This window comes from Saccharopolyspora gloriosae (genome assembly GCF_014203325.1).
Taxonomy (GTDB): Bacteria; Actinomycetota; Actinomycetes; order Mycobacteriales; family Pseudonocardiaceae; genus Saccharopolyspora_C; species Saccharopolyspora_C gloriosae.
On record NZ_JACHIV010000001.1, the window covers coordinates 1,838,611 to 1,952,833 of the forward strand.

The 114,223-nt window shown below is 71.2% G+C and carries 102 protein-coding genes (1 of these 102 cut by a window edge); 57 read left to right on the forward strand and 45 right to left on the reverse strand.

Features of this window, described 5'->3' with window-relative positions; all coding sequences use genetic code 11:
- Together BJ969_RS08385 and BJ969_RS08390 are read left to right on the forward strand one after the other, a co-directional pair.
- Positions 1–142, forward strand: the 3' portion of a protein-coding gene (locus tag BJ969_RS08385; RefSeq protein ID WP_009942935.1) for a helix-turn-helix domain-containing protein. It extends 68 nt beyond the left edge of the window; the window shows 142 of its 210 coding nt (coding positions 69–210); its start codon lies off the left edge, out of view; the stop codon is at positions 140–142.
- Between the two features lie 114 nt (positions 143–256).
- Positions 257–1,048, forward strand: a complete 792-nt coding sequence (locus tag BJ969_RS08390; protein WP_246456719.1) for an enoyl-CoA hydratase/isomerase family protein — start codon at positions 257–259, stop codon at positions 1,046–1,048.
- A gap of 68 nt (positions 1,049–1,116) precedes the next feature.
- Here the strand turns inward: BJ969_RS08390 and BJ969_RS08395 are convergent, their stop codons facing one another.
- Positions 1,117–1,920, reverse strand: a complete 804-nt coding sequence (locus tag BJ969_RS08395) for a sugar isomerase domain-containing protein (RefSeq protein WP_184478248.1) — start codon at positions 1,918–1,920, stop codon at positions 1,117–1,119.
- A 222-nt stretch (positions 1,921–2,142) separates the two neighbouring features.
- Here BJ969_RS08395 and BJ969_RS08400 point away from each other — a divergent pair, with 222 nt between their 5' ends.
- The 6 genes from BJ969_RS08400 (at position 2,143) to BJ969_RS08425 (ending at position 9,511) form a co-directional block, all read left to right on the forward strand.
- Positions 2,143–2,766: a TetR/AcrR family transcriptional regulator gene (locus BJ969_RS08400; RefSeq protein ID WP_184478249.1), complete on the forward strand. Its 624-nt coding sequence runs from the start codon at positions 2,143–2,145 to the stop codon at positions 2,764–2,766.
- A 268-nt stretch (positions 2,767–3,034) separates the two neighbouring features.
- Entirely contained in the window at positions 3,035–3,748 is a 714-nt protein-coding gene (locus BJ969_RS08405; protein WP_184478250.1) for an Imm1 family immunity protein, read from the forward strand.
- 425 nt (positions 3,749–4,173) lie between these two features.
- Positions 4,174–5,955, forward strand: a complete 1,782-nt coding sequence (locus BJ969_RS08410; protein ID WP_184478251.1) for an ABC transporter substrate-binding protein — start codon at positions 4,174–4,176, stop codon at positions 5,953–5,955.
- 3 nt (positions 5,956–5,958) lie between these two features.
- A complete protein-coding gene (locus tag BJ969_RS08415) occupies positions 5,959–6,990 on the forward strand; it encodes an ABC transporter permease (RefSeq protein ID WP_184478252.1) in 1,032 nt (343 codons plus the stop codon).
- On the forward strand, positions 6,987–7,919 hold the full coding sequence (locus tag BJ969_RS08420) for an ABC transporter permease (protein ID WP_184478253.1): 933 nt from the start codon (positions 6,987–6,989) through the stop codon (positions 7,917–7,919). Before BJ969_RS08415 ends, BJ969_RS08420 begins: the two co-directional genes overlap by 4 nt.
- The gene (locus BJ969_RS08425; protein WP_184478254.1) at positions 7,916–9,511 is read left to right on the forward strand and encodes a dipeptide ABC transporter ATP-binding protein; all 1,596 of its coding nucleotides are present in this window, start codon (positions 7,916–7,918) and stop codon (positions 9,509–9,511) included. Before BJ969_RS08420 ends, BJ969_RS08425 begins: the two co-directional genes overlap by 4 nt.
- Before the next feature lie 81 nt (positions 9,512–9,592).
- Here BJ969_RS08425 and BJ969_RS08430 read toward each other — a convergent pair whose 3' ends face one another.
- Together BJ969_RS08430 and BJ969_RS08435 are read right to left on the reverse strand one after the other, a co-directional pair.
- Positions 9,593–10,222 (reverse strand): nucleoside/nucleotide kinase family protein, encoded by a 630-nt coding sequence (locus tag BJ969_RS08430; protein WP_184478255.1) that lies wholly within the window; start codon positions 10,220–10,222, stop codon positions 9,593–9,595.
- Positions 10,223–10,679: 457 nt separating this feature from the next.
- On the reverse strand, positions 10,680–11,612 hold the full coding sequence (locus BJ969_RS08435; protein ID WP_184478256.1) for a S66 peptidase family protein: 933 nt from the start codon (positions 11,610–11,612) through the stop codon (positions 10,680–10,682).
- A 264-nt stretch (positions 11,613–11,876) separates the two neighbouring features.
- Between BJ969_RS08435 and BJ969_RS08440 the strand changes: the two genes are divergently transcribed.
- From BJ969_RS08440 to BJ969_RS08450, 3 genes are read left to right on the forward strand one after another with little or no spacing between them, the layout of a single operon-like run.
- Entirely contained in the window at positions 11,877–12,443 is a 567-nt protein-coding gene (locus BJ969_RS08440; protein ID WP_184478257.1) for a DUF3090 domain-containing protein, read from the forward strand.
- Positions 12,444–12,449: 6 nt separating this feature from the next.
- Positions 12,450–13,244, forward strand: coding sequence for an SCO1664 family protein (locus BJ969_RS08445; protein WP_184478258.1), 795 nt, complete (start codon positions 12,450–12,452; stop codon positions 13,242–13,244).
- Between the two features lie 60 nt (positions 13,245–13,304).
- Positions 13,305–14,132 (forward strand): SDR family oxidoreductase, encoded by an 828-nt coding sequence (locus BJ969_RS08450; RefSeq protein ID WP_184478259.1) that lies wholly within the window; start codon positions 13,305–13,307, stop codon positions 14,130–14,132.
- A gap of 160 nt (positions 14,133–14,292) precedes the next feature.
- Here the strand turns inward: BJ969_RS08450 and BJ969_RS08455 are convergent, their stop codons facing one another.
- Complete coding sequence (locus BJ969_RS08455; RefSeq protein ID WP_184478260.1) at positions 14,293–15,336, reverse strand: AraC family transcriptional regulator; 1,044 nt, start codon at positions 15,334–15,336, stop codon at positions 14,293–14,295.
- Between the two features lie 108 nt (positions 15,337–15,444).
- Here BJ969_RS08455 and BJ969_RS08460 point away from each other — a divergent pair, with 108 nt between their 5' ends.
- A complete protein-coding gene (locus tag BJ969_RS08460; RefSeq protein ID WP_184478261.1) occupies positions 15,445–16,455 on the forward strand; it encodes an aldo/keto reductase in 1,011 nt (336 codons plus the stop codon).
- 106 nt (positions 16,456–16,561) lie between these two features.
- On the opposite strand, the gene BJ969_RS08465 is transcribed toward BJ969_RS08460, so the two are convergent.
- A complete protein-coding gene (locus BJ969_RS08465) occupies positions 16,562–17,785 on the reverse strand; it encodes a serine hydrolase (RefSeq protein WP_184478262.1) in 1,224 nt (407 codons plus the stop codon).
- Between the two features lie 280 nt (positions 17,786–18,065).
- On the opposite strand from BJ969_RS08465, the gene BJ969_RS08470 reads away from it, so the two are divergent.
- Complete coding sequence (locus tag BJ969_RS08470) at positions 18,066–19,469, forward strand: ATP-binding protein (RefSeq protein WP_184478263.1); 1,404 nt, start codon at positions 18,066–18,068, stop codon at positions 19,467–19,469.
- A gap of 60 nt (positions 19,470–19,529) precedes the next feature.
- On the forward strand, positions 19,530–21,491 hold the full coding sequence (locus BJ969_RS08475; RefSeq protein ID WP_184478264.1) for a vWA domain-containing protein: 1,962 nt from the start codon (positions 19,530–19,532) through the stop codon (positions 21,489–21,491).
- A 503-nt stretch (positions 21,492–21,994) separates the two neighbouring features.
- Here BJ969_RS08475 and BJ969_RS08480 read toward each other — a convergent pair.
- The 5 genes from BJ969_RS08480 to BJ969_RS08500 form a co-directional block, all read right to left on the reverse strand.
- Entirely contained in the window at positions 21,995–22,666 is a 672-nt protein-coding gene (locus BJ969_RS08480) for an HAD family hydrolase (RefSeq protein ID WP_184478265.1), read from the reverse strand.
- A 431-nt stretch (positions 22,667–23,097) separates the two neighbouring features.
- Complete coding sequence (locus BJ969_RS08485) at positions 23,098–24,690, reverse strand: DUF2637 domain-containing protein (RefSeq protein ID WP_184478266.1); 1,593 nt, start codon at positions 24,688–24,690, stop codon at positions 23,098–23,100.
- 167 nt (positions 24,691–24,857) lie between these two features.
- Positions 24,858–25,748, reverse strand: a complete 891-nt coding sequence (locus BJ969_RS08490) for a glycine betaine ABC transporter substrate-binding protein (protein WP_184478267.1) — start codon at positions 25,746–25,748, stop codon at positions 24,858–24,860.
- A gap of 25 nt (positions 25,749–25,773) precedes the next feature.
- A complete protein-coding gene (locus BJ969_RS08495; RefSeq protein WP_184478268.1) occupies positions 25,774–26,643 on the reverse strand; it encodes an ABC transporter permease in 870 nt (289 codons plus the stop codon).
- The gene (locus BJ969_RS08500; RefSeq protein WP_221315749.1) at positions 26,636–27,670 is read right to left on the reverse strand and encodes a quaternary amine ABC transporter ATP-binding protein; all 1,035 of its coding nucleotides are present in this window, start codon (positions 27,668–27,670) and stop codon (positions 26,636–26,638) included. Before BJ969_RS08500 ends, BJ969_RS08495 begins: the two co-directional genes overlap by 8 nt.
- Before the next feature lie 388 nt (positions 27,671–28,058).
- Between BJ969_RS08500 and mshC the strand changes: the two genes are divergently transcribed.
- Positions 28,059–29,294, forward strand: a complete 1,236-nt coding sequence (mshC, locus tag BJ969_RS08505; protein WP_184478269.1) for a cysteine--1-D-myo-inosityl 2-amino-2-deoxy-alpha-D-glucopyranoside ligase — start codon at positions 28,059–28,061, stop codon at positions 29,292–29,294.
- A 74-nt stretch (positions 29,295–29,368) separates the two neighbouring features.
- Here mshC and BJ969_RS08510 read toward each other — a convergent pair whose 3' ends face one another.
- Positions 29,369–30,208 carry a PAC2 family protein gene (locus tag BJ969_RS08510; RefSeq protein WP_343071700.1) on the reverse strand — a complete coding sequence of 280 codons (840 nt, stop codon included), beginning with the start codon at positions 30,206–30,208 and terminating at the stop codon, positions 29,369–29,371.
- 264 nt (positions 30,209–30,472) lie between these two features.
- Between BJ969_RS08510 and BJ969_RS08515 the strand changes: the two genes are divergently transcribed.
- The 3 genes from BJ969_RS08515 (at position 30,473) to BJ969_RS08525 (ending at position 32,564) form a co-directional block, all read left to right on the forward strand.
- Positions 30,473–31,153 (forward strand): HAD family hydrolase, encoded by a 681-nt coding sequence (locus BJ969_RS08515; RefSeq protein WP_184478270.1) that lies wholly within the window; start codon positions 30,473–30,475, stop codon positions 31,151–31,153.
- A 55-nt stretch (positions 31,154–31,208) separates the two neighbouring features.
- A complete protein-coding gene (locus BJ969_RS08520) occupies positions 31,209–31,472 on the forward strand; it encodes a phosphoribosyl-ATP diphosphatase (RefSeq protein WP_266093183.1) in 264 nt (87 codons plus the stop codon).
- Between the two features lie 243 nt (positions 31,473–31,715).
- On the forward strand, positions 31,716–32,564 hold the full coding sequence (locus tag BJ969_RS08525) for a VOC family protein (protein WP_184478272.1): 849 nt from the start codon (positions 31,716–31,718) through the stop codon (positions 32,562–32,564).
- 384 nt (positions 32,565–32,948) lie between these two features.
- On the opposite strand, the gene BJ969_RS08530 is transcribed toward BJ969_RS08525, so the two are convergent.
- Together BJ969_RS08530 and BJ969_RS08535 are read right to left on the reverse strand one after the other, a co-directional pair.
- Positions 32,949–33,722 (reverse strand): acyl-CoA thioesterase domain-containing protein, encoded by a 774-nt coding sequence (locus tag BJ969_RS08530; protein WP_184478273.1) that lies wholly within the window; start codon positions 33,720–33,722, stop codon positions 32,949–32,951.
- Between the two features lie 87 nt (positions 33,723–33,809).
- A complete protein-coding gene (locus tag BJ969_RS08535; protein ID WP_184478274.1) occupies positions 33,810–34,748 on the reverse strand; it encodes a RecB family exonuclease in 939 nt (312 codons plus the stop codon).
- An 88-nt stretch (positions 34,749–34,836) separates the two neighbouring features.
- Between BJ969_RS08535 and BJ969_RS08540 the strand changes: the two genes are divergently transcribed.
- Entirely contained in the window at positions 34,837–35,979 is a 1,143-nt protein-coding gene (locus BJ969_RS08540) for a site-2 protease family protein (RefSeq protein ID WP_184478275.1), read from the forward strand.
- 144 nt (positions 35,980–36,123) lie between these two features.
- Positions 36,124–36,954 (forward strand): tRNA (adenine-N1)-methyltransferase, encoded by an 831-nt coding sequence (locus tag BJ969_RS08545; protein WP_184478276.1) that lies wholly within the window; start codon positions 36,124–36,126, stop codon positions 36,952–36,954.
- A gap of 54 nt (positions 36,955–37,008) precedes the next feature.
- Here the strand turns inward: BJ969_RS08545 and BJ969_RS08550 are convergent, their stop codons facing one another.
- Positions 37,009–37,722 carry an Rv0361 family membrane protein gene (locus tag BJ969_RS08550; RefSeq protein ID WP_184478277.1) on the reverse strand — a complete coding sequence of 238 codons (714 nt, stop codon included), beginning with the start codon at positions 37,720–37,722 and terminating at the stop codon, positions 37,009–37,011.
- Positions 37,723–38,299: 577 nt separating this feature from the next.
- Here BJ969_RS08550 and arc point away from each other — a divergent pair.
- Complete coding sequence (gene arc / locus BJ969_RS08555; protein ID WP_184478278.1) at positions 38,300–40,099, forward strand: proteasome ATPase; 1,800 nt, start codon at positions 38,300–38,302, stop codon at positions 40,097–40,099.
- Positions 40,100–40,212: 113 nt separating this feature from the next.
- Positions 40,213–41,160, forward strand: a complete 948-nt coding sequence (locus BJ969_RS08560) for an aldo/keto reductase (RefSeq protein ID WP_184478279.1) — start codon at positions 40,213–40,215, stop codon at positions 41,158–41,160.
- Positions 41,161–41,164: 4 nt separating this feature from the next.
- Here the strand turns inward: BJ969_RS08560 and BJ969_RS08565 are convergent, their stop codons facing one another.
- Positions 41,165–41,692, reverse strand: coding sequence for an NUDIX hydrolase (locus BJ969_RS08565; RefSeq protein WP_343071305.1), 528 nt, complete (start codon positions 41,690–41,692; stop codon positions 41,165–41,167).
- Between the two features lie 144 nt (positions 41,693–41,836).
- On the opposite strand from BJ969_RS08565, the gene dop reads away from it, so the two are divergent.
- The 5 genes from dop (at position 41,837) to BJ969_RS08590 (ending at position 46,112) form a co-directional block, all read left to right on the forward strand.
- Positions 41,837–43,336: a depupylase/deamidase Dop gene (gene dop / locus BJ969_RS08570; RefSeq protein ID WP_184478280.1), complete on the forward strand. Its 1,500-nt coding sequence runs from the start codon at positions 41,837–41,839 to the stop codon at positions 43,334–43,336.
- A gap of 192 nt (positions 43,337–43,528) precedes the next feature.
- Entirely contained in the window at positions 43,529–43,720 is a 192-nt protein-coding gene (locus BJ969_RS08575) for a ubiquitin-like protein Pup (protein WP_184478281.1), read from the forward strand.
- A 194-nt stretch (positions 43,721–43,914) separates the two neighbouring features.
- Positions 43,915–44,763: a proteasome subunit beta gene (gene prcB, locus BJ969_RS08580; RefSeq protein WP_184478282.1), complete on the forward strand. Its 849-nt coding sequence runs from the start codon at positions 43,915–43,917 to the stop codon at positions 44,761–44,763.
- Positions 44,764–44,856: 93 nt separating this feature from the next.
- Positions 44,857–45,651 (forward strand): proteasome subunit alpha, encoded by a 795-nt coding sequence (gene prcA, locus BJ969_RS08585; RefSeq protein ID WP_184478283.1) that lies wholly within the window; start codon positions 44,857–44,859, stop codon positions 45,649–45,651.
- 68 nt (positions 45,652–45,719) lie between these two features.
- Entirely contained in the window at positions 45,720–46,112 is a 393-nt protein-coding gene (locus BJ969_RS08590) for a VOC family protein (protein ID WP_184478284.1), read from the forward strand.
- A gap of 40 nt (positions 46,113–46,152) precedes the next feature.
- On the opposite strand, the gene BJ969_RS08595 is transcribed toward BJ969_RS08590, so the two are convergent.
- Entirely contained in the window at positions 46,153–47,637 is a 1,485-nt protein-coding gene (locus tag BJ969_RS08595) for a phosphatase PAP2 family protein (RefSeq protein ID WP_184478285.1), read from the reverse strand.
- A 68-nt stretch (positions 47,638–47,705) separates the two neighbouring features.
- Here BJ969_RS08595 and pafA point away from each other — a divergent pair, with 68 nt between their 5' ends.
- Together pafA and BJ969_RS08605 are read left to right on the forward strand one after the other, a co-directional pair.
- Positions 47,706–49,064, forward strand: a complete 1,359-nt coding sequence (pafA, locus tag BJ969_RS08600) for a Pup--protein ligase (RefSeq protein ID WP_184478286.1) — start codon at positions 47,706–47,708, stop codon at positions 49,062–49,064.
- A gap of 111 nt (positions 49,065–49,175) precedes the next feature.
- Positions 49,176–49,577, forward strand: a complete 402-nt coding sequence (locus BJ969_RS08605) for a VOC family protein (RefSeq protein ID WP_184478287.1) — start codon at positions 49,176–49,178, stop codon at positions 49,575–49,577.
- Positions 49,578–49,604: 27 nt separating this feature from the next.
- Here the strand turns inward: BJ969_RS08605 and BJ969_RS08610 are convergent, their stop codons facing one another.
- Positions 49,605–50,309 (reverse strand): SDR family oxidoreductase, encoded by a 705-nt coding sequence (locus tag BJ969_RS08610; RefSeq protein ID WP_184478288.1) that lies wholly within the window; start codon positions 50,307–50,309, stop codon positions 49,605–49,607.
- A 208-nt stretch (positions 50,310–50,517) separates the two neighbouring features.
- On the opposite strand from BJ969_RS08610, the gene BJ969_RS08615 reads away from it, so the two are divergent.
- The 5 genes from BJ969_RS08615 to tatC all read left to right on the forward strand — a co-directional run bounded on the left by BJ969_RS08615 (position 50,518) and on the right by tatC (position 54,051).
- Complete coding sequence (locus BJ969_RS08615; protein ID WP_184478289.1) at positions 50,518–51,528, forward strand: WYL domain-containing protein; 1,011 nt, start codon at positions 50,518–50,520, stop codon at positions 51,526–51,528.
- Positions 51,525–52,499, forward strand: coding sequence for a helix-turn-helix transcriptional regulator (locus tag BJ969_RS08620; RefSeq protein ID WP_184478290.1), 975 nt, complete (start codon positions 51,525–51,527; stop codon positions 52,497–52,499). Before BJ969_RS08615 ends, BJ969_RS08620 begins: the two co-directional genes overlap by 4 nt.
- Positions 52,500–52,517: 18 nt before the next feature.
- Positions 52,518–52,724, forward strand: coding sequence for a bacteriophage holin (locus BJ969_RS08625; protein WP_184478291.1), 207 nt, complete (start codon positions 52,518–52,520; stop codon positions 52,722–52,724).
- A gap of 70 nt (positions 52,725–52,794) precedes the next feature.
- On the forward strand, positions 52,795–53,067 hold the full coding sequence (gene tatA, locus BJ969_RS08630; protein ID WP_184478292.1) for a Sec-independent protein translocase subunit TatA: 273 nt from the start codon (positions 52,795–52,797) through the stop codon (positions 53,065–53,067).
- Positions 53,068–53,169: 102 nt separating this feature from the next.
- Positions 53,170–54,051 (forward strand): twin-arginine translocase subunit TatC, encoded by an 882-nt coding sequence (tatC, locus tag BJ969_RS08635; RefSeq protein ID WP_184478293.1) that lies wholly within the window; start codon positions 53,170–53,172, stop codon positions 54,049–54,051.
- 90 nt (positions 54,052–54,141) lie between these two features.
- Here tatC and BJ969_RS08640 read toward each other — a convergent pair whose 3' ends face one another.
- The 9 genes from BJ969_RS08640 to BJ969_RS08680 form a co-directional block, all read right to left on the reverse strand.
- The gene (locus BJ969_RS08640) at positions 54,142–54,840 is read right to left on the reverse strand and encodes a zinc ribbon domain-containing protein (protein ID WP_184478294.1); all 699 of its coding nucleotides are present in this window, start codon (positions 54,838–54,840) and stop codon (positions 54,142–54,144) included.
- A gap of 359 nt (positions 54,841–55,199) precedes the next feature.
- Positions 55,200–55,766, reverse strand: coding sequence for a phage tail protein (locus tag BJ969_RS08645; protein ID WP_184478295.1), 567 nt, complete (start codon positions 55,764–55,766; stop codon positions 55,200–55,202).
- The gene (locus BJ969_RS08650) at positions 55,763–57,727 is read right to left on the reverse strand and encodes a putative baseplate assembly protein (RefSeq protein ID WP_184478296.1); all 1,965 of its coding nucleotides are present in this window, start codon (positions 57,725–57,727) and stop codon (positions 55,763–55,765) included. The genes BJ969_RS08645 and BJ969_RS08650 overlap by 4 nt, the downstream gene beginning before the upstream one ends.
- On the reverse strand, positions 57,727–58,149 hold the full coding sequence (locus BJ969_RS08655; RefSeq protein ID WP_184478297.1) for a GPW/gp25 family protein: 423 nt from the start codon (positions 58,147–58,149) through the stop codon (positions 57,727–57,729). Before BJ969_RS08655 ends, BJ969_RS08650 begins: the two co-directional genes overlap by 1 nt.
- Positions 58,146–58,460 (reverse strand): PAAR domain-containing protein, encoded by a 315-nt coding sequence (locus tag BJ969_RS08660; RefSeq protein ID WP_184478298.1) that lies wholly within the window; start codon positions 58,458–58,460, stop codon positions 58,146–58,148. The genes BJ969_RS08655 and BJ969_RS08660 overlap by 4 nt, the downstream gene beginning before the upstream one ends.
- A gap of 53 nt (positions 58,461–58,513) precedes the next feature.
- Positions 58,514–60,340, reverse strand: coding sequence for a VgrG-related protein (locus BJ969_RS08665; protein ID WP_184478299.1), 1,827 nt, complete (start codon positions 60,338–60,340; stop codon positions 58,514–58,516).
- Complete coding sequence (locus BJ969_RS08670; protein ID WP_184478300.1) at positions 60,340–61,059, reverse strand: CIS tube protein; 720 nt, start codon at positions 61,057–61,059, stop codon at positions 60,340–60,342. Before BJ969_RS08670 ends, BJ969_RS08665 begins: the two co-directional genes overlap by 1 nt.
- Before the next feature lie 13 nt (positions 61,060–61,072).
- Positions 61,073–61,498 carry a phage tail protein gene (locus BJ969_RS08675; RefSeq protein ID WP_184478301.1) on the reverse strand — a complete coding sequence of 142 codons (426 nt, stop codon included), beginning with the start codon at positions 61,496–61,498 and terminating at the stop codon, positions 61,073–61,075.
- A gap of 14 nt (positions 61,499–61,512) precedes the next feature.
- Entirely contained in the window at positions 61,513–61,689 is a 177-nt protein-coding gene (locus tag BJ969_RS08680) for a hypothetical protein (protein WP_184478302.1), read from the reverse strand.
- Between the two features lie 1,246 nt (positions 61,690–62,935).
- Between BJ969_RS08680 and BJ969_RS08685 the strand changes: the two genes are divergently transcribed.
- Positions 62,936–64,015, forward strand: a complete 1,080-nt coding sequence (locus BJ969_RS08685; protein ID WP_184478303.1) for a hypothetical protein — start codon at positions 62,936–62,938, stop codon at positions 64,013–64,015.
- A 213-nt stretch (positions 64,016–64,228) separates the two neighbouring features.
- On the opposite strand, the gene BJ969_RS08690 is transcribed toward BJ969_RS08685, so the two are convergent.
- The 4 genes from BJ969_RS08690 to BJ969_RS08705 form a co-directional block, all read right to left on the reverse strand.
- Positions 64,229–64,387, reverse strand: coding sequence for a DUF6760 family protein (locus BJ969_RS08690; RefSeq protein ID WP_323055165.1), 159 nt, complete (start codon positions 64,385–64,387; stop codon positions 64,229–64,231).
- On the reverse strand, positions 64,384–64,851 hold the full coding sequence (locus tag BJ969_RS08695) for a hypothetical protein (RefSeq protein WP_184478304.1): 468 nt from the start codon (positions 64,849–64,851) through the stop codon (positions 64,384–64,386). Before BJ969_RS08695 ends, BJ969_RS08690 begins: the two co-directional genes overlap by 4 nt.
- Positions 64,848–65,288: a phage tail protein gene (locus tag BJ969_RS08700; RefSeq protein WP_184478305.1), complete on the reverse strand. Its 441-nt coding sequence runs from the start codon at positions 65,286–65,288 to the stop codon at positions 64,848–64,850. Before BJ969_RS08700 ends, BJ969_RS08695 begins: the two co-directional genes overlap by 4 nt.
- A 238-nt stretch (positions 65,289–65,526) precedes the next feature.
- On the reverse strand, positions 65,527–67,047 hold the full coding sequence (locus tag BJ969_RS08705; protein WP_184478306.1) for a phage tail sheath family protein: 1,521 nt from the start codon (positions 67,045–67,047) through the stop codon (positions 65,527–65,529).
- A 233-nt stretch (positions 67,048–67,280) separates the two neighbouring features.
- On the opposite strand from BJ969_RS08705, the gene BJ969_RS08710 reads away from it, so the two are divergent.
- Entirely contained in the window at positions 67,281–67,844 is a 564-nt protein-coding gene (locus tag BJ969_RS08710) for an eCIS core domain-containing protein (RefSeq protein WP_184478307.1), read from the forward strand.
- On the opposite strand, the gene BJ969_RS08715 is transcribed toward BJ969_RS08710, so the two are convergent.
- On the reverse strand, positions 67,845–68,279 hold the full coding sequence (locus BJ969_RS08715) for a VOC family protein (protein ID WP_221315750.1): 435 nt from the start codon (positions 68,277–68,279) through the stop codon (positions 67,845–67,847). It abuts the gene before it with no gap.
- A 757-nt stretch (positions 68,280–69,036) separates the two neighbouring features.
- Between BJ969_RS08715 and BJ969_RS08720 the strand changes: the two genes are divergently transcribed.
- Genes BJ969_RS08720 through BJ969_RS08730 form a run of 3 tightly spaced genes read left to right on the forward strand, consistent with a single transcriptional unit; the run spans position 69,037 to position 70,369 of the window.
- A complete protein-coding gene (locus BJ969_RS08720; RefSeq protein ID WP_184478308.1) occupies positions 69,037–69,894 on the forward strand; it encodes a helix-turn-helix domain-containing protein in 858 nt (285 codons plus the stop codon).
- A 44-nt stretch (positions 69,895–69,938) separates the two neighbouring features.
- On the forward strand, positions 69,939–70,133 hold the full coding sequence (locus BJ969_RS08725) for a DUF397 domain-containing protein (protein WP_184485026.1): 195 nt from the start codon (positions 69,939–69,941) through the stop codon (positions 70,131–70,133).
- Between the two features lie 32 nt (positions 70,134–70,165).
- The gene (locus BJ969_RS08730; protein ID WP_184478309.1) at positions 70,166–70,369 is read left to right on the forward strand and encodes a DUF397 domain-containing protein; all 204 of its coding nucleotides are present in this window, start codon (positions 70,166–70,168) and stop codon (positions 70,367–70,369) included.
- A 71-nt stretch (positions 70,370–70,440) separates the two neighbouring features.
- On the opposite strand, the gene BJ969_RS08735 is transcribed toward BJ969_RS08730, so the two are convergent.
- Entirely contained in the window at positions 70,441–71,502 is a 1,062-nt protein-coding gene (locus tag BJ969_RS08735) for an aldo/keto reductase (RefSeq protein WP_184478310.1), read from the reverse strand.
- 114 nt (positions 71,503–71,616) lie between these two features.
- On the opposite strand from BJ969_RS08735, the gene BJ969_RS08740 reads away from it, so the two are divergent.
- A complete protein-coding gene (locus tag BJ969_RS08740) occupies positions 71,617–72,447 on the forward strand; it encodes a helix-turn-helix transcriptional regulator (RefSeq protein ID WP_184478311.1) in 831 nt (276 codons plus the stop codon).
- A gap of 183 nt (positions 72,448–72,630) precedes the next feature.
- Here the strand turns inward: BJ969_RS08740 and BJ969_RS08745 are convergent, their stop codons facing one another.
- Positions 72,631–73,575: an alpha/beta fold hydrolase gene (locus BJ969_RS08745; RefSeq protein ID WP_184478312.1), complete on the reverse strand. Its 945-nt coding sequence runs from the start codon at positions 73,573–73,575 to the stop codon at positions 72,631–72,633.
- A gap of 89 nt (positions 73,576–73,664) precedes the next feature.
- Here BJ969_RS08745 and BJ969_RS08750 point away from each other — a divergent pair, with 89 nt between their 5' ends.
- Positions 73,665–74,249 carry a TetR/AcrR family transcriptional regulator gene (locus tag BJ969_RS08750; protein ID WP_184478313.1) on the forward strand — a complete coding sequence of 195 codons (585 nt, stop codon included), beginning with the start codon at positions 73,665–73,667 and terminating at the stop codon, positions 74,247–74,249.
- Positions 74,250–74,433: 184 nt separating this feature from the next.
- On the opposite strand, the gene BJ969_RS08755 is transcribed toward BJ969_RS08750, so the two are convergent.
- The 5 genes from BJ969_RS08755 to BJ969_RS08775 all read right to left on the reverse strand — a co-directional run bounded on the left by BJ969_RS08755 (position 74,434) and on the right by BJ969_RS08775 (position 82,757).
- Positions 74,434–74,829, reverse strand: coding sequence for a hypothetical protein (locus BJ969_RS08755; RefSeq protein ID WP_184478314.1), 396 nt, complete (start codon positions 74,827–74,829; stop codon positions 74,434–74,436).
- A gap of 1,151 nt (positions 74,830–75,980) precedes the next feature.
- Positions 75,981–77,954, reverse strand: coding sequence for an AAA family ATPase (locus tag BJ969_RS08760; protein ID WP_184478315.1), 1,974 nt, complete (start codon positions 77,952–77,954; stop codon positions 75,981–75,983).
- Complete coding sequence (locus BJ969_RS08765; protein ID WP_184478316.1) at positions 77,951–78,643, reverse strand: Pvc16 family protein; 693 nt, start codon at positions 78,641–78,643, stop codon at positions 77,951–77,953. Before BJ969_RS08765 ends, BJ969_RS08760 begins: the two co-directional genes overlap by 4 nt.
- Positions 78,644–78,659: 16 nt before the next feature.
- Positions 78,660–81,725, reverse strand: coding sequence for a DUF11 domain-containing protein (locus BJ969_RS08770; RefSeq protein ID WP_184478317.1), 3,066 nt, complete (start codon positions 81,723–81,725; stop codon positions 78,660–78,662).
- Between the two features lie 405 nt (positions 81,726–82,130).
- Positions 82,131–82,757: a helix-turn-helix transcriptional regulator gene (locus tag BJ969_RS08775; protein WP_184478318.1), complete on the reverse strand. Its 627-nt coding sequence runs from the start codon at positions 82,755–82,757 to the stop codon at positions 82,131–82,133.
- A gap of 223 nt (positions 82,758–82,980) precedes the next feature.
- Between BJ969_RS08775 and BJ969_RS08780 the strand changes: the two genes are divergently transcribed.
- A complete protein-coding gene (locus BJ969_RS08780; RefSeq protein ID WP_184478319.1) occupies positions 82,981–84,300 on the forward strand; it encodes a hydrolytic protein in 1,320 nt (439 codons plus the stop codon).
- A gap of 140 nt (positions 84,301–84,440) precedes the next feature.
- On the opposite strand, the gene BJ969_RS08785 is transcribed toward BJ969_RS08780, so the two are convergent.
- Positions 84,441–84,788, reverse strand: a complete 348-nt coding sequence (locus tag BJ969_RS08785; RefSeq protein WP_221315751.1) for a hypothetical protein — start codon at positions 84,786–84,788, stop codon at positions 84,441–84,443.
- Here BJ969_RS08785 and BJ969_RS08790 point away from each other — a divergent pair, their 5' ends adjacent.
- The 5 genes from BJ969_RS08790 to BJ969_RS08810 all read left to right on the forward strand — a co-directional run bounded on the left by BJ969_RS08790 (position 84,789) and on the right by BJ969_RS08810 (position 92,896).
- Positions 84,789–86,207, forward strand: a complete 1,419-nt coding sequence (locus BJ969_RS08790) for a helix-turn-helix domain-containing protein (RefSeq protein ID WP_184478321.1) — start codon at positions 84,789–84,791, stop codon at positions 86,205–86,207.
- A 406-nt stretch (positions 86,208–86,613) separates the two neighbouring features.
- Positions 86,614–87,525 carry a diacylglycerol/lipid kinase family protein gene (locus BJ969_RS08795; protein WP_184478322.1) on the forward strand — a complete coding sequence of 304 codons (912 nt, stop codon included), beginning with the start codon at positions 86,614–86,616 and terminating at the stop codon, positions 87,523–87,525.
- Positions 87,526–87,877: 352 nt separating this feature from the next.
- A complete protein-coding gene (locus BJ969_RS08800; RefSeq protein WP_184485028.1) occupies positions 87,878–90,643 on the forward strand; it encodes a DEAD/DEAH box helicase in 2,766 nt (921 codons plus the stop codon).
- Between the two features lie 518 nt (positions 90,644–91,161).
- Positions 91,162–91,626, forward strand: a complete 465-nt coding sequence (locus BJ969_RS08805; RefSeq protein ID WP_246456720.1) for a DUF4333 domain-containing protein — start codon at positions 91,162–91,164, stop codon at positions 91,624–91,626.
- A 40-nt stretch (positions 91,627–91,666) separates the two neighbouring features.
- The gene (locus BJ969_RS08810; protein WP_221315753.1) at positions 91,667–92,896 is read left to right on the forward strand and encodes a GNAT family N-acetyltransferase; all 1,230 of its coding nucleotides are present in this window, start codon (positions 91,667–91,669) and stop codon (positions 92,894–92,896) included.
- 331 nt (positions 92,897–93,227) lie between these two features.
- Here the strand turns inward: BJ969_RS08810 and BJ969_RS08815 are convergent, their stop codons facing one another.
- On the reverse strand, positions 93,228–94,139 hold the full coding sequence (locus BJ969_RS08815) for a 5'-3' exonuclease (protein ID WP_184485030.1): 912 nt from the start codon (positions 94,137–94,139) through the stop codon (positions 93,228–93,230).
- 405 nt (positions 94,140–94,544) lie between these two features.
- Between BJ969_RS08815 and BJ969_RS08820 the strand changes: the two genes are divergently transcribed.
- From BJ969_RS08820 to BJ969_RS08840, 5 genes are all read left to right on the forward strand, one after another.
- Positions 94,545–95,693 (forward strand): M24 family metallopeptidase, encoded by a 1,149-nt coding sequence (locus BJ969_RS08820; RefSeq protein ID WP_184478325.1) that lies wholly within the window; start codon positions 94,545–94,547, stop codon positions 95,691–95,693.
- Positions 95,690–96,154 (forward strand): Lrp/AsnC family transcriptional regulator, encoded by a 465-nt coding sequence (locus BJ969_RS08825; protein WP_425503539.1) that lies wholly within the window; start codon positions 95,690–95,692, stop codon positions 96,152–96,154. Before BJ969_RS08820 ends, BJ969_RS08825 begins: the two co-directional genes overlap by 4 nt.
- Before the next feature lie 558 nt (positions 96,155–96,712).
- A complete protein-coding gene (locus BJ969_RS08830) occupies positions 96,713–98,266 on the forward strand; it encodes a condensation domain-containing protein (protein WP_184478326.1) in 1,554 nt (517 codons plus the stop codon).
- Entirely contained in the window at positions 98,263–99,699 is a 1,437-nt protein-coding gene (locus BJ969_RS08835) for a condensation domain-containing protein (RefSeq protein WP_184478327.1), read from the forward strand. The genes BJ969_RS08830 and BJ969_RS08835 overlap by 4 nt, the downstream gene beginning before the upstream one ends.
- Before the next feature lie 6 nt (positions 99,700–99,705).
- Entirely contained in the window at positions 99,706–101,169 is a 1,464-nt protein-coding gene (locus tag BJ969_RS08840; protein WP_184478328.1) for a condensation domain-containing protein, read from the forward strand.
- Between the two features lie 3 nt (positions 101,170–101,172).
- Here the strand turns inward: BJ969_RS08840 and BJ969_RS08845 are convergent, their stop codons facing one another.
- Positions 101,173–102,024, reverse strand: coding sequence for an EamA family transporter (locus BJ969_RS08845; RefSeq protein WP_184478329.1), 852 nt, complete (start codon positions 102,022–102,024; stop codon positions 101,173–101,175).
- Between the two features lie 246 nt (positions 102,025–102,270).
- On the opposite strand from BJ969_RS08845, the gene BJ969_RS08850 reads away from it, so the two are divergent.
- Positions 102,271–103,758, forward strand: coding sequence for an amidase (locus BJ969_RS08850; protein ID WP_184478330.1), 1,488 nt, complete (start codon positions 102,271–102,273; stop codon positions 103,756–103,758).
- A 63-nt stretch (positions 103,759–103,821) separates the two neighbouring features.
- Here BJ969_RS08850 and BJ969_RS08855 read toward each other — a convergent pair whose 3' ends face one another.
- Both BJ969_RS08855 and BJ969_RS08860 read right to left on the reverse strand, forming a co-directional pair.
- A complete protein-coding gene (locus tag BJ969_RS08855) occupies positions 103,822–104,253 on the reverse strand; it encodes an OsmC family protein (RefSeq protein WP_184478331.1) in 432 nt (143 codons plus the stop codon).
- Positions 104,254–104,594: 341 nt separating this feature from the next.
- On the reverse strand, positions 104,595–105,290 hold the full coding sequence (locus BJ969_RS08860; RefSeq protein ID WP_343071306.1) for a TetR/AcrR family transcriptional regulator: 696 nt from the start codon (positions 105,288–105,290) through the stop codon (positions 104,595–104,597).
- A gap of 173 nt (positions 105,291–105,463) precedes the next feature.
- Here BJ969_RS08860 and BJ969_RS08865 point away from each other — a divergent pair, with 173 nt between their 5' ends.
- The 4 genes from BJ969_RS08865 to BJ969_RS08880 all read left to right on the forward strand — a co-directional run bounded on the left by BJ969_RS08865 (position 105,464) and on the right by BJ969_RS08880 (position 111,733).
- On the forward strand, positions 105,464–108,193 hold the full coding sequence (locus BJ969_RS08865) for an MMPL family transporter (protein WP_184478332.1): 2,730 nt from the start codon (positions 105,464–105,466) through the stop codon (positions 108,191–108,193).
- A gap of 20 nt (positions 108,194–108,213) precedes the next feature.
- Entirely contained in the window at positions 108,214–110,154 is a 1,941-nt protein-coding gene (locus BJ969_RS08870) for a YhgE/Pip family protein (protein WP_184478333.1), read from the forward strand.
- Between the two features lie 146 nt (positions 110,155–110,300).
- A complete protein-coding gene (locus tag BJ969_RS08875) occupies positions 110,301–111,029 on the forward strand; it encodes a dienelactone hydrolase family protein (protein WP_184478334.1) in 729 nt (242 codons plus the stop codon).
- Between the two features lie 224 nt (positions 111,030–111,253).
- Positions 111,254–111,733, forward strand: a complete 480-nt coding sequence (locus tag BJ969_RS08880) for a pyridoxamine 5'-phosphate oxidase family protein (RefSeq protein WP_184478335.1) — start codon at positions 111,254–111,256, stop codon at positions 111,731–111,733.
- Between the two features lie 90 nt (positions 111,734–111,823).
- Here the strand turns inward: BJ969_RS08880 and BJ969_RS08885 are convergent, their stop codons facing one another.
- Both BJ969_RS08885 and BJ969_RS08890 read right to left on the reverse strand, forming a co-directional pair.
- Positions 111,824–112,147, reverse strand: a complete 324-nt coding sequence (locus BJ969_RS08885) for a hypothetical protein (RefSeq protein WP_184478336.1) — start codon at positions 112,145–112,147, stop codon at positions 111,824–111,826.
- Positions 112,148–112,261: 114 nt separating this feature from the next.
- Positions 112,262–114,103 (reverse strand): sigma-54-dependent Fis family transcriptional regulator, encoded by a 1,842-nt coding sequence (locus BJ969_RS08890; protein WP_184478337.1) that lies wholly within the window; start codon positions 114,101–114,103, stop codon positions 112,262–112,264.
- Between the last annotated feature and the right edge of the window lie 120 nt (positions 114,104–114,223).

The following is a 114,223-nucleotide window of genomic DNA, read 5'->3' on the forward strand; positions in this document are numbered from 1 at the left end:
GAAGAAATACGAGAAGGGAGCGAGCATTCGCGCCCTTGCCGAGGCGACCGGGCGTTCCTACGGGTTCGTGCACCGGGTGCTGAGCGAGTCGGGCGTGCAGCTGCGCGGCCGTGGGGGTGCGACGCGTACCAAGAAGAAGTGACTCGGCGGGCATGATCGGTTCGATGCGGTCCGTTTTCGACCGGCGGGTAACGTCTTGCGCGATTCCCGTCCGGTCAACGCAGAACTGATGGAGGCCCGCTTGGAGCAGTCGAGGATGGACGCCGACCTTCTGGACCGTGGCGGTGTGGGGCTCACGGTCCAGGGTCGGCGCGCCACCATCACACTCGATCGCCCGGACAAGCTCAACGCGCAGACGCCGGTGACGTGGGCGGCGCTGCGCGAGATCGGCCAGTCCCTGGACCCGGAAGTGCGGGTCGTGGTGGTGCGCGGGCGGGGGCGCGCGTTCTCCGCCGGACTGGACAAGAGGTTGTTCGGGGTCGATGACGTCGACGGTGCGCCCGGCCTGATGTCGCTGGTGCAGCGTCCCACCGAAGAGGCCGACGCCGACATCGCCACCTTCCAGCAGGGGTTCAGCTGGTTGCGCGAGCCGGATCGGGTCACCATCGCGGCCGTGCAGGGACATGCCATCGGCGCGGGGTTCCAGCTCGCACTGGCCTGCGACCTGCGCGTGCTCACCGAGGACGCGAAGCTGCGGATGGCCGAGACCGGGCTGGGCCTGGTCCCGGACCTCGGCGGCACGCTGCCGCTGGTGCGCGCCGTCGGCTACTCGCGCGCGGTGGAGATCTGCGTGACCGGCAGGGACGTGACGGCCGAGGAGGCGCAGCGCATCGGCCTGGCGAACTCGGTGGTCGCCGCCGACGAACTGGACTCCGCGGTGGACCGCTTCGTGGAAGCGGTGAGCGCGCCGCCGGAGGGCGCGGTGCGGGAAACGCTGGCGCTGCTGGCCCAGGCCGACGAGGTCGTGGATCCGGAGCAGCAGCTCGCCGCGGAACGCGCCGCGCAGATCCGCCGGATCGCGGAGCTCGCAGGACTTCTCGGCGGCTGAGCCGCCGCGCTCGATCTTCAACTCGAAGCCGGTCCCGCTGGTCGCGGGACCGGCTTCGCTGTGTCGGATCAGGTCAGGCCCGGAACGCGGGCTCCGTAGTGCGCGAGGTTGGCCTTGTTCGCCTCGTCGCCGCCGATGGTGTTGGCGCTGCGCCACACCGGGAGCTCCACGCCCTCCCGCTTCGCCGCGTCGTGCAGCTCCACCAGCAGCATGTTCCACAGGTAGGCGTTGGCCAGCGAGGACAGCGGCGCGGTGACGGGCGCGGCGGGCGGATAGCTGGCGTCGCCGCCGGGGACCAGCGTGTCCAGCACGATCCCGGCCTGCGCCGCGAGCGTGGTGCCCGCCCGCAGCGGGGCGTCCGCGCTGGCCAGCGGGGAGGTGATCGCGATGACCGCGGAGCCCGTGGCCGAGGCGGTGGCGGCGAGCTCGACGGGGTACGGGTTCACCCCGGAGTTGGAGAACACGACCAGCGCGTCCCGGCCGCCGCGGAACGCGGCCTCGTCGAGCACTCGTGCGGCCAGTCCGCTGGTGCGTTCGGTGGCGGTCGAGGCCACCGCTCCGTGCAGCGGCAGCAGGTCCGGGTGGTAGAGCGGGCGCACCGCGGCGAGGCCGCCGGCCCGGTAGAAGGACTCCATGACCCCGGCGAGCGAGTGCCCGGCACCGGCGGTGAACACCAGGCCGTCCTCGCGCACGCAGCCGAGCAGCGCTCGCGCGGCGTCGCGCAGCGCGGCCGCGTTGTGCTCGCCGATCTTGCGCAGGTGGGCGAGGGTCGGTTCGGCGTGGTGCGGTCCGGTCACGGCCGGTGTCGGCGCCGCGGCCGGTGCAGCGGGCGCCGCGGTGTCGGTTCGGCCGGTGTCGGGATTGTCGGGCATGCGTGGACTCCTGGGTGCGAACTGCGGAACTCTGCAGGTCTATACCAGTTGCGGGTGCGGCGGCAACCGACGATTTCCGCGCGGCTCGTCGTCGTGTTGATCGCGAGGCGGTGATCACTCTCGCGCTACAATGATTACTCTGTGGTGTCAGTCTGGAGGGCGGCTGCCGCTCGGGACCGGCACCAGGGGAGAGACGTGTCGACGCAGGATCACAGGGGTTGCATGCCGCAGCGTAGGAATCGTCGGGTCCAGCTCGCCGACGCCGCGATCGAGGTGCTGGCGCGGGAAGGGGGTCGTGGCCTCACCCATCGGGCGGTGGACCGCGAAGCCGGTTTCCCCGAGGGGACCACCAAGAACTACCACGCCAGCCGCGACTCCCTGTACGTCGCGGTCGCACGGCGGATGGCCGATCAGCACACCGCGGCGATGCGCCGGTTGCGCGAGGGGATGCCGGACGGGGTGTCCGCCGCGGACGTGCGCACGCTGTACGTGGCGATGCTGCACCGGATGTCGACCTCGGCCCGCTCGCAGTTCCTGGCGCTGTTCGAGCTGCAGCTGGAAGGGGTGCGCAACCCGCAGGTCCGCGCCGCACTCGGCGAGATGACCTTGGCCGGGGTGGACTCGGCGGTGACCTTGCACGCCGCGGTGGGCGAGCCGATCTCGGCTCGCGGCGGCGGGCTGCTGGAGGCGGGGATGATGGGCGTCGCGATGTCGATGCTGAGCCTGCCCGACGACGTGGTGGGCCGGATCGGTTTCGGCGACCCGGAGTCGCTGGGCCGGTCGTTGCTGGGCATGGCCGCCGAAGCGGAACCCGCGGACGGGTTGTTGCGCGGACAGGCCAGCTGACCTTCCGCCGAGCAGGTGAACGGACCGCTCGTCCCACTGGGACGGCCGGTCCGTTCGTGCTCGCGCCGCTGTTCGCGGGAGTGCGCTGAGCTGCGGTTTCGCGGTCGGCGGCGGGGAAGTGGCCGCGCTGTGAGATCACAAGATCACGACAGGTAGTCTTCGTTCTCCCGGTACCGCTGTCCGCGCGCGCCGAGCGGGTTGGCATCATGACCGGCGGCGTGTCCATGCGAGAACAGCAGAATCGACTCCCGTGGGGTGCAACGAAGGCATGTCGAATCCGCCTCTGCAAGACGGCCCGGTCGAACCTCTGGCGGTCGTGTTCGCCCGCCTCACCGACGTTCCGCTGGACCAGGTGGACAAGCTGATCGAGTCCACCAACGCCGTCTACGGCGAGCTCAACAAGATCCACGGCCATCCGTACTGGGGTGAGCTGGTGCTGCACCAGGGCGCCGCGATCAAGGCCTTGCGCGAAGCGCGGGAATGCCTGGACGCGCTGCGTTCGGAGGCCGTGGGGGCGCGCAACACCGAGCTCGGCGTCACCGTCGCCACCGCCGTCGTCGACGGTGAACGCCATTACGCGACGACCTCCGACGACAAGGCCGCCCTGGTGGAGAAGGTGCTGCGGCCGCCGACAGCGGGCGCGGCCGCGCACCTCTACGTGTGGGACCGGCCGTACGAGAGCGACGAGATCGCCGGGCCGTACCAGCAGCTGCGGGTCGTGACCGATCCGGAGGCCGAGGCCGGGGTGCTCAACTACACCGAGGAGTCCGAGGAGGGCGACCTCACCTCCTGGCACACCCGCAACGCCGAGCCGCTGCCGGACGCGCCGAAGCTGCGCTTCGACACGGGCAGCGCGCTGCTGTTCCCGAAGGACTCCGTGCTGCCGTTCCGCGCCTTGCGCGCCGGGCTGATGGAGTACGTCGTCGACGGTGCCCGCCCGGAGGCGCTGCAGTGGCAGCAGGCCCGCTGGGGCGAGCACTGACGTTTTTCGTCGTTGGGCTCTTTTTGCTTTGGTGGTCGGGTGGCGGAACCTCAGCTGTCTTCTCGCTGCGGGATCTTTCTCCCGAGTGGCCCCGCCACGAGGGAAAAAGCTGTCCTCGCGAGAAGACACCTGAGAACCCGCCGGTGGTCGTTTTTTCGACGTGGGCTATGTGCTTCGCACATACAGGCACGGCCTTCGGCCGCGAGGCTGGCTTTGCTTCGCTTGCCCTTCGTGGGTTTCGGTACCGGGGTCGGGCAAGATCAAGGACTGCGTTGATCGTGCAGGTGGGCGCCGTTGGGGGCGGTGTTGCGTAACGGTTGGGTACACACTCCGTGAGCGGTCCTGCGGCGCGGCCGGTGGAGCATTGACGAAACGCACCCGGGGATGGTTCTTTCTCCTCACTTCTGGAGAAGGGTGGGTGCTTCGTGGGACGGAGAATCCTCGTTGCGCTGGTCGTCGTGGCCGGGTTGCTCGTGCCGAACGCCGCCGTCGCGCAGCCCGCGACGGGTGGTGCGGCGAAGCTGCGCGTCGCGGTGCCGCAGCAGATCGACTCGCTCAACCCGTTCCTCGGTTACTCGCTGGCGTCCACCGACCTGTTCCGGCTGATCTACCCGACGCTGACGACCTACAGCCCGCAGGACTTCTCGGTCACCCCGGAGCTGGCCGAGAGCTGGGAGACCTCGCCGGACAAGCTGACCTGGACCTTCCACATCCGTCCCGGCGTGCAGTGGACCGACGGCCGGCCGGTGACGGCGCGGGACGCGGCCTACACCTACGACCGGATGATGCACGACCCCGCCGCGGCCACCGCGAACGGCAACTTCGTGGAGAACTTCGAGTCGGTCGCCGCGCCCGACGAGAGCACCTTGGTGATCCGCACCAAGACGCCGCAGGCGACGATGCTGGCGATCGACGCGCCGATCGTGCCCGAGCACGTGTGGTCGCAGGTCGAGGACGTGGCCGGATTCGCCAACGACCGGATGCCGGTGGTGGGCTCCGGGCCGTTCGAGCTCACCGAGTACGAACCGGAGCAGTACGCCACGCTGCGCGCGAACCCGCGGTTCTGGCGGGGACCGGCGAAGATCTCCGAGCTGCAGTTCGTGCAGTTCAAGAACACCGACGCCTCGGTGCAAGCGCTGCGCAAGGGCGAGGTGGACGTCGCGCAGAAGCTCACCCCCGCGCAGTTCGACGCGCTGGCCGGCGAGCCCGACGTCGCGCAGGTCCAGGGCCAGGGGCGCCGGTTCTTCGAGATGCTGATCAACCCGGGCGCGGCCAACAGCGCGGGCGCCCCCATCGGCACCGGTCACCCGGCGCTGCGGGACGTGCGGGTGCGCCGCGCGATCGACCAGGCCATCGACAAGCAGGCCCTGGTGGACCGGGTGCTCACCGGCTACGGGCAGGTCGGCGGCGGCTACCTGCCGCCGATCTTCGACGACTACCACTGGGCGCCGCAGCAACCGCGCCGGTTCGACCCGGCCGCGGCCAACGCGCAGCTCGACGAGGCCGGATATCGCCGCGGACCCGACGGGATCCGCCGCACACCGCAGGGCGAACCGCTGAACCTCGGGTTCATGCTGCACGCGAGCACCTCCGCCGACGCGCAGGTCGGCGAGTTCGTGAAGCGCTGGCTCGCCGACGTCGGCATCGCCGTGGAGCTCGAACCGGTTTCCGACAACCAGGTCAACGACCGCACCACCGCGGGGGACTTCGACCTGGCGATCTCCGGCTGGTCGGCGAACCCGGATCCGGACTACGTGCTGCGGCTGCAGACCTGCGGCTCCCGGCCCAGCCCGGAAGGCGGCGGCACGCCCGACTCGTTCCTGTGCGACCAGGTCTACGACGACCTCTACGCGCGCCAGCTCGGCGAGTTCGACCCCGCGAAGCGGATCGACCTGGTCAAGCGGGCGCAGCAGCGGTTCTACGACCAGGCGACCGCATCGGTGCTGTACTACCAGAACTCGCTGGAGGCCCACCGCAGCGATCGCTACAGCGGGTTCACCACCCAACCCGCGGCCGAAGGGGTCATCACCGGGCAGCAGGGCTACTGGGGCTACTACGGCGCGCAACCCACCCCGGCCGCGATGAACTCGCAGGACACCGACTACGGAACGGCCGCGCTGGTGCTGGTCGGGGTGGTCGTGGTCGCCGGTGCGGTGATCGTGCTGGTGGTGCGGCGCAGGCGAGCCACCGTCGACGAACGGGAGTGACGCATGGCCGACGTGACGGTCGAGGAACGCGCGGAGCACGTCCGCTCCGGCGGCGGCTGGCCCGGCTACCTGGCGCGCAAGCTCGGTGGCGGGCTGGTGAGCGTGTTCCTCGTGGCGGTGCTCGGGTTCTTCCTGTTCCGGGTGCTGCCCGGAGACCCGGTGCGCACCATGACGCGCGGCGCCCCGGTCTCGGCGGAGCAGCTCGAGCAGCTGCGGCAGCGGTTCGGGCTGGACCAGCCGCTGTGGAAGCAGTTCGTGGACTTCCTCGGCGCGCTGCTGCGCGGTGATCTCGGCACCTCCTACACCTACAGCCGGCCGGTGGCGGAGCTGATCGCCGAGCGGTTCTGGCCGACGGTGCTGCTGGTGGGCACGGCGACGGTGCTGGCGGTCGTGCTCGGGTTGTGGATCGGCACGCGCGCGGCGTGGCGGCACGGCAGCGGATTCGACAAGGCCTCGACGTCGATCGCGCTCACCCTGTGGTCGGTGCCGACGTTCTGGCTCGGGCTGATCGTGCTCATGGTGTTCGGCGTCGGGGTCGGCCCGATCCCCGGCCTGTTCCCGGTCGGCGGCATGTCCTCGCCGGACACCCCGGCGGAGCTGATCCCGCAGGTGCTGGACGTGGCGCGGCACCTGGTGCTGCCGTCGCTGACGATGGTCGCGGTGATCTACGCGCAGTACCTGATGGTGATGCGCTCCTCGCTGCTGGAGGAGATGGGCGCCGACTACCTCACCACGGCCCGCGCGAAGGGCCTGCGGGAGGACCTGGTGCGGCGCAGGCACGCGGTGCCGAACGCGCTGCTGCCGACCGTGACGCTGATCTTCCTGCACCTGGGGCTGGTGGTCGGCGGCGCGATCACGGTGGAGACGGTGTACTCGTGGCCCGGTCTGGGGCTGCTGACCTTCGAGGCGTTGCGCGTGCCGGACCTGCCGCTGCTGCAGGGCACGTTCATCGTGCTGGCGGGGAGTGTGATCGTGATGAACGTGGTGGCGGACCTGCTCTACCGGGTCCTGGACCCCAGGGTGCGTGCGGCATGACGGCCACCGAGCCCGTGACCCCGGAGGAATCGCCCGCGCCGACGGCGGCGCAGCTCGTGCGGGCCCGGCGCCGGGCCGCCGCGGCCGAGTCGTGGCGGGTGTTCCGCGCCGACCGCGGCGGCGCGATCGGCCTGGTGCTGCTGGTGCTGATCGCCGCGCTGGCGCTGCTGGCGCCGCTGCTGACCGACCAGACGGGGCTGGACGTCACGAAGGTGACCGGCGAGGGGCTGCAGCCGCCGAGCGCGGCGAACTGGCTGGGCACCGACGAGTCGGGACGTTCCGTGCTGCTGCTGACCTGGTGGGGCGCGCGGGTGTCGCTGCTGGTCGGGCTGGCCGCGGCGGTGCTGTCGGTGGTGATCGGCACCGTCGTGGGCGTGCTCGCCGCGCACTTCGGCGGCTGGACCTCGACGGTGCTGATGCGGTTCACGGACTTCTTCCTGGTGCTGCCCGCGCTGGTGCTGGCGATCGCGCTGTCCACGGTGCTCGCGCGCGGGCTGCCGACGATCGTGCTCGCGATCGGCGTGACCTCGTGGCCGACGACGGCCCGGCTGGTGCGGGCGCAGACGTTGACGGTGGAGGCGCGGCCCTACATCGAGCGGGCGAAGGTGCTCGGCGGCGGGCATCGCCACGTCATCGGCAGGCACGTGCTGCCCGCGGTGCTGCCGCTGGTGTTCGCGAACACCACGTTGTCGGTGGCCAGCGCGATCATCATGGAGTCCACGCTGTCGTTCCTCGGCCTCGGCGATCCGAGCCGGGTGTCGTGGGGCTCGATGCTGAAGTCGGCCATGGACACGGGCGCGGTCACCGGCGGCGCCTGGTGGTACCTGCTGCCGCCGGGCATCGGGATCGTGCTGGTGGTGCTGAGCTTCACGCTGTGCGGAAGGGCGATGGAAGCGGTGTTCAACCCGAGGCTGCGGGAGAAGCGATGAGCCCGATCCTGACCTTGCGGGAGACGTCGATCTCCTACCGCGGCGCCGACGGGCTGGTGCCCGCGGTGCGCGACGTGGACCTGGAGCTGGAGGCGGGGGACACCCTCGGCCTCGCCGGGGAGTCCGGTTGCGGCAAGACGACGCTGGCGATGTCGGTGCTGCGCCTGCTGCCGCGTTCGGCGGTGCTCGGCGGTGACGTGCTGCTCGACGGGAAGGACGTGCGGAGCCTGTCGTTCGGGCAGCTGCGCGCGGCCCGGTGGGCGACGGCGTCGGTGGTGTTCCAGGGCGCGATGCACGCGCTGAACCCGGTGCGCACGGTCGGCGCCCAGATCGCGGAGCCGATGCGGCTGCACGGCACGGCTTCCGGTGACCTGACCGGCCGGGTCGCGGAGTTGCTGGAATCGGTGGAGCTGCCCGCGAGCCGCGCCGACGCGTACCCGCACGAGCTCTCCGGCGGTCAGAAGCAGCGCGTGATGATCGCGATGGCGCTGGCCTGCGAACCGCGGTTGATCATCGCCGACGAGCCGACTACCGCGCTGGACGTGGTCGTGCAGGCCCAGGTGCTGGCGCTGCTGGGCAGGCTGGTCGCGGAGCGGGGCATCGCGCTGCTGATGATCAGCCACGACCTGTCGGTGCTGGCGGCGAGCTGCTCCCGCATCGCGGTGATGCAGGACGGCCGCATCGTCGAGCAGGGGCCGTCGCGGCAGGTCATGGGCTCGCCGGAGCACGAGCACAGCCGCGCGCTGGCGGACGCGTTCCCCACCGTCGGCGATCCGAAGTTCCGCCTGGTCGATCCGTCGCAGCGCGCCGGGGAGGCGTTGCTGGCGGCGCAGGACGTGTCGGTGAGCTTCCCGGCCCGCTCCGGACCGCCGGTGCGGGCGGTGCGCGGCGTGGACCTGGAGGTCGGTGCGGACGAGATCGTCGCCCTCGTCGGTCAGTCCGGCTCGGGCAAGACGACGCTGGCGCGCACGCTGCTCGGCCTGCAGCAGCCCACGTCGGGTTCGGTCCGCTTCGACGGGAAGGTGCTGCCCGCCACCAGCGCGGGCCTGCGCGAGTACCGGCGGCAGGTGCAGCTGGTGCTGCAGGACCCGACCGGCGCGCTCAACCCGCGCAACACCGTCTACGAGGCGGTGGCGGAGGGGCTGCGCATCCACGGCGACGTCGCCGACGAGGCCGCGAAGGTGACCGAGGCGCTGGAGGCCGCCGAGCTGCGGCCCGCGTCGAAGTTCCTGTCGCGGTTCCCGCACGAGCTCTCCGGTGGTCAGCGGCAGCGCGTGGTGATCGCCGGGGCGCTGGTGCTGGCGCCGCAGGTCCTCGTCGCGGACGAGCCGGTGGCGTCGCTGGACGCGACGGTGCGCGGCGAGATCTTGGCGCTGCTGCTGCGGTTGCGCGTCGAACGCGGACTGTCCACTTTGGTCATCACGCACGATCTGGGGCTGGCGTGGAACATCGCCGACCGGGTGGCGGTGATGTACCAGGGCGAGATCGTGGAGCTCGGCACGGTGGAGCAGGTCCTGCTCGATCCCCAGCACGAGTACACGAAGACGCTGCTCGCCGCCGTGCCGTCCTTGGACCGGCGACCGGCTGGCTGAGAGGCCGGAGCGTCCGCCTGAGAAGTCGATCCCGCGGCGGGGAGGCGCCACCTGCCCGGCGAGCGCACCGAGTTCAGGCGCTCAGTCCAGCTCGTCCACGACGGCCGGGTGGCCGGGGCGGTCGACGCGGATGACGTGGTCGGCGAGGCGTTCCGGGGCGACTTCGGAGCTGTAGCGGTCGAAGGCGGGCAGCGTCCACCGGTCGGCCTCGGCCGTGTGCCGCGCGAGCGAACCCCCTGGCAGCCAGAGGTGCACCGCGCGGTCGAACGGCAGGCCCGCGCCGAGCAGCAGCGGGCCGTCCACCAGCACCACGCCGCGCTCCGGCAGCCGCACCCGGTCGAGCCTGGGGGAGCGGTCGGTCACCGCGTCCCACAGCGCGGGCAGCACTTCGCCGGTACCGCCGTCGGCGAGCGGATCGAGCACCTCGCGGCGCAGTCCGGCGAGGTCGAACCAGCTCTCGTAGAACGAATCCGGATCGTCGCGGCCGTGCTCGAACCGCAGCGAAGCCGGGCGCACGTAGCCGTCCATGCCGACGCGCACCACTTCCCGGCCGCGCACCCGCAGCGGCTGCACCAGCTCGTCGGCGAAGGCGGCCGTGCCCGCCGCGGGCGCCCCGTCGATCGCGACCCGGACCCACCGCCGCCGCTCCCCGTCGATGACGTCGGCGAGCTCGCCCGTCAACTTCTCCGGAGTGATCGCCCGAACCCGCATCCCGCCGTTCTACCGGACGGCGTCGGCGCTCCGCGCCACCGGCTTCGCGAGATCACTCCGGCATGCCCATGAACCGTTCGATGGCCCGCATCTCGGCTCGGTCGTCGGAATCCGCCTCAAGGCGTGCGGCGTCGGCCGCAGCCTGATCGAGCAGGGCTTCTCTGTGCGCGCGGACCGCGTCCGAACGGCTCCGGTGGCCGGGCAAGGCTTCCCCTACGGCGTGCACTGTGCGTGGCTACATGGAACCGAGAGTAGTGGTCCATGTCGCACCTGGTCGGTCGCCGGGTCGATCTTGCCGTCGTAAGCCGTGCTTCTCGAGCGCGAAGCGGTTCAACCCACGTCGCCAGGTTGACCACCTCTCGCGAGGTACGCGGCGAAGCGACTTCGGAAATCGGTTCTGCGGCGAGCGGGCCACCGAGCTGCCCAGCCTTCGTTCCGATGCGCGGAGCTGAGCGGTTCAGCGCAGGGCCGGCTGGAGGATGCTCAGGCGCTGGGCCGCGGTGTCGAGTTCGGCGGCCACGCCGAGCGGCACGGTGCGCTGGGCGGCGCAGTGGCCGAAGCCGAGCTCCCACAGCACCGGGATGCCGAGGTCGCCGAGCAGGTTGCGCAGCACGGCCCGCACCTCCTCCAGCGGCCCGCATTCGCTCCACGAGCCGAGCGCGATGCCGCTGGCCCGGTCGAACCACCCGGCGCGCAGCAGCTGGGTCAGCGCCCGGTCCAGGCGGTACGGGTCCTCGCCGACGTCTTCCAGCAGCGCGATGCCCCGGGCGGGCGGAGCCGCCGCGTCGGGCGCGCCGAGGGAGGCGGCGAGCAGGCTCAGGTTGCCGCCGTAGGTGACGCCGGTCGCGCGCCCCGGAACCAGCGCTTCCGCTCCGCGCCTGGTCAGGATCGTCACCGATTCCGGGGCGAACAGGGTGCGGCGCAGGTGCTCGCGGGCGGGCGCGTCCTCGGAGAAGGCGCCGGTGGCGATCATCGGGCCGAACACGGTGGCCACGCCGAGCCGGGAGCCGAAGGCGTCGTGCAGGGCCGTGACGTCGCTGGATCCCGCGAACACCTTGCTCTCGGCGGCTCCCATCGCCGCCCAGTCGAGGTGGTCGAGCACCCGCATGCTGCCGTAGCCGCCGCGGGCGCACAGGACGCCGTCGACCTCCGGGTCGCACCAGGCCTGCTGCAGGTCGGCGGCGCGCTCGGCGTCGCCGCCCGCGAGGTAGCGCAGCCTCGGGTGGCGTTCGCGCACGTGCTTGCCGGGCACGACCCGCAGGTCCCAGTCGCGCAGCAGGTCCAAGCCGGCGTCGAGCTGGTCGGCGGGAACGGGACCGGCGGGGGCGACCACGGCGACCGTGTCGCCGGCCCGCAGCCGTCGCGGCCGACGTCGTTCACGGGTGCTCATGGAGGGCTCCGTCCGGAGGTCCGGATCGTGGGGTGCCGCGAAGCGGCAGGAGCCGAGCGTAGCGGTCCGCCGGTGATCGGGACCGCAGCCCGCGCCGCGGCGTGTTCGCGTTCGGCGAACAGGCCCCACGAACGGATCAACGCTCGATTCGACCGCTTTCCGCGCACCTGTTCGGTGCCGATGGTGCTGCTGAGAGGGTGTGCCGGGCGGAACGGGGGACGGCTGCGCGGGCCGCGGCCCGAGTGGCTTACTGTCGAAGGTGCCATGGCTCGTGTCATCCACGTCTTCCGCCAGCCCGACCGGTTCGTAGCAGGGACCGTCGGGGAACCCGGTGAGCGCACGTTCTACCTGCAGGCCTCCGAGGATGTCCGCACGGTCAGCGTGCAGCTGGAGAAACAGCAGGTCTCGGTCCTCGCCGAACGGATCGGTGCCCTCCTGGAGGAGGTGCAGCGGCGCTTCGACGCGGAACTGCCCACGGCCCCGCCGGAGGATCTCGTCGACGCCGACCCGCTCGCGGTGCCGGTGGAGGAGGAGTTCCGCGTCGGCACGATGGGGCTCGGCTGGGACGCCGAGACCGAGGCCGTCGTCGTCGAGCTGCTCGCGGTCACCGAGGAGGAGATCGACGAGTCGGTGGTGCTCGACGACACCGAGGAAGGCCCGGACGCGGTCCGCGTCTTCCTCAGCCCGGCCGACGCCCGCGCCTTCGCGGAGCGCGCCGAGCGGGTCCTCAACGCCGGTCGCAAGCCCTGCCCGCTGTGCGGGGAACCGCTGGACCCGGAGGGGCACATCTGCCCCCGGCAGAACGGTTACCGCCGCTCAGAGGAGGACTAGCCGCCCGTGCACCCCGATGATCCGGCCGTTCGCGAGGTCCTGGCACACGGCCGCATCGAGGTCGAGGGACGGCTCGTGGAAGCCTCGAACGCCACGTTGTTCTGCTCCGTCGAGCACAACGGCGCCGCCGCCGAGTGCGTGTACAAGCCGGTGCGCGGGGAGCGGCCGCTGTGGGACTTCCCGGACGGCACGCTCGCCGGGCGCGAGGTCGGCTCGTTCCTGATCACCGAGGCGCTGGGCTGGGACCTGATTCCGCCGACGCTGCTGCGCGACGGACCGTTCGGGCCGGGCATGGTGCAGCTGTGGGTGGACACCGAGGAAGACTCGGAGCTGGTCGACCTGGCCGCGCCGTCGGAGGTTCCGGACGGCTGGCGCGCGGTGCTGCGCGCGCACGACCACCACGGCGAGCCGGTGGTGCTGGCGCACTCCGACCACGAGGCGCTGCGGCGGCTCGCGGTGCTCGACATCGTGATCAACAACGCGGACCGCAAGGGCGGCCACGTGCTGCACTCGCCGCGCGGCGAGGTGTTCGGCGTGGACCACGGGGTGAGCCTGAACGCGGAGAACAAGCTGCGCACGGTCCTGTGGGGCTGGATCGGGGAGCGGCTGCCCGAGGACGCGGTCGACGCGCTGAGCCGGTTCCGCGCACTGCTGGAGGGCGATCTCGCGGCTCGGCTGGCCGAGCACGTCACGCCGAAGGAAGTGCAGGCCGTCGCCGAACGGGTCGACGCGCTGCTGGCCGCGGCGGAGTTCCCGGCCCCGTCGGGCGAGTGGCCCGCGATCCCCTGGCCCGCGTTCTGACCGTTCCCAGCGGCCGGAAAATCGGATGCACCGGGCACGTCGCTGCGCGATCATCCGGGCATGACCGCAGCCGGTGAGCAGTCCCTGGCCCGCGAGCCGTACCCGCTGCGCGGCCGGACCGCGCTGGTGACGGGCGTGAGCCGCAGGCAGGGCATCGGGTTCGCCATCGCGTCCCGGATGGCGGCCTGGGGCGCGAGCGTGTTCCTGCACCACCACCGGCCGCACGACGCCGAGCAGCCGTGGGGTGCCGATGACCTCGACGAGGTCCGCGCGGGCGTGGCCGGGCACCTGTCCGGCTCGGCGCGGATCGCCGACGCCGCCGGGGACTTGGCGGACCCGGACGAACCGGCTCGGCTGGTGCGCAGGGCGGTGGCCGAGTTCGGACGGCTCGACGTGCTGGTCTGCAACCACGCCCGCAGCGGATCCGATGGTGCGCTGGGCGAACTGGACGCGGCGATGCTGGACGGGCACTGGGCGGTCAACACCCGCTCGTCGTTGTTGCTGGCGCAGGAGTTCGCCGCTCGTCACAGCGGATCCCCCAGTGGGCGGGTGGTGTTCCTGACCTCGGGGCAGCGCGCCGGTCCGATGCCCGGCGAGATCGCCTACGCGGCGGCGAAGGGCGCGCTCGCCGAGATCACCGCGACCATCGCCGAACAGCTCGCCGACGCGGGCATCACGGTGAACACGGTGAACCCGGGACCGGTGCAGACCGGGTACCTCACCGAGGCCGACTGGGCGGCGATCGGCCACATGTTCCCGTTCGGCCGCTGGGGCGAGCCGGACGACCCGGCCCGGCTGATCACCTGGCTGTGCACCGACGAGGCGCGCTGGATCACCGGCCAGGTGATCGAATCCGAGGGCGGCTTCGCCCGCTACCGCCAGCGGTGAGGGCCGCCGCAGCGGAGCGCGGAACATTGTGGTCCCGTCAATGGCGCGCCCGCGAGCGGCAGGCGAAGCGGTGAATCCGAGCCTGCCTTGCGGCGAAGCCTTGCTCGCAAGCCCGGCAGCGCTTGGCAGAGCGTCCCACCACGACCAGAGATGATCCGGCTCAGTCGTCGTTTCCGGACTCCGGGTCGTGAAACTCGGGCGATCCCGCCGGCGCAGGACCACCGGGCCCGCGGTCCCTCGGCTGCGCGTGCGGCGAGGCGCGGAACTCTCGTGGTGACATCCCGACGACGCGCCGAAAAGCGGTGCTGAAAGCGCTTTCTGACTGGTATCCGATGGTTCCCGCTATGGCGGTGAGGGAGTCCTCCGTGCGCAGTGCGGCACGCGCTAGCTGCATTCGCCATTCGATGAGGTAATCCAAAGGCGGTCTCCCCGCTCTGCTCTTGAAGTTCGCGGCGAAAGCGGACCGCGACATCATCGCGATTCCGGCGAGCTCTTCGAGCGTCCAGCGATGGCCCGGTTCAGCATGCATGGCTCGTAGCGCTGCCCCGATCCCGTCGTCGGAGACCGACGCGAGCCATCCCAGCGGCTCGTGGGACGAACCGGCGTGCGACCTCAGCATGTGCACCAGAAGGATCTGGGCCAGATGCTCGAGGACGAGGGATCGGCCCGCCTCGTGCGACTCGATCTCGTGGACGAGCAGGGTGGCGATGTTCCAGAGCAACCTCCCGCCGACATCGGCTGCTTTGACGAGCACGGCCGGGGGCAGCGATGAGAACAAGGTCGACGCGTCGGAATCCTGAAACTCGAAGTCGACGCTGCACGTGTACGTGACGGATCCGCGGGGAATCTCGGCTCTGCTCCCGGAAATCTCCTGGCGGAGCGGTCCGTTCGAGTCGCGAGCGCGGGCTGCTCCGATCGAGCTCCCGAGTCCGTACGGGGGCGGATTTCCGAGCAGGTAGAAATCGCCCGTGCTCAGGAAGAGGGGGTCCGAACCGTCGACGCACAGCCAGCACTGGCCTTCCACCACCACGCCGAGCTTGATGTGCGGAAACGGGGAGAACTGGGCTCCCCACGGGGCCGTCGCGCGCAGCGGTACGGGGGCGACGGTCCGGGGGCGTGCCAGCGCCAGAGCCTCCCGAACGGGGTCGTGCGCGTCGAGGGCGACCTCAGTTCTGGACGATCGATAAACATCGCTGGAATGCATGTTATGGACCATACGCCCGGAGGTGGGAATGATGGGTTTCCGGCGGTAAGAGCCGTCAGGCGTGAGGAGCCTGCTCATGCCGGATCGACGCGAGGAGCAAGAGGACGTATGCGATACCGATTTCTCGGAAGATCGGGTCTGCGGGTTTCGGAACTGTCGCTGGGGACGGGCAATTTCGGGATGGGCTGGGGGCACGGGGCGAGTGCGACCGAGGCTCGGGCGATGTACGACATCTATCGGGAAGCGGGAGGGAACTTCATCGACACGGCTTCCAACTACCAGTCGGGGGAGGCCGAGGAGCACCTCTCGGACATCATCTCCTCGGACCGCGAGGACGTGGTTCTGGCGACGAAGTACACCATGGGGACGTCGGCGACCAGCGGCCTCCAAATGACCGGGAACAGCCGGAAAGCGATGGTCCAGTCGCTGGAGCAGAGCCTGCGTCGACTGGGCACCGACCGGGTGGACGTGCTCTGGGCGCATGTGGCCGACACGTCCACGCCCATCGAAGAAATCGTGCGAGCCTTCGACGATCTGACGCGCGCCGGAAAGATTCTGTACGCCGGTCTTTCCAATTTCCCCGCATGGCGCGTGGCCACGGGAGTCACCCTGGCGCAGCAGCGGGACTGGGCCCCTCTCGTGGCGATCCAGGTCGAGTACAGCCTCGTCGAGCGCAGCGCTGATCGGGAGTTGATGCCGATGGCAGAGGCCTTCGGCTTGGGCGTCCTCGGGTTCTCGCCGCTCGGCGGTGGTCTTCTCACCGGAAAGTACCGGCGGGACGGGACAGGTCGCGCGCAGAGCTCGATCAGCCGATTCCTCCACAAGGAGGACGACCCCGCCAAGGCGCGCGTTCTGGATGCCGTCGAAAGCGTTTCCCGGGACCTCGGCACGACTCCGGAGCGGGTGGCGATCAAATGGGCGATGTCCAAGGGGGTGATACCCGTCCTCGGGCCGAGGAGCGCAGATCAGCTCACGTCGAACCTCGCGGCCGGTGATCTGGAGCTCGCGACGCCCCGGCTCGAATGGCTTGATGAGGTGAGCGCGCTGCAGCTGGGATACCCACACGAATTGTGGCCGGAGAACGAACGGGTGGAGAAGAACCGATTCGCCCAGCCGTAAGGATCAGCCGGAACAGTGACCGCTGAGGCTGCGCTTCCCGCCCCCCGCGCGGGGCGAGGACGAAGACAGCGCTGGGACTCGGCCCGCTGCGCGGAGCGAGCAGCCCTCAGTCCACCAGCGCCTGGTAGACGAGCTGGTGGAGCTGGGAGCGGATCGGGTGGGTCCCGGACGGGATGAGCTGGGTGAAGAACTGCACGGACAGGTCCTCGGCCGGGTCCACCCAGAACGTGGTGCTGGCCATGCCGCCCCAGGACAGCTCGCCGGGGGTGGACACGACGTGCGAGGCGACCGGGTCCTCGACGACGGCGAAGCCGAGCCCGAAGCCCTTGCCGGCGTTGGCGACCTCGGAGAACGAGCCGTTTGCGATCTCGTCGAGGTGCGCGCCGCCGGGCAGGTGGTTGCGGCTCATGTAGCGCAGCGTGCGGTCGCTGAGCAGCCGCACCCCGTCGAGCGCTCCGCCGCCGAGCAGCATGCCGGTGAAGCGGTGGTAGTCGTAGGCGGTGGACACGAGCCCGCCGCCGCCGGACAGCGCCCGCGGCGCGGCGTCCGGCGGGGAGTTGCGCGGCACGGTGGCCTTGCCCGCGGCGTCCGCCAGGTACAGCGAGGCCAGCCGGTCTTTGTCCTGCGGCGCCACGGCGAAGGCGGTGTCGGTCATGCCGAGCGGTTCGAAGATGCGCGTGCGGAAGAACTCGTCGAGGCCCATGCCGGAGGCGACCTCGATGACGCGTCCGAGCACGTCGGTGGACACCCCGTAGTTCCACGAGCTGCCCGGCTCGAACAGCAGCGGCATCGCCGCGTAGTCGTCGCAGACCGCGGCGAGGTCCTGGTCCGGGGTGCCGTAGTCGTAGCCGGTGCGCCGGTACAGCTCGTCGACGGGGTGGAGCCGGTTGAAGCCGTAGGTGAGCCCGGCGGTGTGGGTCAGCAGGTGCCAGATCCGCACCGGCTCGGTCGCGGGCCGGGTCTGCGCGGCGCGGGCCGGGCCACCGGTGTAGACGCGCTGGTCGGCGAAGGACGGGATGAGCGTGCTGACCGGGTCGGTGAGCTCGAACGCGCCTTCCTCGTAGAGCATCATCGCCGCGACCGAGGTGATCGGCTTCGTCATCGAGTAGATGCGGAAGATCGTGTCGTCCTCGATGGGCGCGGCGGTGGCCACGTCGCGGTGGCCGTGGCCGCTGAGGTGCGCGATGTGGCCGCGGCGGGCGATGAGCACCTGCCAGCCGGGGAGCTTGCCGTCGGCGACGTAGGTGGCGAAGTGGCGGTCGAGGCGCTTGAGGCGTTCCGGGTCGAAGCCCGCTCGGACGGGGTCGGTCTCGATCTGCGACGCGCTCACTGACTCTCTCCTCTGCCGGGGCCGTTCACCTTTCTACTCGTCGGTACCGGCGGTGTGCCAGTGTCGGCCGACACGTTCGGTGAACGCCGTTCCGCGCGGCGCGGACCGGCCCGGAGCTCGCCACGCGCGGGGTGGACCGGGATCTTCGGCGGATTCGGCGCGGGCGGCGAGCCGCTGATCACCGGGATTCGGTGCCGCCGGGAGAAACCCGTTGGCACGGCGGCGTTTCCGTTCCGTGACGTGTTCGCGACGGTCGTGGGGAGCGAGTAGCGTCGAACGGGTGACGAACTCTCGGACCCCACCTCCCGGATTGCCCAGCACGGCGGGCGAGCTGCGCGTCAGCGGATACCTGCCGTACGGCGTGAAGGTCGAGGTGCGCCGCAACCTGCTGACCGCGCTGCGCTCCGGGAATCCCTTGTGGTCGGGCATCGTCGGCTTCGAGCGCACCGTGCTGCCGCAGCTGGAGCGCGCTTTGATCGCCGGCCACGACGTGGTGCTGCTCGGCGAGCGCGGGCAGGGCAAGACCCGCCTGCTGCGCGGGTTGACCGCGCTGCTCGACGAGTGGACGCCGGTGATCCCCGGCTCCGAACTGGACGAACACCCGCTGGAACCGATCACGCCGAGCTCGCTGCGCCGCGCGGCCGAGGAGGGCGACGCGCTGCCCGTCGCGTGGCGGCACCGCAACGACCGCTACGTGGAGAAGCTGGCGACGCCGGACACCGCGGTCGGCGACCTCATCGGCGACGTCGACCCGGTGAAGGTGGCCGAGGGCCGGTCGCTCGGCGACCCGGAGACCATCCACTTCGGACTGGTGCCGCGGGCGCACCGCGGCATCGTGACCATCAACGAGCTGCCCGACCTGGCCGAGCGGATCCAGGTGGCGCTGCTGAACGTGATGGAGGAGCGCGACGTCCAGGTCCGCGGCTACAGCCTGCGGCTGCCGCTGGACGTGCTGCTGGTCGCCACCGCCAACCCGGAGGACTACACCAACCGCGGGCGGATCATCACGCCGCTCAAGGACCGGTTCGGCGCGGAGATCCGCACGCACTACCCGTTCGACCTCGACGACGAGATCTCGTTGATCCGGCAGGAGGCCCTGCTGGAGGCCGAGGTGGGCGATCACCTGCTGGAGGTGCTGGCGAGGTTCGTGGGGCACCTGCGGGAGTCCTCGGCGGTGGACCAGCGCTCCGGGGTCTCGGCGCGGTTCGCCATCGCCGCGGCGGAGACCGTGTCGGCGGCGGCCGTGCACCGCGCGGCGCTTACCGGCGAGGACCCGGCGGTGGCGCGACCGGTGGACCTGGACGCGGTGCCCGCGGTGCTGCGCGGCAAGCTGGAGTTCGAGGCGGGCGAGGAGGGCAGGGAGGACGAGGTCCTCGGCTACCTGCTGCGCCGCTCGGTCGCCGACACGGCGCGCGGCCTGTTCGCCGGGCTGGACCTGCATTCGCTCGTCGACGCCGTCACCGGCGGTCACCAGGTCGCGACGGGCGAGCGCATCGCGGGTTCCGACGTGCTCACCGCGCTGCCGGAACTGCCGGTGCTGCACCAGGTCGCCGAGCGGCTCGACGTGCGCGCCGGTGACCCGCCGGGCCGCATCGCGAGCGCCGTGGAGCTGGCGCTGGAATCCCTGTACCTGGCGAAGAAGCTCGCCAAGGACACCGACGAACAGCGATCGGTGTACGGCTGATGACCGCTTGCGGACTCGATCCCGCCACTCCGTCGCGCAGATGATCCCGGAAGGACGCTGATGACCGGCCGCGCTCGCCGCTACCAGTACGGTGCCTGGCACGGCGGCTCCGATCCGCTGGAGCCGCCGGTGGACCTGCGTTCCGCGCTGGACCAGATCGGCCGGGACGTGATGGAGGGCGCCTCGCCGCGCTCGGCCTTGGAGGAGCTGCTGCGCACCGGCACGCGCGGCACCAGCGGTCTCGACGAGCTCACCCGCCGCTTGTGGCAGCGCCGCAGCGAGCTGCAGCGCAGGCACAACCTGGACGGCACGGTGCAGGAGGTGCGCAGGCTGCTGGACCGCGCCCTCGACCAGGAGCGGCAGGCGCTGGCGGCGGAGGACGGCGAGGACGCCCGGTTCCGCGAGCTGCAGCTGAGCGCGCTGCCCCCGGACGCGGGCGGTTCGGTGCGCGAGCTCGCCGAGTACGACTGGCGGTCGGGCGAGGCACGGGAGACGTTCGACGAGATCCAGCGGATGCTGGGCGGCGAACTCCTGGAGCAGCGCTTCGCGGGCATGAAGGACGCGTTGCGCGAGACCACTCCGGAGGACGTCGAGCGGGTGCGCGCGATGCTCGCCGACCTCTCCGAGCTGCTGGCCGCGCACGCCCGCGGCGACGCGGACGTGCCGCGCCGGTTCGACGAGTTCATGGCCGAGCACGGCGAGTTCTTCCCGGAGAACCCGCGCGACGTCGACGAGTTGATCGACGCGCTGGCGGCCCGGTCGGCCGCCGCGCAGCGGATGCTGAACTCGATGAGCGAGCAGCAGCGCGCCGAACTGGCGGAGCTCTCGCAACAGGCGTTCGGCGACCCCCGCATCGGCGAGGCGCTCAGCCGGATGGACCAGCAGCTGCGGTCGCTGCGGCCCGGCGAGGACTGGTCGGGCCGCGGCCGGTTCCGCGGTGATCAGCCGATGGGCCTGGCGGAGGCGACGGAGGCGATGGCCGAGCTCGGTGAGCTGGAGCAGCTCGCCGAGCAGCTGGGCCAGTCATATCCGGGTGCGAGCCTGCAAGACATCGACCTGGAGGCGTTGGAGCGGCAGCTCGGCGAGCGGGCCGTGGTGGACGCGCAGCGGCTCGCCGACATCGAGAAACAACTGCGGCAGCAGGGCCTGCTGCAACGCGGTGCCGACGGGAACCTCCAGCTGAGCCCGCGGGCGATGCGCAGGCTGGGGGAGACCGCGCTGCAGTCCGTGATCTCCCAGCTGCGTTCTCGCAAAGGCGAACGCGACACCGACCGGGCGGGCGCCGCAGGGGAGCTGACCGGCACGACCCGGCCCTGGGCGTACGGCGACACCGAACCGTGGGACGCGGGCCGCACGGTGCGCAACGCGGTGCTGCGGCGAGCGGCGGGCGGCCCGTCGGCGCCCCGGCTGGACATCGAGGACCTGGAGGTCGCTGAGACCGAGCAGCGCTCCCGCGCGGCCGTGGCGCTGTGCGTGGACACCTCCTGGTCGATGGTGCAGGACGGCCGCTGGGTACCGATGAAGCGCACCGCGCTGGCGCTGCACCACCTGGTGGCCACCCGCTACCGCTCGGACGCGTTGCAGCTGGTCACCTTCGGGCGCCACGCGTCCACCGTGGACGTCGGCGAGCTGGCGGCGCTGGAGGGAACCTGGGAGCAGGGCACCAATCTGCACCACGCGCTGCTGCTGGCGGGGCGCCACGTGCGGCGGCACCCGGATGCACAGCCGGTGGTGCTCGTCGTCACCGACGGCGAACCGACGGCGCACCTGGAAACCGACGGCGAAGCGGTGTTCCAGTACCCGCCGACCCCGCGCACCCTCGGCGTCACGCTGTCCGAAGTGGACTCGCTGCACCGGCTGGGCGCCACCCTGAGCGTGTTCATGCTCGGCGACGATCCGCGCCTGGAGGCGTTCGTCGACATCGTCGCCCGCCGCGGCGGCGGCCGAGTCGTCGCCCCCAGCGCCGACGGCCTCGGCGCCGCAGTCGTCGGCGACTACCTCCGCACCAAACGCCGCCGGTGACGTCCGGGCGAGAGCCCAGGTCTTCGACGGATCGAGGCGGGCGCGGAATCCGGTCCGCGTTGCCGGGGGCCATGTCGATCCGGCTGAACCAGCCGGCGTTCGCGCGGGCGTGTGACCACCGTTTCTGGGCCGTGGCTTCGGGCGGTTCCGGCCCCGGCGAATTCGAGCTGTCGAAGCCGGTCGAGAAGTAGAGATCGTGGATGAATCCCGGTGCGCCTTCGAACTGAAAGAAGATGCCGGAGCCGTCGCGAACCGATGCCGGGGCGACGTTGTCGAAGAAGCAGGAATTCCCCGCAGCGGGCACCGGCGACTTCGCGTCCCGGTGACCAGCAACCGGCCACCACCGGTGGAGGCATTCGGTCGAATCAGGGTCGTATCGGTAGCGTCGCGTCGTTTCTTGTGCGGGTGTTGCGGCGGTCCGCCCTCCGAGCGATTTCCTCAGCGGTCCGCGATGAGGTTTTCCTGCGTTGGGCCACCGAGTCGCTCGTATTCCGAACGACGGTTCATCCGGACAGCAGTGCGTTCGCGCGTTCCACGGCGGCGGACAGGGTGGTGGTGATGGGGACGTCCCGGCCGGTGAAGTGGTCCAGGGCGTGCAGGGCCGTCGGGCCGGAGTGGTAGATGACGCAGTGGGCGCCGACGGCCGCGGCGGTCTCGGTGTCGTCGACGGTGTCGCCGATGAGCACGACCTCGCGGGGATCGGGGGAGCCCAGTGCCGCCAAGTGGCGTTCGATGTGCGCGGCCTTGGTGTCGGGGGCGGCTCCGGTTCGTCCCTGGACGTGGCGGAAGGAGCTCTCGATCCCGGCTCTCCGCACCGCGGGCAGCAGCACGTCGTGCGGGCACATCGACAGCAGCGACTGCGTGCCGCCCGCGCCCGTCCACGCGGCGAGGGTGAAGCGGGCGTCCTCGGCGAGCGGCACGTGCGGTAGCGCGAGGTCGTAGCACTCGTCGAACTTCCGCAGCACCGCCGCCAGTTCGTCGGGGGAGAGGGCGCGGCCCGCGAGCCGGTCGCAGAACGCCGAGATGGGCCGGGTGAAGTGCCGCTGGTGGTCCTCGCGGGTCACCCGGTGCCCGGCGTCGGCGAAGGCCGCCGCGACGGAATCGATCACGACCTGTCCGTCGTCGAGCAGCGTGCCGTTCCAGTCCCACACGATGTGCCCGCTGAACTCCGCCATCGGCGCTCCCCTCGAACCGTCGTACCGGTTCCGAGCCGCCGCGCGGGGAGCGACCATCCGCCTTGCCGCGGAACGGTTCGGATCCAGCACCGACCCTGCCCGTCGAGAGCTCGTCATGATCTCGGACCGAGGCGTGTCATCCGGCTGCGATCCGAAGATCACCCGAGCAGAGCACCGACGGCCACAGCGAGTGCGCAGCACGCCGGCGAGCGGCAGGAATCCGGTCGCGCGAACGGGAATCAGGCAGTGCTCGACGACCCGGCACCGTCCTGCCCGCGGTGAAATCGCTGCGCGGCGAACCCCTCAGCGTGGCGGCCGTCGGCGAGTTCTCAGCGGTTCCCCGCAAGGATGGCGATGCCCGGCGGCGGAGCCACCCGGAGATCGGTCTCGTGGCGAGAGGTTCCGCTACCGGGCCACCTCGCGGAAACGGGTCAGCTCTTCGCTGCACCGACCAGGTCGGCCGGGTCCTGGGCCTGTTCCTGGGCCATGGACTTGCGGACCGCGTTGATCTGGCGGCGGCCCCAGCTCTCGGACAGGCCGTAGCGCCTGCCGAGCTCGGCGGGTTTGACCGGCTGGTCGGCTTCGACGGACTTGCGGTAGTCGGCGCGGGCCGCGGAGCGCTTTTCCCGGTCGCTCATCGGGCCGTCGGGAACCGGTGCCAGGGTCAGCGTCTGCTCGGAGTCGCTGACGGCGTCCTTGGCGGCGCGCTTGTCCGCCTCGCCGCCGGTCCGGGAGTTCGCGGCCTTCGCCGCGGTCTCGTCCTTCGCGGGAGCCTCCGGCTCGGACGAGGTGTTCGCCTTCGCGGCGGTCCCGTCCTCGGACGGAGCGGACTTCGCGTCGGCAGCGAACTTGGGCAGCTCGAGCGTCACGGTCGCCTCGTCCGCACCGTGCGCGGTGGTCCGGGCGTTCTTGCCGCCCTTGGCGGCTTTCGCCCCCGAACTCTTCGCGGTGCTCTTCGCGGCGACCGGTGCGGTGGCCGGTTCGTCCGGCTCGGACGCCGTCGCGGCGGACTCGGTCTCGGTCCGCGCGGTCTCGTCGCGGTCCGCGTCAGCGGTGTCCTCAGTGGACGCACCGGTTCGGGCGGACACGGTACTGGTCGCGGTGGCGGCGGCGCTGGCTCCGACCTTCTCGCGCACGGGACGCGGGACGGACTCGGTCTTCGGTTCCTCGGCGGGAGCCGCGGCGGTGGCGGCGGAAGCGGTCACCTCAGGGCCATCGGCGGGCCGGGACACGGCCGCCGTCGGCGCCGCGTCCTCGGCGCGGGGGCCGTTCGCGGCGGCGGTGCCCTCCGGTGCCTCCGGCCGAGCCGGGGCGGGGATGACGAGGTCCGCGTTGGCGCGCTCGTTGGCGTGCTGCTCCTCCTCGGCGCGGGCAGCGGCCTTGAGCGCGGCGGCGCGGCGGGTGCCGGGCGGGGCGAGCGTGCCGAGGCCGGCGATCTCCTCGACGGGGATGTCGATGACCTGCTTGCGGAACGCCTCGCTCGTGCTGCGGCGGTCCACCATCCAGCGCAGCACCAGCAGGCCCGGCCGCAGCCGGAAGCCGCGCATGCCGTGCTTGGCCTCGTAGTCCGCGCGCAGCTCCAGCAGCACCACGTCGAACACCGCGACGGCCGCGATGGGCAGCCCGGCCGCGACGATCTGCGCCTCGTGGCTCGGCTGGTGGATCCAGTTGATCCAGGAGCTGACGCCGGTGAACGCCCACATCAGGATCCGGCCGCGCACCGCGGAGCGGCCGTTGATCGACGAGCGGTAGGTCATCAGCGTGCACGCGAACGCGGCGCCGTCGAAGGTGGCGGGCACCAGCCACGCCGACCAGTAGGTGAACCCGGCCATCGATTGCATGCCGTACTCGTGCAGGCCGACGAAGCTCGCGCCCCAGCCCATCACGGCGGCCATCGCGACGAAGATCAGTGCGGCGATGGACAGCGAACGGCTGCCCCGATCGCTCGATGCGCCGGGATACCCGTCCGCGCTCATTTCCGGGCTGCTGATCGGGCGCTCGCTGCTCTTGGCGGCGTCATGCACGGGGGTTCCTCCAGGTTCGCGTGACAGCACGCTCGGCAGTGCCGGATAGTAACTTGACCATCACCTGGACGAATGACCGGCCGGTGTTTCTGTGCTAGGAACCGGCCCGGTATGGATGCATTGTGCAATTTCGACCATCCAATTGCGACGGTCCGTGCACGATGTGATCACCTTCCGGGAGCGAAACTCGCGATCACCTCCGGATGGGCATCGGCCCACCTGGCGGCCGCGGCCTCCTCCTGGCCCTTGGGTGCGCTGTTGATGTCGTTCTCCAACGACGCCAACTGCCGATCGTCGAGCCGGAACTCGTGCACCATTCCGGTCACATCGGGGAAGTCCGCGCTGAATCCTTTCCGCCCGACCGCGTGGATCTGTTCGGCCTGCCCCATCGCGCCCCGCGGATCCTGCAAATCCTTGATCGGATACTTCGCGTAGGCCCAATGCGGATGCCACAGCGTCACCACGATCGGCGAGCGCGCGTTGATCGACCGCTCCAGCGAGGCGAGCATCGCCGTGGTCGAGGACGTCTGCAACGCGTACTGACCGGTCAAGCCGTACTGCGGGATCATCTGATCGCGCGTCACCCGGCTGAGGCCCGCTCCCGGATCGATGCCGGTGATGGTGCCGTTGAACTCGGCCGCCCGCCCGCGCAGGTCCTCGATCGAGTTCACGTCGGTCAAGTAGGTCGGCACCGCGATGTTCAACGTGGCCTGGTCGTACCAGACGCCCAGGTCCTCCAGGCGATCGTGGTACTGCGCCCAGTAATCGGCGTGGGTCTGCGGCAGCCACGCGTCCATGAACAGGTCGATGTTGCCCTGCGCCAGCCCGGCGTAGGTCGGTCCGGCCTCCAGCTCCGTGAGCTGGACCTGGTAGCCCTGGCGTTGCAGCAGCACCTTGTAGAGGTTGCTGACCGCGATCGCCTCGTCCCACGCGATGTAGCCGATGGTGATCTTCTTGGTCTGCTGCCCGGTCTCCGGTTGCCTGCCGCCGCACCCGGCGGCGAGCAGCACCAGCGCCGCCAGCAGCGCGACGCAGGCGACCCACCGCGATCTCCGCATGGCACTTCCCCTTCCTGCGTGGACCTCACCCGGCGGGCGCGGTCGTGCGCGCCGCGCGGGACACGGGTGAGCGGTCGGCCAGCACGGCCGTGCTGCGATCCAGGTAGACGGCGAGGATCACCACGGCCACCCCGGCTTCGAAGCCCGCGCCCAGCTGCACGCGGGTGACGGCGGTGTAGACCTCGGTGCCCAGCCCTTCGGCGCCGACCATGCCCGCGATGACCACCATGGACAGCGACAGCATGATCACCTGGTTGATCCCGGCCATGATCGACGGCAGGGCCAGCGGCAGCTGGATGCCGGTGAGGATGCGCCGCGGCGGCGCCCCGAACGCGGCACCGGCCTCCACCACCTCGCCGTCGACCTGGCGGATGCCGAGCTCGGTGAGCCGCACCCCCGGCGGCAGCGCGAAGATCACCGTGGCGATCACGCCCGGCACCGCGCCGATGTTGAAGAAGAAGATGACCGGGATCAGGTACACGAACGCGGGCATCGTCTGCATCAGGTCCAGCACCGGGCGCACCACCCTGCTCACCGTGCGGTTCCGGGCGGCCAGGATTCCCAGCGGGACCGCCGCCGCGATCGCGATGACGCTGGCCACCAGCACCAGCGACAAGGTCTGCATCGCGGGCGGGAACTCCCGCATGCTCACCACCAGGCCGAACCCGATGATCGTGAACAGCGCGAAGCGCCATCCCCGCAGCCACCAGGCGAACGCGGTCAGCACCAGCACCAGCGCCCACGACGGCGGCCACAGCAGCACCGCCGTCAGCCCGTCCACCGCCGAGCGCACCACCAGGTCCACGAAGTCGAAGAACGGGCCGATGGTGTCGTTGAGCCAGTTCACCAGCGCCTGGAACCAGTCGCCGAGCGGGATGCGCGGGAACTCAGCCATCACCGGCCTCCGTCCGTCCGCCGTCGCCCAGCGCGCGCAGCACCGCCGACGGCCCCACCGTCCCGATCACCCGTCCCTCCGCGTCGACCACCGGCAGTCCGGCGGTCTCGGCGACGCGGCCGAACAACTCGTGCAGCGGGGTCTGCGCGGGAACGGCGTCGGCGGCCTGCCGGTCCGGATCCGCTGAGCGCTCGGCGATGGCTCCCGCCGTCAGCACCCGGCCGCGGTCCACGTCGCGCACGAACCGCGCCACGTAGGAGTCGGCGGGGCGGCGCAAGATCTCCGATGCGGTGCCGAGCTGCACGATGCGGCCCGCGCGCATCACCGCGATCCGGTCGCCCAGCCGCATCGCCTCGTTGAGGTCGTGGGTGATGAACACGATCGTCTTGCCCAGCTCGGCCTGCAGCTGCACCAGCTGGTCCTGCATGTCCCGCTTGATCAGCGGGTCCAGCGCGCTGAACGCCTCGTCCATCAGCAGCACGTCGGTGCCCGCCGCGAGCGCCCTGGCCAGGCCCACCCGCTGGCGCATGCCGCCGGAGAGCTGCTGCGGGAACCGCTGCTCCCACCCGGTCAGGCCCACCATCCGCAACGCCTCGTCGGCTCGCTCCCGGGCTCGTGCCGGTGCGGCGCCCTGGATGCGGGGGCCGTACTCGACGTTGTCCCGCACGGTGCGGTGCGGCAGCAGCGCGAAGTGCTGGAACACCATGCTCATCGTGCGCTGCCGCAGCTCGCGCAGCGCCCTGCCGGTGAGCGCGGTGACGTCCTCCTCGTCGACGTACACCCGGCCCTCGGTGGGGGCGAGCAGGCCGTTGAGCATCCGGATCAGCGTCGACTTGCCGGAACCGGACAGGCCCATCACCACGAAGATCTCACCGGGCTCGACGGTGAACGAGGCGTCCAGCACGGCGACCGTGGCTCCCTCGGCGCGCAGCCGGTCCCCTTCGACGCCCGCCCGCGACCGGCGCAGCGCGTCCGCCGGGTGCGCTCCGAAGACCTTGCAGAGCCCGTCCACTCGTACCGATGTCAACGCCTCGCCCCCCGTGCGCAGGCCCGGCGCGTCCGGATGGGTCGGTGGAAAGCCGCGCGGCCCTCGGGCGTACGCCGAGGCGGAATGTTCCCGTGCGCCCGAGCATACGTCCGGCGCGGACCGTTCTCGCCATTGTCAAAGTTCCTGGTCGGACGATCCGGACGGTCTGTGACGTGCGATGACGATTCGATCGGAAAAGCCGGTGCGCGATGCGGCGAAAGCCGGAAGGAATGCGCGAGAACCCACCGCTGATCGCCGGAATCAGAATTCCCGCCGTCCGCGTCGCGGCCGTGCGGTTCTCGGTGTCCCCGGCAGCCCGGTCCGCGCCGCTTCTCACGATGTGTAACAGGGCGGCATCGTGTCGGACGGGACGTTTAAGGTCGAGTGCATGCAAACCTGGTCGTCGGTCCCCGTGCCCCAGGTGCCGGGCACACCCCGTCCCCTCCGGCTCTTCGACACCGCCACCGGTGAGGTTCGGCCCACCGCTCCCGGTCCGGTGGCGCGGATGTACGTCTGCGGCATCACCCCGTACGACGCGACGCACCTCGGTCACGCCGCCACCTACCTGGCGTTCGACCTGGTGCACCGCCTGTGGCTCGACAACGGGCACGAAGTGCACTACGTGCAGAACGTCACCGACATCGACGACCCGCTGCTCGAACGCGCCGACCGGGACAACGAGGACTGGATGGTCCTGGGCATGCGCGAGACCGCGCTGTTCCGCGAGGACATGACCGCGCTGCGCGTGCTGCCGCCGCAGGACTTCATCGGCGCCGTCGAAGCGATGCCGGAGATCGTCGAGGCAGTCGGCAAGCTGCTCGCCTCCGGCGCGGCCTACCGGGTCGACGACGAGTACCCCGACATCTACTACCGGCACGGCACCACCGGCCGGTTCGGCTACGAGTCGAACTACGGCGCCGAGGACATGCTGCACTTCTTCGCCGAACGCGGCGGTGACCCCGACCGCGCGGGCAAGGAGCACCCGCTGGACGCGCTGCTGTGGCGAGTGGCCCGGCCCGGCGAACCGTCCTGGGAGTCCGAGCTCGGGCCCGGCAGGCCCGGCTGGCACCTCGAATGTTCGGTGATCGCGCTCAACCGGCTGCGGATGACCTTCGACGTGCAGGGCGGCGGCTCCGACCTGGCCTTCCCGCACCACGAGTACAGCGCCGCGCACGCCGAGGCGCTGACCGGCGAGACCCCCTTCGCGCGGCACTACTGCCACGCGGGCATGGTCGGCCTCGACGGCGAGAAGATGTCCAAGTCCAAGGGAAACCTGGTGTTCGTGTCGCGGCTGCGCGGCGACCGGGTGGACTCGATGGCGGTGCGGCTCGCGCTGCTCGACGCGCACTACCGCACCGACCGCTCCTGGACGGCGGAGGCGCTCACCGCCGGAACGGCCCGGCTGGCGCGCTGGCGCGAAGCCGCCGCCCTCACCTCGGGCCCCGCGGCGGCGACGGCGATCGCCGGGCTCCGCGACCGGCTCGCCGACGACCTCGACAGCCAGGGAGCCCTGCGCGCCGTGGACGCCTGGGCGGATGAGGCCCTCGGCCAGGGCGGCACCGACGAATCGGCTCCCGGCGAGATCCGGGCCGCCGTCGACGCGCTGCTGGGCGTGCAGCTGTGACCGGCTGAGGCCGAACGTGGAAACGCCCTCCGAGCGCTCGGCTCGGAGGGCGTTCTCGCGTCAGGGAGGACTCTTCAGCCCGGCCCCGGGCCCAGCGGGCCCTTGCCGCCCGGACCGCGGCGGCGCAGGTAGCGCTCGAACTCCGCGGCGATCGCGTCACCGCTGGTCTCGGTGAGCGTCACCTCGGCGTCGCCGCGTTCCTCCAGCGCACGCACGTAGTTGCGGACGTCCTCGTCCTCCTCGGCCATCTCGCTGACCGTGGTCTCCCACTCCTCGGCCTGGTCCGGCAGGTTGCCCAGCGGCACCTCCAGGTCCAGCGCGTCCTCCACCCGGTGCAGCAGCGCCAGCGTGGCCTTCGGCGACGGGGGCTGCGACACGTAGTGCGGTACGGCGGCCCAGAACGAGATCGCCGGGATGCCCGAGCGCACGCACGAGTCCTGGAAGATGCCCACGATGCCCGTCGGTCCCTCGTAGGTGGACCGCTCCAGCCCGTAGCGGGTCGCGGAGTCCTCGTCGTAGGCCGTTCCGGTCACCGGGACCGGGCGGGTGTGCGGCGAGTCCGCCAGCAGCGCGCCCAGCGACACCACGGTGCGCACCCCGGCCTGGTTCAGGTGTTCGAGCAGTTCCGCGCAGAACGCGTTCCACCGCATGTTCGGCTCTATTCCGTGCACCAGCACCACGTCGTGCTCGGCACCCGGCGGGCGGCACACCGACAGGCGCGTCGTCGGCCAGCTCACCTTGCGGGTCACGCCGTCCACCAGCTTCACGGTCGGACGCGAGACCTGGAAGTCGTAGTACGGATCCGGGTCGATCTCAGCCAGCGGAGAGGCGTCCCAGGTGAGTTCGAGGTGCTCGATCGCGGAGCTTGCGGCGTCACCCGCATCGTTCCAACCTTCGAAACCGATCACGGCGATCGGAGCGGTCGGCCCGGCGGGTTTCCCTTCGGTCGATGTCCGTTCGGTCGGATTCCCCTCGGTCCGGTCCACCTGGTCTGCGGAGCGTGGTTCGCGATCGTTCACCGCGTCAGCCTACGACCTATGGGCGACGTGAGCGCCCGACATCCCGGAAGGGATCCGAACCCGCAGGGGAGGGATCGGCCACGTTCGCTGTGACCGGCCCGTGCCCCTTTGCTGTACTGGGAGGCGTGGGACAGAGGAACATGCCGAGACCGGGGCGCGATGACTGACGCCCGCCCTGCCGCCGTCCTGTTCGACATGGACGGCACGCTGGTCGATTCCGAAAAGCTGTGGACGATCTCGCTGAGCGACTACGCGACGCACCGCGGCGGTGAGCTCAGCATCGCCACCCGCGAAGCCATGGTCGGCTCCAACATGAGCACCAGCATGCGGATGCTGCTGGCCGACCTGGACCTCGTCGCGGACGCGGGGGCCGTCGCCGAAGCCGCCGACTGGGTGGAGGCGCGCAGCACCGAACTGTTCCGGCAGGGCCTGCCCTGGCGGCCCGGCGCCCGCGAGGCGCTGGCCGGCGTGCGTTCGCTGGGCATCCCGGCGGCCCTGGTCACCTCGACGATCCGGTCGCTGGCCGAGATCGCGCTCGACACCCTCGGCCGGGATTCCTTCGACGTCACCGTCTGCGGCGACGAGGTGGACGGCCGCAACAAGCCCGACCCCGAGCCGTACCTGCGGGCGGCCCGGCTGCTCGACGTCGACCCGCGGCGGTGCGTCGCCGTGGAGGACTCGCCGACCGGGGTGGCCGCCGCCGTCGCCGCGGGCTGCACCGTGGTCGCGGTCCCCTGCGAAGTCCCGCTCGAACCGGGGGAGCGGCGCGTGCTGCTGGAGAGCCTCGACGAGCTCGACGTGCGCTCGCTCGGCTCGTTGCTGCCCGGAGCGCTCGCGTGAACCGCGCCGGGACCCCCGTCGGGTCCCGGTCCGCCGGATGCAAGGATCGAACCCCGTGAAGACCTTCGACGAGCTGTTCAGCGAGCTCCAGGAACGCGCCCGAACCCGGCCCGAAGGGTCCGCGACCGTGGCCGCGCTCGACGCCGGCGTGCACGCCCAGGGCAAGAAGGTCATCGAAGAGGCCGGCGAGGTGTGGCTGGCCGCCGAGCACGAGTCGGACGAGGCGCTGGCCGAGGAGATCTCCCAGCTGCTGTACCGGCTCCAGGTGATCATGCTCGCCCGCGGCCTGAACCCCGAGGACGTGTACCGCTACCTCTGAGCCCGTGGGGCGTCCTGAGGATCGCGCTCGTCCGCTTCGGTTCCCGTGCGGCGCGACATCGCCGCCGTTGCCCGGTATCGCCACAACGCTTCCGCTGATTGCGCACGCGCCGTCCATTGTGGGTGATTTGCCCGTTTTTTCGACGTGGTCCGACGGGTGAATCCGCGTTCGGAGGGATTGGGTCCGGCGATCACTCGGTCATAATGGGAGTGATCTTGAAGCGATGAGGTGGGGGTGAAGGACATGGCCGTCGTGCAGCCGGGAGAGGCCGCTCCTCGGTGGGAACTGCTGGCCGGCATGCCGTGCTGGATCGAGCTGGCGACCACCGACGTGGAACAAGCCTGCGGGTTCTACGCCGAACTGTTCGGGTGGGAATACCAGACGCACCAGGACGACGAAGCCGGCGAGCACATCGTCGCCTCGCGGGACGGATTCCCCGTCGCCAGCATCCGCCGCGCCGCCGGAGACCACTCCTCGTGGCGGCTGTTCCTCGCCACCCAGGACGTCGACTCCGCCAGCGCCCAAGCCGTCGAAGACGGCGCCCAGATCACCGTGCCGCCCGCCGACGTGCCCGGACTCGGTCGCAAAACCGTGCTCGTAGGCCCCTCCGACGCCGAATTCGGGCTGCTCTCGCCCGCCGAATCCTGGCAGTTCGACGTGGGGCTGCCCGGCACCCTCATGTGGGCCGAACTGGTCACCATCAAAGCGCAGACCGCCGACAACTTCTTCCAAGGCATCTTCGGCTACACCGCTGAACAGTTCGGCGCGGAGAACCGCTCCAACTACGCCGTCTGGTACCTCGCGGGCGAATCAGTGCTCGCCAGGGTCAGCATGATCCGCGACTACATCACCCCCGACACCCGGCCGCACTGGCTGCTCTACCTCGGCGCCGACGCCGACGAAGGCATCGACGGACTCGTCCACCGGGCCATCGGGCTCGGCGCCCGCGTCCGCGTCGACCCATACGGCTCCAGCATCGGACGAGTCGCCGTGCTGCGAGACCCCACGGGGGCTCGGTTCGCCGTCGTCGACGACACCCAAGCCACAGACTGGTTCGACAGCGCAGCGAACTTCGATCCTTACGATGATTGATGGGCTCGTTTTGCTTGGGTGGTCGGGTGGCGGAACCTCAGTGAGCCTCTCGCTGCGGGATCTTTTTCCCGAGTGGCTCCGCCACGAGGGAAAAAGCTGTCCTCGCGAGAGACTCACTGAGAACCCGCGGGTGAGGGCCTTTGGACGTGGGCTATGTGCTTCGCACATACAGGCACGGCTTCGCCGCTAGGCAGGCTTGCTTCGCAGCCCAAGGCACGGCCTTCGGCCGCAAGGCAGGCGTGCTTCGCCGCCCCCTGCGCGGCTTCGCCGCAACGGCGCGGCCTTTGGCCGTAAGGCAGCCGTGGGGCCGTAAGGCAGGTTTGCTTCGCTGCCCGGAGGACGGCTTTGCCGTCTGTGGCAGGCCTTTGGTGGGTGTTGCTCTGGTTAGAGCGGGGTGACTAGGAGGGCTTGGGCTGAGCGGGCCGTTGAGCCCTGTTCGTCGTAGACGGTGCTCGCTGCTGTGCCTGCGCCGTCGGGGCCGAGGGTCGTCTCGGCGTCTACGCCGATCCATTCGCCGGTCGGTTCGCGGTGCAGGTGGACCGTGAGGTCCGTGTTCGCGAACGACCACTCCGACATGCTCGCCCGGCGGGACAGGCCGCTGGAGGAGTCGACGACCGCGAACAGCCGTTGCAGCGGGCTCGGCCGCTCCGACGCCAGCAGCGGGATCCGCTGCCGCGCCCACATCTGGGCGTGACCGGTCGTGCTCGGGCCCGCGCGCCACTCCATGGCCGCGGAATAGCCGCGGTCCCAGTCCTCGATGCCGGGCACCGCCGGCCACGACTCCGGATCGCCCAACGGCTCCCGCTGCCCACCCGCGACCGGGGAGCTGTCCCCGCGGACCATGCGCCACGCGCGAGCCGTGGCGCACACCCGCCCACCCGCCGCGAGCTCCGCCGAGATCAGCTGCACCGAGCGGCCCGGCCGCAGCACCTCGGCGCGCACGGTGAGCTCGTCCACCGGGACCGGGCCCAGCACGTCGACGCTCACCCGCCGGATCGCGGTGCCCTCGACGGGTTCGCAAAGCTCCAGTTCGCGCACCAGCAGCGCGGAGGCCGGACCGAGGTGCTGAGCCTTCTCCGACCACGGGCCCGCGGTGTGCGCGGTGGCGCGGAACCGGCCGTCGCCCAAGTCCTCGTAGAACGCGGCCTGCTCGTCCACGGTCTCCTCCTCTGCTCGGTGCCGAGGCACCGTCGAAACGTGCGCACCGCCGACCGCGTTCACCACGAGCGAACGCGGCGGGACGGCTCAGTCCGTGCGGTCCAGCACCGACTCCGGCCCGGGATCGGGTTCCGGCCAGCCGGGATACGGCGGAGGAGTGCCGCCGAACTCCGGGCAGTGCGCCTTGTGATCGCAGTAGTCGCACAACTTGCTCGGGTTCGGGCGGAAATCACCGGTCTTCCCGGCGCGCAGGATCGCCTGCCAGATCGCCTCCAGCGTCCGCTCGAAGCGCAGCAGCTCCGCCTCGTCCGGTGCGTACGCCAACGACTGCTTGTCCGACAAGTACATCAGCAGCAGCTGGCGGGGGATCTCGCCGCGGGTGCGCCACAGCACCAGGGCGTAGAACTTCATCTGGAACAGCGCCTTGGCCTCGCCGATCGCCCGCGGCGCCGCGCCCGTCTTGTAGTCGACCAACCGGATCTCACCGGTCGGCGCCACGTCCACCCGGTCGATGAAGCCGCGCAGCAGCAGCCCCGACTCCAGCTCGGTCTCCACCCGCAGCTCGCACGCCTCCGGCTCCAAGCGGCGCGGGTCCTCCAGCTCGAAGTACGAATCCAGCAACCGCCGCGCCGACTTCAGCCAGGTGCCCAGCTCCGGGTCCTCCGGCCCGTCGAACAACGCGCTCAGCTCGGGCTGCTCGGCCAGCAACTCCTGCCACGCCGGTTCCAACAGGTCGCGGGCGTGCTCGGCGTCGCGCTCCGCCGTCGGCAGCGCGAACATCCGCTCCAGAACCGAATGCACCACGGTCCCGCGCACCTGCGCGCGCGTCGGCGTCTCCGGGAGCCGGTCCACAGCGCGGAAGCGGTACAGCAGCGGGCACTGCTTGAAATCACCCGCGCGCGACGGTGACAACGCCGGTCGGCGCCTGCCCCCGGCGGGCAGGCTCGCTCCGTCCGAGCCGCTCGCGCCGTCGGCCACGGCGAGCTCGGAACTCGATCTGTCGCTGGTCCGGGCCGGTTCCACCATGCCCCGCACCCTAGAACAGGCCGCCGACAAGATCCGCACGCGTGGCGTATCACCGGTGGTTCACGCGGCCCGCTCTACCCTGTGGGCCATGCCCGCCAACACAGCTCGCGGCCGACCTGCTCCACCGGACAACGGCCTGCTGCTGTGCCGGGTGGCCGGCGTGCCCGTGCTGCTGTCCCCGTCGTGGTGGGTCGGGGCCGCGTTCATCGTGCTGCTCTACACCCCGTTGGTCACCCGTATCCTGCCCGACGTCAGCATCTGGACCGGCGCGTTCATCGCCGCGCTGTGCACGGTGCTGCTGGCCGCCTCGGTGCTGCTGCACGAGCTCGGGCACTGCGTCGTGGCGCTGCGGCTGGGGCTGCCGGTGCGCCGGGTGCGGTTGTTCCTGCTGGGCGGCATCTCCGAGATCAGCCGCACGCCCGCGACTCCCGCGCACGAAGGGATGATCGCCGCCGCCGGGCCCGCGGTCTCGGTGCTGCTGGCCGCGGTCACCGGGGCCGGCTGGTTCGCGCTCGAACCGGGCGGCGCGCTCTGGCTGCTCATCGCGCAGACCTGCGTGGCGAACCTCGCGGTGGCCGCGTTCAACCTGCTGCCGGGGCTGCCGCTGGACGGGGGCCGGATGCTGCGGTCGCTGCTGTGGGCCGCCACCGGGCGCAGGCACGCGGGCACCACCGCCGGCGTCGTCGGAGCGGGCCTCGTCGCCGCCGGGCTGCTCGTGTGGGCGCTGCTCGGGCTGCTGCACGACGTCGACGACCAGTGGCTGCGGCTGCTGGCCTGCGTGTTCATGGTGTGGTTCGTCATCGCGGGCGCCAGCGCCGAGCACACCGCCGAGCAGCGCCGGAGCCGTCCCGTGCGGGTCTCGCTCGCCGAGATCATGCGCCCCGTGCTGCAACTGCCCGCCGAGAGCCCCGTCGGGGACGCCCTGGTCGCCGCCGCGGGGAGGGGAGTGGTGCTGGTCCGCGCCGACGGCATCGCCGTGGGCCTGCTCGACCAGTCAGCCGCCGAACGCCTCGCCACCAGCTCGCCCCAGGACCCCGCCGAACACGCGGCCGAACCGGTCGGTCCGGACACCATCCTGCTCGAGGGCGAGCCGGGCGAGGCCGTGCTGGAACGGGTGCGTACCGTACTGGCCTGGCAGTTCCTCGTCATCGACACCGACGGCAGGCCCTGCGGGGTGCTGCGCCGGGAGGACCTGCGCAGCGCGCTCAGATCCCGCGACCGCGAACGGTGAGCACGGGCGAGGGGCCGCCGGGCCTTCTGCGACGATGGTCCGCCGTACCCGCCGAGCCGCGGTCCTGCCACGCACTCCTGTGACGTTCGGCGTGGGCGCGTCGGCGGTCCCCCTTCCGAACGCGCACATGGAGGCCTGAAGCACGTGAGCACCGTCAGCGGTGAGTTCCAGCCCGGCGACCGGGTTCAGCTGACCGATCCGAAGGGGCGGCACTACACGGTCGTCCTGGAGACCGGCGGCGAGTACCACACCCACCGGGGCGCGCTGGCGCACGACGAGCTCATCGGCCGTCCCGAGGGTTCGGTGGTGACCTCGGCGGGCGGCACCTCGTTCCTGGCGGTGCGACCGCTGCTGTCGGACTACGTGCTGTCCATGCCGCGCGGCGCGCAGGTGATCTATCCGAAGGACGCCGCGCAGATCCTCATGTGGGGCGACATCCGCCCCGGCGCGCGGGTGCTGGAGGCCGGCGCTGGCTCCGGTGCGCTGACCTGCTCGCTGCTGCGCGCGGTGGGCGACCAGGGCAGCGTCGTGTCCTACGAGGTCCGCGCCGACCACGCCGAGCACGCCGAGCGCAACGTGCGCAAGTTCTTCGGCGAGGTCCCGGAGAACTGGACGCTGCGGGTCAACGACCTCGCGGACTACGACGAGGGCCAGGTCGACCGCGTCGTGCTGGACATGCTCTCGCCGTGGGACGTGCTCGACACCGTGTTCGCGAACCTGATCCCCGGTGGCGTCCTGGTCGTCTACGTGGCGACCACGACCCAGCTCTCCAAGGTCACCGAGGCGCTGCGGGAGCAGCAGTGCTGGACCGAACCGCAGGCGTGGGAGACGTTGATCCGCCCGTGGCACGTGGTGGGCCTGGCGGTCCGCCCGGAGCACCGGATGGTCGCGCACACGGCGTTCCTGCTGGTCACCCGGCGGCTCGCCGATGGCGTGACGCCGCCGCGCCCGCAGCGCAGGCCGAGCAAGGGCTGATCGGCGCGGTGGCACCGCGATCCCCGCGGTGCCACCGGCCTCAGCGCGGCTCGCTCACTGGTCGAGCTTGCAGATCTTCCACTCGTCGTCCTCGACGGTGAGCAGGATGGTCTGGTCGACGGGCATGGTGGCGCCGCCGAGGGTGTAGGTGCCGTCGAGCTTCGCGCGGGCCTGCTCGCCCTGGGCGGTGACCTGCCCGAGCCGCACCTGGAACTCGCCGCTGGCCAGCTGCTGGAACTGCGAGTCGAGTTCACCGCGGTTGGCCGCGCACAGCTGCGGGCCGAGCGAGCCGAAGTCCCCGACGTTGACCTTGTCGACGAGGTCCTGGGCGACCGGCCGGGGTTCGCCCGGGTCGCCGCCGCCGAACAGGAAGAGACCGCCGACCACGGCTCCGGCCAGGACCAGCACGCCGACCCCGCTGAGGATCCAGACCAGCGGAGACCGTCCCCGCGGCTCGTCCTCGAACTCGTCGGGTTCCTGGATCCACGATCCGGCGCCGAAGTCGCCGCCCCAGTTCGGCGCCGGCGGGACCTGCTGCCCGAACTGGCCGAACGGTGCCTGGCCCGGTGCGGTGGAGAAGGGCTGCTGGCCGGGCTGAGCCGGGACTCCGGTGATGGGGCCTTGCGGCCATCCCGCGTGCTGGTTGCCGTAGAACGCCGGTTGCTGCTGCGGCGGTTGGTCGCCGGGGTTCGGAGCGCCGTCCGCCGGGTTCCCGGCGGGCTGCCGGTCCCACCCGCCCGGTCCGGGCTGCTGCGGCGGATAGGTCATGGGATGTTCCTCCCCCAAGTTCTGTGCTCTGGCCGCACGAGGTGCGGTCGCCATGGTGCGGCGGCGTAAGTACACCAGAGCGTTATCTGGCGCATGTCAGGAGTAGACCTTTCCGGTCGCCCTGTGCCGACCTGCTCCGCTCGGGTGAGATGTCCGACATGAGGATCTCGTCGACGCGGGTTTCGACCGCGGAGAACCCTCGTTGTTCCAAATGATGGGAGAAGTCGGACACGCCCAGGGGTGCGGCACCGCAATGACACCCGGTTGTCAGCTCACCGACACCCGGATGCCGACATCCGGTACCGAACGCGGTGGCGCTCCGGGAAACGCGTGGTCGTACCGCCGGGTTCGGCGACGACCGCGACGGGCGGGGAACACCGAATGGACCATGATCGTGAACACACCGTGTTCACCGTCCACTCCCACCACGCCCGGGGCGGGCCATCGAGGACGTTCGAATCATGGGTATTCGCCGAATTTTGTGGCACGCTAGCGGATCCGGTGCGCAATCACGACGCCGCCATCGTCGGTGATCGCCGGTACCGTGGTGGTACGAGCACGGGAGGAGGGTGCCGATATGCAGCACGACCGTCCCGGCAGCCGGCCTGAGGAGGGCGGCGAGCAGCAGCCCGGCGGGCAAGCCGAGCTCAACGGCCAGATTCGTCTGCTCCAAGACGAAGTGGCGTTGCTGCGCCGAAAGCTCAACGAGTCCCCCCAACAGGCCCGGTTGCTGGAAAAGCGGCTGGCCGAGGCATCCGAGCGCGTGAGCCAGCTCACCGAACGGAACGCCAAACTCACCGAGACCCTGAAGGAAGCGCGCGGCCAGCTGACGGCCCTGCGCGAGGAGGTCGACCGCCTCGCCCAACCCCCGAGCGGATATGGAACCTTCCTGTGCCGCTACGAGGACGGCACGGTCGACGTGTTCACCTCCGGCCGCAAGATGCGGGTCGCCGTATCGCCCAACGTCGAGATCGAAGAGCTCAAGCTGGGCCAGTCCGTCCGGCTCAACGAGGCGCTGACCGTCGTGGAAGCGGGCGCCTTCGAGCAGATCGGCGAGGTGTGCACCTTCCGGGAGATCCTGCCCCCGAGCCTCACCGACGGCGCGGGCGCCAACCGCGCCCTGGTGCTCGGCCACACCGATGAGGAACGCGTCGTGTGGCTGACCGATCCGCTGGTGGAAGCCGGGCTGAAGTCCGGTGACTCCGTGCTGGTCGACAGCAAGGCGGGCTACGCCTACGACACGGTGCCCAAGGCCGAGGTCGAGGACCTCGTGCTCGAAGAGGTTCCGGACGTCGGGTACCTCGACATCGGTGGCCTCAGCGGGCAGATCGAGCAGATCCGCGACGCCGTGGAACTCCCGTTCCTGCACTCGGACCTCTACGTGCAGTACCAGCTGCAACCGCCGAAGGGCGTGCTGCTCTACGGGCCGCCCGGCTGCGGCAAGACGCTCATCGCGAAGGCGGTGGCGAACTCGCTGGCCAAGAAGGTCGCCGCGGCGCGCGGTGACGACGACGGGCAGGCGAAGTCCTACTTCCTCAACATCAAGGGCCCCGAGCTGCTGAACAAGTTCGTGGGCGAGACCGAGCGGCACATCCGGCTCATCTTCCAGCGCGCCAGGGAGAAGGCCTCCGAAGGCACCCCGGTGATCGTGTTCTTCGACGAGATGGACTCGATCTTCCGGACCCGCGGCAGCGGCGTGTCCTCGGACGTGGAGACCACGATCGTGCCGCAGCTGCTCTCGGAGATCGACGGTGTCGAGGGCCTGGAGAACGTCATCGTCATCGGTGCCTCCAACCGCGAGGACATGATCGACCCGGCGATCCTGCGACCAGGCAGGCTCGACGTGAAGATCAAGATCGAGCGGCCGGACGCCGAGTCGGCCAAGGACATCTTCTCCAAGTACCTCACCGACCAGCTGCCCATCCACGAGGAGGACCTCCTCGAGTTCGGCGGCGACCAGGCGGCCTGCATCGACGCGATGATCCAGACCACCGTGGAGCGGATGTACGCCGAGACCGACGAGAACCGGTTCCTGGAGGTCACCTACGCCAACGGGGACAAGGAAGTCCTGTACTTCAAGGACTTCAACTCCGGCGCGATGATCCAGAACATCGTGGACCGCTCGAAGAAGGCGGCGATCAAGTCGGTGCTCGACACCGGCCAGCCGGGCCTGCGGGTGCAGCACCTGCAGGACGCCATCATCGACGAGTTCGCCGAGAACGAAGACCTGCCCAACACGACCAACCCCGACGACTGGGCGCGGATCTCGGGCAAGAAGGGCGAACGGATCGTCTACATCCGGACCCTGGTCAGCGGCAAGAACCAGGAATCCGGCCGGGCGATCGACACGGCCACCAACACCGGCCAGTACTTGTAACGACGTGCGCGATCCGTGGCGGGTGCCGGGCTCCGGTGCCCGCCACGAATCGTGTCCGGGGTGCCCGCGAGGTCGAGTGTCGGACGTCGCGGGCAGCGATTAGGTTTTCAGGCATGATCTCCACGTCTCGTCCGGACCGGTTCGGGCTCGGGTTGGCCGCGCTCGGCCGCCCCGCCTACATCAACGTCGGCCGCACCGACGCGTTGCCCGCGCACCGCACGGCCGAGGCGATGCGCGAGCACACCGGTCGCGTCCTCGACGCCGCCTACGAGCGCGGGATCCGCTGGGTCGACGCCGCCCGCTCCTACGGCAGCGCCGAGGAATTCCTCGCCGGTTGGCTCGGCGAACGCGGCCACCAGGGCATCACCGTGTCCAGCAAGTGGGGCTACGCCTACGTCGCCGAGTGGCGCATCGAGACCGAAGTGCACGAGGTCAAGGAGCACTCGGTGGAACGCCTGCGGGAGCAGTGGAAGCAGAGCCGCGACCTGCTCGGCGACCGGGTCGACCTGTACCAGGTGCACTCGTTGACGCCGGAGAGCCCGCTGTTCGACGACCTGGCGCTGCAGCACGAACTGGCGCGGCTGCGGGACTCCGGGGTCCGGCTCGGGTTCTCCACCAGCGGGGCGGCGCAGGCCCAGGCGATCGAGCAGGCCTGGGAGCTGGAAATCGGCGGCAAGCAGCTGTTCAGCGCGGTGCAGTCGACCTGGAACTCGCTGGAGCCCTCAGCGGGCAGGGCGCTCACCGAGGTGCACCACGGCGGTTGGCAGGTGCTGGTGAAGGAATCCCTCGCCAACGGCAGGCTCGCGGTGAACCCGCCGGAACTGCTCGCCCGCGTGGCCGCGCGCCACGGCGCCACGCCCGACGCGGTGGCACTGGCGCACGTGCTCGCCCAACCGTGGGCGGACGTGGTGCTGGTGGGGCCCGCGGACGTGGCGCAGCTGGACTCGAACCTCGCCGCGGCCTCGGTCGGCCTCGACGCTACGGACCTCGGTGAACTGGCCGCCCTGACCCGCGATCCGGCCACCTACTGGGGTGAGCGCTCCGCGCTGCCCTGGCACTGAGCCGTCAGGAGCTCGCCGCGGCGTCCTGGCGGGCGAACCACTCGCGGATGAACTGCCTGCTGTCCGCGGCGAACGGCCAGTCGAGGTCCGCCACCCGCTCGCGGAGCTCCGCCGACGGCATCCACCAGCCGTCGGCGACCTCTTCCGGCTGGTGCACGACCGGGCCGTCCCAGCGCACCTCGTAGACGAACCCGTGGTGGCGGACCGAGCCCTCCTCGAACACCGAGCGGAACAGGAAGTCCAGCGGCACGCCCCGGATGCCGAGCTCCTCCGCCAGTTCCCGCTCCGCGCCGACGTCGGGGGTCTCGCCCGCGGCCACGACGCCACCCGCGAAGCAGTCGTGCGCCCCCGGGTTGACGTCCTTGTGGTCGGTGCGCCGGTGCACGTAGATCGACCGGCCGTCGCCGGAGCGGACCAGGATCGACGTCGCCGCGTGCCACAGGCCGTCCCGCCGCATCCGCCAGCGCGGCGCGGACCCCGCCACGTCGCCCGCCGCGTCGTACACCGCCACCAGTTCGTCCTGAGCGCCCACGGCGGCATCCTCGCAGAACACCCCGACGGGCCCCGCCGGAGACCCGGTTCCCGCGTCGGGCGGGGCCGGTATCCGCCGCCCGGGGGCGGAACGCACCCCGCTGGAAACTCTGCTTAACGCTCCGGAACCCGTAGGCTTCCAGGTATGCGGCGGATCATGGGAACCGAAGTGGAGTACGGCATCGTCGTGCCCGGAGATTCGACGGCCAACCCGGTGCTGACCTCCACTCATATCGTGCTCGCCTACGCGGCCGCGGCGGACATCCCGCGCGCTCGCCGTGCCCGGTGGGACTACGAAGTGGAGTCGCCGTTGCGCGACGCCCGCGGCTTCGACCTGGGCGCGTCGACGCCGCAGAGCAACGGCTCCGACAGCGACGACCTCGGCGCCGCCAACGTCATCCTCACCAACGGCGCGCGGCTCTACGTCGACCACGCGCACCCCGAGTACTCCGCCCCCGAGGTCACCAACCCGCGTGACGCCGTGGTGTGGGACAAGGCGGGCGAGCGGGTCATGGAGGAGGCCGCGATCAAGGCGGCCAGCGTGCCCGGCACCCCGCAGATGCAGCTGTACAAGAACAACGTCGACGGCAAGGGCGCCAGCTACGGCACCCACGAGAACTACCTGATGGCTCGGGACACCCCGTTCACCGCGGTCATCTCCGGGCTCACCCCGTTCTTCGCGTCCCGTCAGGTGATGTGCGGCTCCGGGCGGGTCGGGCTCGGGCAGGCGGGGGAGAAGCCGGGGTTCCAGCTCTCGCAGCGCTCCGACTACATCGAGGTCGAGGTCGGGCTGGAGACCACGCTCAAGCGCGGCATCATCAACACCCGCGACGAGCCGCACGCCGACGCCGACAAGTACCGCAGGCTGCACGTCATCATCGGCGACGCGAATCTGGCCGAGACCTCCACGTACCTGAAGGTCGGCACCTCCGCGCTGGTGCTGGACATGATCGAGGCCGGGGAGCGCTTCGACGACCTCAAGCTGGCCGACTCGGTGCAGGCGGTGCACCTGATCAGCCACGACCCGACGTTGCGCCAGACCGTGGAGCTCGCCGACGGCCGCAAGTTCACCGGCCTCGACCTGCAGCGGGAGTACCACGAGCGGGCCGCGCGGCACGTGGCCGCCCACGGCGGCGACCAGGCGGCCAAGGAGGTGCTGGCGACCTGGGGCGAGGTGCTCGACCTGCTCGGCGGCGACCCGATGGACTGCGCCGACCGGTTGGACTGGCCCGCGAAGCTGCGGCTGCTGGAGAACTACCGCACCCGCGGCAACCTCGGCTGGGCGTCGCCGAAGCTCCACATGATCGACCTGCAGTACTCCGACGTGCGGCTGGACAAGGGCCTCTACAACCGGCTCGTCGCGCGCGGCTCGATGCGCAGGCTCGTCACCGAGGACGAGGTCCGCGCGGCCGTGACCACCCCACCGGAGGACACCAGGGCCTACTTCCGGGGCCGCTGCCTGGAGCGCTACCCGGCGGCGGTCGCCGCGGCCTCCTGGGACTCGGTCATCTTCGACCTGGGCAGGGAGTCGCTGGTGCGCATCCCGACCTTGGAGCCGCTGCGGGGCACCCGCGCCCACGTGGGCGACCTGCTCGACGCCGCGGCCAGCGCCGAGGAACTGGTGGACTCGCTGACCCGGGGCTGACCGAGCGGCCTCGCTGACCAGCGGTTCAGCCGGCGCAGGCGGGACTTCGCCGATCGTGAAAGATCGCAACAATGCCCGCTTGGATGTGGGCGAACAGGGGTTCAGCTAGGTACTGTTCACCTCAGGATGCCCCGTGTTCGGCGACCGTTCGACATCCCCGGCATCCGAACGGACAACCACCGGGAGGGCGAGATGTCCCAGGAAAAGGTCCAGCGGCCCGATGGCGGCGACGGAGACGAGGAGTCGGGTCCCGAAGCAGCCGGTCAGGAACGTCGCGAGAAGCTCGGCGAAGACGTCGACGCCATCCTGGACGAGATCGACGACGTCCTGGAAGAGAACGCCGAGGACTTCGTCCGCGCCTACGTGCAGAAGGGCGGGCAGTAGGCACCGACACCGCGCGGCCGCCGGGGCGGGCTCCGGCCCGGCGGCCCCCGCCACGCGGGGCGGTGCTGACCGTCGCTCCCGCGGGCGATCTTGATTAGAGTTGCGGTACGGCCCCGATCTTGGGGCCTGCCCCGATCCCGGCCCCGCCGTCGCGGCGGTGGGGCAGTCCTTCGAAGCAGGAGACGATGTCGCCGATGGAATCCAGCGCGGCTCGGAACTTTCCGGGTCAGGCCCTGCCCGCTGCCTACCTCACCTCCGGATCCTCATCGTTCACCGACTTCCTCCAGGCCACGGCCCCGGAACTGCTGCCGGCCAACCGGGACGTCCCGGACGGCATCGTCGAGGCCCCGCACGGCACCACGATCGTCGCGCTGACCTTCCGCGGTGGTGTCCTGCTGGCCGGTGACCGCCGCGCGACCATGGGCAACCTCATCGCCCAGCGGGACATGGACAAGCTCTACGTCACCGACGCCTACTCCGCCGTCGGCGTCGCGGGCACCGCGGGCATCGCGCTGGAAATGGTGCGGTTGTACGCCATCGAGCTGGAGCACTACGAGAAGCTCGAAGGCGTCCCGCTCTCGTTGGACGGCAAGGCGAACAAGCTCGCCACGATGCTGCGCGGCAACCTGCAGGGCGCGATGGCCGGATTGGCCGTGGTGCCGCTGTTCGTCGGTTTCGACACCGCCGCCGACGACCCCGAACGGGCCGGGCGGATCATCTCCTACGACATCACCGGCGGGCGCTACGGCGAATCCGGCGGTTTCCACGCGGTGGGTTCCGGCTCGCCGTTCGCGAAGGCGGCGCTGAAGAAGCGCCACGACCCGGACGCCGACGTGGACTCCGCGGTGCGCAACGCGATCGAAGCCCTCTACGACGCGGCCGACGACGACACCGCCACCGGTGGCCCCGACGTGTCCCGGCGGATCTACCCGACCGTCGTGACGATCACGGGTGCGGAAGGCGCGGTCCGGCTCTCCGAGCAGCAGGCCGCCGAGATCGCCGAGCAGGTCGTGCAGGGACGGTCCGAGAACCCGGGCGGCTGACGCCGCGTTCCCCGCCGCCGTTCCCCCGCCTGAGCACGGTCGCCCCGCCTCCGGGCGGGGGCGCCGAACGATTCGATCCAGGAGTGCACAGCCGTGACGATGCCGTTCTACACCTCGCCCGAACAGCTGATGCGGGAGCGTTCCGAGCTGGCCCGCAAGGGCATCGCCCGCGGGCGCAGCGTGGTGGTGCTCAAGTACGCGGGGGGTGTGCTGTTCGTGGCGGAGAACCCGTCCACCACGCTGCACAAGGTCTCCGAGATCTACGACCGGCTCGGGTTCGCGGCCGTCGGCCGCTACAGCGAATTCGAGAGCCTGCGGGTGGCGGGCGTGCGCATCGCCGACTTCCGCGGCTATTCCTACGACCGGCGCGACGTGACCGGGCGGTCGCTGGCCAACACCTACGCCCAGCACCTGGGCGCGATCTTCACCGAGCAGATCAAGCCGTTCGAGGTGGAGATCTGCGTGGCGGAGGTCGGTGCGAGCGCGGAGACCGACCAGCTCTACCGCCTCACCTACGACGGGTCGATCGTGGACGAGCCGCAGTACGTGGTGATGGGCGGCCAGGCCGACGCGATCAACACGACGTTGAAGGACTCGTTCGCCGACGGGATGGAACTCGGCCCTGCCGTGGAGCTGTCGGTGAAGGCGCTGGCCTCCAGCGGGGAGAGCTCCCGCGAGCTGGGCAACAAGCAGCTCGAGGTCGCCGTCCTGGACCGGGCGCGCCCGCACCGGACGTTCCGCCGGATCGCAGGCGCGGCGCTGGAGGCGTTGCTGCCGAAGCCGGAGCCCGCCTCCGACGGGGCGGCCGACGAGTCCGCGACCGACGAGGGGTCCGAGGGCGACGGGAAGAGCACGGGCAACGGGAAGAGCTCCGGCAACGGGAAGTAGCGGTCCGGGCTTGACCTCCAGCGCGGTCGAACTCCCATCGTGGAGTCGTCCGACTGAAGGGAAAGCCCATGATCCAGCTCAACCACACCATCGTGATGGCGCACGACCAGGACCGGACCGCCCGCTTCTTCACCGAGGTCCTCGGCCTTCCCGAAGCGGGGCGGTTCGGGCCGTTCCGCACCGTTCGCCCCGACAACGACGTCACCTTGGACGTGCTCGAATCCGGCGGTGACATCGCCCCGCAGCACTACGCGTTCCTCGTCGGCGAGCAGGAGTTCGACGCGATCTTCGACCGGATCGTCGAGCGGGACATCGCCTACTGGGCGGATCCGCACCACGGCGAGCCGGGCGTGGTGAACACCAGGGACGGCGGTCGGGGCATCTACTTCGACGACCCGAACGGGCACAACCTCGAAATCCTCACCCGCGAGTACGGCAGCGGCCCGGACCGGCGCGGGTGAGTCCCGCGCTGCTCGGCGGAATGCGCGGTCGGCGGAGGGTCTACGCCCGTTCGGGGCGGTAGACGCTGAGCATGTCGGCGTGCGCGGTGAACGCGAAGCGGTTGCCGCGCGGCCCCACCTCGCCGTCGGTGGCCACCGCGACGGCGGGACCGTGCACGACGACGTCGAGGAACCGGTGGTCGCGCTCGACGTAGGTGTGGCTGCGGTGCAGCGCGCCGGTCATCGCCGCGACCACGAACCGCATCCGGGACCAGCGCGTATCGGCGCGCACGTAGCGGACGTCGAGCAGGCCGTTGTCCAGCCGCGGCCGCCACGACGGGGCGAACCCGCGCGGCGCGTAGGAACCGTTGCCCACGAACAGGATCCACACCCGTCGCCGGACGCCGTTGAGGTCCACGTCCAGCGGGCTCGACTCGTAGAGCACCCGCGCCAGCGCCGCCGCCCCCGCGGGCCACTTGCCCCAGTGCCCGGTCCACTTCTCCCGGAACCGGACCATGTCGGGGTAGCCGCCGAGGCTCGCGGTGTTGAGGAACCAGCGCGTCGGCCGGTCGTCGACGGCCACGCCGCCGAGGTCGACGCGCACCGCGCTGCCCTGGTCGACGGCCTCGGCGACCGAATCGGAGTCGTCCACGCCCGCGTCGCGCGCGAAGTGGTTGAGCGTGCCCGCGGAGAGCACCGCTAGCGGGATCTTCCGGCGGGTGGCCAGCGCCGCCACGGTGGCCACGGTGCCGTCGCCGCCTGCGACGCCCAGCGCGCGCACCGAGTCGCCCTCCCGGTCGAGCGTCGCTTCGAGCTCGGTCAGCACGTCGGCGTCCGGGTCGGTGTAGACGACCTTCGCGGCGGGCCAGCGGGTGTGCACCCAGTGCTCCGGGTCGAAGGTGCCGTCGCCGGACCCCGGGTTGATCAGCACCAGGACGCCTTCGCCGTCGTGCAGCGCTGGGACCTCCGCGGGGTGGCGGACCGCGGCGGGCGCATCCGGCCGCAGCGGCCACCAGCGGCGCGTCGCCCACGCCAGACCGGCGCCGATGGCGGTACCGCACAGCACGTCGGTGGGCCAGTGGACGCCGGTGTGCACCCGGGAGTAGCCGACGGCGGCGGCCACCGGGGCGACTGCCAGGCCCAGCGCGGGCGACTCCATCGCGACCGCGGTGGCGAACGCGGCGGCGGAGGCGGCGTGCCCGGACGGGAACGACGAGGACCGCGGCGGGTCGCTGAGCCGGCGGTGCCGGGGGACCAGGTGCGCGGCCGGTCGTCGTCGCGGGAACAACGGCTTGCCCAGCAGGTTCGTCGTCGCGCTCGCCGCGGCGATGGCCGCGAGTCCACGCAGCGCGGCCCGGCGCGGCGCACCCTTCCGGGTGCTCAATCCGCCCGCGACCGACAGCCACAACAAGCTGTGGTTCGCGGCCGTGCTCAGGGCTTTCAGCCCCGGATCGGCGACCGTCGCGGGCAGCGCCGCGCTGCGCCGCGCGAGCTCGCGGTCCGCCCCGTCGACCTTGCCGGTGATCTTCCGTAGCCACTGCTGCACATCTCGAACGCTACCGATGCCCGAACGGCGGACCGCCGATGGTCGCCGATGCGCCTACTGTGGAGGGCATGCAGCGGCGGATCTTCGGCATCGAAACCGAGTTCGGGGTCACCTGCACCTTCCACGGGCAGCGTCGGCTCTCCCCGGACGAGGTGGCCAGGTACCTGTTCCGGCGGGTCGTGTCGTGGGGACGTTCCTCGAACGTGTTCCTGCGCAACGGCGCCCGCCTCTACCTCGACGTCGGCTCGCACCCGGAGTACGCCACGGCGGAGTGCGACGACCTGACACAGCTGGTCACCCACGACAAGGCGGGGGAGCGGATCCTGGAGGACCTGCTCGTCGACGCCGAGCGCCGTTTGGCCGATGAGGGCATCGGCGGCGACATCTTCCTGTTCAAGAACAACACCGACTCGGCGGGCAACTCCTACGGCTGCCACGAGAACTACCTGGTCGGGCGGTCCGGCGAGTTCTCCCGCATCGCGGACGTGCTGCTGCCGTTCCTGGTCACCCGGCAGCTGATCTGCGGCGCCGGCAAGGTGCTGCAGACCCCGCGCGGCGCCGTGTACTGCCTGTCCCAGCGCGCCGAGCACATCTGGGAGGGCGTCTCCAGCGCCACCACCCGCTCCCGGCCGATCATCAACACCAGGGACGAGCCGCACGCGGACGCGGAGCGCTACCGCAGGCTGCACGTGATCGTGGGCGACTCGAACATGTCCGAGGTGACGACGCTGCTCAAGGTGGGCACCGCGCACCTGGTGCTGGAGATGATCGAGAGCGGCGTGCAGTTCCGCGACTTCAGCCTGGACAACCCGATCCGGGCGATCCGCGAGATCAGCCACGACCTCACCGGCAGGCGGACGGTCCGGTTGGCCGGTGGCCGGGAGGCCTCGGCGCTGGACATCCAGCGGGAGTACCACACCCGGGCGGTGGACCACGTCGCTCGCCGCGGGTCGGACCCGATGTCGGAGCGGATCCTGGACCTGTGGGGCCGGGCGTTGGACGCCGTGGAGACGCAGAACTACTCGCTGATCGACCGCGAGGTGGACTGGGCGATCAAGCTGCGGCTGCTGGAGCGCTACCGCACCAAGCACGGCCTGGAGCTGTCCAGCCCGCGGATCGCGCAGCTCGACCTCGCCTACCACGACATCCGGCGCGGCCGGGGCCTGTTCGACATGTTGCAGCGCAAGGATCTGGTCGATCGGGCCACCGAGGACGGGGAGATCGAAGCGGCCAAGGACACGCCGCCGCAGAGCACCAGGGCGAAGCTGCGCGGGGACTTCATCGCCGCCGCGCAGGCCGCCGGGCGCGACTTCACCGTGGACTGGGTGCACCTGAAGCTGAACGACCAGGCGCAGCGCACGGTGTTGTGCAAGGACCCGTTCCGCGCGGTGGACGAACGGGTGGAGCGGCTCATCGGGTCGTTGTAGCGGGCGCCGGCGCGGGCCCACTCGATGCGGTGAAGCACGACCCGAGATCCCCTTATCGAACGCAAGTTCGGATAGGGTTGGCGTCAACGCGCCGACGAAGGGATCTCCGCCATGATCACTCAGCCCAAGTTCGCCGTGCTCCACGTCGCCGACCAGGCTCGGGCTCTGGAGTTCTTCTCCGGGACGCTCGGGTTCGAAGTGTTGACCGACGCCCCGTACGGGGAGGGCGCCAGATGGATCGAGGTGCGTCCACCGGGTGCGCGAACGTACCTGGTGCTCGCGGCTCAGGACCCCGAGCTCACCGAGCAGATCCGGCTCCGCCGCGGGCCGATGAGCACGGTGTGGTTCGACTCCGACGACCTCGACGCGACCTTCGCCGAGCTCAGTGCCAAGGGCGTGTCGTTTCCGGTCGAGCCGCAGGCGGCGCCGTGGGACCCCGGTGGGTCGACGAGATGGGCGCAGTTCGCGGACCCGGAGGGCAACCTCTACGGGATCAGCGCCCAGGGCGGCTGAACCGCTCGGTCGCCGAGGGCGCGGGGTTCAGCGCAGCGGGTGCTGGCCGGTGGGGCGGATGAGCAGTTCGTTGACGTCGACGGTGTCGGGCTGGGCGAGGGCGTAGAGCACGGCACGTGCGATGTCCTCCCCGTGCAGCTTGGGGCGGTCGGCCTGCTCCGGGGTGTTCATCTCGGTCTCCACCAGGCCCGGTTGCAGCAGCGTGACCCGGACGCCGGTGCCGACGCATTCGGCTCGGATGTTCTGCGCCATGCCGGTCACGGCCCATTTGGTGGCGGAGTAGAGGTTCCCGGGGCGGATGCCGCGACCCGCCGCCGAACCCGTCAGCAGCAGGTGACCGCGGCTGCGGGCGAGCGCGGGCAGCGCCGCGCGTGCGGTGAGCGCCGTGCCGTGCACGTTGGTCAGCACCATCTCGCGCCACTGGTCCGGATCGGCGCCGCCGGTGCCCAGGAACGAGGTGGACACGCTGTGCCCGGCGTTGGCGAACACGGCGTCGAGCCTGCCGAAGTGCTCTTCGGCTCGTTCCACGGCGGAGCTGATCTCGGCCCATTCGGTGATGTCGCACGGCAGGGCCAAGGCGGTCTCGTGGCCTAGCTCTCGGGTCAGCGGATCCAGTGCTTCGGGGGTTCTGGAGACGAGGGCGAGGCGGTAGCCGGCGTCGGCTGCGGCTCGGGCGGTCGCCGCGCCGATCCCGCGGGACGCGCCGGTGATGAGCAGGACCGGGGCTGACATGTCCGCAGTCTACGAGCGGCGGGCACGCCCATGAACAACTTTGTGATTGCGAGGTTTTCAGTGTCGAATGAAAATGATCCGAGGTGCCGACGCAACGCGACCGCACCGAGGGGTCGGCGGCATCGTCAAGACGGGCCGGGGCGGGGACCGCCGGGCTCGGGACGTGCCCGAAAGACCTGATCAACTGTGATGGAGCTAGAGTTCAAAAGTGGCCACTGCGCGTGCTGAACGCTTGGTGAACCTGGTGCTGTGCCTGCTCTCGACGCGCCAGTACCTGACGGCGGAGCGAATCAGGGGAATTGTTCCGGGTTACACCGATGCGCCCAATGACGAGGCGTTCTTCCGGACCTTCGAGCGCGACAAGTCCGAACTGCGGGACTTGGGCGTGCCGTTGGAGACCGGCCGGAACTCGGCGTTCGACGCCGCCGACGGCTACCGGATAGCCAGGCGGGACTACGAACTCGGCGACATCGGGCTGGAGCCGGACGAGGCGGCGGCCGTGGCGCTGGCACTGCGGCTGTGGGACTCCCCGGAGCTCACCGGCGCGGCTCGTGGCGCGCTGCTGAAGCTCCGGGCGGCCGGGGTCGACGTCGATGATCGGGCGGCCGGCACGATCGAACCGAAGGTGCGCACCAGCGAACCCGCCTTCCCAGCGTTGCTGGCGGCGGTGCAGGCGGGACGGGTCGTGGCCTTCGACTACCGGCGGCCGAACGAGGCGCAGGCGCAGCCGCGCACCGTGGAGCCGTGGGGCGTGGTGGCGTGGCGGGGCCGCTGGTACCTGGTCGGGCACGACCGGGATCGGCGGGCGTCGCGTTGCTTCCGGCTGTCCCGCGTCGTCGGGGAGCCGCGGGCGCAGGGACGGCCCGGCGCGGTGAGCAGGCCGCCGGACGTGGACCTGCTGACGCTCGTGGCCGGTGAGCAGCGGGGTGCGCCGCCGCGCACGCCGGCGCGGGTCTGGGTCGCGCAGGGGCGCGCGCAGGGCCTGCGGCGTCGGGCGACGGTCGTGGAGCCGATGCGGCTCGGGGGCGTCGACGGCGAAGTGCTCGAGCTCGACCTGTTCTACCCGGATTCGGCGGCCTCGTGGATCGCGGGCTACGGCCCGGACGTGGCGGTGCTCGAACCGGACGTGCTGCGCAAATCGGTGCACGAAGCGCACCTGGGGGCGGCCGCGGCCGTCGGTGCGTTCGACGTGGCGGAACCGGGGGAGGTGATCGGATGACGACGGGGGCGACGGAGCGGCTGCCGCGGCTGCTGGCGCTGGTGCCGTACCTGCTCAGCAGGCCGGGGATTCCGGTGGCCGATGCGGCGGAGGACTTCGGTGTCACCGAGCAGCAGCTGCGGCGGGACCTGGAGCTGCTGTGGATGTGCGGCCTGCCCGGTTACGGGCCGGGTGACCTGATCGACCTGTCCTTCGAGGGCGAGACGATCACCGTCACCTACGACGCGGGGATGCGCCGTCCGCTGCGGATGACCGCGTCGGAGGCGACGTCGCTGCTGGTGGCGCTGCGGGCGTTGGCCGATACGCCGGGCATAGCCGACACCGAGGCGGTGCAGCGGGCGCTGTCGAAGGTCGAGGAGGCCGTCGGGCAGGCCGAGCCGACCGGGGTCGTGGTGGGCCTGGCCGGCCGGGAAGGCCCGATGGTGCCGGGTGTGCAGGAGGCGGTGCAGCGGGCCGTGACCGAGCACCGGGCGCTGGCCATGCGGTACTACACGGCCTCGCGGGACGAGATCAGCGAACGCACCGTGGATCCGATGCGGCTGGTGATCGTCGACGGGCGCAGCTACCTGGAGGCGTGGTGCCGCTCGGCGACGGCGGTCCGCCGCTTCCGGCTGGACCGCATCGACGCGGCCGAGGTGCTCGACGAGGCGGCGCAGCCACCGCGGGAGGCGGAACCGACGGACTTCTCGGCGGGCTTGTTCCGGCCGATGCCCGATCAGCCGAGCGCGGTGCTGGAGCTCGATCCGGATGCCAGGTGGGTCAGCGAGTACTACCCGGTGGACGAGCTCGCGGAGCTGGAACACGGGCGGATCCGGGTGCGGATGCGGTATTCGGATCGCTCGTGGATGGTGCGCCTGGTGCTCGGGCTGGGCGGGCAGGGGCGCGTCGTGGAACCTCGCGACCTCGCCGATGACGTGCGACGACGCGCCGAGGAGGCGCTGGCGCGGGCGCATCACGTTCCGTCCTCGTGAGCGCGCTACGGTGATCCGGTGCCCTACGTGTGGAGTCTTGTGCTGCTCGTGGCGGGAGTGCTGCTCCTGCTCGTCCTCCTGATCCGGTTCTTCACCTTGCTGCGCAGGGTGAAGGCGGTGCAACGCGAGGTCACCAACGACGTTTCGAACCGGTCCGGTCTGCTGAAAGCACGAATCGCGGGACTCCAGGTGGCGCTGGCCGAGCGTCGTAATGGAGCCGCGTGACGGCCTATCAGACCGACACCTGCCCGCGTACCATTGCGCTCGCAGGAAGCCCCAAGAAAGGTGTGCACTGATGGGTTTGCCAGGTGGGTGGGAGCTCGTACTCATCGTGGGTGTGCTGGTGTTGCTGTTCGGTGCCACCAAGCTGCCGCAGATGGCGCGTTCGCTCGGCCAGTCCGCACGGGTGTTCAAGGCTGAGGCTCGCGGGATGAAGGAAGACGAGGCCGCCGCGAAGCGCGACAAGGATTCGGCGTCCGAGCCGCAGCAGCTCACCACCGGTGAGGCCAGTGCGCCGGTGACCGCGTCCAACGCGGAAGAAGCGCAGCGCAAAGAAACCAAGAACTGATCGGGGACGGAACGCACGGTGAGTTCAAACCCGTTCCGCCGTTTGAACCCGTGGCGCGGTGACCGTCGCCGTTGGGGTCGTCGGCACAATCCCGACGGCACCATGACCTTGGTCGATCACCTCTACGAGTTGAGGTATCGGCTGGGTTGGGCGGCGTTCGGCATTCTGGTCGGCGCGATCTTCGGTTTCATCTGGTTCTCGAACCACGTGTTCGGGCTGCCGACGCTCAGCGACATCCTGATCCGGCCGTACTGCCAGTTGCCGCCGCAGGTGCGGTTCAGCCCCAACGGCGAATGCCAGCTGTTGCAGACGAAGGCCTTCGAGGTCTTCATGCTGCAGTTGAAGGTCGGCATCGCCGTCGGTGCGCTGCTGTTCAGCCCGCTGTGGCTGTACCAGCTGTGGGCGTTCATCACGCCGGGACTGCACGCGAACGAGCGCAAGTTCGCCCGTACCTTCGTGACGATCGCGAGCCTGCTGTTCGTGTTCGGCGCGGTGCTGGCGTACTTCGTCGTTCCCGAGGGCCTGGGCTTCATGACCAGCTTCGGTGGCGGCGCGTTCTTCACCGCGCTGACCGGTGGCGAGTACATCAACTTCGTGCTCCTGATGCTGCTCATGTTCGGCATCAGCTTCGAAATGCCGCTGGTGCTGGTGATGCTGAACCGGGCCGGTGTGGTCAGCTACGTGAAGCTGAAGAGCTGGTGGCGAGGCATCGTGTTCGGCCTGTTCGTGCTGGCGGCCGTCGCCACGCCGGGGCAGGACCCGTTCTCGATGTTGGCGCTGGCCGGGTGCCTGGTGATCCTGTTCTTGATCGCCATGGTCATCTGCCGGGCGCACGATCGCTCCAAGGCGAAGAAGCTCGCCGCGCAGGGCATGAACATGGACGATGTGGACCTCGACGAAGCGTCGAAGGTCGACTACCGGCCATCGTCGCTGGACACCTCCGCTTCGGAGTCACGGGTCGGCAGCGCTGACGACGCGACCTGATCCCGTTCAAGCCCCCGATGAGTTCGTCGCTCGTCCCCCGTCGCCGCGGTGACGGGGGACGAGTGCGTGAGCGGCCCGTGCCCCGTGTCGTCAGCTTCCTCGTTTCTGGAACTCGACCTCGCCCAGTTCGATGTGCTTGCCGCTGGTGACTTCGGTCGTCTCCTGGATCACGAGCCGGATCCGGCGCACATCGCTGACGCGGATCTCGAACGGTTTCGCTTCGTGGGCTTTGCCGAGTTGCAGCGGATAGGTGTGGGGGACTCCGCTCGTGTCGGTGACGATGGCCTCCATCCGGAGGGGGCGTGCCTGCGCCTCGAACGCCTTGCCCGGCGGGCCGGTGGTGACGAGCACGTGCAGCAGCCGGAACGGCGGATCGAATTCGAACTCGATCCACTCGCCGACGTCGTTGGTCCCCCACCCCTGATTGGTGTACTCGTCGACCGCGGCAACAGCGGGATGTCCGGAGATCTCGCTGTTCGCCGTGATCTTCGTGGGGCGGATGTTCGAGGATTCCATGGTCTTGTCCAGGACGTCCTGCAGCAGCCACTGGCCGAACGGGAACAGCAGGATGGAGCCGATCACGAGCGCGAGGACCAGGCTGAGGATCGTCAGCCGCCGCCACAGCCAGCCGAGTCCGTTGCCGTTGGACCGCTTCTTGCGCAGCCAGCGGGTCGGTTCGGGCTCCGGTTCGACCAGCTGCGTCGCGCAGCGCACGCAGAAGCGCCGGTCCGGCGGATTGGGCGTGCCGCAGGAGCGGCACGGCGGCCCGTCCTGAGGCGTGGTGGGCACGACGGTGTGCGACTCGGGGCGGGGCGCGACGGGTTTCGCGGGCTGGACGGCGACCGGTTCGTCGGCTTCCGCGGCGGGGCCGGCATCGGGCCGAGCGTGGCGCCCTGGTGCCGCTCCGGAAGGGCGGGGCGGTCCCGGAGCCGCGGGCGGACCGGGTGGTGGTCCTGTAGCGGGGCCCGGACCGGGAGGTGGTGGCGGCGCGGGGGCCTGACCCGGCGGTCGCTGCGCGGCGGTGGGGCGGGACGGCGGTGGCGGCACCGGTTTCTTCACGGTGGCATCCCAGCCGAGGTAGGAACCGCAGTTGCCGCAGAAGTCGTCGGTTTCAGCTGTTTGCGCGCCGCAGACCGGGCAGGGTCGCATCATGATCGCCTCCGTTCTTGCTGAGGTGGCCCGGACATGACCTCGACGGTGCAGGTCAGGTGCACGGGGCAGGCCGAGTTGACCAGCGCGACGACCTGGTCGCGGTTCACCGCCGAGCGACCGGCCCACACCTGCACGCGTGCTTCGGTGGTGGGGGCACCGGGGAGCGGGGTCGCGGGCCGGGTGGACCAGGCCGCGCCGGGGCCGTCGAGCACGCGGGCGTGCACTCCGAGGCAGAGCCAGAGCCGGTCGACGAGGCCGCGCGCGGTGCCGCGCCAGCGGTGCAGTTCGACGGCGCGGATCACGACGGCGCGCCGCAGTTCCGGGGGCCAGCCCGGATCCAGTTCCATCGCCACCCAGCCCGCGATCCAGGCGACGAAGTCCTCCGGCGCCACCCGCGGGTCGAAGTAGTACGCCAGGTTGTCCAATGTGGACAAGATGGGTGCGAGCACGGTGTCCAGCCCAGCGGTGAACCGCTGGGCGAAGTCGTCGCCCGCGTACAGCCCGGGCAACTGCTCCCCGAGCGGGTAGCGGCTGGGCAGACCGGGCACTGCCTGTCGGGTCATCTCGGCTCCGCACCATCCGGCGGGTTGACCACGACCTGGTGCTGGTGCGAGAAGACCAGCGCGTGCCGCGCGAGGTCGATGCGGTCGGCGGGGCTCCCGCGCCTGCCGGTGATCGGGTCGGCCGGGAACAGCCGCACCTCCTCGACCAGGCCGACGCCCGCGACGCGCTGGAGCACGGCGAAGATCTCCCCGGTCTGCACGGGATGCCCGAACGGCCAGCCGGTTCCGTCGACGCCACCGCGCAGCGGGTTGATGTAGCGGTAGAGCGCGTCGAGCGCGTCGCCGTTGATCCGGTTCACGTCGTCGCCGGTGGCGCTCATCCGGGCCACGACGGTGATCCCTTGGTAGAACGGCGGTTCCACGATGAGCCGGGCGCCGAGCAGCCGTCGTTCGTTGAGCCGGGCGGCGACGGTGGACAGCAGCTGTTCGGAGGGGATGAGCTGCTCGAAGCGGATGCGATCGCCGGTGTCGGCGACGGCGTCGGGTACGACGAGCACCCGGGCGGCACCGGGTTCGTGGTCGGCGCCCGCGGGCAGGCACCGGATGCGGGCCGCCGCGGGGGCCGCTTGGCGGGCGATCTGCTCGTGGTCGGCGGCGGTCACGGCGCGTTCCTGGAGCTGGAGTTGTTGCGGCGCGCGCACTTTCGCCTCGGACACCGTTTCGCCGTCGATGCCGCCGATGGCGGCTTCGCGGTTCTCCACGTCGGAGATGTAGGGCACGGAGCTGCGCAGCACGGAGATCGTGCCGCGCGCCACGTTGCCGGCGCGTCCGCCGCCGGTGCGGTAGCGCGCGACGCGGATCTGCGCGCCCTTGGCGGGCACCGCGCCCCAGTTGCGCAGCCTGCCGTCGGGCACCCGCACGGCGGGCGGGAAGCTGAACTGGCCGGTCGTCGCGTCGAGCGTGACGTGCCGGTCGGTGTGACCGGAGCGGCCGAAGTGGTCCACGACGGTCCAGTCCTCCCAGCCTTCACCGTCGGACACCTGCACCACGACGGGTTCGCCGTCGGTGAGCACCGGGGCCTCTTCGAGGGTGAACCGCTGTCCCGGCACGCCTGCCGATTCGCCGAGCAGCACCTCGGTGTGGGTTTCGGCGTGTTCGACGGTGGTGGTGCCGCCGACGGTGGAGACCTCGGCGACGCGGACGGTGGGGGATTCGGAGTAGAACGGCTGGCCGGCTTCGGGTTCGACGACGCGGCAGCGCAGCCAGCCGGCGCGCACTCCGGCGACGGCGGAGGGCGCGTGGCCGGGGCCGATCTGCAGGACGACTTCGCCGGGCCGGTTGAGCCCGCCGGTCGTGTCGTCGAACGCCTCGCACTCGGCCCAGCCGGTGCCGTCCCAGGCTTCCCAGACCAGCGGCGGCTGGCGCGGATCGACGCCGATGCCTTCGACCCGGCTGTCGAGTTCCACGGAGATCACGCAGCGCGGCACGGCGTTGCTGAGCCCGAACAGCATGGCGTCGCCGGGGGTGGGTTCGGCTTGGAAGCAGGGCACGTCCCGTTCGGCGCCGAGGTCGGCGGTGCGGTCCTCGATGGTGCCCGCCGCGGAGATCGTCACGAGGGTCCGCAGTTCGCACGGCACGATCGGGAGGTCGTCGACGGTGGCGAACACGACGTCCTGCTCGAGTTCGGAGTGCGCGGTGGCGACTTCGGTTCCGCGGTCGAGCAGCACGGTTTCCTGCTGCGCGGCGGAAAGCCAGAACGTGACGTCGCCGCGCGCGGCGGCCGGTGGGAACAGTCGCACGCCCATCAGGTCGAGGAACGCGAGGTAGTTCTTCTCCGGGACGCGGTTGAGCCGGTAGATCAGCTGGTCCACCATGTGCGCGAAGGTCTCGATGAGCGTGACGCCGGGGTCGGAGACGTTGTGGTCGGTCCATTCCGGGGCGCGTTGCTGCACGTAGCGCTTGGCTTCGTCGACGAGTTCCTGGAACCGGCGGTCGTCGAGGTTGGGGGAGGGGATCGCCATCAGGCCGCGCCTCCCGTCCCTGGTTCACCGGCGTCGGGGATGGTGTAGAAGGGGAACACGAGGTTGCGGCGGTCGTTGGTGGAGCGCAGCGTGTAGTGCACGTCGATGTAGAGCACGCCTTCCTCGTCGTCGTCGGCGGCGATCACCACGTCGGTGACTTCGATCCGCGGTTCCCAGCGGTGCAGCGCGCTGCGCACCTCGTAGGCGATGCGCCCGGCGGTGGCGCCGTCGGCGGGGGCGAACACGTAGTCGTGCACGCCGCAGCCGAATTCGGGGCGCATGGGGCGTTCGCCGGGGGCGGTGCCGAGCACGAGCCGGATGGCCTCTTCGATCTCCTGCTCCCGCTCGACGAGTCCGATGCCGCCGGTGGCGCTGACGCGCAGCGGGAATCCCCAGCCGCGGCCGATGAACCGTTCGCTCACATCGGGCCTCCGATCAGCACGTTCATGGCACCGACGATGACTTGGGCCCCGCAGCTGCTCTTGTCCATCATCTTGGCCGCGGGCAGGTTGCCGATGAGCACGACGCCGCCGCGCGGCGGGCTGGGGGTCAGCACGTTGGCCGGTCCCAGCAGGGCGTGCGGCGGGATTCCGCAGACGACCGTGCTGCCGGTGACGGCGGCGGGTTTGCCGCCGATGAGCACGGTCGCGACGCGGACCGCGACGGGCGGCGGCGGTGGGCCGACGGTGCCCCCGTGACTGATGGGGTCGCCGAGCCGGGCGGCTGGAGGCATCGCGGAACTCCTTGTGCTGCGTGAAGAACGGGTCGTGCTGCGGGAAGAACGGGTCAGTTGATCCGGACGATCGGGGCGCGGAGGGCGGCGGTGGCGCCGCCGTCGACGTTGGCGGCGACCTTGCCGGACAGCGAGGCGTCGGCGTTGGCGTTGATCTTGGCGTTGAGAGTGGCGTCCACCGAGATGTTCTTGCCCTTGAGCGTGATGTCGCCGGTGGTGGCGTCGAGGGTGATGCCGCGCGAGTCCAGCGTCATCGAGCTGAGCGCGCGGCGGCCGCCGGGGGCTTTGACGGCGACCTCGATGGAGTTCTTCTGCTGGTCCAGCCGGATTTCGAGCCGTTCGTTGCCGCTGGCGATGGACACGCCGGGCGGTCCCGTCTTGGCGTCGAGCAGTTCGAGCCGATGTCCCGTGCGGGAGACCAGCGAGCGCCGGCCGACCTTCTTGCCGTCGAGCAGTTTCGTCTTGTGCTCGGAGGGTTTGTCCTTGCCGTTGTAGAGCCCGCCGAGCACGTACGGCCGGTCCAGCAGGCCTTGTTCGAAACCGACGAGCACTTCGTCGCCGACGTCGGGGCTGATCACCCCGCCGCCGCCCTTCCCGCCGAGTTGCACGGTCCGCGCCCAATCGGAGACGTATTTGGCGTCGAGCCAGGGGAACGTGAGTTTCACCCAGCCCCGCTGGCCGTTGGCGGGTTCCTTGATGTCGGTGACGATCGCGTTGGCCACGCCGGGGATGCGCGGTCCGCGGCTCGGGGCGTTGGCGCCGGTGGCAAGTCCGGCCAGCGAGCGGTCCGGGGTGGTGCTCACCAGCACGGTGGTGCGGTAGCCCTGGCCCGGTTCGATCACGTGGTGCACGGCGGTGGCGGTGTACTTCCCGGTGAACTTGCTGCCCGCGTTGCCCAGGGCCACCGGCGTGCCGGCGCGCAGCTTGGGATCGCCTTCGGCGACGGCTTCGACTTCGCCGAGTCCGGCGCTCAGCGACGTCGCCAGCGAATCCGCGACCGCGTTCGCTTCGGCCTGCGTGCCGTAGGGCGTGTCGGTGACGACCATGCTGGTCTTCTTCCCGAACTTGGCGGTCGCCTGCGCGGGGGTGAGGCCGGGAACGATCGTCTTGCTGGTGGTGACGGGTTTGGTGGCGACCACGGGTTTCTTGGTCTTCACGTCCCAGCCGCGCACTTCGACGTTGCTGACCTGGTCGGTGGAGGTGAGCACCGCGCGCAGCGCCATCAGGTTGCGGCCGTACTCCAGCACGAACGGGCTCTTCGCCGCCGACGTCGTCGGGGCGGGTGCGGAGGCGGCGGGCGCGAGCGGGGCGAAGTCGAGCGTGCCGAGCTCGTCGACCCGCACGGTGACGCCGTGCTCCTCGGCCAGGATTTGCAGGAATTCCCAGTCGGAGACGTTGGGCTGGGCCAGCTGCGTGTAGGTGATCTTCTTGGCTTCGATCTTGCCGGCTTTGAGCCCCGCGTCCTTGATGACCTTGCGCACGATGGTGTCGGCGCTCATGTTCTTGTACGCCACCACTTTCCGGCCGCGCAGCAACCGGTGCGCCTTGTTCGTGGCGCGCACCACGGTGAACGAGCCGGTTCCGTCGGAGTCCAGTTCCAGCGCCGTGACCTCACCGGCGAACAGCTTCTCCGGGACTTTGCCGCCGCCCGCGGTCGCGATCGACACCGTCAGCGGCGCGCCGATGCTGATGCCGGTGGCGGTGAGCAGTTCGTGGTTCGGGTCGCGGAAGGTCACCGTCGCCGTGTCGGGCAGCCCGACGTTCTCGTCGACGACGCAGGAGGTGAGCTGTTCCTGCCAGGCGGGCGGCAGCGGCCCGGGGATCTTGACGATCGGGTCGGCGGCGAACGACCTGCCGTCCTGTTCTGCACCGGAGCCCATCACGCACCGTCCTGTTCGAACTCGTCGAGTGCCGGTACGAGGAGTTCGCTGCCGGGCACCAGGATCATCGGATCGTCGATCTCGTTGGCGGCGGCCACGATCCGCCACGCGGTGGCGTCGCCGTATTCCTGCCAGGCGAGCTGCGGCAGGCTGTCGCCCGCGACGACCCGGTGGGTGCGGCGCGAGTTCTCCGCACCGGAGGTGGGGTTCTGGCCGGGCGTGTCGACGCTGGCTTCCTCGATGCCCAGCGAGCAGGTGGCGCGCAGCGGTTTGCCGTCCACGTCGAACAGCGAGTAGTCCACGGAGAAGCTGTTGAGCACCCCGTCGAACGAAGTGGTGCGGGCGGTGCCCCATTCGAACCGGACCCACGGGCTGGCGGGTGTTTTGGAGCTGAGGCTTCTCGGCGTCGGCACGCAGGCGGTCATCAGTTCTTCGATCTTCTGCTCCACCGAGTTGTCGTGCTTGGCGGTGGCGTCCAGGAACACTTCCAGTTGCAGCGAGCGCGGTCCGCTGCCGACGAACTCGGGCAGCGCCGATTCGCTGGCCATCCGGGCGGGTTTGCGCCGCCACTCGGTGCTCTTGGTCAGCGCGAGCTTGTTCGGGTTGAACTGGAACTGGACGCGTTTGAGCGTCGCGCCGGGTTTCGCTCCGACCTTGGCGGGCGGTTCCATGATCAGGAGTTCGGCGCGGGCGAGGTTCTTGCTCGTTGTGGCGGCCATCCGGCCCCTCCTCTCAGGATGGTTGCAGGCCTTCGTGGGCGATTTCGAGGGTTTCCACTCCGGGCTGGGAGGTGGACGGGTCGAACGACGGGCCTTGCCAGCTGACGGGCACGATGCCGATCACCTGCCAGCGCGCGATGGGTGTCAGGTTCGGCTTCAGCGCGACGATTTCGCCGTTCTTGCGCTCGGCGCGGCGCATCGTGTCCGAGAGCCATTTGGAGATCTTCGTGGTGTCCTTGGTGACCGGGCGGGTCAGCGTGATGTTGGTCCAGGTGATGCGGGTGGGCAGTTGCCAGGAGAAGGAGTTGTTGCCGCCTTCGGCGTACTGCTCCACTTCGACCTGCGCGCCGAGCCCGGAGCAGGTGTGGAAGCGGCCGAGGTCGTTGCCGCCGATGGCCAGCCGGAAGAACACGCTGCTGGCGAAGATCTCTTGGGACATCGCTGGGTCTCCTGTCAGCGCCTGCGGTCGTAGGTGCGGCCGAACCGCTCGCGGCCGTGGCGGAGTTCGGTGCGCAGCAGCCTGCCGACCGGTTCGATCAGGCGGCGGGCCAGTTCGTCGATGTCCTGGCCTCCGGCGCTGTCGGGTTCGGCCGGGTCGTCGTCGGTGGCCGGTTCGTGCTCCTTCGGCACGACGGTGACCGGGACACCGGACGGGACCCCGGGGATCGGCGGCTTCGCTTCGGCGGGGTCGGTGGACGGTGCCGGGTCGGGTGGGGTTTCCCGCGGTTGCGCGGGAGGCGGTGAACTGCGCTGCACGGCGAGCGGTGGGGAAGTCGCGGGAGCCGCAGGTGTGTCTACTGTGGAGTGAAGCGGCGATGCGGCGAGCCTCGGTGCGACGGGTGCGTTCGGGGGACGTTCACCGATCGGCGCTGCTGGAGCACGTTGCACCGGCGGAGGATTCGCGATCCTGGGCGGAGCGGAAGGCGACGGTGCTCGATCGTCCGGTCGGGCCCACCGCAACGGCGCCACCGCCGGTGCGGCCTCCGGTCGGTGCGACGGGGTGCGCGCCCCGGTCTGCGCGTGGCGCGTGCGCACGGGTAGCGGGCGGGTGGCGATCAGGGGCAGCACGCGCTGGACGGGTCGCCAGGATCGGGGGCGCGGAGACGCGGGTTCCGAGGTTCCGGGCAGGGGAAGCTCGCGCTGGGTTCCCGGTACCACCGGAGATCCAGCGCTCGGGGCCTGGTCCGCGGACGCAGGAACCGGTCGTGGGACGACGAGATCGTTCGGCGGTACGGCGCCCGGCGGAGCGACCGAGCGTTGGACGGGGGCCTGCTCGGCAGGACGGGCCGGCGATGGCTCCGGTGGCCCGTCGCTCGCTCGCTCCGGGTCGTGCTGGGTTCGAGAGACCGGGAGGGGAGCCGGTTCTGCCGCCGAACTCGTCGCCGGTGGAGTCGGCGCGGACGAGGCGAGGCGCTGCACGGGAGGGGAGTCGCCCACGAGCGGTGCGGTCGGCCCAGGTCGGTCGGGAACGGTTGAGCCGGAGCGGGCGTCGCCGGGATGCTGCGGAGCGCGTGGCGCGTCTCCGCTGGTGGTGGAGTGCGCGGGAGCGTTCGGTGCGGCCCGTCCCGGCGAAGGCTCGGTACGCCGCTGCACCGCCGCCGTGCCGGTGTCCGGCTCGGTCGGGGCCGGTGGATCGAGCGGCTGCGCGGGACCCGTCCGCACGAGGTGAGCGGCGGGGTCGGAACTCCGCTGCACGACGGGGGAATCGGGCGTCGTCGCCTCGGCGGGACCGGCGGTCGCACCCGCATCACCCGCGGTCGTCGGCTCCGGGCGTGCGGAATCCTCGGACGCGCGCGAGTTCCGCCGGATCCGCTGCACGGGTGGGGGCGTTCCGGGAGCCGACACCTCCGGGGCCCCGGTGCCGGGTGGGACGACGGTGGGCGGCTCCTGCTCGGAGCGTCGCGCGGCGCCACCCGTCGACGCGGTGGTCTCCCGCAGCAGGCGCTGCACCTGGGGCGTCGCGCCGAGCAGCGGCGCGGAACCCGGAGTGGAGACCGGCGCCGGGTTCACCGGGACCACGGGCGGAGTATCGCCGTCGTGCGCCGGTGGCTCATCGGGTCTCGCGGGAGCGGCGCCCGCGGGCGCGCCCGCGCGCGGGTTGTTCGGCGCGTGGGTGCCGAGCGGCGTCGCCGACTTCGGGAGTTCCGTCAGCGGTGCCCCGATGCCCTGGGCGTTCCCCGAGGCCGGCGTGGTCCGCTGGACGTTCGCGGTGGTCCGCTGCACGGGCGCCGCCGCCGGGCGCCGCCGCGACGCGGGCCGGTGCGGGCCGGTGCTCGCCGTCGAGTCGGAAGACGTGGCCTGCGGCGTCGGATCCGGTGCGGTGACCTGCGGCATCGGTTCCGGCGCGTCGGCCGGGGAGCTCGGGTCCGTCGCGGTTTCGCCGGACGCGGAGTCCCGGTGCAAGGGGACGGCGCCGGAGGGCAGGCGTTGGATCGGATCACCCAGCGCGGGCCGGTTCTCGGGCCCGCTCGGCGTCGGCCGGGGCTCGCTGCTCGGCGAGCTCGGTCGCCGGACCGCGAGGTCGTCGAGGTCCGCGTCCGGTGCGGTCGGCACCGCGGTGGCGCGAGGAGGCGCGGTGGCGCTCGGAGCCCGCTGGACGAGCGGAGGCGCCGCGTCGCCGGAAGGCTCGGCGGCGGGCACTCGGCGAGGGGGAAGACCGGTGACCGGCCGGGCCCGGGTCAGCGGTGGCGCGAGCCGCCGGGGCCGCACCGCGGAACGCTGCACCGGTGCCACGCCGAGTTCACCGGAACCCGAGGAGTCCGCGGCCGGATCGGGCGCGGCGAACGGCAAGTCCGCGGCGGCGCTCGGGCTCGGCGCGGACGGAGCCACCACGGCACGGTCCGCAACGACCGCGCGCTGCACCGGAGCCGTGGGCGCGCGCACCAGCCCGTGCATGGTTCCGGCCGGTGCGTCGGCGGCGAGCCGATGCCCGAGACCACCGTCGAGCACCCCGTGATCCCGGAACGACGCCACCGACGAGCGGAACCGCGCCGGCTGGATCACGCCGAGCCCACCGCGGCCCAGCACGCCGTCCTGGGCGGCGCTGCGCCGCCACCCGCCGTCCCACGGCGGCACGGCCGGCGCGGTGGCCGCCCGATCCTCCGGTGCGTCGTGCCGCCGCTCGCCACGTCGGCTGAAGCGGCGGAACGGGTTCCAGCGGCTCACCTGCTCACCTGCTCTCGTTCACCCGCGTGTTGATGTGGGCGATCTCCCGCACCCAGCGCCTGCGCTCCAGGTGGTCGAGATCGAGGATCTCCTCGCGCGCCCAGTGGAAGTGGTAAGCGATGTACGCGACCTCTTCGTGCAGCCTGTCGGCCGCGTACGTCACCATTCCCCCAGGCCGTCACCCGCCAAATCGATCTCGAACGCCGTCTGGCAGGACGGGCAGGTGACCCCGGCGCGGGTGTGGCCCTCGCTGTTGATGCGGCGGTAGAAGTCCTGCAGGAAAGCGATGTCGGTGGCGTACATGTTCTCCACCAGGCCCGAGTGCACGTCGGTGATGTCGCCGAGCCGGGTGATGACCTGGCTCAGCAGCACCACGCTCAGGTACGCCGGGTTCTCCTTGACGCGCAGGTCGATCTGCGGGCGCAGCTCGTCGCGCGCCGTCGCCAGCCGCATCCGCCCGTGCCGGTGCAACGTGCCGTCGGTGTGCAGGTAGCCGCGCGGCAGCTCGAACTCGAACTCGTCGTGCGGTGCCTGCGGCGCCGGTCGCTCCGCGGTGTCCGTCGACGCGCCCGCCTTCTTGCTCCCGAGCTGGTCGAGGTCGCCGAGCGAATTGATGCGCCGCCTCATTCGACCTCGATCCGCTCGAAGGTGACGGTGGCCTTCTCGGTGGCGGCGTTGGACTCACCCGCGTTGAGGTCCGGGCCCTCCCACTTGCTGATCCACGCGTCGTAGAGCTGGATGCGGCGCACCGTGGACCCGTTGGGCTCCATCACCTCGATGGTCAGGTTCTCCCGCGCGTCCTCGACCTCGCCGTCGTTGATCGTCTTCTTGATCCACTCGGTGAACTCGGAGCTCTTGTCCATGCCCCGGGTGATCGTCACCTCGCCGCCCTTGTGCCCGCCGGGCTGCTTCTTGTTCATCATCTTGCCGGTGTCGGTGACCTGCTGGGTCTCGACCACGTCCTGCTCGACGACGAGCCCGCTGATCTCCTTGATGGACTCGACCGTCACCCCGCCCAGCTGCACACCGAACCGATGAACGGAAAGACTGTCGCCTTCTGCCATGACGTCCTCTCAGAGTGGTCTGCGTGTGTGTCCGGGTGGCGGAACCTCAGCGGTTTCCTCGCTGCGGGATCTTTTTCCCAAGTGGCTCCGCCACGAGGGAAAAAGCCGTCCTCGCGAGGAAACCGCTGAGAACCCGCCGGTGGTCGGCTTGCTCTGGTGGTCACTGCTCAGCGGCTCCGCCGCTGACAGGACAGAGATCAGAATTCTTGCTGTGGAAGGCTCTTTCGGCGTGCGCCGGTCATTCGCTCAGCAGGCTGGAGCTGTCGGAGTACTGGGAGAGGCGGAAGATGACGAACTCCGCGGGTTTCACCGGTGCCACGCCGATTTCGCAGACGACCTGGCCGAGGTCGATGGATTCCTGCGGGTTGTTGTCCCGGTCGCACTTCACGTAGAAGGCCTCGGCGGGGGTGCGGCCGAACAAGGCGCCGTCGCGCCAGGTCTGGGTGAGGAACGCGCCGATGTTGCGGCGGATGCTGGACCACAGCCGGTCGTCGTTCGGCTCGAACACGACCCACTGGGTGCCGAGCAGGATCGACTCCTCCAGGTAGTTGAACAGCCGCCGCACGTTCAGGTAGCGCCACGCCGGGTCGGAGGACAGGGTGCGCGCACCCCAGATCCGGATGCCGCGCCCCGCGAAGGCCCGCACGCAGTTCACGCCGATCGGGTTGAGCAGGTCCTGCTCGCCCTTGCTCAGCGACGTCTCCAGGTCCACCGCGCCCCGGATCACCTCGTTCGCCGGCGCCTTGTGCACGCCGCGTTCGGTGTCGCTGCGCGCCCACACCCCGGCGACGTGCCCGCTCGGCGGGACCAGCTTGTTGCGCCCCGAAGCGGGGTCGAACACCTTGATCCACGGGTAGTAGAGCGTCGCGTAGTTCGAGTCGTAGCCCGCCTCGTCCATCCGCCAGGTCCGCACCTGCTGCGCGTTGAGCCCAGGAGGCGCGTCCAGCAGCGCGACCCGGTCGCCGAGCTGCTCGCAGTGCGAGATCGCCGCCAGCTGCACCGTTTTCACGCCCTCGGCGTCGATGAGGCCGCGCTGGTGGGCGCTCATCAGGTCCGGGACGGCGACGATGGTGATCTCGTCGATGGTCTCCAGCCCGCCGAAACCGGTGCGGGCGGCCAGATCGCCCACGTACTCCTGGGCGTTGACCTTCGCCGGGGTCGTCGCGCTCGGCGGAGTCGCGGGCACGGTGACGGTCTGGTTGTCCGGGCGGGCGAGGGTGCCGCCGGACTGCTCGGTGACCTCGATCAGCTTCGAGCGGTCCCGCACCTGCGTCACCACGTAGGTCTTGACGTTCTTGCGGGTGGAGACGTCGAAGGTCTCGGCGACCTTGCCGCCCTGGTGCACCAGCAGCTTGAACCGGTCCTCCGGCGGGTTCTCCCCGTCGGCGTCGGCGACCTCCACGGTCACGTCGGCGGTCCCGGCACCCAGTGCGGAGATCCGCAGCCCGCCCAGCTCGACCGGTGTCGCGGCGGGCCGCGCGGGCGCGGCGGCCTCGGACGGACCGCCGATGCGCACCACGTAGGCGGACCCGCCGCCGTTGGCGAAGTACCCGTACACGGCGTGCGCGAGGTAGCCGTCGTCGAACCCGCCGAAGTGCTGCACGTACTGGTTCCAGTTCGTCACCAGCGTCGGCTCGTGGAACGGGCCCTGCGGCGCGAAGCCGACGAAGGCGGCCACCGCGGTCCCGACCCCTTCGATCGGCCTGGCCCCGCTCTGGACTTCCTCCACGTACACGCCAGGGGACAGGTACGACGGCATGTTCGCTCCTTCGTCTGCGGCGTTCGTGCCCCCAGAGCTTTCGCGATCGCGGGCCCGCACGACCATGTCCGCCCGGCCTGCGCCGAGGGCAGCACGAGTGCCTTCCCGGGCAACCCCGCGTTGCCTCGGCAGGCAGGCGGTGGAGGTTGCCCCGCCCTCTGCCCTTCCGGACATTCCCGGTGCGCGGCCGGGGCCGGTAGGAGTGGTGCCGTTGCCGGGTCAGGAGGAGGGCCATGCGGGAGCACGAACAGCACGAGGCGGCGAAGTCCGCGGCGAAACCCGAGCGCACCACCCGAGCACCCGAGCACTCCGGCACCGCCGAGGAGCTGCTGCACCTGCAGCGCACCCTCGGCAACGCGGCCGTGACCCGGCTGATCCAGCGGCGGATGGCGCCCCCGGAGCCCGCTCCGGAACCCGCCTGGTCCGGCGAGGACGTGCTGAAGTCGTCCGGGAAACCGATGGACGCGCCGATGCGCCAGGAGATGGAGTCCCGCCTGGGGGCGAACTTCTCCGACGTGCGGCTGCACACCGGAGCCACCGCGCAGCGGTCCGCCTCCGAGATCGGGGCGCGCGCCTACACCTCCGGCAACAACGTGGTGCTCGGTTCCGGCGCCTCCGACAAGCACACCCTCGCCCACGAGCTCACCCACGTCGTGCAGCAGCGCTCCGGCCCCGTCGCGGGCACCGACAACGGCAACGGACTCAAGATCTCCGACCCCTCGGACCACTTCGAACGGGCGGCCGAGGCCAACGCGCACCGCGTGATGCGCGGGCCGGTGGAGGAGCCGGAGGACTGATCAGCCGAGCGGTTCGGCCAGCGCCACGATCACCCCTCCTGGGCCGCGCACGTAGCAGAGCCGGTAGGCGTCCTCGTACTGCGCGATCTCGCCGAGGAGTTCACCGCCGTGCCCGCGCAGCCGCGCGACGGTGTCGTCCACGTCGTCCACCGCGAACATGACGCTGCGCAAACCCAGTGCGTTCGGCGGTTCCGAGGTCCCGCCGATCGCCGCCGGGCTGCGGAAGTGCGTCAGCTCCAGCTGCCCGTGCCCGTCCGGGGTCCGCATCATCACGATGTCGACCCGGACGTCGTCGATCCCGTTGACCCGGTCCACCCACGGGCCTTCGACGGGAGTGCGGCCCGCCTCCTCCATCCCGAGCTCGGTGAAGAACGCGACGGCACCGTCGAGATCCTCGACGTTCACCCCGACGTGGTCCATTCGCAGAATCGCCATGAGCCGACGGTAGAGCCGACCACCGTCACCCGGCGCCGAACACGGCCGTCACCAGCCGATCGAAGGCCTCGGCGTAGATCAGTTGGGCCGCTCGCGCAGGCTGCGCGCACTGACCGGTAAACGCTTAGATCAAGAAGTATCAGCCGCGTGCACATGGGAATGGCCCCCTGGCTCGGTGAAACTGGATTTTCGTAAAATCAGCCCCCGCATACGGGGGACCTCGTGTGATTCGCCCGCGCGTCCTCGTCGTCCGCGCCGTTCTCGTCGAGCCGGATGCTCGCGTCGTCTTCGGGACCGGTTTCGGTGGCGGTGGATCCGGTTCGGCTGCCCGCTTCGTCGTCGGCTCGGTCAGAGCCTTTTGAGGCCACTCAGTACGCGTTCGTAGAGCGTGATGGTGCGATCCGGGGTGGTGTCGGCCTGAATGCGGCCGGTCAGGTGGAGGACGTATCCGGTCGGACCAGCCTGTGATACGTGATCCCGTTGGGAGGAAAAGACTTTCGCAGCAGGCGGAGCGGTGCGGAGCCAGGGTTCATGTCGTCTCCTTCGTTTCGCCGAGTGCGTTGCGAGGCGGGGTCAGGTCGCCGGAAACGACTCGTCGTGTCGACGTCTAGTGCGGGTAACCTGGTTCGCAACCTTAAAAGTGACTAAGTCGTTTTGGCTAGATCCACGAACGGGTCAACCTGGAGTTGGCCCCGCGAAGTCGCCGGAGGCGAGTCGGGCAGACTGAGTCGGATTGGCGCCGGAGGAGGGGTTGCGGATGACGAGCGGCACCGGATCGATGGTGAGCCGTCGTCGGCTCGGGATCGAGCTGCGTCTGCTGCGCGAGCAAGCGGGCATGAGCGCGACGGACGCGGCCGAACGTCTCGACGACTTGTCGCAGACGAAGATTTCCCGCCTGGAGCGAGGAAAAGTCCAGCGTCCTCGCATCGGTGACATCCGCGCGCTCTTGGAGCTGTACGGCGTCAGCGGGAATGACGCAGAGGGGCTGCTCGACCTGACTCGTGGCTCACGCGGGCGCGGCTGGTGGAACTCCTACTCCGACTTGCTGCCGACCTGGTTCCACGGCTACGTCGGTCTCGAAGCCGAGGCGGCCGACGTCATCAACTTCGAGCCGCAGCTGATCCCCGGCCTCTTGCAGACGGAGGCGTACGTTCGAGCTCTTGCCCGGACAGTGCCGGGGATCAGTTCGGAACGTGTGGAGCGGCAGGTCAAGGTTCGGATGCTGCGTCAGCAAGTTCTGCAACGGGAAGATCCGCTCAAGCTGTGGGCGATCTTGGACGAGGCCGTGCTCCGACGACCGTTCGGCGGGCCGGAGGTCATGCGGGAGCAGCTCGATCACCTCGTAGAAGTATCGACGTGGGCGAACATCGTTCTGCAGGTTCTGCCCTTCAGCGCAGGAAGTCATCCGGCCATCTCGGGTGGGTTCGCGGTTCTGGGATTTCCGGACACAGGTGACACCGATGTTGCTTATCTCGATGCCCACGGAGGCTTGTACCTGGACGGTGCAGCCGACGTAGTCTGGTATCGAGAACTGTTCGACCACCTGCGCGCACGAGCGGCTGATCCCGACCGAACGGGCGAGCTGGTCAAGAAGATTTCCAAGGAGTCGACGTGACTCGACCCAGCGGGTCTGCCTCGAACCATGTCGGTCTAGCAAACATGTCTTGGCGCAAGAGTTCGCGCAGCACTCCGAACGGTCAGTGCGTCGAGGTCGCGGCAATTCCAGGTGTGACAGCCGTTCGGGACAGCAAGCTCGGTCAGATGAGCCCCGTGCTGCCCTTCGCGCCCGCGAGTTGGTCGACCTTCCTGGCAGAGCTCAAGAACGGCACCTTCGACGTAGGGCGGCCCGGCTGACTGTTAATGCGGTGAGGAGCGGAGGCGACGGTATGACGGTGCGGCAGGAGATTCCCGGTGGCTGGCGGAAGTCGAGCCGGAGCACTCAGACCGACAGCTGTGTCGAAGTCGGTCGGGTGACCGGTGGTGCTGCGGTCCGGGACACCAAGGATCGGGCTTCGGGCCACTTCACGGCGACCAGCGCGCAGTGGTCGGCGTTCGTGGGTGCGATCAGGCACGGTCGCTTCGACGCGTGAGTCGCGAAGACGAGCCCAGGCAGGAATCCTCCTGGGCTCGTCCTCGGCCGTACCGCGCCACTCGGCGTTCGTCAGCGTGGTTCGAGTTTCAGGTCTCCCGCGGTGGCCTGGCGGATGTGGTCGCCGGCGAGCATGTCGTGCGGTAGGCCGAGTTCGATCGCGCTGGCCGCGTCGAGGCGGGACAGCGGGGGTTCGGTGAGGTCGACGTCCAGGGCGCCGAGGTTGTCCTCCAGCTGCGCGGGCGTGCGGGCGCCGATGACCGGTGCCGTCACGGCCGGGTTGTGCAGGGTCCAGGCCAGCGCGACCTGAGCGGGGGTGCGGCCGAGTTCGGCGGCGACCTCCCGCACGGTCTCGGCGACGGCGAGGTTGCGTTCGGTGACGGTGCCGAGGGCGTGGTTGAAGCTCTTGCGGTTGCTGTCCGCGGAGGCGGTGCCGTCCCCGGTGAGGTCCGCGCGGGTGTACTTGCCGGTGAGGACACCGCCCGCCAGCGGCGAGTACGGGACCACGCCCAGCCCCATCTCGCGCGCCATCGGGATCAGGTCACGCTCGCCGCCGCGCTGGGCCAGGTTGTACTCGATCTCCAGCGCGACCAGCGGGGACCAGCCGCGCAGGTCGGCGATGGCCTGCATCCGGGACACCTGCCAGGCCGGGGCGTTGGAGATGGCCACGTACAGCACCTTGCCGCCGCGCACCAGGTCGTCGAGCCCGCGCAGGATCTCCTCGACGGGTGTCGTGAAGTCCCACACGTGCAGGTAGAGCAGGTCGATGTAGTCGGTGTTCAGCTGCCGCAGGCTGGATTCCACGGACCCGAACAGGCTCTTGCGGTTCGCGCCGCCGGAGTTCGGGTCGCCGGGTCGGCGCAGCGTCGTGTACTTCGTCGCGAGCACCAGGCTTTCCCGGTCGCTGCGGGTGAAGTCGCCGAGCAGTCGTTCGGAGCTGCCGTCGGTGTAGGTGCTGGCGGTGTCGATGAAGTTGCCGCCGCGCTCGACGTAGGTGTCGAACAACTTGCGGGCCTCGTCCTGCTCGGCGCCCCAGCCCCACTCGGTGCCGAAGGTCGCCGCGCCCAGCGCCAGCGGCGAGACCCGCAGCCCGGAACGGCCCAGCAGGCGGTAGGTGTCCAGGGTGAGTTGCACTGCGTCCTCCTGAGTTCGTCCTCGTTCGCCGCCGAGCCTGCGCCGATCGCGGAGGGCGGGTAAGGGAAGGAACTTCCTGGGAACACCGGTCCTACCCCGGCTGTTGAACCACGCATGACGATCGGTGTGGTGGATCCGACGCAGGAGCTCGCCGCGTTCCTGCGGACCAGGCGCGAACGCCTGGACCCGGACGACTTCGACCTGCCGCGCCGGCGGTCCCGGCGCACGCCGGGGTTGCGCCGCGAGGAGGTCGCCGAGCTGGCCGGGATCAGCATCGACTACGTCGTGCGGCTGGAACAGGCGCGCGGGCTGCGGCCGTCGGCGGACGTGGTGGAGGCGCTGGCGGCGGCGTTGCGACTGGGCGCCGACGAACGCACCTACCTCTTCGACCTCACCGGGCAGCGCCCCCGCGACCCCGACGGGCCCACCACCGTCGCGGCGCCGCCGCTGGCCCGGCTGGTGGCCGACCTGGCGCCGCTGCCCGCGATGGTGATGAACCACCGCTTCGACGTGCTCGCCTGGAACGAGGAGATGGCGGGGCTGCTGGTGGGCTTCGACGCGCTCCCGCCGTCGCGGCGCAACGCGATGTGGCTGTGCCTGCTGCACCCGGAGATCAGCGAGTTCTACGTCGACCGCGACCGCGTCCGGCGCGAGGGCGTCGCCCACCTGCGCACCGCGTGGGCCGCCCACCCGCAGGACCCGGCGCTGACCGGCCTCATCACCGAAGCCATCGCGCACGACGCGGAATTCGCGCGGCTGTGGGAGGAACGGGACGTCAAGCTCAACGGCCGCGGCAGCAAGGCGATGCGCCACCCCGAGATCGGCGCGGTCGACGTGCACTTCGAAGTCCTCGTGCCGCTGCAGGACTCCGACCAGCGCCTGATGATCTGCCGTGGCGCCGACGAACCCAGCCGGACGGCCCTGGAACGCCTGCGCACGCGGTGACGCGGGACGCGGCGAGTGCGCACCGGGCCGGTCGTCGTGCTGGTCGTCGATCGTGATCGGTTCGCGTCAACCGGAACGTCCGGCCACCGCCTGGACGTGCAGGTCGAGAACCACCGGTGCGGTACACGCGGGAAAACGCCTTCGCGCCGCTCGCAGCGGAGCACGTGGCGCGGTGCTGAGGACCTACCCCGCGCGTTCGTGATCGATGAACGCGATCAACGCGTCCACGACCGCGTCGGGCTGCTCGTCGGGGATGAAGTGTCCGGCCTGCGGGATGACGACGCCTGTCACGTTGTCCGCCCAAGGGCTGATGGAAGCGGCCATGTCGGGGATCGAGCCGTGGGAGCTGGAGATTCCCAAGAGCGGGACGGTCAAGTGCCCTCGGCCCAGGGCGTCGTGATTCTTGCGCGCCGATTCCGCGGCATCGCGGTAGTAGGCGAGGGACGCTCGCAGACCACCCTCGGCCGCGATGGAGGCCGCGTAGTGGTCGATATCGGCACCGTCGAACGTGTCCGGGGACAGTGCTTTGACCTTCAAGAACCAGCCGACGTAGTCGCGCTCATGACCGGTGAGCAGCGTCTCGGGAAGTTCGGGCACCAGGTGGAACGCGAAGTGCCAGGTCTTCCATGCCTGCTCGGGATTCGTGGGGACCGCGTCCGGGAGGGTGATCCCGGGGATTCCGGCGTCGAGCAGAGCGACACCGCGCAGGCGCTCTTCGTGCATCAGGGCCAGCGAGAAGGCGACCCAGGCCCCGATGTCGTGGGCGACGAGCCAGTACTTCGACACGCCGAGTGCGGTGACAGCGGCCTGGACGCGCGAAGCAACGGTGTGCGTGTCGTAGCTGTCGTGAGGGCGGTCGGAATGGCCTTGTCCCGGCAGGTCGATGGCGATCACGCGGAATCGCTCGGCGAGGCGCGGCATCGCTTTGCGCCAAGCCCACCAGGTCTGCGGGAACCCGGCGAGCAGGACGACGGCAGGACCGGTCGGCGGACCGCCGTCCACGGCATGGAGCCGGATGCCGTCCGCGTCGACCCAGCGGTGGGTGAATCCCGCGAGGTCGTGCAGCGGCAACCCGGAGATCGAGTTCTGGCCGCGTGAGCGGTTCGCGGCGGTTTCAGCGTCAGTCATGTCTCAAGGCTAATGCATCTTGAACTGGCTGGTTCAAGATACGATGGCAGCGGCACGGCGGCCGGGTTCGAGAACGAGGTGCATGCGTGATGGCCGGGAAGAAGCAGTTCGACGTGGACCTCGTGCTCGACGCGGCGATGGTCCAGTTCTGGCGAGCCGGGTACGCCGCGACCTCCCTCGACGACCTCTCCAGGGCGACCGGGTTGAACCGCAGTTCCATCTACTCCTCGCTCGGCGACAAGGACTCGCTCTACCTGCGCTGCCTGGACCGCTACGCCACGCGCTACGGGGACAGGTACGACCAGGCCCTGTCGAGCGCGCCCGACGAGCCGCTGCGGGCGATCCGGGATTTCTTCGGAGTGACGCTGGAGCGCATCGCCGACCCCGACCTGCCGGACGGATGCCTGGTCGCCCAGACCGCGATGGCGATACCCGTGCTGAGCCCCGACATCGCCGCGCGCGCGATCGAAGCCCTGAGCTTCCAGCGTGCGCGGCTGCGGGCCGCCTTGGCCGCCGCGAAGTTGGCCGACGCCGACGACTTCGCCGTGCACATCGCGGCGGTCAACCAGTCGGTGGCCGTGATGAGCAGGGCCGGGACGAGCCCGGAGCAGCTCCGCGCGGTGATCGAAATCAGCATGAGCGCGCTCTCGCAGGCGTTGCGCGCCCGGAGCTAGGTCCTGAGTTCGTCGGCGGTCCGGCGGGTGCGGATGTCGCCCCTTCTGCCGACCGGCGAACGCGGTCGCGTCGTCTTGCGACCGCGCGCACCGGCGCTGCGGTCGCGGATCGCATCGGCCTGCGCGGAGAACGCTGCCGATGGGCAAGGCGCAAGGAACGCCCTGCAGGTCGTGCGCGCCGCGCTTATCGCTCGGCGGGGGCCTGGATGATCCAGGGCATGTTGTCCGGTTCCCGGCGGCCGGGGAGGTGGGCGTTGAGCAGCGGGGGGAGCCAGGTCGTGGCCGGGACGCCGAGCTCGTAGGACAGCAGGTCCAGCAGCATGGCCTGGTCCTCGTCGGGGCGGATGCGGACCTGCACCGGGCCGGAGCCCAGGTAGTGCACCTCGTCCCGGGCGTGCGGCGACTGGAGCCGCGCCCGCGCGTCGCGCACCACGTCCGGCAACCGGTCGCGCAGCGCCTCGATCGCCTCGAACACGACCGCGGTGGGTGTGCCGTCGTCGCCGCAGTAGGTGTCCAGGCGCGCCTGCAACGAGTCCGATACGAACACCGTCCAGGCCGAGTCCTCTTCGCGCGCTGCCATACCTGATGTCTACCAAATCGCCGTGACGCCCTGGGCCTGGCCTGCGGATACGGGTCAGCCGGCAGGCGTTACCACCGTCCCGGCACCGGGGTCGGCGTTCAGCTGGGAAGTGGCTCTTGGTCCGCGGCGCCCCGATCATGGCCGGCGTCGCAGGTGAAAGGCCGGGAAGTCGTCCTGGCGAGATGCGAGAAGCCCCGGCGTGGTTCCGGGGTCCGCAGGCGTGGCGAAAGTCGGTGGACGTCCTCGTAGCGCGCGATCTCGCATTCCCCGTTCGGTCTGCGCAGCAGGTTCCGCGCGGTCGACGCAGTGCGAGAACGTCGTCGATTCCAGGCTTGAAATCGGTTTTGCCGGACCATTTCGAATACTTTATGGACTGCCGGGCACGTGATGATCCGGCCGCCGTGATCAGGCTGCGGGAATCGCCCGGTTTCGCGGCGCGCGAACTATGAGGGAAACCCCTCCGGCCGTTCGCATCATCGCCCTTTGATGGGGCGTTCCCGCCTAATCTTGTTCGTGTAAGGGCGTTGGTCGCCTTCCTGATTCACAAAGGTGGTTCGAATGTTGATTCGTAAGACTATGGCCGCGCTCGCGCTGTGCGCCGCAGGGGTCGCGACGGCCGGTGTGGGTGCCGCTTCGGCTGAGGCTCCCAGCTCGGCGGACGTCCAGCCGGCGGAGGTCGTCGGTTCGTACCCGACGAAGAAGGAGTGCAACAAGGTCGGTCAAAGCTACGTGGACTCCGGAAAAGCGAGCGGGTGGAGCTGCACTTCGTGGAACGGCGGACGGTACGAACTGCGGATTTTCTGATACATCGGTCGCCGGCGTGACCGGTGGGTGACCCGCGAGCCCGAACGGGTCGCGGCATGGGGAGTGCTTTGCCTGTCGTCATCGTGATCGTGACGCAGGTGCCCGAGGACGGATCGACCTCATTCCGAAAAGAGCGCTCGATCCGTTCTGCTGATCGAACTCCGGTGGCCGTCGGTGAACGGGTGAGATGTGTTTCTTGCTCGAATTCGTCGACGGTCACCGGGGTGCATGCAAGGAAATCGATCGGCCGTGCGGCGACGGTAATGATTTGACGTTGGGTCTCGAACATTCCCTCTTCTGATCTGCACCTGTATTTGCCTGAAAAGTCGCGGGCATTTCCAATTTTACTAGCCGAATTCCGCGTCCAAAGCGAGGCGCCCCAGCTTGGCGTATTCCTGGCGGATGGCGTTGAGGAGGTGGTTCATGGTGACCTCGCCGCCGGCTTCGGCGGCGAGGTAGGCGGCGGTGACGGCGCAGGATCGGATGGAGCCGCCCGCGAGTTCGAAGCGCTCGGCGCAGCGGTCCAGGTCGAGGTCGTCGGCTCGGGGGACGGCGTCGCCGAGGGTGCGGTCCCACAGGGCTCGGCGTTGGTCCGGTTCGGGCATGGGGAAGTCGGCGATGACGTCGAGGCGGCGGGTGAAGGCCTCGTCGAGGTTCGCGCGGAGGTTCGTGGTGAGCACCGCGATGCCGTCGAAGGACTCCATGCGCTGCAGCAGGTAGGCCGATTCGACGTTGGCGTAGCGGTCGTGGGCGTCTTTGACCTGGGAGCGCTTGCCGAAGATCGCGTCGGCCTCGTCGAACAGCAGCACGCCGTTCACGCCGGCGGCTTCGGTGAAGATGCGCTCCAGGTTCTTCTCCGTCTCGCCCACGTACTTGTCGACCACGGTGGACAGGTCGACCACGTAGAGCTCCATGCCCAGGTCGGCGGCGACGACCTCCGCGGACATGGTCTTGCCGGTGCCGGACTCCCCGGCGAACAGGGCCACCACACCGCGACCGCGACCGCCGCCGGGGCGCATCCGCCAGTCGCCGAGCACCCGATCGCGGTGGCGGGCGCGCACCGACAGCTCCGCCAGCGCACGCCGCGTCTGCTCGGGCAGCACCAGGTCGTCCCAGTTCACGCCGGGGGTGATGCGGCGGGCGAGGCGGGCCAGGCCGGCGCCGTTCTGCGCTCGCACGCCGGAGCGGAGGTGTTCGGGGGTGAGCGGGTGGCCTTCCAAGCGGGCGAGCCTCGTCGCCACCGAGGCGGCCCGGCGCACCTGGTCCGCGTCGAGGCGGTACGCGCTCAACGCCTCCGCGTCGACCTCGTCGGACGCGCCCGCCTCCGCGAGCGCCCGGTGCCACTGCGCGGCGCGCGCGGTGCGGTCCGGTTCCGGCAGCGCGATCGTGAGCGGAGCCTGCCGCGCCCACGCCGGGTCCCAGCCGCCGGAACCGTGCAGCAGCAGCGGAATCCGCTCCGCCGCGTCGAGCAGCCGCCGCAGGGTGCGCGTCGATTCGGGGCCCGCCAAGGCTTCCACCGGCCCGAGCACCAGGCCGGACCTGCTCAGCCGCGCCTCCCGCACCAGTTCCGCCACCGGTGGTTCCGCTTCGGCGGCCAGCGCCGCCGCGTCCACGACGAGCGCGGCGCGACCGCTCACCGCGAGCGCGTCCACCGCGTGCTGCTCGGCGCCCGACGAGCCGCGCAGGTGCACCGGGCCGATGCCCGCGTCGAGGCCGGTGGCCAGGCGTTTCACCAGCTCCGCCGGTTCGGTGACCGGCTCGTCGACCGCCCGCGCCAGCCCGCGCACCGCCGGATCCAGCGCGTCGCCGCCGATCAGGTGCGCGACCACCCGGTCCGGCACCCGCACCGTTCGGGTCAGCAGCGGCCGGTCGGGTTCCTGCACCTCCAGCAGCCCGCCCGCGATCAGCGGCCCGCCGGGGGCGAAGCGGAACCGGTCCGCGCCCGCCGTGGGCATCCCGCACAGCTCCAGCACCATGCCCGCCGTCGCGCGCCGCCGCGTCACGTCGTCGTTGAGGTAGCCGTAGAGCCGCTCGAACCGGGCGTCGAGCTCGGGGGCGAGCGCGATCAGCAGGAACTCCACTTCCCAGGCGTCCAAGCCGAAATCCGCCGCGAGCCGCGCCAGCCGGGACTCCGGCTCCGCGACCTCGACGGGCTCGGCCGACCACGCCGCCGACGGGGTCTCCAGGGCCTGCCGCACCAGTTCCTCGGTCAGGTACAGGCCGCGGTACGGATCGTCGCGGCCCGGATCGTCGCGGGCGTCCAGCGCCACCCGGACCCGCTGCTCCACGGCCCGCAACCGGTCCCACAGCTCGCCGCTCACAACGGCCCCCGCATGCGCCGCCTGCCGCCCGGCCGGGGCCGGTGCGAGGAGAAGTCGTCGCCTTCGGCGCCGGTGTCCTCGTAGCGCAGGTGGCGCCGCTCGTCGACTTCGCCCTCCGACACCGCGGCGCGCGTGCCGAGGGAGACGCCTTCGGTCACCGGCGGGCCCACGAGCCGCAGGTCCCCGGCCAGCGGTGCGGTCACCCGCAGCGTGATCGAGGGCTTGAGCTCCCCGCCCAGGGCCGACCACACGTCGGTGGGCGAACGGCCTTCGGCGAGCTCCCCGCCGGTCTCCAACGACACCGACAATCCCAGCTCCGCGAGCGTTCCGGTACGCCACTGCGGATCCAGCGCCTCATGCCGGGCCAGGCCGCGCAAGACCTGCGCGAGCAGCCGGTGCTCGTCCTGCGGGCGGTTCGTCCACGCCGTGACCAGGTAGGCCAGCTGGAACCAGCGCGGCGGGTCGAACCGGCCGATGACGGTGCCCGCCTCGTCGAGCTTCTCGATCGAACCGCGCTGGCGTTGCGCCGAGTACTCCCGGATGTCGTAGAGGAACACGTTCACCGTCGGCGCGTTGCGCTTCGCCGCCCAGTCCGTGGTGGGCGGGTCGAAGGCGAGCTCCACGCCGGAACCGGGCACGCCCTCCTCGGCCAGCAGCAGCCGCAGGCCCTCGTCCACTTCGTGGATCATCGCGGGCACCTCCGGATCATCGGCGCCCCATCAGCGGCGGCGGGACGGTCGGGGCCACGACCAGGAACGGCCTGGGCGCGTCCACCGGGCTGAAACCCGGCCCCTCGGCGGTGATGGTGCGCGGGCCGAGCAGGTCCTTCGGCAGGACCAGCAGCTGCGCGGCGAACCGGCCGTCGGCGCCGGGGAACGTGGGCGCGGCGGCCGCCGTGATGCCCGGCGTCCAGCGCAGCCGCACCGGCGCGCCCGGTGGGAAGTCGAAGCCGCGCACCGACGTCACGAAGCCCGGCTCACCGACCTCCGGGACCGCGACGATGCGCGGTTGCAGCACCCGGTACGGCGTGCGCGCCACGTTGTCGGCCGGAGTGGTGTCGGTGCCGGTGGTGCGCAGCGTGCCGGTGATCGTCGTGTCCAGCGCGGCGTTCGGGGCGAGCCCGATGACCACCGGCCGTTCCGCGCCGGGCGGGAGGTCCGGCAGCAGGCACTGGGTGGCGCTGCACCCCGGCGGCAGCGCCGTCACCGGGATTCCCGGCGGGAGCGCCATGTCCAGCGTCAAGCCCGTCGCCGGGGACTCGCCGGTGTTACGCACGGTGAACCGCACGTCGGTGCGGCCTCCCACGTAGGACGGGTTCGGGTCGGCCCGCACCGCCACGCCCGGCCCGGCCGGAGGCGGCGGCGGAGGTGGCGGCGGCGGTGGTTCCGGGCCGCGCACCGGGACGACGGTGGTGGCGGTGTTGTCGGCGGGCCTGCTGTCCCGCATCCGGCCGTGCGCCTCCCAGCTCAGCCGCCGGTCGCCGCCCTGCACTCCGACGACGGTCGCGGTGACCCGCACGGTCTGATCCGGTTGCAGCGTCCCGAGCGAGCAGCGCCCGCCGGAGCAGTCCCCGGTGCTGGAGTCCATCCCGGTCAACCGCACCCCGTCCGGCACGGTCAGCTCCACCTCCGCGCCGGGCGCGGCGGCGGGACCGTTGTTGGTGACCTGCGCGGTCACCCGTACCGAGTCGCCCTCGTCGATCTCGTTCGTGCGTTCCGGCGCGGTCACGCTCATGTCGACCGTGGCCTGCCAGGTGGCTTCCTTCTGGCGTCCCGGGAATCCTTGCGTCAGCGGGGTGATCCCACCCGTCTCCATGTCCACTATGGACAGATGTTCGGCGGCGTTCTCGTCCGCGCGCTCCGAGAACACCGCCTTGCTGCCGTCCGGCGACCAGCTGAGGTCGCGCGGCTGGTAGTGCTCCGGTGGTTCCTGGCCCTCCTCGACCTTGCCGGGGGTGTCGCGGCAGGTGTCCTCGTCGGCGGGCAGGACCACCTCGCACGATGCGCTGACGTCCTGCTCGGCGAGGTCGAGGCGGTAGAGGCCGTGCGGTTCCCGGTTGAACGCCATGCTCTGCCCGTCCGGTGAGAACGCGGCGCTGTCGTCGACCACCATCTCCGGGCACTGGCAGAGCGCCTCGGTGATGTTGCGCTGGTCACCGAGGCTCTGGGCGTCGGCGAACCAGATGTGGTTGTAGCGCTCGCCGGGCTCCTTGATCAGCTCGCCCCGGCTGAACGCGAGGGTCCCGCCGTCCGGAGAGAACAACGGCTGGGTGTCGTCCTGGGCGGGGTTCTGCGGAGCCAGTCGGCCGGTGACCTCGCCGGTCGCGACGTTCACGACCACGATGCGGCTCTTGCCCCGGCTCTGATCGGTGGGCAGGCCGCCCGGCGAACGCCGTGCCACGGCGATCTCGCGCCCGTCCGGGGACCACGCCGCGTCGGTTTCCCAATCTCCGGGCTGACGATCGGCGATGTTCAGCAGCCGCCGGTTCGTCCCGTCCGAGTTCATCAGCTCGATCCGCTGCACCCGGTCGCCCGCGGGCCCGCTGAACACGCTCACCGCGATCGTCCCGCCGTCCGGCGAGTACGACTGCCGCTGGGTCCACGGGTCGTAGTCCGCACCCGGCTCGAACAGCTTGCTGGAGTCCTCCACCGCGAGCGGATCCTCGTGCAGCACGTCCACCCCGAGGCTGCGCGGATCGCTGCCGTCGGGCCGGATGTCCTGCAGCACCGCCACGTTCTCGCCCGCCGTCGGGCGCTCCACCAGCACCTCGCCGTCGGGCAGCTGCGCGGGCGAGGAGACGTCCCCGGGCTCGTCGATCAGCAGCACCGGCGTGCTCGTCGTCGGCGCGGTGGGGGCGTCGACCCGGTAGACCCAGGTGGTCTCCGACACGCCCACGCCGATCCGGTACCTGCTCAGGAACAGCAACGAATTCCCGTCCGGCCGCCACACCGGCCAACTGCTCGGCCACCCCGCCTGATCCCCGCCCAGCAGCGGGACGCCGACCGTCGGATGCGGCGGATGGTGGTGGTGGGAGGGAGCCGACAGCACCCGCACCTGCTGGTCCTCGGTGCCGTCGAGGTTCCCGTCCGCGTCCCACGTGTAGGCGATTCGGTCCTCGTCGACCGGGTTCCACGCGGGCTGCACCGCGCCCCCGGTCGGTTCCTCGGTGCGCAGGTGCGCGAACTTCCCGAACACGTGCCGGGTGTAGATCTGCCAGCTCTTGGTGGCATTGCTCGCGAACGCGAGCTTCCCGCCGTCCGGGGAGAACGTCGGCCACGTCTCGTCGACCGGCGAGAAGGTGAGCCGCAGCATCTTCTTCCCGTCGATCCGCACCATCCACAGCTCCCGCTGCGGCCCCTTCTTCCCGTGCTCGGCGGAATCGAACACGACCCACCGCAGATCGGGCGACAACTTCGGATGTGCGGCATCGCGGCCGTGGGTGAGCCGGCGCACCGCCCCCGAAGCGTCCCGCAGGTACACCTGTGGCTTGGCCTCGTCGCGCAGGCTCGTGAACACCACCAGCCCGCCGCGCGCGTCCGGCTGCTGCGCGTAGTGGCCGTCGTCGAGGTACGGCTCGGACGGACGCTGCCCGTCGCCGGGCGCGGTGGCGAGACTGCGGTGCCCCGTACCGGAGAACGCGATCCGTCCCTCGTCCGCCGGCGGCGCGGGTTCCTGCTGCGCGGTCGCCGTCGGGACCCCGATCAACCCGCACAGCACCACGAGCACCCCGGCCAACGCGACCCCGGACCGTGTCGACCGGACCACCCTCATCCACGACCTCCCCGCTCGCTCCCGGCCTGATCCTCGCGAGTGCGCGCGGTCGCGCAGAGGGCACGGCAGGCACCAACGCGGGAAACACCCCGGGGACTTTCGGGCAACGTCGGTCGGCTCGTTCTGCTCTGGGGTCGGGTGGCGGAACCTCAGTCGGTCTCTCGCTGCGGGGATCTTTTTCCCGAGTGGCTCCGCCACGAGGGAAAAAGCCGTCCTCGCGAGAGACCGACTGAGAACCCGCGGCGGTGCCGGTTGCCGAGGTGGTCGCTGCTCAGCGGCTTGCCGCTGACAGGACGAATACCGAGGGCGGTGTTCGCCTGGATCAACGCTGATCAGGGTGGGTTCTCAGCTGTATGTCGCTGGTGCGCGAATCGTGAGCGGCCCGCGGGGTTTCGGGAGGGGGCGTCAGATCAGTCCTTGGCGCATCACGTGGCCGACGGCGTGCGCTCGGTTGCGCAGTTGGAGGCGGGTGGTGACCTCGTGCAGGATGTTCTTCACCGTGCGCTCCGAGTAGGACATCTTCACCGCGATCTCCCCGGTGTCGAAGCCCTCCGAGATCAGCCGCAGCACCTCCACCTCCCGCGCGGTCAGCGTCGAGAGGTTGAACCCCTGCGCGTCGGCGGAATTGCGCTGCAACCTGCCCACGTGGTCGAGCAACCTGCTGAGCATGTCGCCCGGCAACATGCCCTCGCCGCGCACCAGCGCCGTGATGAGACCGAGGACCCGGTCCTGATCGGCCTCGGAACGCCGCAGCACCGCCGCCACCCCGCACTCGATGGTGACGCGCAGCGCGTTCTGGCCGAACTCGCCGACGATGAGCCCGGTGCGGGTCGTCGACACCCGCTGCAACCGGCGCAGCAGCAGCACCGCTTCCTCGTCGACCCGGTCCACCACGACCAGCGAGACCTGCGCCCGCTCCTGCTCGTCCGGTTTGAGCACGTCCACCTCCGGACGCGGGCGCAGCTGCGCGATGACCCCGGCCTGCAGCAGGGGATCGCCCGCATGCACCGAGACGGGCACTCTCGTCGTCATCTCCGCACTCCTCACCTCGTAAGACTCCTGCGTAGCGGTTCGGGTGGCGCGACCTCGGCGGCTTCCTCGCCGACCGGGCGTAGGCCGAAGATCATCTGAACGGCGATACCGCGGGACGGGCGGTTCGGGGAAGCGCCGCGGCGTCGGCGGGGGCAGCCGCCTTGCCCGTCCGCTGCCCCCGAGTCCCTGCCGTCTGCCGCGCGGGGCACCTAGCTTTCCTCTGGTGAGCACTTCAGCGGAGTTGGAGAACACGACGGTCGTGGTCACCCCGGGCGGGGAAGCCACCACGACCCTGACCGTTCGCAACGGCACCGACATCGTGGAGGCCTACGAGTTCGAGGTCGTCGGAGACTGCGCACCGTGGACGACGGTGGAACCCGCGAGGCTCTCGCTGTACCCGGGCACCCAGGGGACCGTGACGGTCGTGCTGCGCCCGCCGCGGTCGGCGACCACGTACGCGGGGGAGACGCCGCTGGCGGTGCGGGTCCGTCCGGTGGAGCGCCCCGACCTGGTCGCGGTGCCCGAGATGACGGTGCGCATCGAACCGTTCCAGCAGCTGCGCGCCTGGCTCGCGCCGCAGCGTCGCCGCGCGTGGCGCTCCGGGCGCTTCCACGTCGTGCTGCACAACCAGGGCAACGCGCCGATCGCGGTACCGCTGACCGCGAGCGACCCCGCCGAGGAACTGCGCTTCCGGGTGGAATCGGACCGGCCCGCGCTCGAACCGGACGACCAGGTCGAGATCCGGTTGCGGGCGCGGGTGTCGAAGCTGATCTGGTTCGGCAGGCCGACCCCGAAACCGTTCCTGGTCACCGCTTCCCCGGTGAGCACCTTCGTCGTGGAACCGGTGCACGCGGGCGCCCCGACCGAGACGCTGGAACTCGACGAACGCCCCGAGCAGCTCGACGGCGAACTGCTCCAGCTCCCGATCCTGCCGCGGTGGCTGCTCGCCCTGCTGGCGTTGCTGCTGGCGCTGCTGCTGTGGTGGTACTTCCTGGTCCTGCCGAGCGTGGAGAGCGCCGCGAAGGAGGCGGCGGCGAATCGGGCGCGGCAGATGGCGGCCAACGGTGAGCTCGTGCCACCGCCGGCGCCGCAACCCGAACCTCCGGCGGCGCAACCGCCCGCCCCACCACCGGAGAAACAGCCTGGCGAAGATGCCGGTCCCGGGCTGAACACGGCTCCGAATGGCGGACAGTTCTCGCAGACCATTCGGGTAGTCACGAATGGCGGAGGCAGTGCATCGGACGTGTATCGGGTGCCGGAAGGCAAGGTGCTGTTCATCACCGACCTGGTGCTGTCGAACTTCCAGGGCGATGAAGGCGTGCTCACCATTTACTTCGGAGAAAGCCAGTTGACCACGATCGCGTTGGAGACCTTCCGCAACCAGGACTACCACTGGGTCACGCCCATCGCGGTTCCGGCCGAAGCGCGGGTGAGCGGCGTCGTGAACTGCGCACGACCCGGAACGCCGCCTTCGGGGCAGCAGGCGGCCCGATGCGTGGAGGTGCTCAACGTCAGCGGTGTGCTGCGTGATGCACCGCGTTGACCTGCGTCTCCGGTGCCGCGCGGGAGGTGGCGATCCGAGTGCGCGTGATCGTCGTCCGCCCGCGTTCCGGTGACCCGCCATGCGCGTTCTCCCCGATTCTTCCCGCTCGCCGCCCGACCCGGCGCCCCACCGCCAGCGAATCACGGAAAGGCGAACCCGGCCAGGAAGATCCGCAGGAAGAAAGGGCACTCTTTTCTGCCGGTCCTCGTCGAGTGGATCGGCTGAAAGAGTGGTGTTCCTCTGCCATTCGGGTGCATCCATTCCTGCTCGCGGAATGGCTGCTCGTGCACTGCCGGTGCCGATGAAACAGTATCTTCGTCCGAGCTGCGGGAGCCGCCATTGTGCCGGGTCGCGCGGCGCCGGATAATGGCCCCGGCATTGTCGAGGATCAGGGGGAACATCGGTACCGCAGCGCAGCGGCCGACATTCCGGGCGCGGCACGTCGGCGCGAGCGGATCGTTCCGCCGCTGCGGAAGAGTGGTGGGCACATGGCGAAGGTCGAACCCGGCGGTTCACCTCCGCACCTCGGCTTCGGCTCCGTGCTCCGGCGCCGCAGGGCGAGAGCCGGGCTGACCCAGGAGGAACTCGCCCGGCGCACCGGCATCAGCACTCGCGCCATCGGCGACATGGAACGCGGCCGGGTGACCCGTCCGCAGACCCGCACGTTGCGCGCGCTCGCCGCCGCGCTCGCCACCGACGAGGCGGAACTGCGGAACCCGTTGCCGGGCAACGGGAACGACCCCGACCGAGCGGAGACCGGGTGGTGGGGCGGGCTGCTGTGCGAACCGCCGCCGGAGATCGCCGACCTCGCCGGTCGGGAGCAGGAGACCGCCACGCTGCTGGCGGTGCTCGACGACCAGCGCAGCGCGCGCAGCGCCCCCGTCGTCGCCGTGACCGGCGCCCCAGGAGTGGGAAAGTCGACCTTCCTGGTGCACTCCGGGCACCGGCTCGCCGGACGCTTCCCCGACGGCTGCTTCTTCCTGTCGATGCGCCGCGACGGGCGGCGGTCACCGGGGCACGCGCTGGGCACCGTGCTGCGCGCGCTGGGCGTCGCCGCCGATCGGCTCCCGGCCGGCGCGGACGCGCGGTCCAGCCTGTACCGGTCGTTGCTGCGCGACCGGAAGGTGCTGCTGCTGCTCGACGACGTCGTCGACGAGGCCCAAGTGCGCCCGCTGCTGCCCAGCAATCCCGACTGCCTGGTGCTGCTCGCGGGCACCCGCGGGCTGGCCGGACTGGAGTCCGTCTTCCGGATTCCGCTGGACGTCCTCACCCCGGCGCACTCGGTTCGGCTGCTGGCCGGGATCGTCGGCACCGAGCGAATCCGCCGCGAACCGTCGGCGAGCCTGGCGCTCGCCGACCTCTGCGGACATCTGCCGCTGGCACTGCGCATCGCGGGCAACCGGCTCGCCGGGCGACCCCGCTGGCGAGTCGCGGACCTGCTTCGGCTGCTGGGGGACGGGAGGCGCCGGCTCACCGCGCTCACCGCGGGCGACCTCGCGGTGCGGACCGCGTTCGAGGCGTCCTACCGGGAGTGCGGGGAGCTCGCCCGAGCCCTGTTCCGGCGGCTGGCGCTGGCCGAGGAACCGGACATCACGGTGCGCCGGGCGGCGGTGCTGGCCGAGGTCGACGTGGACTCCGCCGAACGTGGCCTGGAGGAACTGGTGGACGTCGGGCTGCTGGAGAGCGCGGCGGGCACCGGTCGCTACGTGCTGCGCGAACTGCTGCGGTTGTACGCCGAGGAACGGCTCGGCGCGGAGGAACCCGGCGGGGAACCCGCGTGCACCGCCCGCCCCCGCTCGCTCCCCGCGCTCCGCACGCCGCGCCCGCCGCAGCCCGTCCAATGCCCGGCCACCGAACCCCCGGTACTGAACACCCTCGACACCGACGAAAGCGTCTTCTCGGAATAGACCCGTCGTCGCGGTCTGCATAGGGGGCGGGTGGCGGAACCTCAGTTGCTTCCTCGCTGCGGGATCTTTTTCCCGAGTGGCCCCGCCACGAGGGAAAAGCCGTCCTCGCGAGGAAGCAACTGAGAACCCGCGGGTGGTCGATCTGCGTGCTGGGTCGCTGCTCAGCGGCTTCGCCGCTGACAAGACACCGAAGCGAGAACGGGGGCCGCTGAGAACTCGTGGTTGTCGGCCGGCTCTAGCTGGGCAGTGCTCTGGGAAGTCGGCGCGGGTGCGGAAACGATCAAGGATGCTGTTCGTCCGGTACCGCGAGTTGAACGGTGGGCAGTGGGGGTCCGGCGCCTTCTCATGTCGGGTTCGGGGGTGGTCGCTGGTCAGGTGACAGGGGTGTGGGCCACGATGTTGCCCCATGCGCACCGTGGTGTTGATCAATCCCAGTTCCGGCCGAGGCCGCGCGGCGGCCATCGCTGCGAAGGTCGTGCGGCGGTTCCGCGTGGTCTCGGCGGTCCGCGTCGTGGTCGCCGAGGACGCCGCCGAGTTCGCCGCCGCGGCCCGCACCGCGGTGGCCGACGACGTGGACGTGCTGGCCGTGCTCGGCGGCGACGGCGCGGCGCACGCCGCCGTGCAGGCGTGCGCGGGAGCGCGGACGGCCCTGGCGGTCATCCCCGTCGGCACCGGCAACGACCTGGCCCGCGCCCTCGGGCTGCCCGCCGACCCGATGGACGCCGCCCGCGCCGCCACCGACGCGGTGCAGAGCGGGCACCGGCGCGCCCTCGACCTCGGCCGCGTGGTCGGCGGGCAGCGGTTCGCCACGGTGCTCTGCGCCGGGTTCGACGCCCAGGTCAACGGCCGGGTCAACCGCTCCCGGCTGCCCATCGGGCGCGCCCGCTACGACGTGGCGGTGCTGCGGGAGCTCGCGGACCTGCGCGCCATGCCGCTGCGGGTCGAAGCCGACAACGTCGTGCTCGACGTCGCCGCGACCTGCGTCGCGGTCGGCAACACGCCGTACTACGGCGGTGGCGTGCCGATCTGCCCCGACGCCGACCCGACCGACGGGATGTTCGACGTCACCGTCGTCGGCGAGATCAGCCGGGCCGACATGCTGCGGGTGCTGCCGACGATGCGCAGCGGCAAGCACGTCGACCACCCCGCGGTGCGCACGCTGCGGGCCCGTTCGGTGCGGCTGGGCGGCGGCAACGGCTGGACCGCGTTCGCCGACGGCGAACCGCAGGTGCGCCTGCCGGTGAGCCTGCGCTGCCAGCCCGGCGCGCTGCAGGTGCTCGCCCCCGCCACGGCGAACCGCGACGGCGAAGCCGCCTGAGACCTCGTCGTCGCCGGTGAGGGGCGACGACGCCGCCGGCCGCGCTCGGGCGGCCGCCGGGTGCCGGTTCGGCGAGCCTGGAACGCTCCGTGTCCGCACGCGTGCGACGACCGTCGGTGCGATGTGAAAACCTAGTGGGGTGGCTGTAAGCCGTTCGCACTCTGACATGTCGCATCCGGAACGCCCGGGCTCGGATGGGGGGAGCCCCGAATCGCCGGGCACCCCGGACCCCGCGGCCCCCGGCGCTGGAGAATCCGCCGGCGCACCCGCCGGCCAGGGGGAGAAGGTGGAACCACCGCGCCGCACCCGCACCAGAGCGGGTCGCCCGACCGGCCCCGCCGCCCAGGCCCCGGTGGCCGAACCGGCTCCGTCGCCCGCCGACTCCTACGCCGCGCACCGCCGCCGCAGCGCCCACCCGAAGTTCGCCGAGTTCGCCTCCGAGCTGTCCTTCGAGCTCGACGCGTTCCAGCGCACCTCCTGCCAGGCGCTCGAATCCGGCCACGGCGTGCTGGTGTGCGCGCCGACCGGCGCGGGCAAGACCGTGGTCGGCGAGTTCGCGGTGCACCTCGCGCTCGCGGAGGGGCGCCGCTGCTTCTACACCACGCCGATCAAGGCGCTGTCCAACCAGAAGTTCGCCGACCTCTGCGAGCGCTACGGCGAGGACGCCGTCGGCCTGCTCACCGGCGACACCTCCATCAACGGGGACGCGCAGGTGGTCGTGATGACCACCGAGGTGCTGCGCAACATGCTCTACGCGGGTTCGCGCGGCATCGACCAGCTCGGCTACGTCGTGATGGACGAGGTGCACTACCTCGCCGACCGGTTCCGCGGCGCGGTGTGGGAGGAAGTGATCCTGCACCTGCCGCAGCACGTCCAGCTGGCCAGCCTGTCGGCGACCGTCAGCAACGCCGAGGAGTTCGGCGAATGGCTGGTGGAGGTGCGCGGTGACACCACCGTCGTCGTCGACGAGCACCGCCCGGTGCCGCTGTGGCAGCACATGCAGGTCGGCTCGCGGATGTTCGACCTGTTCGGCGGGGAGACCTCCGACCGCGAGCTCAAGCTCAACCCGCACCTGCTGCGCCACACCCAGGAACTCGCCCGGGTGCACTCCCCGTACGGCCGGGGCCGCGGCGGTCCCGGCGGGGGCAGGCGCAAGGGGCCTCGTCCGCCGCGGTTCTTCGCGCCGTCGCGGGTGGAGATCCTCGACAGCCTGAACTCGGCGGGGCTGCTGCCCGCGATCGTGTTCATCTTCAGCCGCGCCGGGTGCGACGCGGCGGTCAACCAGTGCATGCGCGCCGGATTGCGACTGACCAGCGAGAACGACGTGGACGAGATCCGCGAGGTGATCGAGGAGCACACCAGCTCGCTGCCCGAGGCGGACCTGACGGTGCTCGGCTACTGGGAGTGGCGCGACGCGCTGGAACGCGGCGTGGCCGCGCACCACGCCGGACTGCTGCCCGCGTTCAAGGAGACCGTGGAGGAGCTGTTCGTCCGCGGCCTGGTCAAGGCCGTGTTCGCCACCGAGACCTTGGCGCTGGGCATCAACATGCCCGCCCGCACCGTGGTGCTGGAGCGGCTGGTCAAGTTCAACGGCGAATCGCACGTCGACCTCACGCCCGGCGAGTACACCCAGCTCACCGGTCGCGCGGGCCGCCGGGGCATCGACGTCGAGGGCCACGCCGTGGTCGTGTGGCAGCCGGGCATGGACCCCAAGCAGGTCGCCGGGCTCGCCTCCACCCGCACCTATCCGCTGCGCTCCTCGTTCCGGCCCGGCTACAACATGGCCGTGAACCTGGTGCACCGGGTGGGCCGGGACGCGGCGCGGGACTTGCTGGAGCAGTCGTTCGCGCAGTTCCAGGCCGACCGGTCGGTGGTCGGCATGTCGCGGCGGGTGGATCGCAACGCCGACGCCCTCGAGGGCTACACCGAGTCGATGACCTGCCACCTGGGCGACTTCGGCGAGTACTTCGCGCTGCGCCGCCGCATCTCCGAGCGGGAGAAGGTGCTGGCCAGGCAGAACCGGGCGTCCAAGCGGGCGGAGGCGGCGAAGTCGCTGGAGAAGCTGCGCAAGGGCGACGTGATCCAGGTCCCGGCCGGGCGGCGATCCGGGCTGGCCGTGGTCATCGACCCCGGCCTGGAGCCGATGGGGGAGCCGCGCCCGCTGGTCGTCACCGAGGACCGCTGGTCCGGCCGGTTGTCGGTCGCCGACTTCACCTCGCCGGTGGAGGCGCTGGGGCGCATGCGGCTGCCCAAGCACGTCGACACCCGGTCGCCGAAGTCGCGCCGCGACCTGGCCTCCGGGCTGCGCGAGACGGGGATCTCGGTGAAGGGCGGGCGCGGCCGGAACCGGTCGGACTCCACCGACGACGCCGAGCTGGCGAGCCTGCGCCGCGCGTTGAAGGCGCACCCCTGCCACGGCTGCGACGAGCGCGAGAAGCACGCCCGCTGGGCGGAGCGCCACGAGCGGCTGCGGTCGGAGACCGAGCACCTGCGGCGCAAGGTCGCCACCACCACGCATTCGCTGGCGCGCGCGTTCGACCGGATCATCGCGCTGCTCTCGGAACGCGAGTACGTGGTGGTCGACGACCCGGAGCAGCCGGTGACCGAGCACGGCAGGCGGCTGTCCCGGCTCTACAGCGAGTCGGACCTGCTGGCTGCCGAGTGCCTGCGCGCGGGCATCTGGGAGTCGCTGGAACCGGCGGAGCTGGCGGCCGTGGTGTCCGCGCTGGTCTACGAGTCCCGCCGGGAGACCCCGGTGACGCCGCCGGTGCCCTCCGGCCGGGTCGCCGAGGTGCTGGGCGATACCTGGCAGGTGTGGGGTGAGCTGGAGGAGGACGAGCGCAGGCACAAGCTGGACCGCACCCGCGAGCCGGACGCCGGGTTCGCCTGGCCCGTCTACCGGTGGGTGCGCGGCGAGTCGCTGGAGCGCGTGCTCACCGCCGCGGAATCCACCGGGCACGAGCTCTCCGCCGGTGACTTCGTGCGCTGGTGCCGCCAGGTGGTGGACCTGTTGGACCAGATCCGGGACGTGACCGGAAAGTCCGACCCGGTGGGTTCGGCCGCGGCGAAGGCCGTCACCGCGATCCGCAGGGGAGTCGTCGCCGCGGGCGCCATGTGATCACCCCCGCGGCCGCGCACCGGTCCCGTCCACCGGTGCGCGGCCGCTCCTGCGGCGTCCCCACGATCCGGTGGGGACGAACGTCCCCGCTGTGGACTACTCGCGCGATTTCGCGAGAAATTGCACCCACCCCGCCACGGCGGGGGCCTCGGCATCTACCCGTTCACCTGGGCTGATGGCGGTCTTGCGGGCGGCTCGGGGGAGTGGGGGCGTCGAATCTCTCGCGAAATCGCGCGGTCGCTGTTGGTGGTGGGGTGGTGCGGGGGCGAGGGTGCGACACCCGGCGGTGTCAGGGGGTGGTGGCTGGCTGTGATTGGATTTGCGGGCGGGGTGCGCCGGGGGTCGCGCGCCGCGCCGGAACGTTCAGCTTTCCCCGGAGGTACCAGATGACCGGCCCCTACGGCCCGGCTCCGCAGCGAGGCCGGCCACCGCACGGCCGCCAGGGTGGCCATCCCGGGCCGCCGGTGGGGCAGCAGGCCCGTCCAGGAGCGTCCGCACCCGGGCAACCGGGCCGTCCGATGCGGCCCCCGCACCCCGGTGGTCCCGGCGCGGCACCGCCGCAGTCGCGTCCCGGGCCGGCGGAGTCGACGCACCCGAGCCTGCCGCCGATCACCGTCGGCCCACCGGGCCGCGGCTCCCAGCCGCCGCCTCCGCCGCCGCGCCGGAAGTCGAAGGCGCCGTGGGTGTTCGGCGGCGCGATCCTGGTGGTGGTCGCCGGTTCGCTCGCCGTGGTGGGCTTCGTGCACCCCGGCGTGCTGGTGCGCGACCAGCTCGACGCGAACAGCGTGCAGCACGGCGTGCGCCAGACCTTGGAGGGCTCCTACCACCTGGGCACCGTCGAATCCGTGACCTGCCCCAAGGGGCAGCTGGTCGTCGCCGGACGCAGCTTCGACTGCCAGGTGACGCTGCAGGGCGGCAAGAAGCCCGTGTCGGTGACGGTCCGGGACGAGTCCGGCACCTACGAGGTCGGCTACCCGAGGTAGCCCGGAATTCGCTCGACGCGCGGCTCGCGCCTTCGGCAGGATGCGAGGTGTGAGCGAAGTCGACGTGCGGCCGTTGGCCGAATCCGAGTACCGCCAGGCGAACGACCTGTTCCTCGCGTCGTTGCACGTGCCGGAACGCAGCAGCGAGGAGCGCTGGCGCCGGTCGGTGACCCGGTACGAACCGGGGCGGGTGTTCGGCGCGTACCTCGGCGAGGAGCTCAGCGGCACCGCGATGTCGCTGTCGTCCTCCCTGGAGGTGCCCGGCGGTGCGGTGCTGCCCGCGGCGGCCGTGACCGGTGTCGGGGTGCGTGCCGACCGCACCCGGCGCGGGCTGCTGCGGGAGCTGATGGGCGCGCAGCTCGCGGACACGCGGCGCCGCGGGGAGCCGGTGGCGATGCTGCACGCTTCCGAGACCCGCATCTACCCGCGCTTCGGCTACGGCCTCGCCACCCGCGCGCACCGCGTGTCGGTGTCCCGGCTGCTCGGCGGGTTGCGGGACGACGCGCCCGCCGGTGGGCAGGTGCGGCTGGTGGACGGGCCGTCGGCGGAGAAGCTGCTCCCGGAGCTGTACGCGCGGATCAGCACCGGCAGGCCCGGTCTCATCGGCCGTAGCGAGGGCTGGTGGAGCACCCGGTTGTTCGGCACCGTCGAGAACGGCGGCGCGCAGCGGATCGCCGTGCACTCCGACGAGTCCGGCACCGACGACGGGTTCGCGCTGTTCGAGCCGGCGAAGACCGATCACCACTTCGGCGACGGCGCGGTCGCGCTGCACGTCGGTGAGCTGCACGCGGCGGACGCGGTCGCCACCGCGTCGCTGTGGCGCTTCTTGCTGAACCTGGACCTGGTCACGACGGTCAGCGCGATCGACCGGCCGCTCGACGAGGCGCTGCCGTGGTGGCTCGCCGACCGGCGCGGCTACGCCGTGGACCGGCTCGACGACGACCTGTGGGTGCGGCTGGTCGACGTGCCCACCGCGCTGGCCGCGCGTTCCTACGGCGCCGCGGAACCCGTGGTGATCGAGGTGCGGGACCCGGTGCTGCCGGAGAACGCGGGCACCTACCGGATCGGCCCGGACGGCACCGAACCAGTGGACGACCGGCCGCAGCTGACGCTCGACGTGGACGTCCTGGGCTCGCTGTACCTGGGAGACGTCGCGGTGACCACCCTCGCCGACGCGAACCGCGTCGAGGTGCACGACCCGGCGGCCCCGCCCGAAGCCGACCGCCTGTTCGCCACCCCCCGCCCACCCTGGTGCGGCACGGGCTTCTAACAATCCCGACCGGACGACGAACAACCCCACCCCACACCCGAAAAGCCGCCCGAAGCAGGCGAAGCCACGCCTGCTTTGTGGCCGGAGGCCGTGCTTTGCGGCGTAGCCGTGTCTTGGGCGGGCGAAGCCACGCCTGCTTTGCGGCTGGAGGCCGTGCTTGTATGCGCGTCAGCGCATAGCCCACGTAATCAAGGTGACCACCCGCGGGTTCTCAGCTGTCTTCTCGCGAGGACAGCTTTTTCCCTCGTGGCGGAGCCACTTGGGAAAAAGATCCCGCAGCGAGAAGACAGCTGAGGTTCCGCCACCCGACCACCAAAGCAAAAAGAGCCCGTCAGAGCGACGCAACCAACCGGTCGAGCGGGCCGCCGAGGCCCCATTGTGCGCCGAGTTCGGCGAGGCGTTCGGGGTCGGCGGGCTTGGTCGGGGTCGTGTCGGGCCGGTCCACCACGACGGGTGCGTCGCGCACGACTCGGACCACCGCGGGCGCGGCGGCCAGGTAGTCGGCGGCTTCGGCGAGCTTTCCGCGCACGCGGGGCGTGAGCCGCCGGTCGCCTTGCCCGGCCGCGGCCAGCAGCGCGTCCAGCGAGCCGAATTCGGTGATCAGCTTCGCGGCGGTCTTCTCCCCGATGCCCGCGACGCCGGGCAGTCCGTCGGAGGGGTCGCCGCGCAGGATCGCCATCTCGGCGTAGGCGTCGCCCGCGCGGGCCGCGTCGAGCGCGTAGCGCTCCGCGAGTTCGGCCGGGCCGAAGTCCTGCGCTTTCGCCAGTCCGGCGCCGACGTAGCGGACCCGCACCGGCGTCGGTCCGGTGCGCACCAGTTGGAACAGGTCGCGGTCGCCGGTGACCACTTCGACGGGGTCGGCTCGTTCCCGGTCGGCGAGCACGCCGATGACGTCGTCGGCTTCGTAGCCCTCGGCTTCGGCGGTGGCCACGCCCAGCGCGTCCAGCACGTCGAGGATGATCGGGATCTGCGGGCTCAGCGTGTCCGGCACCTCTTCGGCGTCGGGGTCCTCCTCGGCGACGCGGTGCGCCTTGTAGGAGGGCAGCGCGTCGACCCGGAACTGCGGGCGCCAGTCGTTGTCCAAGCACGCCACCAGGCGCGTCGGCCGCCGTTCGCCGACGAGCTTCGCCAGCATGTCGCAGAATCCGCGCACCGAGTTCACCGGTGTCCCGTCCGGGGCCGTCAACGAGTCGGGCAGCGCGTAGTACGAGCGGAACCACAACCCGGCGGAGTCGATCAGCATCACAGAACCCGTCACGCGGACCACTCTGTCACGCCCCGCCGACACCGCACCGCAGGCCGGGCGCGGACGCGAGCTGTCAGATCACTGTCACTACGCCGCCGGAGCGGCCTCATACAGTCGGTTCAGCGCGCGGCACCGTCCGGATCGAGGTGCGGCGCGGAGGTTTCCCGGTCCGCCGGATCGGGATGGGAACGGGCCGTCGTCGAACCCCCGACAGGCGGCGGGCCGCTCCGGACGGGCGCATCGGTCCTCCCCGGACGACGCGACTCGGCCGGAGGCACGGAAGCAGGCCGGGCAGGACAGGACATCCTCCTGCTCGGCCTGTTCCGTCCGGGGTGATCTTTCGCCTGATCCGCGGGACCGCCGCGCGACTCGCGGTGGCCGCATTCTTTAGGCTAGGTGGCCATGGCCACTGACTCGCTCAAGCAGGACCCCGCGGTGTTCGCCGCCCGACTGAGCCGCGCCGCGGCGACGGCGGCGACCGCGGACCTGGACGCCCTGCTGATCACCCCCGGTTCGGATCTGCGGTACCTGCTCGGTGCCCGCGGTGAGTCGTTCGAGCGGTTGAGCACCTTGGTGCTGCCCGCGACGGGCAACGGCGCCGCTCCGGTGCTGGTGCTGCCGAAGCTGGAAGCGCCCGGCTACGCCGACGTGCCCGCCGACGAGCTCGGCATCGAGATCGTGACCTGGGTCGACGGGGAGGATCCGCACGCGCTGGTCGCGGACCTGCTGCGCCGTGGTGGCGCGCCGTCGCGCCTGGGCGTCGCCGACGTGATGCCCGCGTTGCACACCTTGCCGCTGGGCGCGGCGACGGGTGCGGAGCAGGTGCTGGCCGGTTCGGTGCTGCGCGAGCTGCGGATGCGCAAGGACGCCGCCGAGATCGAGGCGTTGCGCACGGCGGGCGCGGCGATCGACCGGGTGCACGCGCGGATGGCCGAGTTCCTCCGGGCCGGGCGCACCGAGGCGCAGGTCGGCGCGGACATCGCCGCCGCCATCGTGGAGGAGGGCCACACCGAGGCCGATTTCGTCATCGTCGGTTCGGCCGCCAACGGCGCCAGCCCGCACCACGCGCTGTCGGACCGGGTGATCGAGGCCGGGGACGTGGTGGTCGTGGACATCGGCGGGCCGATCCCGTCGGGGTACAACTCCGACTGCACCCGCACCTACGCGGTGGGGGAGCCGTCGCAGCCCGATGTGCGGGAGACCTACGCGGTGCTGCAGGCGGCGCAGGACGCCGCGGTGCGCGCGGTGCGTCCCGGGGCGACGGCCGAGTCGATCGACGCCGCCGCGCGGGAGCCCATCGCGGCGGCCGGGTTCGGCGAGCAGTTCATCCACCGCACGGGGCACGGCATCGGCCTCGACGTGCACGAGGAGCCGTACATCGTCGGGGGCAGCACCTTGGAATTGGAGGCGGGCATGGCGTTCAGCATCGAGCCCGGCATCTACCAGTCCGGTCGCTGGGGTGCCCGCATCGAGGACATCGTGATCGTCACCGACGACGGTGTGCTCAGCGTGAACTCGCAGCCGCACGACCTGGTGGTGCTGCCGGCGTGAACGACCGGAATTCGGGCGAACTGGAAGCGACGGACCGCGCGATCCTGCGCGAGCTGGCGCACGACGGCCGGTGCAGCTTCACCGACTTGGCCGAGCGCGTGGGCCTGAGCGTGTCGGCGGTGCACCAGCGGGTTCGGCGGCTGGAGCAGCGCGGCGCGCTGCAGGGCTACGTGGCCAAAGTGGACGGTGATCAGATCGGGTTGCCGTTGACGGCGTTCATCTCGCTGACCCCGATCGACCCGGCGGCCCCGGACGACTACCCGCAGCGCTTGGAGCACCTGCCGGAGATCGAGTCGTGCTACTCGGTGGCCGGCGACGAGTCCTACATCCTGCAGGTGCGGGTCGCTTCGCCGCTGGGCTTGGAGGAGTTGCTGCGCCAGATCCGGGAGGCGGCGAAGGTCTCCACGCGGACCACGGTGGTGTTGTCCACTCCGTACGAGCACCGGCCGCCGCAGATCTAGCCGGGACGCGATGACGTGGCGGTGCCGATCCGTTCGGCGCCGCCACGTTCTGCTGTGCACCGCGTCCGGTTCGTCCCGCGGCGGGCGAAAATCCGTTCCCGCGCCCGATGTCGTCGAATGCTCTGGTGCCGGAACCACTCGATGCCCGTGGCCTCGTGATTTCCCGATGCACAGGGCATTTCCATTGCTGGTGGCACGGAAGACGACCGTTCCGGAGCAGATGAAACTCTCATTTAACGTGAAAGTTTGCAATGCTGAGCGAGCATGTCTCATGGCGTGAGAAAAATTCGAAACTCCGGGGAGATTTGCAAGGATCTTACTTTGTGGACACTCGACGAGTGGCCCGTGAGCTGCGAAAACACCTGATGTGATCGGCAGGGGGCTTGCGGTCGTCGCGCTCACCGGTTTTGAATGACCGCCCGGCGTGCTCGATGGCGGGGGCCCGGAACTCGATCGGTTCCCTTGCGGCATCATCGTGGCTCCCGCGTGTGATCGGCGTGGTTCGGCGCGCTATCGGCGCGAGCGGGGAACGCGACATCGAAAACCTGAGTGGGTGGCATGAGATTCACGGAGATCGCGGATTACGGCGTCCGGCCCGGCACGGCGGCGCGGTGGAGCGTGTCCCCCGTCGACGGAGCGCGACCCCGGCTCGACGAACGCCCGCCGTCGCACCTGCAGCAAGCCCACGTGCGGTGCCGTTCCGAGCCGGGAGTGGTGCACGACCCGAGCTGGCTCGCGATCTGCTTCGACCTGGACGGTCCGCTCGACGAGCACGCCTGGCGCACCGCGCTGCTGCAGTGGGTGGACCGGCACGAGACGTTGCGCAGCGGTCTGCGGCCGACCCCGGACGGGGTGCGGCGCTACACCTGGAGCACCGGAGGCTTATCCGTCACGGGCGACGAACTCGGCGCCTACGAGGACTCCGCGGCCCTTTCCGACGCGCTGCGCGAGCTGTTCAACGACAACACCGATCCCACCACGTGGCCGTCCTGCGTGTTCGCCACGGTGTCGCGGGCCGACTCGGTCACCGCGTGCCTGGCCTTCGACCACGGCAACGTCGACGGGTACTCGATCCTGCTGGTGGCCCACGAGATCCACGAGCTCTACACCGCCGCTCGCGACCGGCGCCCCGCCGAGCTCGCGGAGGTCGGCAGCTACGTGGACTTCTGCGCGCGGGAACGGGAGTACAGCGACGGATTCGAGCGCGCCGACGAGCCCGTCGCGCGCTGGGCCGAGTTCCTCGCCGACTGCGGCGGTGAGCTGCCCCGCTTCCCCTTCCCACCCGTCGCGGAACCGAGCGCGGCGCCCGCGCTCCGGGTCCGCCAGCACGGCCTGTGCGAGTGGCTCGTGGACGCCGACGGCGCCGCGGCGTTCGAGAAGGCGTGCCGGCGCAACGGAGGGAGCGCGTTCTCCGGAGTGCTCTGCGCGCTGGCGCTGGCCGCCGCGCGCTCCGGCGGGGCCGGTCTCGACGATTCGGAGACGTTCCGGGCGTTGCTGCTGATGCACACCCGTTCGGCCCGGCAGTGGGCGAGGTCGCTGGGCTGGTTCGTCGGGCTGGCGCCGGTGGAACTGGCGATGCCGGTGGGGCCCGGCGCGCTGGACGGCGTCGACGTGCTGGACCTGCTGCCCGGCGCGGGAACGGCGCTGCGACGGGCGAAACCGCTCTCGACGGTCCCGGTTCCGAAGGTGGCGGAGCTGCTCGGCGCCGAGCTGGTGCCGCGCTTCGTCGTGTCCTACATGGACTTGCGGGCGAGTCCCGGCGCGCAGCACTGGAACGAGTGGAACGCCAGGGCGCTGCACGCGCCCGCCAGTTCCACCGACGAGGTCTACATCTGGGTCAACCGCAGCAACGACGGCATCTACGTGACGAGCCGGTTCCCCGGAACGCATCGCGCGGACGCCGCGGTGCGCGACTACGTCGACCGGATCCGCCGGTCGGTGTGCGCGGCGGCGGCGACCGCGGACCCGGATTTCGCCGCCACCGTCGCGCCACTGTGGACGGAGAGGTCGTTCGAAGATCAGGTAGGGTCCGGCGTTCGAACTCCGGTCGGCGCGGGAACGCGGCGTTCCGGTATCGAGCACGACCCCGTGGCGAAGGGATCCCGTTCATGAGGATGAACGCACTCCGCGAGTACGAGCCCGCTGCGGGCAGGCTCGTCGAATGGCGGCCCACGGAGTCCACAATGGACTCAATCGGCGCCGCGCGCGAGCATCCCGCTCCGCCGTCGTCGTTCCAGGAGAACCACATCCGCCGCTCGCTGGCCAACGACGCGGCCGGCGCGGTGCACTCGCCGTGGCTGTCCACGGTGTTCGACCTGCCCGGCAGGATCGACGCGGACGCGATGGCGGTGGCCTGGCAGCAGTGGGTGCGCAGGCACGGCACGCTGCTGACCTGGTTCGAGGACACCGGTGACGAGCTGCGCCGCTACGCCCTCGACGCCGACGACGTCGAGTTCGCCCCGGTGGAGATCGGCGACCGCGACGGCGCGCAGATCCGGGACCACCTGCTGCACCGCTTCGACGGCGCCACCAGCGCGCTGCGGTGGCCGCCGTTCGTGCTCGGCGCGGTGCTGCGGGAGGAATCCTCCACGGTGTTCTTCGCCGTGGACCACGCGCACACCGACGGATATTCGATCTTCCTCGTGTTCGACGAGCTGCGCCGGCTCTACGAGCAGCAGGTCGGCGGCGAACCGGCGGCGCTGCCGGAGGTCGGCGACCACGCGGTGTTCGCCGCGCGCGAGCGGGGGCGCGCCCTCGAACCCGAGGCGCAGGCGGCGGCCGTGCGGACCTGGAGCGATTTCTGGCTCAGCGGCGGCGAACGGCCCCCGTCGTTCCCGCTGCCGCTGGGGCTCGACGACGGCGAACCCCGCGGCAAGCTGCTGATGGAGCGGGAGCTGTTCGACGCCGACCAGGCGAACGCGTTCGGCAAGCGCTGCCGCGAGCACCGCGGCGGTTTCGCGGCGGGGATCTTCGCGGCGCTGGCGATCGCCGCGTCGGAACTGGCCGGCGCGGAGTCGTTCCGGACGCTGACCCCGGTGCAGACCCGCGACGAACGCCAGTGGGCGGCGGCGCAGGGCTGGTTCATCAACCTGGTCCCGCTGCACTTCTCGCTCACCGGTCTCGGCACGTTCGGCGAGGTGCTCACCGCCGCGGAGGAGGCCTTCACCCGCGCTCGCGCCATCGCGGACGTGCCGGTGGTGAAGCTGGTGGAACTGCTGGGTTCGCAGCTGCGGTTGCAGGAGGACGCGCGCACGGTGCTGCCGATCGTGTCGTTCATCGACCTGCGCCGGATCCGCGGGGGCGAGCTGTGGGAGCAGGCGGACGCGCAGGTGCTCAGCGGTCCGGGCGAGGGCTTCGACGTGCCGATGTGGGTCAACCGGCTGCGCGGTCTCACGTACCTGAAGGCCAGCTACCCCGACACCGCGGTCGCCGCGGACAACGTCGCCCGCTACCTGGATCGCACGATGGCGGTGCTGCACCGCGTCATCGCCGACGGCGACCACGAGTTCCGGTCCGCGGTGCCCGCCGCCGCCCTCGCGGAGTGATGTCCGGTGCGAGTCACGACGATGAGCGCGTTCGACCCGCCGCCCGGCGAGGTCGTGGAGTGGACCGCGGAACCCGCGCCGGGCCACGAATTCGCGCCCAGTGACGTACCTCCGTCGCTGAACCAGTCCTTCCACCTGGGCGCGCTCGGTGCCGACGGGACGCCGCCGCCGTGGCTGGCCTGCACCTTCGAACTGCCGGGGGAGCTGGACACCGGCGCGCTGGAAGCGGCCTTCGGGCAGTGGATCCGCAGGCACACCGGGCTGCTGAGCCGCTTCACCGAGCGCGACGGCGAGTTCCGCCGCGCGCTGCTGCCCGCCGACGGGGTGGTCCTGCGGCGGCGGGAGGCGGGCTCGTTCACCGGTTCGGCCGCGGTGCGCGAGCACCTGTCGCGGCGGTTCGACGAGCAGTGCCACCCGCTGCGGTGGCCGCCGTTCCTGCTGGGCGCGATCCGGCACGAGCGGGGCGGCACGGTGTTCGGCGCGTTCGACCACTCCTGCGTGGACGCGCACTCGATGGCGGTGGCCGCGCACGAGCTGCAGGTGCTGTACTCCGCCGCCGTCGACGGGACGCCGCCGTCGCTGGCGGAGGTGGGCGGCTTCGTCGACTACTGCGCGCAGGAGCACGAGGCGGTGGCCGCCGCGGACCTCGCGGTCCCGGGGCGACCGGCCACCGCGGAGTGGGACGCGCCCGGCCCGGACGGCCTGCCCGTCCCGCCGCCGCTGCCGAGCGGCGAGCATCCCGCGGTGGCGTACTGGCGGGATTTCCTGCGCGACTGCGGGGGAACGACGCCGTCGTTCCCGCTGGAGCTCGGCGTGGAACCGGGGCGTCCGGTGCGGCAGCGTTCGATGACCGCCCGGCTGCTGGACGCGGAGACCGCCGACGCCTTCGACGCGGCGTGCCGGGACGGCTCGGGCAGCGCGTTCACCGGAGTGCTGGCCGCCGCGGGCCTCGCGCTGCGCGGACTGGGCGCCGGTGACCGGATCAGCGTGCTGATCCCGTTGCACACCAGGCACGAACCGCGCTGGCGGCACGCCGTCGGGTGGTTCACGACGAACGCTCCCGTCACGTTCAACGTGGTGGACGGGCGGTTCGCCGACACCCACACGCACGCGAAGGTGGGTTTCCGGGAAGCCCTGGGCACCCTCGGCGTGCCGCTGCCGAACATCCTGGCCGCGGTCGCCGACGAGTACCGCCCGGTGCGCAAGGACATCTTCATGCTGTCCTACGTGGACTACCGGGCGATGCCGGTCTCGCTGGAGTTCCCCGAGTCCCGGCCGCGCCACATCAGCAGCGAGACCGACGCCGACGACGTCCAGCTCTGGGTGTCGCGCACGTCCGACGGCCTGTTCCTGCGCACCCGCCATCCCGGTGCGGCCGCGGCGGAATCGGCGGTCCGCGCCTTCCGCGACCGCTTCACCGCGGCCCTCGCGGCGGCGGCCGAACCGCGGCCGCTCGCCGCTCAGCGCTGACGGTCACGGCAGGTTGATCAGCACGATTCCCGCGAGCACGACGGCACCGGCCAGCGCCCGGCCGCGCCCGAGGGATTCGCGGAAGAAGACCGCGCCGATCAGCGCGCCGAAGATGATGCTGGTCTCGCGGAGGGCGGCGATGGGTGCGAGCGCTCCCCGGGTCTGCGCCCACAGCACGAGGCCGTACGCGATCAGCGACAACGTTCCGCCGGCCAGCCCGGGGATCGGCGCGACGCGGAGCTGGGCGAACAGCGCCCGGCCGCGCACCGCCTGCGCCAGCAGCACGACCGCGACCCCTTGCAGCAAGAACATCCACGCGGCGTAGGTGAGCACGTCCGCCCGGTGGACTCCGACCCCGTCGATGACCGTGTAGGTCGCGATCAGCAGGCCGGTGCCGAACGCGGCGGCGAGCGCCGGGACCTGGCGCCTGGTGGGTCGCCCGCCGAGGAAGACCAAGCCGGTCAGCCCCGCCGATATCACCAGCACCCCGGCCAGCACCCATCCGGAGACCCCCTGCCGGAGCACGACGTACGACAGCACCGTGACCACCCACGGCGCGGTGCCGCGGGCGAGCGGGTAGACCTGGCTGAACTGGCCGAGCCGGTAGCTGAGCATCAGCGCGACCTGGTAGGCCACGTGCACTCCCGCCGAGGCGAGGATCAGCGGCCAGGCCGCCGCCGGGGGAGGTCCGGTGCAGAGCGCGGCGACCCCGCCGATCGCCGTGTAGCTCAACGCGATCAGGGTGAATCCGGCCAGCCGGTCGCTCATGCCGTGCGCGATCGCGTTCCACGTCGCGTGCAGCAGCGCGGCCCCGAGCACGGCCACCACGACATCGGCACCGAGCCCGACGGTCATCCGAAGCCCCCTGATCACGTCCACCGCCGAAGTCCGGCGCGGGCGAAGTCTTCCGCACGCACCCCGTCGCTGTCGCCCCCGCCGACGACCGGGCCGCGCGGGTCCGGGCGGCGTGCTTGACCGAGCGAGCGCTGGCACCGAGGTGGTGGCGAAGCAGGGGCGGGCGCCGCGAGCGGTGGTCCTCCCGCGCCGGGATCGGGCGCGGGATCATGGCGGGCGGACCGGGCGACGAGCGGGGTAGGTGTCATGGAGTACGCGGAATACCGTCGGCACGACGGCGCGGGGCTGGCCGAGCTGATCGGTGCCGGTGAGGTCTCCGCCGGTGAGGTGCTGGACGCGGCGCTGGCGCGGGCCGAGCGGGTGAACCCGCGGCTCAACGCGATCACGCAGCGGCTCGACGACCGCGCGCGCGAGCGCGTCCGGGACACCCCGGCCGGGCCGTTGGGCGGAGTTCCGTTCCTGCTCAAGGACCTGAACCAGGAGATCGCCGGGCTGCCGACCAGCGGTGGTTCGCGGTCGCTGCGCGGCGTCGCCGCGACCGGGACCGCCGAGGTGGTGCGGCGCTGGGAGGACGCCGGGCTGGTGGTGTTCGGGCGCACGAACACCCCGGAGTTCGGTGCGAAGCCGATCACGGAGCCGGTCGCGTTCGGCCCGGCGCGCAACCCCTGGGCGCTGGACCGCACACCGGGCGGCTCCTCCGGTGGTGCCGCCGCCGCGGTGGCCGCCGGGATCGTGCCGCTCGCGGCGGCCAGCGACGGCGGCGGGTCGATCCGCATCCCGGCGGCCTGCTGCGGGGTGTTCGGGCTCAAGGCCGGACGCGGGCTGGTGCCCGCGGGGCCGCAGCGCGCGGAGGGTTTCCACGGCGCCGCGGTTGACGGCGTCGTGTCGCGGTCCGTGCGCGACAGCGCGATCGCGCTGGACTCGCTGGTCGGACCCGACCCGATGGCCCCGTACGCGGCGGCCGCACCGGAACGCCCGTTCGCCGACGAGGTCCTGCGCGAACCGGGGAAGCTGCGCATCGGTTTCAGCGCGGCCTCCGCGCTCGGCGACCCGGACCCGGCGGCGGTGGCCGCGATGCGCTCCGCCGCGGAGCTGCTCACCGAGCTGGGGCACGAGGTCGAGGAAGTCCCGTCACCGGTGGACCTGGCCGCGCTCACCGTGGACTTCCTGCGGGCCTGGTCGGTGAAGCTGGCCCACGCGCTCGGCGAGGCGCAGCGGTTCACCGGCGCCCGCCCGGGCGAGTTCGAACTGGACACCCGGTTGCTGGCGGCCGTCGGGCGCAGCATCAGCGGCCCGGACTACGTGTCCGTGCTGGAGTCCTGGCACGCGCACTCCGCGCGGCTGGCGGAGTTCCACCGCCACCACGACCTGCTGCTGACCCCGAGCCTGGCGGGGCCCCCGGTGCGCGTCGGCGAGCTCGCCACGCCGGCTCCGCTGCACGTCCTGGGCCGGATCGTGCTGGCCGTGCGCGGTGGCGGGCTGCTGCGGCGCACCGGCGTCGTCGACCGCATCGCGCGCTCCAACATGCGCCACGTCCCGTACACCCAGCTGGCGAACATCACGGGACGCCCGGCGATGTCGGTGCCGCTGCACCGCACGGCGGACGGCCTGCCGCTGGGCGTCCAGTTCGTCGCGCCGCTGAGCGGTGAGGGCGCGCTGTTCCGCCTCGCGGCCCAGCTGGAGCAGGCCGCGCCGTGGGCTCAGCACGAGCCGACCGCGCTCGCCGGGGACTGACCCCGACGCGCGGAACCCCGGTCGCCTCGACGACGACCGGGGTTCCGCGCGTGATGGGCCGGATCAGGCGAGCTGCGCGTCCAGGGTGATGGTGGTCCCGCTCAGCGCGGCCGAGACCGGGCAGGTCTCCTTGGCCTGCTGCGCGGCCTGCTGGAAGGTGTCGGCGTCGGCGCCGGGGACGTTGGCGCGCACGGTCAGCGCGATGCCGGTGATGGCGAAGCCGTCGCCGGACTTGCCGAGGGTGACCTCGGCGCTGGTGTCGATCCGCTCCGGCGCGTGCCCGACGCCGCCGAGCAGCGCGGACAGCTGCATGCTGTAGCAGGACGAGTGGGCGGCGGCGATGAGCTCCTCCGGGCTGGTCTGCCCGGCCGGGTCCTCCGCGCGGGTCGCGAACGACACGGGGAACTGCCCGGCGTTCGAGGAATCCAGGGTGACGATGCCGGAGCCGGACCCCAGATCGCCGGTCCAGCTCGTCGTCGCGTTGCGGTCGGCCATGACATCTCCTCGTGTCGGCGTTCGTCCGGGACGCCGCCGGCGTTCGCCCGGCGCTCCCGTGGGCGAGAACGATCCGACCCTCGCAGAGCTTCCTGGATCACGCCGTGTGGAATCCCACCGGCGGGCGCACCGATCGCCCGGTCGTTCCGCTCCGAATTCGGCGCGGGAACGCGCCGCGACCGAGGTCTCCTCGGGATCGGATCTCGTCGTTCAAGGTGAGGAGTGTTCTTCGCCTGTGTCTTGTCAGCGGCGGAGCCGCCGAGCAGTGACCAGCTCGACCAAGAAGGCCGCTGAGGTTCCGCCACCCGATCCGCCGCGCAGACCACGACCCCTCGTGCGGTTCACGGCTCGATCGTGTCGGTGAGGCTGTGCACCAGCAGCGGGAGGGTCCGCATCACGTGCTCGCGGACCACGGCCTCGGGATCTTCGGCACCGGACAGGATCGCCTCCTGCATCGCCGAGTCGAACTGGTCCATCAGCATCCTCGTCAGGTCCAGCGTGTCGATCAGGAAGCGCACTCCCACCGAGCGGACCGCGGTGTCGACCATCGCGGCGAGCTCGCGCAGGAACGACTGCGATGCGGCCAGGAACCGCGGCGCCACCTCGGGATCGCGCAGCGCCAGCAGGCGGAACTCGCTCTGCATCAGGCACCACTGGCGGTTGTCCGGCTGGAACGACAGCACGTCGGCGATGATGCCTTCGATGAGGTGCGGGGCGGGTTTGCCCGCGGTGTCGCCGAGCGGTGCCACCAGCCGGGCGAAGTTCTCCCGCAGCACCTCCAGCCGAACGCGGTTCTCCCGTTCGGTGAGGGCGAAGAACAACTCCTCCTTGCTGCTGAAGTTGGAGTAGAACGCGCCGCGGGTGAAACCGGCGTCGTCGGTGATCGCTTCGACGGAGGTGCCGTTGATGCCGTGCTCGCTGAACTGCCGGTAGGCGGCGTCCATCAACCGTTCGCGGGTCTTGGTGCGCCGAGCGGTCTCGCGCGCGCCGGTGTCCGGGCGCTCCGCGCCCCGGCCGGCCAACTTGCTCGCGTTCACCACGAAATTTCCTTCCTTCGGACCCGTACCAGCGGCTTTCCGCTGTGATGCGGCCCGCGTGGAACCGCCCCATGGTATCGGATACGCTCATGTATCGGATACAGCGTTGTATCCAACTTCCCCCTTTCTGGTGACGCCGTCCGGCGAGAACCTCCCGGCGACAGGAGTGTGGCGTGTCCTCGTTCCTCTACTCACTAGGGCGCAGGGCGTACGCGGCCCGCAAGACCGTCCTCGTGATCTGGCTGCTAGTGCTGGTCGTGACCGGCGGAGCGGCCGGTCTGCTGTTCAAGGGAATGGACAACAACGTCACGATTCCCGGCACGGAGGCGCAGAACGCGCTGGACCGGCTCTCGGTGACCTTCCCGCAGACCAGCGGTGCCTCCGCGCAGATCATCGTGGTCGCGCCGGACGACGTGCGCGCCCCCGAGGTGCGCAGCGAAGTCGAGCGCACCGTCGACGAGCTCGAGAGCATGGACGAGGCCGCGTCCATCGTCTCGCCGTACAACGAGGACCTCGGCGGCAGCATCAGCGAGGACGGCAAAGCCGGTCTGATCATGGTCCAGCTCGAGGGCCAGACCATGGAGATCGGCGAGCCGACCAAGGACCACATCGCCGGGATCGCGGCCGACCTCGAACAGCGGTTGCCGCAAGGTTCCCAGGCCTCCCACGGCGGTCCGCTGTTCGCGCAGAGCTTCCCCGGCCTCAGCTTCGTCGAAGCGCTCGGCCTGGTGATCGCGATCGTGGTCCTGATGATCACGCTCGGGTCGTTCCTCGCCGCCGGGATGCCGCTGCTGAACGCGCTGCTGGGCGTGGGCGTGTCCACGTTCCTGATCCTGCTCGCGACCGTGCTCGGGCCGGTCACCGCGACCACTCCGCTGCTGTCGCTGATGCTCGGCCTCGCCGTGGGCATCGACTACGCGCTGTTCATCGTGTCCCGCCACCAGCAGGAACTCGCCGGCGGTGTGTCCGCGCACGAGGCTGCGGCGCGCGCCACCGCCACCGCGGGCTCGGCGGTGATCTTCGCCGGGCTGACCGTGATGATCGCGCTCGGCGGGCTCGGCGTCGCGGGCATCCCGTTCCTGACCACGATGGGCGTCGCCGGGGCGGTCGCCGTCGGCATCGCCGTGCTGGTGTCGCTGACGCTGATCCCGGCGCTGCTCGGGTTCGCCGGTGAGCGGCTCACCCCGAAGGCGCCCAAGCAGGGCAAGCGCGCCCGCGCGACCTCCGGCAAGCCCCCCGTGGGCGACCGGTTCTTCGCGGGCTGGGTGCGCGCGGCGACCCGGTTCCCGATCGTCACCGTCCTGGTCGTGGTGGGCGTGCTCGGCATCGCGACGGTGCCGGCCGCGGGCCTGCGGCTCGCGCTGCCCGACGCGGGCGCGCTGGCCAAGGAGGACCCGGCCCGCGTCACCTACGACCTCACCGCCGAGCACTTCCCGAAGGGCTTCAACGGCCCGCTGATCGTCACCGGCGACATCGTCACCAGCGAGGACCCGCTCGGCCTGATGGCCGACCTCAAGGGCGAGATCGAGCGGCTGCCCGGCGTGGCCGACGTGCCGATGGCGACGCCCAACCCGACCGCCGACACCGGCATCGTGCAGGTCATCCCGGAGGGCGCTCCGGACTCGGAGCAGACCAAGGACCTGGTGGAGGAGATCCGTTCGCTGCGCGGGCACTTCCTCGACACCTACGGCATCAACATCTCCGTCACCGGCTTCACCGCCATCGGCATCGACGTCTCCGACCAGCTCGGCGCGGCGCTGCTGCCGTTCGGCATCGTCGTCGTCGGCCTGTCGCTGGTGCTGCTGACCATGGTGTTCCGCTCCATCGCGGTGCCGATCAAGGCGACGCTCGGCTACCTGCTGAGCATCGGCGCCTCCTTCGGCATCGTGACGCTCGTCTTCCAGGACGGGTGGATGGCCGAGCTGCTCAACGTGCCGCGCACCGGCCCGGTGATCAGCTTCATGCCGATCGTGCTGATGGGCATCCTGTTCGGCCTCGCCATGGACTACGAGGTCTTCCTGGTGTCCCGGATGCGCGAGGAGTACGTGCACACCAAGGACGCCCAGGCCGCGATCCACACCGGGTTCGTGTCCTCCGGCAAGGTCGTCACCGCCGCCGCGGTGATCATGTTCGCGGTGTTCGCCGCGTTCGTGCCCGACGGCGACGCGAACCTCAAGCCCATCGCGATGGGACTCGCCGTCGGCGTGTTCGTCGACGCGTTCATCGTCCGCATGACGCTGGTGCCCGCGGTGCTGGCGCTGCTCGGGGACAAGGCGTGGTGGATGCCGCGCAAGCTCGACCGCGTGCTGCCCGCCTTCGACGTCGAAGGCGAGAACCTGCGCGAGGAGATCGCGCTGGCGGACTGGCCGCGGCCCGGCGCCGACGACGCGGTCGCCTGCGAGGGCCTGCGCCTCGACGACCCGTCCACCGGCGCGCCGGTCTACCAGGACGTCGGATTCCTGGTGCCGCGCGGCGGCGTGCACGTGGTGCGCGGCCGGTACGAGTCGGCGATCACCGCGGTGCTGCTGACGCTGTCCGGCCGGCTGCAGGCCGAGCAGGGCAAGCTGAAGGTCCTCGGGTACGTGCTGCCCGCGCGGGCCTCGACCGTCCGGGCCAAGGTCTCCTACGTCGACGCGGGCGACGGCGGCGCCGACGCGGTGCGCGCGGCGCTGCGGGAGAAGCCCGAGGTCCTGGTGCTCGACCGGACCGACCGGATCTCCGATCCGGGGCAGCGGCTGGCGATCCGCGAGCTGCTCACCGGCAGCAGGCCCACCGTGATCGCGGGCAGCACCGGTCTGTCCGACGCGCGCGACGTCCTGCCCGCGACCGGCGGCGCCACCCTCACCGAACTGCGCGATGACTCCGCCGCGATGCCCGGTGTCCTCTCCGGCGCGATCCGCTAGAAAGCAGAGGTAATCTGACGATGGCGAAAAGCCGCTTGCTCTTACCGCTGGCCGGCCTGCTGCTGGTGCCGCTGGTGATCGCGGGTCTGCTGACCTGGTCGATGGGCAGTCCCGAGGACCGGTTGAAGGACACCAAGGCCGCGGTCGTCAACAACGACGAGCCGATCGAGGTCAACGGCCAGCTCACCCCGCTGGGCCGCCAGCTGTCCGCGAAGCTCGTCGGCGGCGAGATCGAGAGCAACTACAGCTGGGAGTTCGCCACCCCGCAGACCGCCGCCGAGGGCCTCGAAGACGGCGACTACGCGGCGGTCGTGACGATCCCGGAGAACTTCTCGAAGGCCGCCACCTCCTTCTCCGGCGATCCCGCCCAGGCGAAGAAGGCGACGATCGACGTGAGCACCGGTGGCCGCAGCAAGCTCGCCGACGAGGCGATCAGCCGGGTGGTGACCACCACCGCGGCGAACCTGCTGGGGCAGCAGCTCACCACGACCTACCTGGACAACGTCTTCGTCGGCTTCAACACGCTGGGCGACAAGCTCGGTGAGGCCTCCGACGGCGCCACCTCGCTGGCCGACGGCGCCCGCCGGCTCGCGGGCGGCACCGACGAGCTCGCCGGCGGTGCCGACCAGCTCGCCGACGGATCGCGGGCGCTGGCCGACGGCATCGGCGCGCTGGAGGACGGCGCGCTGCAGCTCAAGACCGGGATGGCGGGTCTGTCCGACGGCATCGGGCAGCTGCAGGAGAAAACCGCGCAGCTGCCGCAGCAGACCGCGACGCTCGCCGACGTCTCCGCGAAGGAGGCCGAAGGCGTGCAGCAGCTCTCCGGCGGCCTGCAGGGCATGTCGGAGAGCCTCGGCGAAATGAGCAAGGAATGCCCGCCGGGCACCCTGCCGATCTGCACGAAGATCGCCATCCAGGCGGCCACCGCGCAGGCCCTCAGCGAGGGCGCCGGGCAGGTGCAGCAGGCCAGCACCGGCGTCTCCGGCGGTCTCGCCGCGCTCGCCGGGCAGACCCCCGAGTCGGGTGGCGGCCTGCCCGCGCTCGCAGGTGGCATCGATCAGCTCGCCGACGGCTCCAAGCAGCTCGACGGCGGCGTCGGCCAGCTCGCCGACGGCATCTCGCAGACCGGTGGCGGCGCGGGCCAGCTCGCCGACGGTGCCGATCAGCTGGCGGGCGGCGTGCGCCAGCTCTCCGACGGCGCCCACCAGCTCGGCGACGGCTCGGGTGAGCTCGCGGGCGGCCTGGACCAGGCCGTGGAGCAGCTGCCCAGCTACCCGGACGGTGACCGGGACAAGCTCGCGAAGGCCGTGGCGAACCCGGTGACGACGGCGGAGGGGACCAGCCTCGGCTTCGGTTCCTCCGGGGTGGCCCTGTTCGCGGTGCTGGCCCTGTGGGTCGGCGCGATCGCCACGTTCCTGGTGCTGCGCGCGGTGCCGCGCCGGGCGCTGGAGTCGACGCGCTCGTCGTTCCCGCTGGCGCTGCGCCAGCTGCGGCTGCCCGCCGTGATCGGGCTGGCGCAGGGGTTGCTGGTGGCCGTGGTCGTCGGCGTCTCGCAGGACCTCTCGGTCGGCCAGTGGTTCGGCTGCGCCGGGCTGGCGATGCTGGCGGGGGTCGCGTTCACGGCCGTCAACCAGGCGCTCGCCGGTGCGCTCGGCGGCTTCGGCCGGTTCCTCGCGATGCTGGTCGCGCTGCTGCTGCTGGCCACCGGGTTCATCACCGCGGTGCCCGCGGTGCTCGGCAAGTTCCTGGCGGCGACGCCCGCGGGCCCGGCCCAGGACGCGCTGCGCGCGGTGACCGACGGCGTCGCTCCGGGCGGCGGAGCGGTGGCCCTGCTGGTGATCTGGGGCTTGGCCGGGGTGGTGTTCAGCTACCTGGCGATCGAACGGACCCGCACGGTCCGGGCCACCCAGCTGTCGCCGCTGACGTCCGGATTCGCCCGGCGCGGCCCCGGACTGGCCTGACCGGAACCGGGATCGGCCTGATCGGAACCGGGCCGGGAGCGATCGCTCCCGGCCCGGTTTCCATTGTGGACCGATCGTGCGATGTGGCTCTGCTCGGCCGAATTCTCCGCCGAAAGGGGGCCCTTCGGCGAGTGACATCCCCGTGGATGCGGGCTAGGTTCCGGGGCGTGACAGCTGCGACCATTCCTTCGTCCGACGGTGACATCCCGGGCCACCTGGCGGTGCCGTACCCCTCGATCTCGGGCGAGCCGCCGTGGCCCGGCGTGGTCGTGGTGCACGACGCGTTCGGGATGACCGACGACAGCAACGCCATCACCGACCGGTTCGCCGCCGACGGGTTCCTCGCGGTGGCGCCCGACCTCTACGCGCGCGGCGGCTTCGCCCGCTGCGTCCGAACCGTGTTCGGCCAGCTCAGCAAGGGCAGCGGCCAGGCGTTCGACGACATCGAAGCGGCGCGGCGGCTGCTGGCCGAACGCGCGGACTGCACCGGCGCGGTCGGCGTCGTGGGCTTCTGCATGGGCGGCGGTTTCGCGCTGCTGGCCGCCCCGCGCGGATTCCAGGCGTCCGCGCCGTACTACGGCCAGGTGCCCGACGACGAGGCGGTGCTCGACGGCGCGTGCCCGGTCGTCGCGAGCTTCGGCGCGAAGGACGCCACGCTCAAGGGCGCCGCCGCGAAGCTGGAGTCGCACCTGACCGAGCTGGGCGTGCCGCACGACGTCAAGGAGTACCCGGACGCCGGGCACGGCTTCGCGAACCGGTTGAAGGTCGGTCCGTTCGGGCCGCTGCTGCGCGTCGCGGGCTTCGGCTACCACGAGGAATCCGCCGAGGACGCCTGGCGACGGGTGACGACGTTCTTCACCGAACACCTGCGCTGACCCGGCCGCCCCGGTGATCGGCACCACCGGTCGCACGACCGTTGCACGGGAACCGGAATCCGAGCGAGTACAGCGACGCACCGGTCTACCGGGTCTGCGCGAGCATCGCGCGGTAGCGCGTTCCCGAGTGCGATCCACGTTGCGGCGATCTTGACAGCGTCACCGGAGCCCTGGTGCGGTCGTTGCGCTGTGGACGGAACAGACCAGCGGATGGAAGTCGTGCCATGACCGAGGAGCTCAAGCCGCAGAAGCGCGGCCGCCGGATCGCCATGACCAGCGAGGAGATCGACTCCTTCCTGGCGGAGGAACGCACCTGCCGGGTGGCGACGATCGGCCCGGACGGGCCGCACGCCACGCCGCTGTGGTTCGGCTGGGACGGTGCTGCGTGCTGGCTCTACTCGATCACCCGCAGCAAGCGCTGGGCGGACCTGATGCGGGACCCGCGCGTCAGCGTCGTGGTGGACGCGGGAGTCGAGTTCCAGGAGCTGCGCGGCGTCGAGATCACCGGCACCGTCGAGGTGGTCGGGGAGCTCCCGCGCACCGGCGAGCCGAACGACGCGCTCACCGCAATCGAGCTGCTGTTCGCCCGCAAGTACATGGGCGGGGACGAGATGTTCCACGACGGCCGCCACGGCTGGCTGCGCATCACGCCGACGAAGATCACCAGCTGGGACTTCCGCAAGATGGCGGCGCCGCAGGGCTGAGCAGCCCGGGTACGGCGGGAACCCGTGGGACCGGAAAGGGGCACGCGATCCGGTCCCACGGGAGATCAGGGGGGCGTCCGGGAGGAGCCCTCAGAGGCGATCGGTGATCTTGTCGACCGTCCGGCGGAGCAGTTCGCGGTCCCGGCCGAGGTCCTTCGCGGCGTCCCGCGCCAGGTCGCGCGCGACGTCCTTCGCGAGGTCCCGCGCCAAGTCCCTGGCCAGGTCCCGGGCGAGGTCCCGCGCCAGGTCCCGCGCGACGTCGCGGGCGATGCCGTCCTCGACCGGCCCGAGGTCGACGCCGCGGACGTCGTGCACGTCGACCAGCGGGTCCGCTGCGGCGCTCGCGGTGGACAACGGCAGCGCCGCTGCCGCCGCCGCTATCGTCCACAGTGGATTGGTACGGCGGAATCGCATGTGCCGTCACGCCTTTCGCTCCGATCGGCCACTCACAAGATCATCGACAGGTGCGCCCCGGCGCTGCATCGCTGGATCGAGTGGTGATCTTCGCGGGCTGCCGCCGGAGCGCGCTCAGGACCTGCGGCGGCGGGACGGCCCGCTCGACGTCCGATCGCCGATGTCGTAATCGGTGATCTTGCGGTAGATCGTGGCGCGGGAGATGCCCAGGCTCCGGGCCGCTCGCGCCCGGTTGCCGCCCGCCTCGTCGAGGCTGGTGACGATCGCGTCGCGCTCCATCGACTCGATCGGGGTGAGCACGCGCCTGCTCTGGCTCGTGCACTGCGGTGGCAGGTCGGCGGCGGTGATCGTGGCGGATCGGGTCCGGCCGGTCACCTCCCGCACGACCTCGCGCAGCTCGGTGATGTTGCCCGGCCAGTGCCGCCGCTTGAGCAGGTGCAGCGCTTCCGGTGAGAAGGCCGATTCCGGGCGCTTGGTGAGCTGCCGCAGCAAGTGGTTCGCGATCGCCTCCAGGTCGTCGATGCGGTGGCGCAGCGGCGGCACCTGCACCGACTGCGGGAACAAGGCGCGCAGCCCGTGCAGCGCGGGCCCGGGAACGACACCGGGATCGATGGTGGCGGCGACCCACAGCGCCGGGTTGGCGGCCTTCACCTCGTCGAGCAGGCAGCTGAGCTCGGTCAGCTTCGGCGTGCTCAACCGGTGCACCGCGCGCAGCACCAGCGGGCCCTGCCGTTCCAGCAGTTCCGAGCGCGTCCGCTCCCACCAGTCGCGATCCGCGCCCACTTCGTCGGCGGCGATGACCCGGACGTGCCGGTCCGGCCGGTTCGCCCGGCAGACGGCGCGCAGCAGCGAACTCTTCCCGGTGCCGGGCTCGCCTTCCAGGCAGATCCACGCGTTCCGCGCGCGATGCCCCTCCACCGCGCGACAGCAGTGCCGCCACAGCGGCTCCGAACCGGCGATGCCCGGCAGCGGGCCGGTGGGCGCCGAGGAGATCATCAGGTCCGCGGCGGGGGCGAGCAGGTGGATGCGCGCGACCGTGCCCGCTTCGCGGCCGGGGACCTGCCGGGCGTAGACGCGGCAGCGCGTCCCGCTGGGCAGGTCCAGTTCGCCCGACATCGGACGTTGCCGCGGCGAGTCCCGCAGGTGTTCCAGCAGCCGCACCTGGTCCTGCGCGCCGAGCACCTGCTGGGCCTTGCGGTTGAGCATCAGCACGTCGGCGTTGAGCGCGATGATCGGATCGCGGGAGCGGTGGGAGGCGTGCAGGTACTCCTGCATCAGGGTGATGTCGTTCGCGCTGCCGTGGTTGAGCAGCCGCTCCTGGATCCCGCGCGCCGCGCCGACGGCGACGGCCTTGAGCATCGGTCCCGCGTCCTGCGCGAAGCACGTGACGTCGAGGACGCCCGCGAGCTCCCCGGTGATCGGGTCGTGGATCGGCACTCCGGCGCAGGCCAGGTCGATCAGCGGCCCGGTGAAGTGCTCCTGCTCGTAGACGAACGTCGCCTGCCCGGACTCCAGCGTCGTGCCGATCCCGTTGGTTCCGACGAACCGCTCGGCGTAGCCGAAACCGGGAGCCAGGCACACCCGGTCCAAGTGATCCCGCAGCTCGGGGCGTCCGGTGCGGCGCTCCAGCACGTAGCCGCGGTGATCGGTGAGCACCACGCTCACCGGCTGGTCCGGCAGTTCGTCGTGCAAGTGGTCCAGCACGGGGGAAGCGGCGTGCACCAGCGCGCCCTGGAAGTCGAGGTCGTCCACGTACGGCGCGTTCAACGCCTCGCTGTCGACGCGGTAATCGCTCGAACGCCGCCACGACGCCAGGATCGGGCCGCGCACCGCCGCCGGCTCCACCGGTGCGTCGCCGAGGAAGCGCCGCCGGGCCGGGCCGGGCGCGGGTTCCGGGGTCGTGGTGCAGCGGCGGGGATCTTCGGACTGCGACGGGCCTCGACGGCGGACGGGCATGGCACCTCCCGGACTACGGCGGTCTCGACGCCGCCGACCGGGGCGGAACCCGTTCCTCGAACCGCCGGGAACGCGTCCGGTCGGTGAGGGCTGCGCGACGTTGCGTGACGGTCATCGTAG

Coding starts and splice junctions, on each gene's coding strand:
- BJ969_RS08425 (WP_184478254.1), top strand. CDS start 7,916: ATGAGCCCGATCCTGACCTTGCGGGAGACGTCGATCTCCTACCGCGGC.
- BJ969_RS08830 (WP_184478326.1), top strand. CDS start 96,713: ATGAGATTCACGGAGATCGCGGATTACGGCGTCCGGCCCGGCACGGCG.
- BJ969_RS08835 (WP_184478327.1), top strand. CDS start 98,263: ATGAGGATGAACGCACTCCGCGAGTACGAGCCCGCTGCGGGCAGGCTC.
- BJ969_RS08660 (WP_184478298.1), bottom strand. CDS start 58,460: ATGCCTCCAGCCGCCCGGCTCGGCGACCCCATCAGTCACGGGGGCACC.
- BJ969_RS08755 (WP_184478314.1), bottom strand. CDS start 74,829: ATGGCAGCGCGCGAAGAGGACTCGGCCTGGACGGTGTTCGTATCGGAC.
- BJ969_RS08665 (WP_184478299.1), bottom strand. CDS start 60,340: ATGGGCTCCGGTGCAGAACAGGACGGCAGGTCGTTCGCCGCCGACCCG.
- BJ969_RS08610 (WP_184478288.1), bottom strand. CDS start 50,309: ATGTCAGCCCCGGTCCTGCTCATCACCGGCGCGTCCCGCGGGATCGGC.
- BJ969_RS08795 (WP_184478322.1), top strand. CDS start 86,614: ATGCGCACCGTGGTGTTGATCAATCCCAGTTCCGGCCGAGGCCGCGCG.
- BJ969_RS08400 (WP_184478249.1), top strand. CDS start 2,143: ATGCCGCAGCGTAGGAATCGTCGGGTCCAGCTCGCCGACGCCGCGATC.
- BJ969_RS08435 (WP_184478256.1), bottom strand. CDS start 11,612: ATGAGCACCCGTGAACGACGTCGGCCGCGACGGCTGCGGGCCGGCGAC.
- BJ969_RS08395 (WP_184478248.1), bottom strand. CDS start 1,920: ATGCCCGACAATCCCGACACCGGCCGAACCGACACCGCGGCGCCCGCT.
- BJ969_RS08875 (WP_184478334.1), top strand. CDS start 110,301: ATGCGGGCTAGGTTCCGGGGCGTGACAGCTGCGACCATTCCTTCGTCC.
- BJ969_RS08845 (WP_184478329.1), bottom strand. CDS start 102,024: ATGACCGTCGGGCTCGGTGCCGATGTCGTGGTGGCCGTGCTCGGGGCC.
- BJ969_RS08775 (WP_184478318.1), bottom strand. CDS start 82,757: ATGACGACGAGAGTGCCCGTCTCGGTGCATGCGGGCGATCCCCTGCTG.
- BJ969_RS08560 (WP_184478279.1), top strand. CDS start 40,213: ATGATCTCCACGTCTCGTCCGGACCGGTTCGGGCTCGGGTTGGCCGCG.
- BJ969_RS08440 (WP_184478257.1), top strand. CDS start 11,877: ATGGCTCGTGTCATCCACGTCTTCCGCCAGCCCGACCGGTTCGTAGCA.
- BJ969_RS08495 (WP_184478268.1), bottom strand. CDS start 26,643: ATGGCTGAGTTCCCGCGCATCCCGCTCGGCGACTGGTTCCAGGCGCTG.
- BJ969_RS08550 (WP_184478277.1), bottom strand. CDS start 37,722: ATGACCTATCCGCCGCAGCAGCCCGGACCGGGCGGGTGGGACCGGCAG.
- BJ969_RS08430 (WP_184478255.1), bottom strand. CDS start 10,222: ATGCGGGTTCGGGCGATCACTCCGGAGAAGTTGACGGGCGAGCTCGCC.
- BJ969_RS08650 (WP_184478296.1), bottom strand. CDS start 57,727: ATGGCGATCCCCTCCCCCAACCTCGACGACCGCCGGTTCCAGGAACTC.
- BJ969_RS08705 (WP_184478306.1), bottom strand. CDS start 67,047: ATGCCGTCGTACCTGTCCCCTGGCGTGTACGTGGAGGAAGTCCAGAGC.
- BJ969_RS08770 (WP_184478317.1), bottom strand. CDS start 81,725: ATGAGGGTGGTCCGGTCGACACGGTCCGGGGTCGCGTTGGCCGGGGTG.
- BJ969_RS08450 (WP_184478259.1), top strand. CDS start 13,305: ATGACCGCAGCCGGTGAGCAGTCCCTGGCCCGCGAGCCGTACCCGCTG.
- mshC (WP_184478269.1), top strand. CDS start 28,059: ATGCAAACCTGGTCGTCGGTCCCCGTGCCCCAGGTGCCGGGCACACCC.
- BJ969_RS08765 (WP_184478316.1), bottom strand. CDS start 78,643: ATGATCCACGAAGTGGACGAGGGCCTGCGGCTGCTGCTGGCCGAGGAG.
- BJ969_RS08880 (WP_184478335.1), top strand. CDS start 111,254: ATGACCGAGGAGCTCAAGCCGCAGAAGCGCGGCCGCCGGATCGCCATG.
- BJ969_RS08620 (WP_184478290.1), top strand. CDS start 51,525: ATGACGACGGGGGCGACGGAGCGGCTGCCGCGGCTGCTGGCGCTGGTG.
- BJ969_RS08405 (WP_184478250.1), top strand. CDS start 3,035: ATGTCGAATCCGCCTCTGCAAGACGGCCCGGTCGAACCTCTGGCGGTC.
- BJ969_RS08515 (WP_184478270.1), top strand. CDS start 30,473: ATGACTGACGCCCGCCCTGCCGCCGTCCTGTTCGACATGGACGGCACG.
- BJ969_RS08740 (WP_184478311.1), top strand. CDS start 71,617: ATGACGATCGGTGTGGTGGATCCGACGCAGGAGCTCGCCGCGTTCCTG.
- BJ969_RS08700 (WP_184478305.1), bottom strand. CDS start 65,288: ATGGCAGAAGGCGACAGTCTTTCCGTTCATCGGTTCGGTGTGCAGCTG.
- BJ969_RS08745 (WP_184478312.1), bottom strand. CDS start 73,575: ATGACTGACGCTGAAACCGCCGCGAACCGCTCACGCGGCCAGAACTCG.
- BJ969_RS08810 (WP_221315753.1), top strand. CDS start 91,667: ATGCGAGGTGTGAGCGAAGTCGACGTGCGGCCGTTGGCCGAATCCGAG.
- prcB (WP_184478282.1), top strand. CDS start 43,915: ATGGAATCCAGCGCGGCTCGGAACTTTCCGGGTCAGGCCCTGCCCGCT.
- BJ969_RS08590 (WP_184478284.1), top strand. CDS start 45,720: ATGATCCAGCTCAACCACACCATCGTGATGGCGCACGACCAGGACCGG.
- arc (WP_184478278.1), top strand. CDS start 38,300: ATGCAGCACGACCGTCCCGGCAGCCGGCCTGAGGAGGGCGGCGAGCAG.
- BJ969_RS08475 (WP_184478264.1), top strand. CDS start 19,530: ATGACCGGCCGCGCTCGCCGCTACCAGTACGGTGCCTGGCACGGCGGC.
- BJ969_RS08480 (WP_184478265.1), bottom strand. CDS start 22,666: ATGGCGGAGTTCAGCGGGCACATCGTGTGGGACTGGAACGGCACGCTG.
- BJ969_RS08750 (WP_184478313.1), top strand. CDS start 73,665: ATGGCCGGGAAGAAGCAGTTCGACGTGGACCTCGTGCTCGACGCGGCG.
- BJ969_RS08710 (WP_184478307.1), top strand. CDS start 67,281: ATGCGGGAGCACGAACAGCACGAGGCGGCGAAGTCCGCGGCGAAACCC.
- BJ969_RS08850 (WP_184478330.1), top strand. CDS start 102,271: ATGGAGTACGCGGAATACCGTCGGCACGACGGCGCGGGGCTGGCCGAG.
- BJ969_RS08670 (WP_184478300.1), bottom strand. CDS start 61,059: ATGGCCGCCACAACGAGCAAGAACCTCGCCCGCGCCGAACTCCTGATC.
- pafA (WP_184478286.1), top strand. CDS start 47,706: ATGCAGCGGCGGATCTTCGGCATCGAAACCGAGTTCGGGGTCACCTGC.
- BJ969_RS08675 (WP_184478301.1), bottom strand. CDS start 61,498: ATGTCCCAAGAGATCTTCGCCAGCAGCGTGTTCTTCCGGCTGGCCATC.
- BJ969_RS08525 (WP_184478272.1), top strand. CDS start 31,716: ATGGCCGTCGTGCAGCCGGGAGAGGCCGCTCCTCGGTGGGAACTGCTG.
- BJ969_RS08415 (WP_184478252.1), top strand. CDS start 5,959: ATGGCCGACGTGACGGTCGAGGAACGCGCGGAGCACGTCCGCTCCGGC.
- BJ969_RS08460 (WP_184478261.1), top strand. CDS start 15,445: ATGCGATACCGATTTCTCGGAAGATCGGGTCTGCGGGTTTCGGAACTG.
- BJ969_RS08540 (WP_184478275.1), top strand. CDS start 34,837: ATGCCCGCCAACACAGCTCGCGGCCGACCTGCTCCACCGGACAACGGC.
- BJ969_RS08890 (WP_184478337.1), bottom strand. CDS start 114,103: ATGCCCGTCCGCCGTCGAGGCCCGTCGCAGTCCGAAGATCCCCGCCGC.
- BJ969_RS08820 (WP_184478325.1), top strand. CDS start 94,545: ATGGCCACTGACTCGCTCAAGCAGGACCCCGCGGTGTTCGCCGCCCGA.
- BJ969_RS08720 (WP_184478308.1), top strand. CDS start 69,037: ATGACGAGCGGCACCGGATCGATGGTGAGCCGTCGTCGGCTCGGGATC.
- BJ969_RS08390 (WP_246456719.1), top strand. CDS start 257: ATGGACGCCGACCTTCTGGACCGTGGCGGTGTGGGGCTCACGGTCCAG.
- BJ969_RS08885 (WP_184478336.1), bottom strand. CDS start 112,147: ATGCGATTCCGCCGTACCAATCCACTGTGGACGATAGCGGCGGCGGCA.
- BJ969_RS08575 (WP_184478281.1), top strand. CDS start 43,529: ATGTCCCAGGAAAAGGTCCAGCGGCCCGATGGCGGCGACGGAGACGAG.
- BJ969_RS08490 (WP_184478267.1), bottom strand. CDS start 25,748: ATGCGGAGATCGCGGTGGGTCGCCTGCGTCGCGCTGCTGGCGGCGCTG.
- BJ969_RS08870 (WP_184478333.1), top strand. CDS start 108,214: ATGGCGAAAAGCCGCTTGCTCTTACCGCTGGCCGGCCTGCTGCTGGTG.
- BJ969_RS08725 (WP_184485026.1), top strand. CDS start 69,939: ATGTCTTGGCGCAAGAGTTCGCGCAGCACTCCGAACGGTCAGTGCGTC.
- tatA (WP_184478292.1), top strand. CDS start 52,795: ATGGGTTTGCCAGGTGGGTGGGAGCTCGTACTCATCGTGGGTGTGCTG.
- dop (WP_184478280.1), top strand. CDS start 41,837: ATGCGGCGGATCATGGGAACCGAAGTGGAGTACGGCATCGTCGTGCCC.
- BJ969_RS08855 (WP_184478331.1), bottom strand. CDS start 104,253: ATGGCCGACCGCAACGCGACGACGAGCTGGACCGGCGATCTGGGGTCC.
- BJ969_RS08815 (WP_184485030.1), bottom strand. CDS start 94,139: ATGCTGATCGACTCCGCCGGGTTGTGGTTCCGCTCGTACTACGCGCTG.
- BJ969_RS08730 (WP_184478309.1), top strand. CDS start 70,166: ATGACGGTGCGGCAGGAGATTCCCGGTGGCTGGCGGAAGTCGAGCCGG.
- BJ969_RS08695 (WP_184478304.1), bottom strand. CDS start 64,851: ATGAGGCGGCGCATCAATTCGCTCGGCGACCTCGACCAGCTCGGGAGC.
- BJ969_RS08790 (WP_184478321.1), top strand. CDS start 84,789: ATGGCGAAGGTCGAACCCGGCGGTTCACCTCCGCACCTCGGCTTCGGC.
- BJ969_RS08605 (WP_184478287.1), top strand. CDS start 49,176: ATGATCACTCAGCCCAAGTTCGCCGTGCTCCACGTCGCCGACCAGGCT.
- tatC (WP_184478293.1), top strand. CDS start 53,170: ATGACCTTGGTCGATCACCTCTACGAGTTGAGGTATCGGCTGGGTTGG.
- BJ969_RS08455 (WP_184478260.1), bottom strand. CDS start 15,336: ATGCATTCCAGCGATGTTTATCGATCGTCCAGAACTGAGGTCGCCCTC.
- BJ969_RS08805 (WP_246456720.1), top strand. CDS start 91,162: ATGCGGCCCCCGCACCCCGGTGGTCCCGGCGCGGCACCGCCGCAGTCG.
- BJ969_RS08645 (WP_184478295.1), bottom strand. CDS start 55,766: ATGACCCGACAGGCAGTGCCCGGTCTGCCCAGCCGCTACCCGCTCGGG.
- BJ969_RS08535 (WP_184478274.1), bottom strand. CDS start 34,748: ATGGTGGAACCGGCCCGGACCAGCGACAGATCGAGTTCCGAGCTCGCC.
- BJ969_RS08420 (WP_184478253.1), top strand. CDS start 6,987: ATGACGGCCACCGAGCCCGTGACCCCGGAGGAATCGCCCGCGCCGACG.
- BJ969_RS08715 (WP_221315750.1), bottom strand. CDS start 68,279: ATGGCGATTCTGCGAATGGACCACGTCGGGGTGAACGTCGAGGATCTC.